Origin of the sequence: Denitromonas iodatirespirans, from assembly GCF_018524365.1 — a bacterium.
GTDB classification, from domain to species: domain Bacteria; phylum Pseudomonadota; class Gammaproteobacteria; order Burkholderiales; family Rhodocyclaceae; genus Nitrogeniibacter; species Nitrogeniibacter iodatirespirans.
In genome coordinates this window covers 55,907-168,507 of the sequence record NZ_JAEKFT010000001.1, presented here as the reverse complement: position 1 = coordinate 168,507, position 112,601 = coordinate 55,907, and the positions used below count along the sequence as shown (strand labels likewise).

At 67.9% G+C, this 112,601-nt stretch carries 107 protein-coding genes and 1 tRNA gene (2 of these 108 running past the window's edge); 76 read left to right on the top strand and 32 right to left on the bottom strand.

All coding sequences use genetic code 11. The annotated features are described in order from the left end of the window. Positions 1-476, top strand: partial view of a glutamate racemase gene (gene murI / locus I8J34_RS00815; RefSeq protein ID WP_214359454.1) — the 3' portion only. It extends 334 nt beyond the left edge of the window; 476 of the gene's 810 nt are visible here — the last part of the coding sequence; its start codon lies off the left edge, out of view; its stop codon occupies positions 474-476. Positions 477-487: 11 nt separating this feature from the next. Here the strand turns inward: murI and I8J34_RS00810 are convergent, their stop codons facing one another. Genes I8J34_RS00810 through I8J34_RS00800 form a run of 3 tightly spaced genes read right to left on the bottom strand, consistent with a single transcriptional unit; the run spans position 488 to position 2,617 of the window. Further along, a complete protein-coding gene (locus tag I8J34_RS00810; protein WP_214359453.1) occupies positions 488-1,339 on the bottom strand; it encodes a sulfurtransferase in 852 nt (283 codons plus the stop codon). Next, on the bottom strand, positions 1,336-1,695 hold the full coding sequence (locus tag I8J34_RS00805) for a SpoIIAA family protein (RefSeq protein WP_214359452.1): 360 nt from the start codon (positions 1,693-1,695) through the stop codon (positions 1,336-1,338). The genes I8J34_RS00810 and I8J34_RS00805 overlap by 4 nt, the downstream gene beginning before the upstream one ends. 58 nt (positions 1,696-1,753) lie before the next feature. Further along, on the bottom strand, positions 1,754-2,617 hold the full coding sequence (locus I8J34_RS00800; RefSeq protein ID WP_214359451.1) for a DMT family transporter: 864 nt from the start codon (positions 2,615-2,617) through the stop codon (positions 1,754-1,756). A 123-nt stretch (positions 2,618-2,740) separates the two neighbouring features. Between I8J34_RS00800 and alkA the strand changes: the two genes are divergently transcribed. Genes alkA through I8J34_RS00785 form a run of 3 tightly spaced genes read left to right on the top strand, consistent with a single transcriptional unit; the run spans position 2,741 to position 5,536 of the window. Continuing rightward, positions 2,741-4,174 carry a DNA-3-methyladenine glycosylase 2 gene (gene alkA / locus I8J34_RS00795; protein WP_214359450.1) on the top strand — a complete coding sequence of 478 codons (1,434 nt, stop codon included), beginning with the start codon at positions 2,741-2,743 and terminating at the stop codon, positions 4,172-4,174. Continuing rightward, a complete protein-coding gene (locus I8J34_RS00790) occupies positions 4,171-4,641 on the top strand; it encodes a methylated-DNA--[protein]-cysteine S-methyltransferase (RefSeq protein WP_214359449.1) in 471 nt (156 codons plus the stop codon). Before alkA ends, I8J34_RS00790 begins: the two co-directional genes overlap by 4 nt. Next, positions 4,628-5,536, top strand: a complete 909-nt coding sequence (locus tag I8J34_RS00785; protein WP_214359448.1) for a DMT family transporter — start codon at positions 4,628-4,630, stop codon at positions 5,534-5,536. The genes I8J34_RS00790 and I8J34_RS00785 overlap by 14 nt, the downstream gene beginning before the upstream one ends. A gap of 13 nt (positions 5,537-5,549) precedes the next feature. Here I8J34_RS00785 and I8J34_RS00780 read toward each other — a convergent pair whose 3' ends face one another. Next, a complete protein-coding gene (locus tag I8J34_RS00780) occupies positions 5,550-5,792 on the bottom strand; it encodes a PA2433 domain-containing protein (RefSeq protein ID WP_214359447.1) in 243 nt (80 codons plus the stop codon). 413 nt (positions 5,793-6,205) lie between these two features. Here I8J34_RS00780 and I8J34_RS00775 point away from each other — a divergent pair, with 413 nt between their 5' ends. After that, on the top strand, positions 6,206-7,258 hold the full coding sequence (locus I8J34_RS00775) for a DnaJ C-terminal domain-containing protein (RefSeq protein WP_214359446.1): 1,053 nt from the start codon (positions 6,206-6,208) through the stop codon (positions 7,256-7,258). A gap of 69 nt (positions 7,259-7,327) precedes the next feature. Here the strand turns inward: I8J34_RS00775 and I8J34_RS00770 are convergent, their stop codons facing one another. After that, positions 7,328-8,143, bottom strand: a complete 816-nt coding sequence (locus I8J34_RS00770; RefSeq protein ID WP_214359445.1) for a PEP-CTERM sorting domain-containing protein — start codon at positions 8,141-8,143, stop codon at positions 7,328-7,330. Positions 8,144-8,504: 361 nt separating this feature from the next. On the opposite strand from I8J34_RS00770, the gene I8J34_RS00765 reads away from it, so the two are divergent. Next, positions 8,505-8,861: a DUF1304 domain-containing protein gene (locus I8J34_RS00765; RefSeq protein ID WP_214359444.1), complete on the top strand. Its 357-nt coding sequence runs from the start codon at positions 8,505-8,507 to the stop codon at positions 8,859-8,861. 28 nt (positions 8,862-8,889) lie between these two features. Here the strand turns inward: I8J34_RS00765 and I8J34_RS00760 are convergent, their stop codons facing one another. The 10 genes from I8J34_RS00760 to ftsY form a co-directional block, all read right to left on the bottom strand. Next, complete coding sequence (locus I8J34_RS00760; RefSeq protein ID WP_214359443.1) at positions 8,890-9,381, bottom strand: flavodoxin family protein; 492 nt, start codon at positions 9,379-9,381, stop codon at positions 8,890-8,892. Between the two features lie 9 nt (positions 9,382-9,390). Further along, the gene (locus I8J34_RS00755; protein ID WP_214359442.1) at positions 9,391-11,019 is read right to left on the bottom strand and encodes an ATP-binding domain-containing protein; all 1,629 of its coding nucleotides are present in this window, start codon (positions 11,017-11,019) and stop codon (positions 9,391-9,393) included. A gap of 38 nt (positions 11,020-11,057) precedes the next feature. Next, the gene (recD, locus tag I8J34_RS00750) at positions 11,058-13,064 is read right to left on the bottom strand and encodes an exodeoxyribonuclease V subunit alpha (protein WP_214359441.1); all 2,007 of its coding nucleotides are present in this window, start codon (positions 13,062-13,064) and stop codon (positions 11,058-11,060) included. Beyond that, positions 13,061-16,720 carry an exodeoxyribonuclease V subunit beta gene (recB, locus tag I8J34_RS00745; RefSeq protein WP_214359440.1) on the bottom strand — a complete coding sequence of 1,220 codons (3,660 nt, stop codon included), beginning with the start codon at positions 16,718-16,720 and terminating at the stop codon, positions 13,061-13,063. Before recB ends, recD begins: the two co-directional genes overlap by 4 nt. Beyond that, positions 16,717-20,250, bottom strand: a complete 3,534-nt coding sequence (gene recC, locus I8J34_RS00740) for an exodeoxyribonuclease V subunit gamma (RefSeq protein WP_230411655.1) — start codon at positions 20,248-20,250, stop codon at positions 16,717-16,719. Before recC ends, recB begins: the two co-directional genes overlap by 4 nt. Before the next feature lie 64 nt (positions 20,251-20,314). Beyond that, entirely contained in the window at positions 20,315-21,256 is a 942-nt protein-coding gene (locus I8J34_RS00735; protein WP_214359439.1) for a transglutaminase family protein, read from the bottom strand. Positions 21,257-21,258: 2 nt separating this feature from the next. Continuing rightward, positions 21,259-23,730 (bottom strand): circularly permuted type 2 ATP-grasp protein, encoded by a 2,472-nt coding sequence (locus I8J34_RS00730; protein ID WP_214359438.1) that lies wholly within the window; start codon positions 23,728-23,730, stop codon positions 21,259-21,261. Positions 23,731-23,847: 117 nt separating this feature from the next. Next, entirely contained in the window at positions 23,848-24,747 is a 900-nt protein-coding gene (gene ftsX, locus I8J34_RS00725) for a permease-like cell division protein FtsX (protein ID WP_214359627.1), read from the bottom strand. 238 nt (positions 24,748-24,985) lie between these two features. Beyond that, positions 24,986-25,648: a cell division ATP-binding protein FtsE gene (locus tag I8J34_RS00720; RefSeq protein WP_214359437.1), complete on the bottom strand. Its 663-nt coding sequence runs from the start codon at positions 25,646-25,648 to the stop codon at positions 24,986-24,988. Beyond that, a complete protein-coding gene (gene ftsY, locus I8J34_RS00715; protein ID WP_214359436.1) occupies positions 25,645-26,721 on the bottom strand; it encodes a signal recognition particle-docking protein FtsY in 1,077 nt (358 codons plus the stop codon). Before ftsY ends, I8J34_RS00720 begins: the two co-directional genes overlap by 4 nt. Positions 26,722-26,844: 123 nt before the next feature. On the opposite strand from ftsY, the gene I8J34_RS00710 reads away from it, so the two are divergent. From I8J34_RS00710 to I8J34_RS00690, 5 genes are read left to right on the top strand one after another with little or no spacing between them, the layout of a single operon-like run. Continuing rightward, the gene (locus I8J34_RS00710; RefSeq protein ID WP_214359435.1) at positions 26,845-28,275 is read left to right on the top strand and encodes a M16 family metallopeptidase; all 1,431 of its coding nucleotides are present in this window, start codon (positions 26,845-26,847) and stop codon (positions 28,273-28,275) included. A 9-nt stretch (positions 28,276-28,284) separates the two neighbouring features. Further along, positions 28,285-29,625 (top strand): M16 family metallopeptidase, encoded by a 1,341-nt coding sequence (locus tag I8J34_RS00705; protein ID WP_214359434.1) that lies wholly within the window; start codon positions 28,285-28,287, stop codon positions 29,623-29,625. After that, entirely contained in the window at positions 29,622-30,161 is a 540-nt protein-coding gene (gene rsmD, locus I8J34_RS00700; protein WP_214359433.1) for a 16S rRNA (guanine(966)-N(2))-methyltransferase RsmD, read from the top strand. Before I8J34_RS00705 ends, rsmD begins: the two co-directional genes overlap by 4 nt. Further along, on the top strand, positions 30,158-30,649 hold the full coding sequence (gene coaD, locus I8J34_RS00695; protein ID WP_214359432.1) for a pantetheine-phosphate adenylyltransferase: 492 nt from the start codon (positions 30,158-30,160) through the stop codon (positions 30,647-30,649). The genes rsmD and coaD overlap by 4 nt, the downstream gene beginning before the upstream one ends. Before the next feature lie 15 nt (positions 30,650-30,664). Next, positions 30,665-30,916, top strand: coding sequence for a YfhL family 4Fe-4S dicluster ferredoxin (locus I8J34_RS00690; RefSeq protein WP_214359431.1), 252 nt, complete (start codon positions 30,665-30,667; stop codon positions 30,914-30,916). Positions 30,917-30,989: 73 nt separating this feature from the next. Here the strand turns inward: I8J34_RS00690 and I8J34_RS00685 are convergent, their stop codons facing one another. Both I8J34_RS00685 and mutM read right to left on the bottom strand, forming a co-directional pair. Next, positions 30,990-32,942 (bottom strand): dynamin family protein, encoded by a 1,953-nt coding sequence (locus tag I8J34_RS00685; RefSeq protein ID WP_214359430.1) that lies wholly within the window; start codon positions 32,940-32,942, stop codon positions 30,990-30,992. 141 nt (positions 32,943-33,083) lie between these two features. Next, the gene (gene mutM, locus I8J34_RS00680) at positions 33,084-33,896 is read right to left on the bottom strand and encodes a bifunctional DNA-formamidopyrimidine glycosylase/DNA-(apurinic or apyrimidinic site) lyase (protein ID WP_214359429.1); all 813 of its coding nucleotides are present in this window, start codon (positions 33,894-33,896) and stop codon (positions 33,084-33,086) included. A 163-nt stretch (positions 33,897-34,059) separates the two neighbouring features. Here mutM and I8J34_RS00675 point away from each other — a divergent pair, with 163 nt between their 5' ends. The 8 genes from I8J34_RS00675 (at position 34,060) to ychF (ending at position 40,755) form a co-directional block, all read left to right on the top strand. Further along, the gene (locus I8J34_RS00675; RefSeq protein WP_214359428.1) at positions 34,060-35,799 is read left to right on the top strand and encodes a tetratricopeptide repeat protein; all 1,740 of its coding nucleotides are present in this window, start codon (positions 34,060-34,062) and stop codon (positions 35,797-35,799) included. Then, positions 35,799-36,362: an outer membrane lipoprotein LolB gene (locus I8J34_RS00670; protein ID WP_214359427.1), complete on the top strand. Its 564-nt coding sequence runs from the start codon at positions 35,799-35,801 to the stop codon at positions 36,360-36,362. The genes I8J34_RS00675 and I8J34_RS00670 overlap by 1 nt, the downstream gene beginning before the upstream one ends. Beyond that, entirely contained in the window at positions 36,359-37,216 is an 858-nt protein-coding gene (ispE, locus tag I8J34_RS00665) for a 4-(cytidine 5'-diphospho)-2-C-methyl-D-erythritol kinase (protein WP_214359426.1), read from the top strand. The genes I8J34_RS00670 and ispE overlap by 4 nt, the downstream gene beginning before the upstream one ends. Before the next feature lies 1 nt (position 37,217). Next, positions 37,218-37,294: transfer RNA gene (locus I8J34_RS00660), tRNA-Gln, on the top strand. Between the two features lie 83 nt (positions 37,295-37,377). Further along, complete coding sequence (locus I8J34_RS00655; RefSeq protein ID WP_214359425.1) at positions 37,378-38,328, top strand: ribose-phosphate pyrophosphokinase; 951 nt, start codon at positions 37,378-37,380, stop codon at positions 38,326-38,328. Positions 38,329-38,407: 79 nt separating this feature from the next. Then, a complete protein-coding gene (locus I8J34_RS00650; protein WP_214359424.1) occupies positions 38,408-39,034 on the top strand; it encodes a 50S ribosomal protein L25/general stress protein Ctc in 627 nt (208 codons plus the stop codon). A 33-nt stretch (positions 39,035-39,067) separates the two neighbouring features. After that, positions 39,068-39,667: an aminoacyl-tRNA hydrolase gene (gene pth, locus I8J34_RS00645; protein WP_214359423.1), complete on the top strand. Its 600-nt coding sequence runs from the start codon at positions 39,068-39,070 to the stop codon at positions 39,665-39,667. Next, positions 39,664-40,755: a redox-regulated ATPase YchF gene (ychF, locus tag I8J34_RS00640; protein ID WP_214359422.1), complete on the top strand. Its 1,092-nt coding sequence runs from the start codon at positions 39,664-39,666 to the stop codon at positions 40,753-40,755. Before pth ends, ychF begins: the two co-directional genes overlap by 4 nt. 33 nt (positions 40,756-40,788) lie before the next feature. Here the strand turns inward: ychF and I8J34_RS00635 are convergent, their stop codons facing one another. Continuing rightward, on the bottom strand, positions 40,789-42,741 hold the full coding sequence (locus I8J34_RS00635) for a sensor domain-containing diguanylate cyclase (RefSeq protein ID WP_214359421.1): 1,953 nt from the start codon (positions 42,739-42,741) through the stop codon (positions 40,789-40,791). A gap of 129 nt (positions 42,742-42,870) precedes the next feature. Here I8J34_RS00635 and gluQRS point away from each other — a divergent pair, with 129 nt between their 5' ends. Beyond that, a complete protein-coding gene (gene gluQRS, locus I8J34_RS00630; protein WP_214359420.1) occupies positions 42,871-43,794 on the top strand; it encodes a tRNA glutamyl-Q(34) synthetase GluQRS in 924 nt (307 codons plus the stop codon). Further along, positions 43,784-44,269: a CoA-binding protein gene (locus I8J34_RS00625; protein ID WP_214359419.1), complete on the top strand. Its 486-nt coding sequence runs from the start codon at positions 43,784-43,786 to the stop codon at positions 44,267-44,269. The genes gluQRS and I8J34_RS00625 overlap by 11 nt, the downstream gene beginning before the upstream one ends. Before the next feature lie 3 nt (positions 44,270-44,272). Here I8J34_RS00625 and clsB read toward each other — a convergent pair whose 3' ends face one another. Both clsB and I8J34_RS00615 read right to left on the bottom strand, forming a co-directional pair. Beyond that, the gene (clsB, locus tag I8J34_RS00620; protein ID WP_230411654.1) at positions 44,273-45,463 is read right to left on the bottom strand and encodes a cardiolipin synthase ClsB; all 1,191 of its coding nucleotides are present in this window, start codon (positions 45,461-45,463) and stop codon (positions 44,273-44,275) included. Next, a complete protein-coding gene (locus I8J34_RS00615; RefSeq protein WP_214359418.1) occupies positions 45,460-46,209 on the bottom strand; it encodes an endonuclease/exonuclease/phosphatase family protein in 750 nt (249 codons plus the stop codon). The genes clsB and I8J34_RS00615 overlap by 4 nt, the downstream gene beginning before the upstream one ends. A 264-nt stretch (positions 46,210-46,473) precedes the next feature. On the opposite strand from I8J34_RS00615, the gene I8J34_RS00610 reads away from it, so the two are divergent. Next, complete coding sequence (locus tag I8J34_RS00610) at positions 46,474-48,168, top strand: methyl-accepting chemotaxis protein (RefSeq protein ID WP_214359417.1); 1,695 nt, start codon at positions 46,474-46,476, stop codon at positions 48,166-48,168. A gap of 56 nt (positions 48,169-48,224) precedes the next feature. Here the strand turns inward: I8J34_RS00610 and nadA are convergent, their stop codons facing one another. Further along, the gene (nadA, locus tag I8J34_RS00605; protein WP_214359416.1) at positions 48,225-49,325 is read right to left on the bottom strand and encodes a quinolinate synthase NadA; all 1,101 of its coding nucleotides are present in this window, start codon (positions 49,323-49,325) and stop codon (positions 48,225-48,227) included. Between the two features lie 54 nt (positions 49,326-49,379). Then, positions 49,380-49,832: a rhodanese-like domain-containing protein gene (locus tag I8J34_RS00600; RefSeq protein ID WP_214359415.1), complete on the bottom strand. Its 453-nt coding sequence runs from the start codon at positions 49,830-49,832 to the stop codon at positions 49,380-49,382. A gap of 49 nt (positions 49,833-49,881) precedes the next feature. On the opposite strand from I8J34_RS00600, the gene I8J34_RS00595 reads away from it, so the two are divergent. The 25 genes from I8J34_RS00595 to arsA all read left to right on the top strand — a co-directional run bounded on the left by I8J34_RS00595 (position 49,882) and on the right by arsA (position 74,189). After that, positions 49,882-51,072, top strand: coding sequence for a cation diffusion facilitator family transporter (locus I8J34_RS00595; protein WP_214359414.1), 1,191 nt, complete (start codon positions 49,882-49,884; stop codon positions 51,070-51,072). Between the two features lie 176 nt (positions 51,073-51,248). Continuing rightward, on the top strand, positions 51,249-52,658 hold the full coding sequence (glnA, locus tag I8J34_RS00590) for a type I glutamate--ammonia ligase (protein ID WP_214359413.1): 1,410 nt from the start codon (positions 51,249-51,251) through the stop codon (positions 52,656-52,658). Positions 52,659-52,792: 134 nt separating this feature from the next. Continuing rightward, complete coding sequence (locus I8J34_RS00585) at positions 52,793-53,269, top strand: DUF4124 domain-containing protein (RefSeq protein WP_214359412.1); 477 nt, start codon at positions 52,793-52,795, stop codon at positions 53,267-53,269. A 44-nt stretch (positions 53,270-53,313) separates the two neighbouring features. Then, positions 53,314-54,378, top strand: a complete 1,065-nt coding sequence (glnL, locus tag I8J34_RS00580; protein ID WP_214359411.1) for a nitrogen regulation protein NR(II) — start codon at positions 53,314-53,316, stop codon at positions 54,376-54,378. 40 nt (positions 54,379-54,418) lie between these two features. Then, a complete protein-coding gene (gene ntrC, locus I8J34_RS00575) occupies positions 54,419-55,843 on the top strand; it encodes a nitrogen regulation protein NR(I) (RefSeq protein ID WP_214359410.1) in 1,425 nt (474 codons plus the stop codon). A 72-nt stretch (positions 55,844-55,915) separates the two neighbouring features. Next, entirely contained in the window at positions 55,916-56,716 is an 801-nt protein-coding gene (locus tag I8J34_RS00570) for a biotin--[acetyl-CoA-carboxylase] ligase (protein WP_230411653.1), read from the top strand. After that, positions 56,713-57,441, top strand: coding sequence for a type III pantothenate kinase (locus tag I8J34_RS00565; RefSeq protein WP_214359409.1), 729 nt, complete (start codon positions 56,713-56,715; stop codon positions 57,439-57,441). The genes I8J34_RS00570 and I8J34_RS00565 overlap by 4 nt, the downstream gene beginning before the upstream one ends. A gap of 91 nt (positions 57,442-57,532) precedes the next feature. Continuing rightward, on the top strand, positions 57,533-58,900 hold the full coding sequence (locus tag I8J34_RS00560; RefSeq protein ID WP_214359408.1) for a TrpB-like pyridoxal phosphate-dependent enzyme: 1,368 nt from the start codon (positions 57,533-57,535) through the stop codon (positions 58,898-58,900). Positions 58,901-58,910: 10 nt separating this feature from the next. Beyond that, on the top strand, positions 58,911-59,636 hold the full coding sequence (locus I8J34_RS00555; protein ID WP_214359407.1) for an SPOR domain-containing protein: 726 nt from the start codon (positions 58,911-58,913) through the stop codon (positions 59,634-59,636). Then, positions 59,633-60,244 carry a dephospho-CoA kinase gene (coaE, locus tag I8J34_RS00550; RefSeq protein WP_214359406.1) on the top strand — a complete coding sequence of 204 codons (612 nt, stop codon included), beginning with the start codon at positions 59,633-59,635 and terminating at the stop codon, positions 60,242-60,244. Before I8J34_RS00555 ends, coaE begins: the two co-directional genes overlap by 4 nt. 70 nt (positions 60,245-60,314) lie before the next feature. Continuing rightward, positions 60,315-61,070 (top strand): cell division protein ZapD, encoded by a 756-nt coding sequence (gene zapD, locus I8J34_RS00545; RefSeq protein ID WP_214359405.1) that lies wholly within the window; start codon positions 60,315-60,317, stop codon positions 61,068-61,070. Positions 61,071-61,077: 7 nt separating this feature from the next. Beyond that, entirely contained in the window at positions 61,078-61,278 is a 201-nt protein-coding gene (locus I8J34_RS00540; RefSeq protein ID WP_214359404.1) for a DNA gyrase inhibitor YacG, read from the top strand. Positions 61,279-61,363: 85 nt separating this feature from the next. Continuing rightward, on the top strand, positions 61,364-61,600 hold the full coding sequence (locus I8J34_RS00535) for a DUF2789 domain-containing protein (RefSeq protein WP_214359403.1): 237 nt from the start codon (positions 61,364-61,366) through the stop codon (positions 61,598-61,600). Between the two features lie 156 nt (positions 61,601-61,756). Beyond that, entirely contained in the window at positions 61,757-62,200 is a 444-nt protein-coding gene (locus tag I8J34_RS00530; protein ID WP_214359402.1) for a DUF192 domain-containing protein, read from the top strand. Between the two features lie 134 nt (positions 62,201-62,334). Next, positions 62,335-63,477: a flagellar biosynthesis protein FlhB gene (flhB, locus tag I8J34_RS00525; RefSeq protein ID WP_214359401.1), complete on the top strand. Its 1,143-nt coding sequence runs from the start codon at positions 62,335-62,337 to the stop codon at positions 63,475-63,477. 28 nt (positions 63,478-63,505) lie between these two features. Continuing rightward, positions 63,506-65,605, top strand: a complete 2,100-nt coding sequence (gene flhA / locus I8J34_RS00520) for a flagellar biosynthesis protein FlhA (protein WP_214359400.1) — start codon at positions 63,506-63,508, stop codon at positions 65,603-65,605. Positions 65,606-65,746: 141 nt separating this feature from the next. After that, a complete protein-coding gene (gene flhF, locus I8J34_RS00515; protein ID WP_214359399.1) occupies positions 65,747-67,216 on the top strand; it encodes a flagellar biosynthesis GTPase FlhF in 1,470 nt (489 codons plus the stop codon). 1 nt (position 67,217) lies between these two features. Next, positions 67,218-68,006 carry a P-loop NTPase family protein gene (locus tag I8J34_RS00510; RefSeq protein ID WP_214359398.1) on the top strand — a complete coding sequence of 263 codons (789 nt, stop codon included), beginning with the start codon at positions 67,218-67,220 and terminating at the stop codon, positions 68,004-68,006. A 179-nt stretch (positions 68,007-68,185) separates the two neighbouring features. Continuing rightward, entirely contained in the window at positions 68,186-68,953 is a 768-nt protein-coding gene (locus I8J34_RS00505; protein ID WP_214359397.1) for an RNA polymerase sigma factor FliA, read from the top strand. Positions 68,954-68,985: 32 nt separating this feature from the next. Next, positions 68,986-69,726 (top strand): flagellar motor protein, encoded by a 741-nt coding sequence (locus tag I8J34_RS00500; RefSeq protein WP_214359396.1) that lies wholly within the window; start codon positions 68,986-68,988, stop codon positions 69,724-69,726. 457 nt (positions 69,727-70,183) lie between these two features. Next, positions 70,184-70,531: an ArsR/SmtB family transcription factor gene (locus I8J34_RS00495; RefSeq protein WP_214359395.1), complete on the top strand. Its 348-nt coding sequence runs from the start codon at positions 70,184-70,186 to the stop codon at positions 70,529-70,531. Continuing rightward, positions 70,528-70,941 carry an arsenate reductase ArsC gene (locus tag I8J34_RS00490; RefSeq protein WP_214359394.1) on the top strand — a complete coding sequence of 138 codons (414 nt, stop codon included), beginning with the start codon at positions 70,528-70,530 and terminating at the stop codon, positions 70,939-70,941. Before I8J34_RS00495 ends, I8J34_RS00490 begins: the two co-directional genes overlap by 4 nt. A gap of 9 nt (positions 70,942-70,950) precedes the next feature. After that, positions 70,951-72,027, top strand: a complete 1,077-nt coding sequence (arsB, locus tag I8J34_RS00485; RefSeq protein WP_214359393.1) for an ACR3 family arsenite efflux transporter — start codon at positions 70,951-70,953, stop codon at positions 72,025-72,027. A gap of 23 nt (positions 72,028-72,050) precedes the next feature. Then, on the top strand, positions 72,051-72,419 hold the full coding sequence (gene arsD, locus I8J34_RS00480) for an arsenite efflux transporter metallochaperone ArsD (RefSeq protein WP_214359392.1): 369 nt from the start codon (positions 72,051-72,053) through the stop codon (positions 72,417-72,419). Between the two features lie 15 nt (positions 72,420-72,434). Further along, on the top strand, positions 72,435-74,189 hold the full coding sequence (arsA, locus tag I8J34_RS00475; RefSeq protein WP_214359391.1) for an arsenical pump-driving ATPase: 1,755 nt from the start codon (positions 72,435-72,437) through the stop codon (positions 74,187-74,189). Between the two features lie 42 nt (positions 74,190-74,231). Here the strand turns inward: arsA and I8J34_RS00470 are convergent, their stop codons facing one another. Then, a complete protein-coding gene (locus tag I8J34_RS00470) occupies positions 74,232-75,857 on the bottom strand; it encodes a methyl-accepting chemotaxis protein (protein ID WP_214359390.1) in 1,626 nt (541 codons plus the stop codon). 213 nt (positions 75,858-76,070) lie between these two features. Between I8J34_RS00470 and motD the strand changes: the two genes are divergently transcribed. Together motD and I8J34_RS00460 are read left to right on the top strand one after the other, a co-directional pair. Further along, the gene (motD, locus tag I8J34_RS00465) at positions 76,071-76,943 is read left to right on the top strand and encodes a flagellar motor protein MotD (protein ID WP_214359389.1); all 873 of its coding nucleotides are present in this window, start codon (positions 76,071-76,073) and stop codon (positions 76,941-76,943) included. Positions 76,944-77,010: 67 nt separating this feature from the next. Then, positions 77,011-77,484 carry a bacteriohemerythrin gene (locus I8J34_RS00460; protein ID WP_214359388.1) on the top strand — a complete coding sequence of 158 codons (474 nt, stop codon included), beginning with the start codon at positions 77,011-77,013 and terminating at the stop codon, positions 77,482-77,484. Positions 77,485-77,533: 49 nt separating this feature from the next. Here I8J34_RS00460 and I8J34_RS00455 read toward each other — a convergent pair whose 3' ends face one another. After that, positions 77,534-78,493: a hypothetical protein gene (locus I8J34_RS00455; protein WP_214359387.1), complete on the bottom strand. Its 960-nt coding sequence runs from the start codon at positions 78,491-78,493 to the stop codon at positions 77,534-77,536. Between the two features lie 134 nt (positions 78,494-78,627). On the opposite strand from I8J34_RS00455, the gene I8J34_RS00450 reads away from it, so the two are divergent. After that, the gene (locus I8J34_RS00450; protein WP_214359386.1) at positions 78,628-79,101 is read left to right on the top strand and encodes an Lrp/AsnC family transcriptional regulator; all 474 of its coding nucleotides are present in this window, start codon (positions 78,628-78,630) and stop codon (positions 79,099-79,101) included. Between the two features lie 146 nt (positions 79,102-79,247). After that, positions 79,248-80,417, top strand: a complete 1,170-nt coding sequence (locus I8J34_RS00445) for a GGDEF domain-containing protein (RefSeq protein ID WP_214359385.1) — start codon at positions 79,248-79,250, stop codon at positions 80,415-80,417. Positions 80,418-80,461: 44 nt separating this feature from the next. On the opposite strand, the gene I8J34_RS00440 is transcribed toward I8J34_RS00445, so the two are convergent. The 4 genes from I8J34_RS00440 to I8J34_RS00425 form a co-directional block, all read right to left on the bottom strand. After that, positions 80,462-81,337, bottom strand: coding sequence for an amino acid ABC transporter substrate-binding protein (locus I8J34_RS00440; protein WP_214359384.1), 876 nt, complete (start codon positions 81,335-81,337; stop codon positions 80,462-80,464). A 311-nt stretch (positions 81,338-81,648) separates the two neighbouring features. Next, positions 81,649-84,021 carry a DNA topoisomerase IV subunit A gene (parC, locus tag I8J34_RS00435; protein ID WP_214359383.1) on the bottom strand — a complete coding sequence of 791 codons (2,373 nt, stop codon included), beginning with the start codon at positions 84,019-84,021 and terminating at the stop codon, positions 81,649-81,651. Between the two features lie 5 nt (positions 84,022-84,026). Then, positions 84,027-85,160: an ABC transporter substrate-binding protein gene (locus I8J34_RS00430; protein ID WP_214359382.1), complete on the bottom strand. Its 1,134-nt coding sequence runs from the start codon at positions 85,158-85,160 to the stop codon at positions 84,027-84,029. Positions 85,161-85,168: 8 nt separating this feature from the next. After that, positions 85,169-87,148: a DNA topoisomerase IV subunit B gene (locus I8J34_RS00425; RefSeq protein WP_214359381.1), complete on the bottom strand. Its 1,980-nt coding sequence runs from the start codon at positions 87,146-87,148 to the stop codon at positions 85,169-85,171. A gap of 209 nt (positions 87,149-87,357) precedes the next feature. On the opposite strand from I8J34_RS00425, the gene I8J34_RS00420 reads away from it, so the two are divergent. Beyond that, a complete protein-coding gene (locus I8J34_RS00420) occupies positions 87,358-87,930 on the top strand; it encodes a hypothetical protein (protein WP_214359380.1) in 573 nt (190 codons plus the stop codon). Between the two features lie 11 nt (positions 87,931-87,941). Then, positions 87,942-88,271, top strand: a complete 330-nt coding sequence (locus tag I8J34_RS00415; protein WP_214359379.1) for a hypothetical protein — start codon at positions 87,942-87,944, stop codon at positions 88,269-88,271. Between the two features lie 49 nt (positions 88,272-88,320). Here the strand turns inward: I8J34_RS00415 and I8J34_RS00410 are convergent, their stop codons facing one another. The 3 genes from I8J34_RS00410 to flgA form a co-directional block, all read right to left on the bottom strand. After that, the gene (locus I8J34_RS00410) at positions 88,321-88,797 is read right to left on the bottom strand and encodes a flagella synthesis protein FlgN (protein ID WP_214359378.1); all 477 of its coding nucleotides are present in this window, start codon (positions 88,795-88,797) and stop codon (positions 88,321-88,323) included. After that, positions 88,794-89,090 (bottom strand): flagellar biosynthesis anti-sigma factor FlgM, encoded by a 297-nt coding sequence (flgM, locus tag I8J34_RS00405; RefSeq protein ID WP_214359377.1) that lies wholly within the window; start codon positions 89,088-89,090, stop codon positions 88,794-88,796. The genes I8J34_RS00410 and flgM overlap by 4 nt, the downstream gene beginning before the upstream one ends. A gap of 123 nt (positions 89,091-89,213) precedes the next feature. Continuing rightward, the gene (gene flgA / locus I8J34_RS00400) at positions 89,214-89,900 is read right to left on the bottom strand and encodes a flagellar basal body P-ring formation chaperone FlgA (protein ID WP_214359376.1); all 687 of its coding nucleotides are present in this window, start codon (positions 89,898-89,900) and stop codon (positions 89,214-89,216) included. A gap of 264 nt (positions 89,901-90,164) precedes the next feature. On the opposite strand from flgA, the gene flgB reads away from it, so the two are divergent. The 19 genes from flgB to I8J34_RS00305 all read left to right on the top strand — a co-directional run bounded on the left by flgB (position 90,165) and on the right by I8J34_RS00305 (position 106,188). Beyond that, on the top strand, positions 90,165-90,569 hold the full coding sequence (flgB, locus tag I8J34_RS00395) for a flagellar basal body rod protein FlgB (protein ID WP_214359375.1): 405 nt from the start codon (positions 90,165-90,167) through the stop codon (positions 90,567-90,569). Positions 90,570-90,846: 277 nt separating this feature from the next. Further along, positions 90,847-91,251 (top strand): flagellar basal body rod protein FlgC, encoded by a 405-nt coding sequence (gene flgC, locus I8J34_RS00390; protein ID WP_214359374.1) that lies wholly within the window; start codon positions 90,847-90,849, stop codon positions 91,249-91,251. 14 nt (positions 91,252-91,265) lie between these two features. Then, complete coding sequence (locus I8J34_RS00385) at positions 91,266-91,934, top strand: flagellar hook assembly protein FlgD (RefSeq protein WP_214359373.1); 669 nt, start codon at positions 91,266-91,268, stop codon at positions 91,932-91,934. Positions 91,935-91,949: 15 nt separating this feature from the next. Continuing rightward, the gene (gene flgE, locus I8J34_RS00380) at positions 91,950-93,173 is read left to right on the top strand and encodes a flagellar hook protein FlgE (RefSeq protein WP_214359372.1); all 1,224 of its coding nucleotides are present in this window, start codon (positions 91,950-91,952) and stop codon (positions 93,171-93,173) included. Positions 93,174-93,263: 90 nt separating this feature from the next. Then, positions 93,264-94,004 (top strand): flagellar basal-body rod protein FlgF, encoded by a 741-nt coding sequence (gene flgF / locus I8J34_RS00375; RefSeq protein WP_214359371.1) that lies wholly within the window; start codon positions 93,264-93,266, stop codon positions 94,002-94,004. Between the two features lie 146 nt (positions 94,005-94,150). Then, on the top strand, positions 94,151-94,933 hold the full coding sequence (flgG, locus tag I8J34_RS00370; protein WP_214359370.1) for a flagellar basal-body rod protein FlgG: 783 nt from the start codon (positions 94,151-94,153) through the stop codon (positions 94,931-94,933). Between the two features lie 20 nt (positions 94,934-94,953). Then, complete coding sequence (locus I8J34_RS00365; protein WP_214359369.1) at positions 94,954-95,622, top strand: flagellar basal body L-ring protein FlgH; 669 nt, start codon at positions 94,954-94,956, stop codon at positions 95,620-95,622. Positions 95,623-95,725: 103 nt separating this feature from the next. Continuing rightward, positions 95,726-96,805 (top strand): flagellar basal body P-ring protein FlgI, encoded by a 1,080-nt coding sequence (locus I8J34_RS00360; RefSeq protein ID WP_214359624.1) that lies wholly within the window; start codon positions 95,726-95,728, stop codon positions 96,803-96,805. Beyond that, positions 96,805-97,761 (top strand): flagellar assembly peptidoglycan hydrolase FlgJ, encoded by a 957-nt coding sequence (gene flgJ, locus I8J34_RS00355; RefSeq protein ID WP_214359368.1) that lies wholly within the window; start codon positions 96,805-96,807, stop codon positions 97,759-97,761. The genes I8J34_RS00360 and flgJ overlap by 1 nt, the downstream gene beginning before the upstream one ends. 351 nt (positions 97,762-98,112) lie before the next feature. Next, entirely contained in the window at positions 98,113-100,047 is a 1,935-nt protein-coding gene (gene flgK / locus I8J34_RS00350) for a flagellar hook-associated protein FlgK (RefSeq protein WP_214359367.1), read from the top strand. A gap of 18 nt (positions 100,048-100,065) precedes the next feature. Continuing rightward, positions 100,066-101,229 (top strand): flagellar hook-associated protein FlgL, encoded by a 1,164-nt coding sequence (flgL, locus tag I8J34_RS00345; RefSeq protein WP_214359366.1) that lies wholly within the window; start codon positions 100,066-100,068, stop codon positions 101,227-101,229. A gap of 10 nt (positions 101,230-101,239) precedes the next feature. Beyond that, positions 101,240-101,695, top strand: coding sequence for a hypothetical protein (locus I8J34_RS00340; protein WP_214359365.1), 456 nt, complete (start codon positions 101,240-101,242; stop codon positions 101,693-101,695). 153 nt (positions 101,696-101,848) lie between these two features. After that, positions 101,849-102,394 (top strand): DUF4256 domain-containing protein, encoded by a 546-nt coding sequence (locus tag I8J34_RS00335; RefSeq protein ID WP_214359364.1) that lies wholly within the window; start codon positions 101,849-101,851, stop codon positions 102,392-102,394. A gap of 145 nt (positions 102,395-102,539) precedes the next feature. After that, entirely contained in the window at positions 102,540-103,157 is a 618-nt protein-coding gene (locus I8J34_RS00330) for a DJ-1/PfpI family protein (RefSeq protein ID WP_214359363.1), read from the top strand. Between the two features lie 74 nt (positions 103,158-103,231). After that, positions 103,232-103,621: a DUF488 domain-containing protein gene (locus I8J34_RS00325; RefSeq protein ID WP_214359362.1), complete on the top strand. Its 390-nt coding sequence runs from the start codon at positions 103,232-103,234 to the stop codon at positions 103,619-103,621. Between the two features lie 104 nt (positions 103,622-103,725). Continuing rightward, positions 103,726-104,064, top strand: a complete 339-nt coding sequence (locus tag I8J34_RS00320) for a VOC family protein (RefSeq protein WP_214359361.1) — start codon at positions 103,726-103,728, stop codon at positions 104,062-104,064. Between the two features lie 51 nt (positions 104,065-104,115). After that, entirely contained in the window at positions 104,116-105,390 is a 1,275-nt protein-coding gene (locus I8J34_RS00315; RefSeq protein ID WP_214359360.1) for a DUF2254 domain-containing protein, read from the top strand. Positions 105,391-105,445: 55 nt separating this feature from the next. Continuing rightward, positions 105,446-105,730 (top strand): RNA-binding S4 domain-containing protein, encoded by a 285-nt coding sequence (locus I8J34_RS00310; protein ID WP_230411652.1) that lies wholly within the window; start codon positions 105,446-105,448, stop codon positions 105,728-105,730. 2 nt (positions 105,731-105,732) lie between these two features. Continuing rightward, positions 105,733-106,188 (top strand): YaiI/YqxD family protein, encoded by a 456-nt coding sequence (locus I8J34_RS00305; RefSeq protein WP_214359622.1) that lies wholly within the window; start codon positions 105,733-105,735, stop codon positions 106,186-106,188. Here I8J34_RS00305 and I8J34_RS00300 read toward each other — a convergent pair. Then, a complete protein-coding gene (locus I8J34_RS00300; protein WP_214359359.1) occupies positions 106,185-108,791 on the bottom strand; it encodes a TRAP transporter permease in 2,607 nt (868 codons plus the stop codon). The genes I8J34_RS00305 and I8J34_RS00300 overlap by 4 nt on opposite strands. A gap of 173 nt (positions 108,792-108,964) precedes the next feature. On the opposite strand from I8J34_RS00300, the gene I8J34_RS00295 reads away from it, so the two are divergent. From I8J34_RS00295 to I8J34_RS00280, 4 genes are all read left to right on the top strand, one after another. Beyond that, on the top strand, positions 108,965-109,540 hold the full coding sequence (locus I8J34_RS00295) for an ANTAR domain-containing response regulator (protein ID WP_214359358.1): 576 nt from the start codon (positions 108,965-108,967) through the stop codon (positions 109,538-109,540). A 286-nt stretch (positions 109,541-109,826) separates the two neighbouring features. Further along, a complete protein-coding gene (locus I8J34_RS00290) occupies positions 109,827-111,227 on the top strand; it encodes a CmpA/NrtA family ABC transporter substrate-binding protein (protein WP_214359621.1) in 1,401 nt (466 codons plus the stop codon). 28 nt (positions 111,228-111,255) lie between these two features. Next, the gene (gene ntrB, locus I8J34_RS00285; protein ID WP_214359357.1) at positions 111,256-112,182 is read left to right on the top strand and encodes a nitrate ABC transporter permease; all 927 of its coding nucleotides are present in this window, start codon (positions 111,256-111,258) and stop codon (positions 112,180-112,182) included. Between the two features lie 10 nt (positions 112,183-112,192). Next, on the top strand, positions 112,193-112,601 hold the 5' portion of the coding sequence (locus I8J34_RS00280) for an ABC transporter ATP-binding protein (protein ID WP_214359356.1). 386 nt of this gene lie beyond the right edge of the window; 409 of the gene's 795 nt are visible here — the first part of the coding sequence; the start codon lies at positions 112,193-112,195; its stop codon lies off the right edge, out of view.

Here is a 112,601-nt window from a genome sequence, read left to right as displayed (position 1 = left end):
GCGGCCGCGCCATCGGCGTCATCGGCACGCCCACCACCATCAACTCCAATGCCTACGCCCGCCGCATGCATGCGCTCGACGCTGGTGTGCGCGTCTATTCGCAGGCTTGCCCGCTGTTCGTGCCCCTGGTCGAAGAGGGCTGGCTCGACCATCCGGTGACCCGGCTGACGGCGCTCGAATACCTCAAGCCGGTGCTGGCCGAGCAGGTCGACTCCCTGGTGCTCGGCTGTACGCATTACCCGCTGCTCAAGCCGCTGCTGATGGACGTGGTCGGGCGCGATGTGCGGCTGGTCGACTCGGCGATCACGGTGGCCGAGCAGGCCGCGCAAACGCTGGCGAGGCTCGATCTGGCCAATCCCGGCGCACAGCATTCGGCCACGCAGTTCTGCGTGACCGACGTGCCACTGCGCTTCCAGACCATCGGCGAACGCTTTCTGGGCCGCTCGCTCGGCCAGATCGAACGCGTGGACTGGTAGCGCCCGACGGGCTAGGCTCCGCGCGCCACCGGGCGCGTCGCATCCGCACACCACTCGCTCCACGACCCGGGATACAGCCGTCCGCTGGGCAGCCCGGCGATCTCCATCGCCAGCAGGTTGTGGCAGGCGGTGACCCCCGAGCCGCATTGATGCACCACCTCTTGCGGATCGCGCCCGGCGAGCAGGGTGGTGAATTCGCGGCGTAGCTGGTCGGCCGGCTTGAAGCGGCCGTCGGGGCGGAGGTTGTCCTTGAAGAAGCGGTTGATGGCGCCCGGGATGTGGCCGCCGACCGGGTCGATGGTTTCGTTTTCGCCGCGGAAACGATCCGGGCTGCGGGCATCGACCAGCACCATGGCGTCGCCGCCCTTGTGCCGGTCGACATAGTCCACATCCACCGCGAGCGGTTGCGGCGCGGCGTCGAAGCGGGTCGGAGCCGGGGTGGTCGGCTGGTGGGTGAGCAGGGCGACATCCGAACACCAGCCCTGAAAACCACCGTCGAGCACGGCCACATTGCGGTGGCCGAGCCAGTTGAGCAGCCACCACAGGCGGGCTGCGTACATGCCGCCCGAATCATCGTAGGCGACAACCTGGCTGTCGCGGTCGATGCCGATCTCGCCCAGCCGGCGGGCGAGATCGGTGGGGTCCGGCAGCGGGTGGCGACCGTTGCGGCCGGTGCGCGGGCCGGACAGATCGTCGTCCAGGTGCAGGAAACGGGCACCGGGGATGTGGCTCTTGGCGTAGGCGGCGCGGCCGAAATCGGGGTTGGCCAGGTCGTGGCGGCAATCCACCACCACCCACCCGGGCGTCTGCAGATGATGGATCAGGCGCTCGGGGGTGATCAGCGTGCGAAAAGGCTCGCTCACTCGACCAGTTCCTCGCCGGCCAGCCAGGCGCGGCCGTCGGCTTCATCGGCGAAGACCCGCACATCGGCCTCGACGAACATCTGCGATATCCAGGCGCTCCAGGTCGCCCACTGGTCTTCGGTGATGACGGCGATCTTGCCGAAGTCGTTCTTGTGCTGGCGGCTGAAGCGGATTTCTTCCCATGCCACGTCGATCGTGAAGCCGCTCATCTCGCGCAGATCGATCAGCAGATTGACCGGCCCCTCGAACTTGATCTTGTAATTGACCAGTTCTTCGAACTCCCGGTAATCGTCCAGGGTGAACTCGCCGAAGACCGCGATGGCGACGATGCCGGGGGCGTGCTCTTTGGTGATCATGCCGTGCTCCTTTTGGGCAGAAGGCCTGCTTCTACTATAACGACCGGCCCGGAGCGCTTCAATCGCCGCGTGGTGCGCCGGGCGCGGGTGCTCGGGCACGCGTGACGAGGATGCCGCTGCTCATGATCAGGGCGATGCCCAACCAGGCCGGCGCGGGCAGCACTTCGCCCCACAACAGCACCCCGAACAGGCTGGCGAACACCACGGTGGAATAGGCCAGGTTGGCCGCCACGATGGTGGCGCCGACCCGGTAGGCGCGGGTCATGGCCAATTGGGCGGCGGTGCCGAACACGCCGATGCCCAGCACCAGCGCCGCGCCGCTGGCCTCGGGCAGGCGAAAGCCGCCGCCGGCCACCACGAAGGGCAGGGCGCCCAGACAGGTGATGCACGAAAAGTAGAAGACGGTGCGCGATTCCGGCTCGCCGGCGCGCCCCAGTTCGCGCACATTGATGTAGGCCAGGCTGGCGATCAGGCCCGAGCCCAGGCCGGCCAGCGCGCCCAGCCATTGATCGGCCGCCAGGGTCGGGCGCAGCAAGGCCACGACGCCGACAAAGCCGAGCAGCACGGCGACAAGCGCCAGCGGTCGCAGCGCTTCGCGGAACCACAGCGCGAGCAGCAAGGCGACGAAGATCGGCGAGGTGTAGTTGAGCGTGACGGCCGCCGCCAGCGGCAATTGGCTGATGGCGAAGAAATAGCACCCCAGCGCCACCGAGCCGGACACGGCGCGCGACACCTGCAGGCGCCAGTGCCGGGTGCGAAAAGTCGTGCCGCGGTGGCGCATGAACACGGCCATGAACAGCAGGCCGGCCAGGCCACGGTAGAAGGTCAGCTCTGCGACACTGAAGCGGTCCGCACCGAGCTTGACGCACACGCCCATGCAGGCGAACAGCAAACTGGCGAGGATCATCCACAGAGCGGGCATGGCATGGCGCAGTGCAACACAATGCGGCATTGAACCACAGCCCGCGGCGGGCCTGACAGTTTTGCCCGATTCCATGTCCGATGTGTTCGTGCCCCATGCCGGCGCGCTGACCATAATGCAGGCATGGAACTCGATCCCGACCGCTGCTACGACGCTTTCACCGCCCATGACGCCCGCTTCGACGGACGGGTGTTCGTCGGCGTGCGCTCCACCGGCATTTACTGCCGGCCCGTGTGCCGGGTGCGCACGCCGCGGCGGTCCGTGTGTACGTTCTACGTGAGCGCCGCGGCAGCCGAGGCGGCGGGTTTCCGGCCCTGCCTGCGCTGCCGGCCCGAGCTGGCGCCGGGGTTGTCGGCGATGGATGCCAGCGCCACCCTGGCCCATGCCGCGGCCGGCCTGATCGATGCGCATCTGGCCGACGACTTGTCGGTGGCCTCGCTGGCCGGCAAGGTGGGGATCACTGATCGCCATCTGCGCCGCCTGTTCCGTGAGCATTTCGGCGTGGCGCCGGCCGACTACCTGCGCACCCGCCGCCTGCTGCTGGCCAAGCGTCTGCTCACCGATACCGGGTTGCCGGTCACCGATGTGGCAGCCGCGGCCGGTTTCGGCAGCCTGCGCGCGCTCGAAGCCGCCTTCCAGCGCCACTACCGCATGGTGCCCTCGGCGCTGCGCGGCCCGCGCCGGCCGGGGGCGGACGATGCGCTGCACTTCACGCTCAGCTACCGCCCGCCGCTGGACTACGCGCGCCTCGTCGACTTCCTCGCCGGGCGCACCATCGCCGGCGTCGAGCAGGTGGTCGATGGTGAATACCGCCGCAGCGTGCGCCTCGACGGCGTGCGCGGCTGGCTGGGCGTGCGCCCCGGCAAGGCGGCGCTGGAAGTGACGCTGTCGGCCTCGCTGGCCGCCGCCGTGCCGGCCGCGCTGGCCGGGGTGCGCCGCCTGTTCGATCTGGATGCCGATCCCGCCGCCGTGACCCAGGCGCTCGGCCCGCTCGCCGAGGCCCGGCCCGGCCTGCGCCTGCCCGGCGCCTTCGATGGCATCGAGATGGCGGTGCGGGCGGTGCTCGGCCAGCAGATCACGGTCAAGGCCGCCCGCACGCTGGCCGGCCGCTTCACCGCGGCCTTCGGCACGGCGCTCGATACTCCGTGGGCCGCGGTCAATACCACCTTCCCCACGGCCGAGCGCATCGCCGCGCTGAGCGTGTCGCAGATCGCCGAGCTGGGCGTGATCCGCCGTCGCGCCGAGGTCATCATTGCCCTGGCAGCGGCCGTGGCCGAGGGGCGGCTCATGCTCTCGCCCGGCGCGCCGGTGCAGGACACCATCGCCCAGCTGCAGGCCTTGCCCGGCATCGGCCCATGGACGGCGCACTACATCGCCATGCGCGCGCTGGCCTGGCCCGATGCCTACCCCGACGGCGACTATGGCGTGCGTGCTGCGCTGGGCATGTGCAGCGCCCGCGAGGCGCGCCAGCAGGCCGAGGCCTGGCGCCCCTGGCGGGCCTACGCCGTGATGCATTTATGGGCTTCGCTCGGCGAAGCCGAGGAGGCGACATCATGATTTCAGCAAGCTACGGACTGCGCTTCGACACCCCGCTCGGCGTCTGCCAGTTGCGCGCCGGCAAGGCCGGCCTGCTCAGCGCGTATTTCGACGATGCCGATTGCGATCTGCCGGCCAGCGCCGTGTGCCACGAGGCGGCGCGCCAGATCCGTGCCTATTTCGCCGGCGAACGCACGGCGTTCGATCTGTCGCTTGATCCGCAAGGCACCGCCTTCCAGCAGGCGGTGTGGACCGCCTTGCTCAAGCTGCCCTACGGCGCCACCACGCATTACGGCGCCCTGGCCGAGGCGCTCGGTCGCCCGCGCGCCGCGCGTGCCGTCGGCGCCGCGGTGGGCCGCAATCCGCTGTGGCTGATCATCCCCTGCCATCGCGTGATCGGGCGCGACGGATCCCTCACCGGCTACGCGGGCGGGCTCGACCGCAAGCGGGCCTTGCTCGACCTGGAGGCCGCGCATGCGACCGCGTGACACGTTCGACCTGATCCTGCTCGCCGCCCTGTGGGGCGCCTCCTTCCTGTTCATGCGCCAGGCCGCGCCAGAGTTCGGACCGGTCGGGCTGATCTTCATCCGCGTGCTGTTCGCCGCGCTGTTCCTGCTGCCGATCATCGTCTGGCGCGGGCAGTGGCGCGAGCTGGTGCAGCATGCCTGGCCGCTGACCGTCATAGGTATTCTCAACTCCGCGCTGCCCTTCGTGCTGATCGCCTGGGCGCTGCTCTCGCTGACGGCCGGTTTCGCCTCCATCGTCAACGCCACCGCGCCCTTGTGGGCCGCCCTGGTGGCGCGGCTGTGGTTTGGCGAGCGGCTCACCCGCTGGCGCGCGGCGGGGCTGGCGATCGGCTTCGTCGGCGTCGGCGTGCTGGTGTCGGGCAAGGCCGGCTTCCATGGCGAGCACATCGTGTTGTCGGTGGTGGCGGGGTTGGCCGCGACGCTGTCGTATGGTGTGTCGGCCAACTACACCAAGCGCTATCTCACCGGTGTCTCCTCGCTGGCGATTGCCACCGGCGGGCAGACCGCCGCGGCCATCGCGCTGGCGCCGCTGGCCTGGTGGCTGTGGCCGGACGGCCCGATCAGCCTTGGCGCCTGGGGCGCTGCCGCCGTGCTGGCAGTGGCCTGCACGGCGGTGGCCTACATTCTCTACTTCCGGCTCATCGCCAACATCGGCCCGGCGCGCGCGATCGCCGTTACCTTTCTGATCCCCGCCTTCGGCATGGGCTGGGGCGTGCTGATCCTCGACGAAGCCCTCGGCCTGCGCATGCTCGCCGGTGCCGGCGTGATCCTGGCCGGCACTGCGCTGGCGACCGGGCTGGTCGATGGCGACAAATTGCGTCGCTGGGCGACGAAGCTGGGCTTGCGTGCGGCTTGAGCCAGGCGGCCCTTTACACGCCGAGCACTTTCAAGGCTTTGGCCAGCGTGTCGACCGCCTCCTGATGCTTGCCGGCCTTGTGCAAGGCTTCGCCTTCGGCGCGCCAGGTCTTGACCTGCGCCATCTGTTCGGCGCTGAGTTGCGGATTCTTGGACATGGCCTCGTCGATCTTCTTCATGTCGATCGGGCAGTGAAAGGCCCAGGCGCCGGTCGAGACGGCGAACAGGGCGGCTGCCAGTGCGGTTTTCAGCGTCATGCTTGATCTCCTGCGTGGGGTTATTTCAAGCTAGTCGGCGGCGGGCCGGGCGACCAGCCCGAAAACGTAAGCGTTCTTGCGCTGCCGGCCGTCACCACCGCTGCGCCGCCGAGGCCCCGGGCGGGCTAACCCGGATATTTCACCAGGCCGGCCCCTTTCTGCCGGCAGCGTCAATACCCGCGCGGCTTTGCCGCAGCCGACGCCAGAGCCACTTTGGCTCGTCGGGCCTGCGCGGTGGCTGTGCGTGCATTGGCCGCGCATTTCGGCCGCTCCTCCTCACCAAGGCCCCCGGCCTTGTCTTCGTCGTTCGCGACCGAACTGCATTGCCCACTGCTCGCCCATCCATCCGCGCCCCGATGAAATTTCCGGGTTAAGCTGGCGCCCCGATGTGTTGATGATCCCTGCGTTCGACCATGCCTGCCTCGTCCCGTACCCAAGCCTATTCCGCCCTCGGCCTCGCCCCCGGTGCCGTGCCCGCCGAGATCAAGCGCGCCTTTCGTCGGCTGGCCATGCACTGGCATCCCGACCGCAACGCGGGGGCGGAAGCGGCCGAGCGCTTTCGGCAGGTCAAGGCGGCGCATGATCTGCTGATCCGCGGCGGCGGTGCGGATACCGGGCCGGATGATGTGGCCGACGACATGGCCGAGCCAGACGCGGCGCCGGTGCGCGGCCCCGACCAGCAGGAGATGCTGTGGCTGACGGTCGAGGAGGCGATCTTCGGCGACGTTCAGGTGCTCGAGCTGACGCGGCCCGAACCTTGCGACGAATGCGACGGCACGGGCCGGATCACGCTGGCCTCGTCGCGCATGTGCGCCTGCTGCCGGGGCAGCGGACGGGTGCAGGGCCGCCACGGCTTGGTGCGCTGCGATGTCTGCGGCGGGCGCGGGTACTCCGCCGAGGCGGCGTGCGAGGCCTGTGAGGGCAGCGGCGAGCGCCGGGCCGGTCGCAAGCTGCGGGTGACGGTGCCGGCTGGCATGTGGCCGGGGCGCACGTTGCGTGTGGCCGGCAAGGCACAGCCGGTGGGCGATCTGCCGCCGGGCGATCTGTTGCTGGTCTGCCAATTGCGTCTGCACGGGCTGTTTGCCCTGCGCGGCGAGGCGCTCGAAGTGCGCGTGCCGGTCCCGTTGTTCGCCCTGCTGGCGGGCGAGCCGGTGACGGTGCCGGTGCCCGGCGGTGAGACGGTATGTGTCGAAGTGCCGGCGGGCACGGCGGTCGAAACCTGCCTGGAGCTGCCCGGCCAGGGTCTGCCATTGCGCAGCGGCGGGCGCGGCGCCTTGCATGTTGTGATGCAGCCGGTGCTGCCCGAGGCTCTGGGCAAGACCGACATCGCGGCCTTGCGTGCCTTGCAAGCCGCACTGGCCGGACGCGAAGCCAAACTCTATCCCGCGCTGGCCGAGTGGCGCGCCACTTGGCTGGGCATGACCCCCCGGAAGTCCGGCAAGAAATCGCGCAAGAAAGCGGGGTAGCCCGCCTGCGGTGGGCACAAATGAAAACCGGGGGCCCACGGGCCCCCGGTCGAACGGTGCGGGAACGACTCAGCTGCGACGGCGGGCGATCAGGCCCATCAAACCGATGCCGGCGAGCAGCATGGCGTAGGACTGAGGCTCAGGAACCGCGGCAATGCCGTAGTCGATGCCGGCCTGGGATTCCAGTCGCACATTGGGAGCTGCCGCCATGGCGAAACTGGTGGTGTTGCTGAAATCGGCAACGCCCCCGTTGTCCGCCAGGGCGGAGAAGGTGGCCACCAGACCGTAGGTCTTGCCGTACTCGAAATCGAAGTCCGACTCGAAGGTGTCGTTGACCGTCACGAACTGACGCCCGGCGATGTTCCGGGTGTCGGCGGCCAGCATCAGCGGGTTCGAAAGGCTGTAGCTCGTGCCCAGGTCGGTCACGTCGTACAGCGCAATGCTGAGCGAGTACCCGGCCGAACCGAAGTTGTTGCCGGTGAGGGTGCCGGTGAGCAGTGCCGTGAGGCTGGCGCTGCCCATGCCGGCGCCGCCGGAAAAGGTGATGAAGTCGGTCAGGCTGGCGACGGCCGAGGCGCTGCTGCTGCCGGAGCCGGCATTGCCGGCGGGATGGTAGGCGGTGCTGGCGTAGGCCGAGAGGGCGGTTTCGTTCACCGCGGCCGTGGCATCGAAACCGAAACCGTTCTTGCTGCCGCTGACGGTGCTCGGCGCACCGGTGGCATCGGATTCGGAGGTGCTGAGGTTGCCGGACTTCGCGCCGAGCGTGAAGTCGTAGCTACCGGTCGCCGTGCTGTTCAGTTCGGCGTCGGGGAGTGCCCAAGCCGACGGGGCGGCCATGGCCGCCGACAGGCCGACGGCGAGGGTCATGAAAGCGGGTAATTGCATGCTGCTTCTCCAGGTGGCTGAGTGGGGCGGGCGGTTGCGCCCACTGCCGGGTCGTTCGATCGGCTGACAAGATATAACATTTTCATTGTCGACGGTAGAACATTGGCATGCCATAAAACTGCAACGGAATATTTGTAAGTGCCGACGTGCTTGCCGGTGTCCTGACGCAGGCTGGCGAACCGCGCGGTGCGGCGCTCCCGCGCCATGGACGCCGCTCAAAGGCGCCCGATTGCTTTGCGATGGGCCGGGAGGCCGCGGCATTACCGGGGGCGGTGATTCGGGCTCGCCGACACGCTACACTGCGTGCTCCACCCACATGTCGGGCTTGGCCGCAGGCCCTGTCGATCGGAAAAAAATGTCCATGGGAACGTTCGGTAACATTGTTGTGGCGCTTGTGGCGCTGATCCACCTCTACATCCTGGTGCTCGAGATGTTTCTGTGGGACAAGCCGGCGGGGCTGCGCGCCTTCGGCCAAACGCTGGAATCGGCGCGTGCATCGAAGGTGCTGGCGGCCAACCAGGGGCTGTACAACGGCTTTCTCGCCGCCGGCCTGCTGTGGGGGCTGGTGCTCGGTGCCGACGGTTTCGCGGTCAAGGTGTTCTTTCTCGCCTGCGTGCTGGTCGCCGGGCTATACGGCGCGGCAACCGCCAGCCGCAAGATCCTCTTCGTGCAGGCGCTGCCGGCCGCGATCGGGCTGCTGGCGCTGTGGTTGTCGTAGCCGGGGGGGCCGGCCGCGCGGCAATGCCTCAGAACACGCCCATCGCCAGGCCGGCCGCCAAGGCTGCGCCGATCTCCTCGCAGCGGGTCAGCTCGTCCGCCGCGATGTGCTTCTGACGCAGGATTTCTTCGGTCGTCTGCGCATGGGTGCACACGATCAAGGGCGGCGACACCGCCTTGAGCCGCCAGCCGGTCGCGATGCGTTCGATCTGGCGTGCCGCGTTGGCGCCGTCGCTGCCCGCGCATACCAGGGTGGCGTAGGGGCGGCCGTTGAGCTGGTCGAGCGCGGCGTAATAGCTGCGGTCGAAAAAGTCCTTGAGCTGGCCCGAGATGGCGGCCAGGTTCTCCGGCGTGGCAAAGAGGTAGCCGTCGGCTGCCAGCACATCCTCGGGGCCGGCTTCGGCGGCATGCAGCAGCCTCACCGCGACCGCCTCTTCGGTCGCAGCGCCGTCCGCGGCGGCGCGTGCCATCTGCAAGGTGCCGCCGGTCATGGTGTGATACACGATCAGTAGCGTCTTCATGGCCCAAGCCTACGCCTGCGCCAGTCGGGCCGCTGCGCGTTCCGACATCACCAGCACCAGGTGCAGGCGCGCGCGGGTGGCGCCGACGAAGAGCTTGCGGGCGCTGCGCGCATCGAGCGTGTCGAAGTCGATCTCGGCCAGGATGACGGCCGGCGCGGCCTGGCCCTTGAAGCGATAGACCGATTCGATCAGCACCTCGCCCGCGGTGTACGCCGGCTGGCCGAGCAGGTCGTAACCGCCGGTGAAGGTGCGCAGCGTGGTCTGGCCGAGGCGCTCGGCATGCAGCAGGGCCGAGTGCTGATGCCCGCGGAAGCTGAGGATGGCGAGGTCTTCCTTGCGAAAGCCGGCCGCGTAGGTGCGGCGGATGGCCTCCTTGACGCGCTCGCGCAGCTGCTCGGCATCGCGGTAGGTGAGGATGTCCACGCCGGTGTCGCTGAAGGGCGACTGGGCCTCGATCTGCAGGCCCTCGGGCAAGAGCGGACGCAGGAAGTCGACGATGGCGCGCGGGCTGCGGTAGTTGGCCTCGGAGCGCAGCGTGACCCAGCCGGGCAACTCGACCGGCGGCTGCTCGTAGAGATTCTGCAGCGGGTCTTCCAGCCACAGCTGGCGCGCTTCGGGCGTGGCGTGGCGCAGCACGATGTCGCGCCAGGCGGCGGAGAAGTCCTGCCCCTCGTCGACGATCACGGTGTCGAACATCAGTTCGGCCTGCGGCGGCCGGGCGGCGGCGCGGCTGACCAACTGCTCGAAGGCGCCGGGGGCGGAGAAATCGGTGGCCTCGTCGTGCGACTGCAGGTGCAGGTCGCACAGCATGTGGAAGGTGCAGGCCAGCCCGCCGCGCGGGACGATGGCGTTGAAATGGTCGGCCAGCGGCCGGTTGTAGCACACATAGAGCGGCCGCTTGCCGGCCTCGAGCGTGGCCTGGTACTCGGCCAGCGCGAGCTGGGTCTTGCCCGAGCCGGCGGTACCGGTGACCCGCAGGCGGAAGGGGCTGAAATCCAGCCGCCGGCCCCAGTGCGCCAGCCCGCCCGAGATGCGCGTGACCATCGCCTCGGCGCGGCCGACCAACGCGCTGACGTCCGGCTGCAATTGCAGGATGTCGCGCAATAGGCGATGCACCTTGGCGGCGCGGGCGTGGTCGCTGCGCGGCGGCAGGATGCGGTCGATGATCTCGACGAGCGCCTCGCGCCGGCCGGCGTCGACGATGCGCCCGGCGTCGATGCCGGCGGTGGCCGGCGACCTGACATGGTAGTCGGGGCAGAAGAAGAGGTATTCGAGCCCGCCGCGCTCCTTGCCCAGGGCGGCGTCCAGCTTGCCGCGCACGATGTGCAGCGCCTGTGCGATGCGCGCCGCCACCTGCCGCGGGCGCACCGGGTGGCGCTCGACGAGGCCGGCATCGGTCTCGTCGAGCAGGCCGGCCTTCTGTTCAATCAGCAGCACATCGCCGGCCTGGTTGACGAGGATGAAGTCGATCTCGCCATAGATCGACTGCTCGCCCTCCAGCGTGCTCCAGTGCACCGCGTGATAGATGGTGTAGGCCGCGGGCAGGGCGCGCGCCAGGCGGGCCAGGGTGTCGATGCGCCGCGCCTGGGCGCCGGTGGCGTTGAGGGTCTGCCAGCCGTCGGGATGGGTGTGGGCCATGCGTCGCGCCTTGTGTGTTGAGAGCCTGCCCTGCGGTTCTAAGCCATCAAGCCGCTGTCGCGCAACACACGCCGCTCGATCGCCGCCTGCTCGACCGCCGCGCCGCCGGGGCACAGCAGCGTGAAGGCCATGCGGGCGCGGGTGATGCCGGTGTACAGCAGCTCGCGGGTGAGGATCGGGCTGGGCGCTTCGGGCAGCGCCAGTGCCACATGCGCGAACTCCGAGCCCTGCGACTTGTGCGCCGTGAGCGCATACACCGTCTCCACCGCCTGCAGGCGACTGGGCAGCACCCAGTGGATGCCCGCGCTGCCATCGCTGGCCGGGAAGGCCACACGCAGGCTCCACCCGTCCTCACCCGTGCCCGGCACCGGCAGGGTGATGCCGATGTCGCCGTTCATCAGGCCCAGGCCGTAGTCGTTGCGCGTCACCAGCACCGGCCGGCCGGCATACCAGCCGTCGACCGCGGGGATCAGCCCGGCGCCGTGCAGCACCTGGGCGATGCGCGTGTTGAGCCCTTCCACGCCCCAGGCGCCGCGGCGCAGCGCGCACAGCAGCTGGAAGCGGCCGTGGGCGGCCAGCACGGCATGTGCCCAGGCGTCGAAGGCCGGCTGGCCGGCGTCATGGGCCGGGCGTTCGCGGCCGACATGCTCGAGGTAGTGGCGGTAGCCGTGCTTAGCATCGAGGATCAATGCGCCGAAGGCGGCCTCGGTGCAGGCGTCGCCCGTCAGGCGGCGCAGGTCGGTCGGCGCGGCTTGCCACAGCGCGGCCACCGCGACCGGGTCGCCGGCATTGACCGCCGCGGCGAGGCGGCCGATGCCACTGTCGGCCGAAAAGCGGTGGCTCGCCCGCAGCATCGCCACGGCCTGGTCGAGCGCCGTGCCGGCGCTGTCGACCAAGGCGGGGTCTAGCGCCTCGCCGCAGGCCTCGGCCAGCCACGCGGCCGTGGCCGGGGTGTAGTGGCCTACCTCGGCGCGGCGGCACAGCTCGCCGAGCACCGCGCCGGCTTCCACCGAGGCCAGCTGATCCTTGTCGCCGAGCAGGATCAGCCGGGCCTGCGGCGGCAGGGCGGCGAGCACGGCGGCCATCATTTCGAGGTCGACCATCGAGGCTTCGTCGATCACCAGCACGTCGAGCGGCAGGCGCTTGCCGGCATGGTGGCGGAACTGGCGGCTGTCCGGCCGGCTGCCGAGCAGGCGGTGCAAGGTGGTGACGGCGGTCGGAATCGCGGCGCGCACCGCGTCGCCATCGGCCAGCGCGCCCAGCGGCAGGCCGGCCACGGCGGTGGCGATCGAGGCATTGAGGCGCGCGGCGGCCTTGCCGGTCGGCGCGGCCAGGCGGATGCGCAACTCGCGCCCCCCGGGTTGGTCCAGCGCCAACGCCTGTAGCAGGGCCAGCAGCTTGACCACGGTGGTGGTCTTGCCGGTGCCGGGGCCACCGGTGACGATGGCAAAGCCGCTGCGAGCGGCCAGTGCGCAGGCGATCTTCTGCCAGTCGGGGCCGCCGGTGGTGGAGGTAAACAGCGCATCGAGCGGGCCGCGCAGCGCGGTGGCGGCAGGTGGTGTGCCGGCTTGCAGGCGCTGGTCGATGCCGGCGCGCACGTCCTGCTCGTACTGCCAGTAGCGGCGCAGGTAGAGGCGGTTGCCGACGCGCACCAGCGGCGTGCTGCCGGCGCCGGGAGCGACCAGGGCCGGGCTGTCGAGCGCGGCCAGCCAGGCATCGAGTGTGACCGTTTTGAGTACCGCGCCGGGCAGGGCGGCCGGCTCGGTGGCCTCGGCACCCTCGGGCGGCAGCGACAGGGCGAAGGCCGGGTCGGCCAGCGTGGCGGCCAGGTCCAGGCATACATGGCCGCGCCCGAGCTGGTGGCTGGCCAGCGCGGCGGCGAGGATGGCGAGCGGTGGCGCCTCGGGCACCTCGCGCCACAGAAAGCCGGCAAAGGCCACGTCGAGCGCTCGCAGCCAGCCGCGCTCGGCCCAGCCAGCCAGCAACGTGGCCATGGGCAGGGCGTCGGCTGCGGGCGGTGCCGATTCGGGCAGGCAGGGGATCATGCGGCCTCCGGCGTGGCGGCGAATAGCGCATCGAGCGCCTCGATCAGCGCGCGTGGCGCGCGCTCGACATGCAGGCCCTGGCCGGGGGCGCGGCTGCCGCGCAGGAACAGGTACACCGCGCCGCCGATGTGGCGCTCGTAGTCGTAGTCGGGCAGGCGGGCGGCGAGCAGGCGGTGCAGGGCGAAGGTGTAGAGCACGTACTGCAGCTCGTAGCGGGCGTCGAGGATGGCCGCGCGCATGGCCTCGGCGGTGTAGGCGGCGTCGTCCGGGCCGAGCCAATTGGACTTGTAGTCGGCCACGTAGTAGCGGCCTTCATGCACGAACACCAGGTCGATGAAGCCCTTGAGCATGCCGTTGAGCCGGTCGGGTTGCAGTGCCGGGCGCGGCGCGGCGCCGAGGGTGTGGGCGCACACCAGGCGGTCGAGGGCGAGGGTGTCGACCTGGTGCGCGGCGATCCAGAACTCCATTTCGGCCACCGTGGTGTCGAGCGTGGCCAGCGAGACCGTCGCATCCGGCAACTGCAGCTCGACGGTGACGAAGTGGGTCAGCCAGTCGGTGAGGGTGTCTGTCCACTCGCCCCAGCCGCGCTGCTGGCAGCGCCGGGCGATCATCTCGCGCAGGCGCGGGCGCTGCGCGGCGCTGGCGGCGAAGCCCTCGCGCGCCGCCCATTCGAGCAGTTCGTGGAGGAAGCTGCCGACCTCGGCGCCGCGCGGGAAGGCGTGCAGCGAGCCGGGCGCCGGTGTCTTGAGCGGTGGCTGCGGGGCCGCGTCGGGCGTGGCCAGGGTTTCGCGCAGGATGTCCTCGCCCGGCGTGTCGGCGGCGCCGCGCGCCATCGGGCCGCCGGCCTTGAGCGCCGAGTAGCTGGCGATCCACCAATGCTCGCGCACCGGGCGCTGCGGCTGGCGCGCGGCGCCGCGGGCGGCGGCTGCGGCGGGCGGGGTGAAGCGCGCCTCGCCCGCTTCGGGGGCTGGGGCGACGCAGATCGGCCCGGCCTCGCCGGCCAGTTCCGTCAGCAAGGGGGCGAGCGCCTCGGGGGCGATGGCCTCGCCGCCGCCGAGCAGATAGCCGATGGCGCTGTCGGCCAGGCCGTCGATGGGCGCCACGCCGATCCAGGTGGCGTGGCGCGCGCGGGTCAGCGCCACATACAGCTTGCGCAGGTCTTCGCCGAGGCGTTCGCGGTCGGCCTGGCGGCGGGTGGCTTCGTCCGCGTTCAGCGTGAGCGTGAGCCGGCCGTCGGCATCATGCGTCTTGAGCGGCAGGTCGGTGCGCTTGACCGCGCGGTAGGTGCAGGCGAAGGGCAGGAACACCAGCGGGTATTCCAGGCCCTTGGATTTGTGCACCGTCACCACCTGCACCAGGTCGGCATCGCTTTCGAGGCGGATCTGCCGCGCGTCGGCGCCGGGGCGGTCGTCGGCGCGCAGCTCGGCCAGATGGCGGATCAGCGCGTGCTCGCCGTCGATGCGGGCGCTGGCCTGCTGCAGCAATTCGGCCAGGTGCAGCAGGTCGGTGAGGGCGCGTTCGCCATTGGCCTGCGGATCGGCCATCAAGCGGGCGGGCAGGTGGAAGTCGTGCATCAGCCGGCGCAGCATCGGCAGCACGCCCTGCCGGCGCCAGCACTCGCGGTAGGCGCGAAACTGCAGCACGCGCGCCTCCCACGCCTGCTCGTCGTGGTTGAAGGTGTCCAGCTCGGCCCAGCCGAGCGCCAGCGTGGGCGTGGCCAGCGCGGCGCGCAGGCGGCGCGGGTCGTCCGGCTCGGCGCAGGCGGCCAGCCACAGCTGCAGGTCGGCGGCCTGGGCGGTCTGCAGTACCGAGTCGCGCTCGGACAGATAGACGCTGCGCACGCCGAGCGCGCTCAGCGCGGCGCGGATGGCGGCCGCTTCGCTGCGATTGTTGACCAGCACCGCGATGTCGGCCGGGCGCAGCGGGGCCTCGCCGCCGGGGCCGACGAAGGCGGCGCGGCCAGCCTGGCCGAAGTTGAGCAGGCGCACCATCTCGCTGGCGGCGGCCTCGGCCATGCGGCTGATGTAGCTGTCCTTGGTGACGATGCCTTTCTCGCCGGGCGGCAGATGCCAGGCGGTGAGCGCCGGCAGGGGCGCGGCGTCGATGCAGAAGCGCTCGGCCCGCCCGCGCGCCTCGGCCGGCACGAAGGGCACCGGGTTGCCCTGCGCGCTCTTGAACAGGAAGGCGCCGTCCGGGTGCGCCTCGGCGCGCGCGAAGCAGCGGTTGGTGGCCTCGACCATCTCGGCCGTGGCGCGGTAGTTGCGCTGGAGCGTGTGCCGGCGCCCGGCGCAGGCGCGGCGCGCGACCAGATAGGTGTGGATGTCGGCGCCGCGGAAGGCGTAGATCGCCTGCTTGGGGTCGCCGATGAGGATCAGCGCGGTGTCGGGCGCATTGGCCGCGATGCGATAGACCGCGTCGAAGATGGCGTACTGCACCGGGTCGGTGTCCTGGAACTCGTCGATCAGCGCCACCGGGAAGCTGTGGCGGATGCGCGCCGCCAGCTGCGCGCCGTTGGGGCCGGCAAGCGCGGCGGCGAGGCGGGTGAGCAGGTCGTCGAAGCCCATCTGGGCGCGGCGCCGCTGCTCGCGCTCGAAGCGCTCGGCGACCCAGCGGGCGGCGTGGCACAGCAGGTCGGCGCGCGCCTCGGGCAGGGCGGCGAGCGTGGTGTCGAGGGTGTCGAGCGCGCGCAGGGCCGGATGGGTCGGGGGCGCGCCGGTCTTCCAGATCTCGGCCAGCCCGCTTTCGGTGAGCCGATCCTTGGTGGCGCCGCTCAGGCCCGGATGGATCAGGTCGACATCGTCGCGCCAGGCGGCGATGGCGGCCATTGCCTTGTCGAAGTTGGGCCCGTTGAGCTTGGCGCCGTTGAAGGCCTTCTGCGCGCGCGCCGCGTCGATCAGGGCGCGCAACTCGTCCACCCACGCACCCCACGGTGCCTTGAGCGCCTCGAGGGCGGCGCTGCGTTCATGCAGCACGCGCGCCAGGGTGTCGGCCGGCGCGGCCGGCTCAGGCAGGGTGGCGGCATGGGGCAGCAGGGCGTCGAGGTCTTCTTGCAGGGTGGCCGGGCCGGGCCAGTGCTCGAGTACCTCGAGCACCGAGGCCGCCGGCAGCGGCACCATGTGGCTGCGCCAGTAATCGCGCACGGTTTCGGCGAGCAGCTCGCTCTGGTCGGTTTCGAGCGCCTGGGTGAACAGGCTGCCGCTGTCGAAGGCATGCTCGCGCAGCATACGGTTGCACCAGCCGTGGATGGTCGACACGGCGGCCTCGTCCATCCATTCGGCGGCCAGTTGCAGGCGGCGCGCGCAGGCGGGCCATTGCTCGGGCGGGAAGTCGGCGCGCAGGTCGTGCAGCAGGTCTTCGCCGGGCGGGCGCTCGGTGACGCTGTCGGGGTCTGCGAGAAAGACGCCGACCGCCTCGGCCAGGCGCTGGCGAATGCGCTCGCGCAACTCCTGGGTGGCCGCCTCGGTGAAGGTGACGACCAGGATCTCGGGCGGCGTCAGCGGCCGGGCAAAGCCGTGCTCGCCGCCATGGCCGAGCACCAGGCGCAGGTAGAGCGCGGCGATGGTGTAGGTCTTGCCGGTGCCGGCGCTGGCCTCGATCAGCCGGCTGCCGTGCAGCGCGAAGCGCAGCGGGTCGAGGAGGGTATCGACGGCACTCATGCGCGGCCGTCCGCCTTGGCATGGAGCGCCAGCGGCAGCGGGCGCAGCAGCATCTCGGCCAGCTCGGCGAATTCGCCGTCGCCGGCGAAGGCGTCGAAGTCGGCCCAGACGCGGCGCAGGTAGGCGTCGCCGTTCAGCTCGCCGGCGCCCTGGTAGCTGTCTTCGAAGGCCCGGCGTGCGGCGCTGGTGGCTTTTTGCAGGGCGAGCTCGGCGCCGTCGCCCTCGGCGGCGCCCGGGTCGGGCAGGGCGTTGAGCCAGGCGAAGGCGGTGCGCGGCGCCAGCGGCAAGGGCCGGCGCATGCCTTGCTGCCAGGCGGCGAGCAAGGTGTGCAGATGGCGGCCGGCGGTGTCGGGGTCCAGCGGCGGCAGCGTCACCTCGCCGACCTTGCTGACGATCTCGGTGGTGATCGGGCCGCCCGACACGGTGGCGGCCAGGTGCGCGACCCAGTGCGGGACGAGCTTGTCGCCGCGGTACTTGTTGTCCTTGACCAGATCGCTGTCGGACAGCCGCACCCGGCCGCGTGCGCCGTCTACGGCATGGCGCAGGCCGCCGAGCCAGTCGGCCAGCTCGAGCGGCTGGCCGTCGAGGGTGGCGGCGAAGCGGATGGCTTCGTCCTCGCTTGCCGCCTGCGGCCAGCGCGCCAGGGCGTCGGCATAGGCCTCGAAGAGCTCCGGCATGGGCGCCACCAGGGCCGCGCCCATGGCCTCGCCGAAGCCGCCGCCGGCCAGCGCGCCGCGCCGGGCGATGGCGGCCAGGGCGGTGTCGCGGGCGTGGTCGATGTCGCCGCCTTCGGCCAGCGCACGCGCCTGGGCCTCGATCAGCTCGGCCTGCAGCGCCCAGTGACCGAGGCCGTCGAGTTCGAAGGGCTCGACATCGTCGCTGGTGGCGTCGTCGGTCTCGAAGCGCACGCCGAGACGTTGCTGGAAGAAGGCGCGGGCGGGGTTCCGGAGGAAGTCGGCCAGCTCGCGCAGCGACAGCGGCGTCTCGCGCGCGATCGGCGCCAGGGCGGTGTCGGGCGCGCGCGGCGGGGCGTCGGCGGCCCATTCGCGGGCATAGGTGAAGTGGCCGGCGTCGTTGGGCGCGGGCGGGAAGTAGTCGGGGCTGAAGGGCTGCAGGCGGTGCTCGGTGGTGAGCGCGGCGAGCAGGGCGTCGGGGTCGTCATGGCCGGCCAGGCGCCAGCCGGTGGCGAGGTGGTCGCGCAGTTGGCCGACCAGCACCGAGGGCGGGCGCGGGGTGTTGTCGGTGATGCTGCGCCCGACCCACGAAATGGTGAGCCGCTCGCGCGCCGACAGCAGGGCTTCGAGAAACAGGTAGCGGTCGTCCTCGCGGCGCGAGCGGTCGCCGGGGCGGTAGTCGCGGCCCATCAGGTCGAAATCCATGGGGATGCGGGTGCGCGGGTAGTCGCCGTCGTTCATGCCGAGCAGGCACACCTGGCGGAAGGGAATCGCGCGCATCGGCATGAGGGTGGCGAAGGTGACGGCGCCGCCGAAGAAGCGCTGCGCCAGGCCGGCCTCGTCGAGCCGGGCCAGCCAGTCGTCGCCGACCACCGAGACGGGCAGGGCGTCGGTGAGCGCGGCTTCGTCACAGGCGTCCTGCCAGCGCTGCAGGGCGGTGTCGAGCTGGGCCAGGGTGAGGGCGTCGTCGCTGTCCTCGGCGGCGAAGAAGTCGGCCATCAGGCGGCGCAGGCGCGCGCACCAGGTGGGGACGTCGGCCGGCGTGGTCAGCGCCTGCCAGGTCTGCTCAATGCGTTCGAGCAGCTGCACCAGCGGGCCGAGCACGGCGGCGTCGAGGCCGCCGACGTCGCCATGCGGTTCGATGCCTTGCCACGGCCCGGCGTCGGGGCCGGCGGCATAGCCGAGCAGCAGGCGACGCAGGCCGAACAGCCAGGTGTTGGGGGCGGCGGCCTCGGCCGGCGCGGGCAGGTCGAGGCTGGCGCGATGCCCGGCATGCAGGCCCCAGCGGATATTGGCGCCGTGGATCCAGCGGTGCAGCAGCGGCAGGTCGGCCGCGTCGATGCCGAAGCGCGCGCGCAGGGCGGGCACTTCGATCAGGTCGAGCAGCTCGCTGACCGCCAGGCGCGACTGTGGCAGGGCCAGCAGCTGGGCCACGGCGTTGAGCAAGGGGTCGGCATGGCGGCGGCCCTGGTCGGCCAGGCTGAAGGGGATGTGGCGCGCATCGTCGGTGTCGAGCAGGCCGAACACCGCCTGCACATGCGGGGCGTAGGCGTCGATGTCGGGGACCATGACGATCACGTCGCGCGGGCGCAGGCTGGGGTCGGCGTTGAAGGCGTCGAGCAGCTGGTCGTGCAGGATCTCGACCTCGCGCTGCGGGCCGTGGGCGACATGGAAGCGCAGCGAGGTATCGCGTGCCGGGTCGAGCGCCGGCCAGGTGGCGCGGCTCTCGGCCAGCGGGCGCAGGGCGCGGATGTCGTCCTGCAGCTGGCCGAGCAGGTGGCCGGTGTCGGGCGGCGAGAACAGGTCGATGCGCTGGCCGATGGCATCGAAATGGCGGGCATAGTGTTCGCGCGCCTCGGCGCTGTCGTGCTCGTCGAGCAGGGCGATGAAGTCGCGCCCCTGCTTGCCCCAGGCGGCCAGCAGCGGATGGGCGTAGAGGTGCAGGGCGTCGTCGGGCAGCGCCTCGGGCATGCCGGCGCGGCGTGCCTGGCGGCGGGCGCTCTGGCGCAGCAGGTCCTTGCCGGCGACGATGTCGGCCCAGTAGTGCTCGCAGGGGTTGTGCACGCACATCACCACTTGCGTCCAGCGGCCCAGCACGGCGAGCACTTCGAGCGACTGGCGCGGCAGCGAGGAGATGCCGAAGACCATGACGCGGCGCGGCAGGCCGGCCGGGCGCGCGTCGCCATGCCAGTCGCGGGCGCGGGCCATGAAGGCGGCGTGCACCGCGGCGCGGCCGCTGTCGTTCGGGGTGTTGGCGCCGCCGACGTCGTCGAGGATGGCGCGCCACAGCGCCGCCTGCCAGCGTTGGTCGTCGGGCAGCGGCGCTCGGGTGGCGCCGGCGTCGATCAGCACATCGCTGCCGTCGGCCCAGGCGGCCAGCCAGTCGGCGCGATAGACCTGGTACTGGTCGAACAGGTCGGCGAGGCGCTCGGCCAGCTGGAAGCGCTTGCGCAGGTCGGCGTCGTCGTCGAGAAAGCGCTGCAGCGGGGCGTAGGCCGGCGCGTGCATCAGTGCAGGCAGCAGGCGCATCAGGCGCCAGACGAGGCGGGTCTTGTCGAAGGGCGAGGTCTCGGGCACCGCCTCGCGGCCGAGCACGGCGCGGTAGGCCTGCCACAGAAAGCGCGAGGGCAGCAGGAAGTCGAGCGCGGCGGCGATGCCGCAGCCGCCGGCGTGCCGGTCGGCGGCCAGCGACAGGCGCAGCCACTGGGCGATGCCGTTGCTCTGCACCAGGATGACTTCGTTTTCGAGCGGGGCCAGCGGGTAGCGCTGCATCCAGCCGACCATCAGGTCGCGCAGGGCTTCGGCGTGGTTGCCGTGGACGAGCATCAGGCCGGTGGGCAGGGCGGCAGCGGTCAAGGCGGGTTCCGTCGGGCGCGGGGTGGCGTTTCAGGGGCCAAGCATAGCCGAAACCGGCCGCTGGTCAGGCGGCGGGCTGGGCGCGGCCGTTTTCGTAGACGAGGGAGAACTCGGATTCGGGGACCACGGTGACTGAGATCTTGAGCGTGTGGCTGCCGGCGCCGAGGATCACGCCGCGCACCGGCGAGACGTCGGCGAAATCGCGCCCCCAGCCGACGGTGATGTGTTCGAGCGCCGGGGTGGTGTTGTTGGTCGGGTCGAAATCGACCCAGCCCAGGCCCGGGCAGAACACCGAGACCCAGGCATGGGTGGCGTCGGCGCCGATCAGACGGGGCTTGCCCGGCGGCGGCACGGTGAGCAGGTAGCCGCTCACATAGCGGGCGGCCAGGCCGATCGAGCGCAGGCAGGAGATCATCACATGGCTCAGGTCCTGGCACACGCCGCGGCGCTGCTCGAAAACGCGGGTCACCGGGGTGGCCACGTCGGTGGCCTTGGGGTCGAAGGTGAATTCGCGATGGATGCGGGCCATCAAGGCCTGGACGCCGGCCAGGAATGGCAGGCCCGGGGTGAAGACCTCCAGCGCATAGGCGGCGAACTCGCGCTTGAGGCGCACGTTGGGCGACTCGAAGCAGAAGGCGCTGGCCGCCAGCAGTTCGGGCGCCAGCGCCCGGCCGGCGCGGTAGGCGAGGGTGTCGCGCACGCGTTCCCAGGCCGGGCTCTGGGCGACATCGAGGGGGGGGCGCGGGTTGAGTTCGATCCAGGATTCGGCACGGATCAGCAGGTGCTCGTGGCTGGCTTCGAGGTCGATGGTGCGCACCGGGTTGCCGAAGCTGTCGATCCAGTTTTCGCTGCGCGAGGGTGCGGGCTCGATCTGCAGGCGGTGCGACAGGCTGCGCTGGTGCTCGAGCAGGCGCGGGGTGAGGCGGATCATCTGGCGCGACTCGCTCACCGGATAGGTGTAGCGGTAGAGGGTGTCGTGCAGCAGGTGGTAGCGGACGGCGCTCATGCTCAGTGGGTCCGGGCGTCGGGCGCGGTGTGGGTGAAGTAGCGCTTGTGCAGGGTTTCGGACAGGGCCGAGGTGTCGTCGGCGATGCGTTCGAGCTGCTCGGCCAGCGCGCGGCAGGCGAGGCGGTTGTCGTCGGCTTCGAAGCGCGTCAGGTCGAAGCGGTGCAGGGCCTCGCGCATGGCGTGCAGGGCGTCGGTGCGCGGATGGCCGAGGTCGCGTGCGACGCTGTCGAGTTCGGTGTCGAGTTCGTTGATCTGGAAGATCACGGCATGTGGGTTGCTGTCGTCGAAGACCAGCAGGTGGATCACCGGCAGCACTTCGGGGACGCGCCGGTAGCGGGCCCGATAGGTGACGATGGCGTTGGTCGCTTCGAGCAGCCATTCGAGGCTGCGCTCGCGCGCCGCGTCACCGAAGCGCAGCACCACCTCGATCAGTGCGGCGAGCCGGTGCAGGCGCTCGATGCGCCGACCGAGGATGAGAAAGCGCCAGCCTTCGTCGCGGGTCATGTCGTCGAGTGCGAAACCGGCCAGCGAGATGCTGTCGAGCATGGCGCGGTCGACCGCCGCCAGCGCCTGGCCGACCGACAGCAGCGGCCGGTCGAAGAGGCGGGCCATGCGGTTGAGCGCATGCCAGTTGTCGGAGGACATGCGCTCGCGCACCTGACCGGCGCTGTAGCTGAGCTGGCGCGACATGCTGGCCAGCGAGCCGGGCTGGGTCGGGTCGCAGACCGCGGCGAGCACTTCCTTCTCGCGCTCGTCGGCGCTCGCCGCGGGGTCGGGCGCGGCGGCGAGGATGTCCATGTGATGGCAGGCGGCGAGCAAGTCGGGCAGGCTCGATTCGTCGTCGTCCTCGCCGGTGGACAGGCGGCTCAGCGTGGCACGCAGCAGGCGTGCGGTGGCTTCGCTGCGCTCGGTGTAGCGGCCCATCCAGAACAGGTTGTCGCCGACCCGCGAGGGCACGTCGGAGCCGCCGCAGACCAGGTCGATGACGCCGAGGCGGCGCTTGAGCAGGCTGACCCGCCGTACCGGGCCAGCGGCGCGCACCCACACGTCCTTCGACACGCCGCCGCGCGGCATCGACAGGATCTCTTGATGCGGGCTGGCGGCCACCCGGCCGAGCGCGCCGGGCATCACCGCATAGCCCTCCGGGGTGGCGCAGGCGAACAGGCGCAGGCCGACGGTGCGCGCCTGCAGGCCGGCCGGGCCCCAGGTGGGTGCCTGCGCCATGCGGATCCATTCCTGGGCGACATAGGCATGCGGCTGTGCACGCAGGCGGGCGATCATGTCTTCGCGTTCGGCGCCTTCGAGCGTGTGGCCGAAGACGGCCGGCAGGCTCATGTCGGAAAACGCGGGCTTGATGACGAGGTCGTCGAGATGCGCGATGACATGGTCGAGCGCCGCCGCCTCGCCGCACCACCAGCTGGCCACCGACGGCATGCTCAGCGCCTCGCCGGTGAGGCGTTCGGCGATGCCGGGCAGGAAGCCGAACAGCGCACCCGTTTCGAGCACGCCGCTGCCCAGCGCATTGCTCACCAGCACCCGCCCGGCGCGCACCGCGGCGAGCAGGCCGGGCACGCCCACGGCCGAGTCGGCGCGCAGTTCGAGCGGATCGCACAGGTCGTCATCGAGCCGGCGCAGGATGCCGTGCACCCGGCGCAGGCCGCGCAGGGTCTTGAGGTAGACGGTGTTGTCGCGCACCGTGAGGTCGCGCCCCTCGACCAGCGGATAGCCCAGGTAGCGGGCCAGGAAGGCGTGCTCGAAATAGCTGTCGTCGCCGGGGCCGGGGGTGAGCAGCACGACCAGCGGCGGCTCGCCTTCGGAGGGGGCGAGCCGGGCGAAGCCGTCGAGCAGGGTGCGGAAGAAGCCCGACAGCGGATGGACCTGCAGCTGGCGGAAGGCGTCCGGGAAGGTCTTGGCCAGGATGATGCGGTTCTGCAGGCTGTAGCCGGCGCCCGCAGGGCTGCGGGTGTGGTCGGCGATCACCCACCACTTGCCGTCCGGGCCGCGCGCGAGGTCGACCGCATAGGTGTTCAGGAAGATGCCGCCGGGCGGGCGGATGCCGACGCAGGGCCATTTGTAGCCGGGTTGGCCAAAGGCCAGGGCGGGCGGCAGCAGCCCTTCGGCGAGCAGGTGCTGGGGGCCGTAGAGGTCGGCCAGGGTGGCATTGAGCACGCCGGCACGCTGGGCGACCGCCTCCGACAGGTAGTGCCATTCTTCCGGTGCGATGACCAGCGGCAGCGGATCGAGCTCCCACGGGTGGCGGGCCTCCTGGCCTTCGGCATGCACGTTGTAGGAAATGCCGTCGGAGAGGATCGAGTCGGCCACCAGCTGGGCGCGGGCGTCGAGGCCGTCGACCCCCAGACCGTCGAGCCGGGCGACCAGCGGGCGCCAGTGGGCGCGCGGCTTGCCGTGGGCGTCGAGCAGCTCGTCGTAGCGGTCGGCAGGAGGGGCGTAGGTGTCGAGCAGGGTCGGCATGGCGGGCGCGTCGGTCAGATGCGTATCATGGCACGCGTTTCCGGCGATGTGGACAGGGCGCGGGCGGGCTGAGGGCGTGGTGAGAAACGTGTCACACCACGGTCGGCCACTAAGGGGTTATTGGCTCTCGCGCAGATGCCGCCGTACCGACAGCGCCGTGCCCAGCCAGCCCAGCGCGATGGCCACCACCAGCAGGGCGAGCACTTGCGGCGGCGTCGGTCCGTTGAGCGAGAAGACCGCACCGTAGGCTTCGGCCAGCGCCTCGACCGAGGGGCGCATCAGCGCGATGCTGAGGGTGACGACGCTCCAGGCCACCAGGCCGCCGAGCAGGCCTTGCAGGCAGCCCAGCCAGTAGAAGGGGCGGCGGATGAAAGCGTCGGTGGCGCCGAGCAGGCGGGTGACGTCGATCTCGGCACGCTGGGTGAGGATCTGCAGGCGGATGGTGTTGAAGGTGATGATCACCAGCGCCGCGCCGAGCAGCACCGCGAGCAGGCTGACGCCGAGTTCGACCAGCGACAGCAGGGTGTGCAGGCGCTGCACCCAGGCCGCGTCGAGCTGCACATGATCGACCTTGGGCCAGGCGGCGAAGGTGGTGTGCAGGCGCTCGAACAGGGCCGGGTCTTCCTGGCGCGGGGTGACGATGAAGGCATGCGGCAGCGGGTTGCGCTCCAGGCCGTCGAGCACGTCCGCCAGGCCGTTGTCAGCCAGTTGCTTGAGGGCGGCGTCGCGCGGCACGAACTGCACGCCGGCCAGCGCGTCCTGAGCGCGCAGGCGCGATTCGATGTCGGCCACGTCGGCCTCGGTGGCATCGAGCGACAGATACAGGCTGATCTCCGGGCTGCCGGTGACACCGCGCGCCAGCGAGGCGGCATTGTCGACCAGCACGAAGCCGCCGGCCGGCAGGGCCAGCGCAATGCCGACCACCAGTGCCGAGAGCAGCGTGCCCAGCGGCTGGCGCAGCAGGCGCTGCATGGCGTGGGCGATGGCCTTGCGATGTTGGTAGGACCAGGCGCGCATCATCCTAGAGACCGTAGTTGGACGCGGCCGAGTGGGCGTCTGGCGAGATGTCTGGCAAGGCGCGACGACGCACAGCCTGCACGCTGTAAGGAGGAGCAACGCAGCCAGGCGGCTCGCCAGGCGTGCAATCGGGCGCGTAGCGCTCTCACCAGACGGGAGGTCGGGCTCGGAGGCAGGATTTGTTGCATGTAGCAGCCCCTCGTTAACACGCTGAAGCGGTCAACTGCGGTTTCTAGGATCATTCTGCCCCTTCGATCAGACGGCCTTGGCGCAGCACCAGGCGACGCGGGCGGGTCTCGGCGAACAGGGCCGGGTCATGGGTGCACACGATGACGGTGACGCCAACCGACTTGAAGGACTGGAACAGCTCGGCGATCTCATGGGCGTAGGCCGCGTCGAGGTGGGCGGTGGGTTCGTCGGCGATGAGGATCGACGGCCGCTTGACGATGGCGCGAGCGATCGCCACGCGCTGCTGCTCGCCGCCTGAGAGGCCGATCGGCATCTCCTGGTCGCGCCCGCCCAGGCCCACCCGTTCGAGCGCGGCGTGGACGCGGCGTGCGGCGTCCTTGGGCGACATGCCGGCGATCACCAGCGGCAGCACCACGTTGTCGAACACGTTGCGGTCGTAGAGCAGGCGGTTGTCCTGCAGCATCAGGCCGAGGCTGCGGCGCAGGTAGGGAATCGCCGAGCGCTGCAGGTGGCTGACGTCCTGGTTGTTGATCAGCACCCGGCCGGCACTGGGGCGCTCAAGCACCGGGATCATCTTGAGCAGCGTGCTCTTGCCGGCGCCGGAGTGGCCCGACAGCACCACCAGCTCGCCATGGCGCAGCTCGAAGCTGACCTCGGACAGCGCCTCGTGCCCGCCCGGGTAGCGCTTGGAAACCTGCTCGAAGACGATCATTCGGTGCGCGACTTGGTGGTTTCGGATTTGGCGAACAGCGCGTCGACGAACTCCCGCGCATGGAAGGGACGCAGATCGTCGATACCTTCGCCCACGCCGATGAAGCGCAGCGGCTTGGGGCACTGGCGGGCGATCGCGGCCAGCACGCCGCCCTTGGCGGTGCCGTCGAGCTTGGTGACGACCAGGCCGGTGACGCCGGCCGCGGCGTCGAAGGCCTTGACCTGGGCCAGCGCGTTCTGGCCGATGTTGGCATCGAGCACCAGCAGCACCTCGTGCGGCGCCGTGCCGTCGGCCTTGGTGATGACACGGCGTACCTTGGCGATCTCTTCCATCAGGTGCAGCTGGGTCGGCAGGCGGCCGGCGGTGTCGGCCAGCACCACGTCGACGCCGCGGGCACGGGCAGCGTTGACCGCATCGAACATCACCGCGGCCGCATCGCCGCTTTGCTGGGCGATCACGTCCACCCCGTTGCGCTCGCCCCAGGTGATGAGTTGCTCGCGCGCGGCGGCGCGGAAGGTGTCGCCGGCGGCCAGCAGCACCTTCTTGCCCTGGCTCTGGTACCAGCGCGCCAGCTTGCCGATGGACGTGGTCTTGCCCGAGCCATTGACCCCGGCCACCATGATGATGAAGGGCTTGTGGGTATCGGCGGTCAGCGGCGCTTCGAGCGGCGAGAGCAGGGCGGTGAGTTCTTCGACCAGCACGGCCTGCAGCTGGTCGCCGGTCTCGAGCTTGTCGCGCTTCCAGCGTTTGCGCAGCGCGTCGATCAAATGGCTGGTGGCCTCGACGCCGCAATCGGCCATCAGCAGCGTGCTTTCGAGCTCTTCGAGCAGATCCTCGTCGATCTTGCGCAGGCCGAACATATGCGCCAGGCCGCCGCCCCACTGCTTGCGGGTACGTGCCAGGCCGGCTTTGAGCCGTTCGCTCCAGGAACGCTTGGGCTCGGCGGCGGCCGGTGCGACGACGTCGGGGGCCGGTTCGGTGGGGACGTCGTGGGCGATGTCCGGCTCGGCGGGGGCCGGCGTATCGACGGAGGCGTCGCCTTTGGCGGGCGACTTTTTGAAGAAACCAAACATGGCGTCTCGAGTCTGAGGGGTTGTTTGCCGGGGCCGCTGGCAGCGCTGGCTGCGAGCGGCTAAGATGGCCCGCCGGTCCGGGACCGGGCGAAGGCCGAATTTTATCAGATGCAGGATGCGTGCATGAGATTGTGGACTCTGTGGTGCAACGACCCCGATCGCGGGCCTGACACGGCGCCGTCGACCGGCCGCCGGGCGTGGCCCTGGCTGGGTGCCGTGGCCCTGACGCTGGCGGTGAGCGCGCCCGCAGTGCGGGCCAATCCTTTCGAGACACGCCTCGACAACGGCATGCGGGTGGTGGTCAAGGAAGACCGGCGCGCGCCCTCGGTGGTGCACATGGTGTGGTACGACGCCGGTGCCATGGACGAGGTGGCCGGCACCTCCGGCGTGGCCCATGTGCTCGAACACATGATGTTCAAGGGCACGACCAAGGTCGGCCCGGGCGAATTCAACAAGATCGTGGCCGGGGTGGGCGGGCGCGACAACGCCTTCACCAGCTACGACTACACTGCCTATTTCCAACAGGTGCCGGCCGACCAGCTCGGGCGGATGATGGCGCTCGAAGCCGATCGCATGCACAACCTGAAGCTCTCCGACGAGGCCTTCGCGAAGGAGATCGAGGTCATCAAGGAAGAGCGGCGCCTGCGCACCGAGGACAAGCCGCGCGCGCTGGTGCACGAAGAGCTGATGGCCACTGCCTTCCACACCCATCCCTACCAGCGCCCGGTGATCGGCTGGATGACCGATCTCGACCGCATGACGGCCGAGGATGCGCGGCGCTGGTATCGCAGCTGGTATGCGCCGAACAACGCCACGCTGGTGGTGGTCGGCGATGTGGACCACCAGACGGTGTTCCGCCAGGCTGCCGAGACCTATGGCGCGGTGCCGGCCGCCGAGTTGCCGGCCCGCCCGGTGGTCGAAGAGCCGCCGCAACGCGGCATGCGTCGCAGCGTGGTCAAGGCGCCGGCGGAGTTGCCGTACGTGGCGCTGGCCTGGCCGACACCGACGCTGCGCGATCCGGCCGAGGGCAAGGATGTGTATGCGCTGCAGGTGCTCGCCGCGGTGCTCGACGGCTACGACGGCGCGCGCTTGTCGCGCACTCTGGTGCGCGACAAGCGCATCGCCCAGAGCGCCGGCGCCGGCTACGACGGCCTGGCCCGCGGCCCCTCGCTGTTCTACCTGGACGGCGCGCCCGCGCCGGGCAAGACCCTGGCCGAGGTGGAAGCCGCCCTGCGCGACGAGATCCAGCGCATCCAGACCGAAGGCGTGGACGCGCAGGAACTTGCGCGGGTCAAGACCCAGGCCGTGGCCAGCCGGGTCTACCAGCGCGATTCGTTGATGGGCCAGGCGATGGAGATCGGCTCGCTGGCCGCCGTCGGCCTGTCCTGGAAGGACGAGGCGGCCCTGCTCGAAGGCATCCGGCAGGTGAGTGCCGAAGACGTCAAATCGGTGGCGCAACGTTATTTTTCCGAAGACAAGCTGACGGTGGTGTCGCTCGACCCGCTGCCATTGCCGGCCGCACCGCGCCGGCCGGCCATCGCTACCCGCCATTGAGGACCTGACATGCGACTGACACGAAGCCTGATCGCTTTGACGATGGCGCTCGCCGCGCCGCTGGCCTCGGCCGCGGTGGATATCCAGCAATGGGTGGCCTCGACCGGGGCGCGGGTGTCCTTCGTCGAGACCCATGCCTTGCCGATTGTCGACATTCAGGTCGATGTCGCCGCCGGCGGCGCCTATGCACCAGCGGCCAAGAGCGGCCTGGCCGGGCTGACCGCCAGCCTGCTCGACGCCGGCACGCGGCAGCGCGACGAAAATGCGCTGGCCGACCGCTTTGCCGACCTGGGCGCGCGCTTTGGCGCCGGTGCCGAGACCGACCGCGCCAGCATCTCCTTGCGCACCCTGTCGAACGCGAGCGAGCGCGAGGCGGCCATCGATCTGCTGGCCGAAGTGATCCAGCAGCCGGCCTTTCCGCAGGCGGTGTTCGAGCGCGAACGCGCCCGCGCCATCGCCGGCCTCAAGGAGGCGCAGACCCAGCCCGGCTACCTGGTCGAGCGCGCCTTCGGCGAGGCGGTGTATGGCACGCATCCCTATGGCCGCAGCGCCAGCGAAGCGAGCCTGGCCGGCCTGACGCGGGCCGATGTGGTGGCCTTCCACCGGCAGTTCTATGTCGCCGCGGCGGCCCATGTGGCCATCGTCGGCGATCTGAGCCGCGCGCAGGCCGAGGCGGTGGCCGAACGGCTGACCCGGCAACTGCCCAAGGGCGCACCGCCGGCGGCGCTGCCGGCGCCTTCACTGCCCGACGCGAAGCTGCTGCGCGTGCCGCATCCGGCCGCCCAGGCGCATGTGCTGATGGGCATGCCCGGCCTGCGTCGGGACGACCCCGACTACTACGCGCTGGTCACCGGCAACTATGTGCTCGGCGGCGGCGGCTTCGTGTCGCGGCTGATGAAGGAAGTGCGCGAGAAGCGCGGCTATGCCTACAGCGTGTACAGCTATTTCGAGCCGCAGCGCGTGGCCGGGCCCTTCCGTATCGGCCTGCAGACCCGCGGTCAGCAGGCGGATGATGCGGTGGCGGTGGCACGCCAGACGCTGCAGACCTTCATCGACGAGGGGCCGACGGCCGAGGAGCTCGACGCGGCCAAGGGCAACATCGTCAATGGTTTCGGCCTGCGCCTGGATTCCAACGCCAAACTGCTCGGCTATGTGGGCGTGATCGGCTTCTACGGCTTGCCGACCGACTGGCTCGAGCAGTATCCGAAAGCGGTCTCTGCGCTGAGCATCGACGAAGTGCGCGATGCCTTCCGCCGACGCGTGCTGCCGGATCATCTGGTGACGGTGATTGTCGGCGGTGAAGGCGACACGACCGCGGCCGCCACCTCCGACGCCGCCAAAGCCCGGTGAGCCGGCTGCGCATCGTCGGTGGGCAGTGGCGCTCGCGCCAGTTGCCGGTCGCCCAGGTGCCCGGTCTGCGGCCGACGCCCGACCGGGTGCGCGAGACGGTGTTCAACTGGCTCGGCCAGGATTTGACCGGCTGGCGCTGCCTCGATCTGTTTGCCGGCACCGGGGCGATGGGGCTGGAAGCCGCGTCGCGCGGGGCGGAGCGGGTCGATCTGGTGGAGTACGATGCGCGCGCCTTTGCGGTGCTGCAGCAAAGCGTGCGCACACTCGAGGCCACGCAAGTAGGTGTCTTTCGCGGCGATGCGGTAAAATTCGCGGCGTCCGCGCGGCAAGCCTATGATCTGCTGTTCCTCGATCCGCCGTATCACAAGGGCTGGCTGGCGCGAATCGAGCCGCTGGTGCCTCGCCTGGTGCAGCCGCAAGGCTGGGTCTATGTCGAGGCCGAGGCGCCGATCGACGCCTTTGCCGACTGCGAGCGTGTGCGCTCGGGCAAGGTCGGGCAGGTGTGCTACCAATTGATGCGGAGGCGGACGGAATGAAGGAAGGGACGGTCATTTATCCGGGGACTTTCGATCCGCTCACGCGTGGCCACGAAGATCTGGTGCGTCGTGCGTCGCTGCTGTTCCGCGAGGTGGTGGTGGCGGTCGCGGCCAGTGCCGGCAAAGGGCCGATCTTCTCGATCGAGGAGCGGGTCGAGCTGGCGCAGGAGGCCTTGGCCGGTTACAAGAATGTCGAGGTGGTCGGTTTTTCCGGCCTGTTGATGGATTTCGTGCAGGCGCGCGACGCCCGCGTTATCCTGCGCGGCCTGCGGGCGGTCTCGGACTTCGAATACGAATTCCAGATGGCCGGCATGAACCGCAAGCTCTTCCCGGATGTCGAAACGGTATTCCTGACACCGGCCGAAGAGTACATGTTCATTTCCGCCACGATGGTGCGAGAGATCGCGCGCTTCGGTGGCGATGTCAGCAAGTTTGTTCAGCCGAACGTTCTGGAGCGGCTTCGGTTGAAGCTCGAGCGCAAGCCATAAGGAGAGGATTGAGTCATGGCACTGATGATTACCGACGAATGCATCAACTGTGATGTGTGCGAGCCGGAATGCCCCAACAACGCGATTTACCAGGGCGACGAGATCTATGAGATCGACCCGAACAAGTGCACCGAGTGCGTCGGCCATTTCGATGAGCCGCAGTGCCAGCAGGTGTGCCCGGTCGACTGTATCCCGCTGGATCCGGACCATGCCGAGACGCAGGAGCAGCTGATGGATAAATTCGTCAAGCTGACCGGCAAGGGCTGATCCGGCCCATCCACCGGGCAAAAAAAAGCGAGGCCATCGGCCTCGCTTTTTCTTTGGCTGCGCCGCGGTGGCCTCAGGCGGCCATGATGCGGCGCTCCTCGACGGGGACTGCGCCCAGCGCTTTGCGAACGTCGCTGGCTACCATGTCGAGATCGGTGCGCAGCTTGATCAGCGCGTCTTCCTGCTGCTGCAGTTCGACGATGCGGTCTTCGAGCGTGTCGGTGGCCTGGTGGATGCGCTTGACGCTTTCGAGCCGTCGCTTGAGCTGCAACTGGTACTCGCGCACCTGGGTTTCGAGCGGCGACATGACGGCCCGCAGCCAGTGCTCGACATCCCGATTAGCCAGTTCGAAGGTGCGTCGCGCCTGCACGGCGATGGTCTCGAAGAACTTCTGCGTCAGCGTGTGCTTCTCGGTGGTGAGCAGGGTCAGCGGCGTGTTGAGCTGGTGATTGAAGGCCTGTTCGAGGCGATCGATCTCGCGCTCGTAGCGTGAGGTGGAGAAGGCCGAGGGCGGCGCCAGCTTGAGGCCGTGCTCGACCGAGAAGCGCTTGTACATGGCGCTGAGCATGCCCGAGATCTCCTCGACCTCGTCGGAGGACTTGCGCAGGTTGCCGCGCAGGTGCTTGAAGAAGTCGAGCATGGCCTCGCGCAGCCCGCGCGAGAAGGTCGAATCGAGCATGGCTTCGCGGGTGCGCCGGGTTTCGTCGCGCAGGGCGTCGAGCCCGAGATGGCCGAGCAGGTTGTTGGTCAGGCTGGTGAACACGCTGCGCACCGCGTAGTACTTCTTCAGGCCGTCTTCGAACTCGGTCTTTTCGCTGCGGATCTTGCGCATCATGTATTCGATGACGCTCTGGTTCTTGCCGCGCAGCTCGGTCAGCTCGTTGAGTTGCTCGCGCACCCCTGTCAGGCGCGAGGCCATCAGACTGTCGGCATGGGCGACCAGGTCGTCGGTCTCGGCCAGCGTGGCGTTGCGCACGATTTGCTGCTTGGCGGGCAGCAATTGGCCGGTCAGTGCCTCTTCGAGCTGTACCAGCTGGCTGCGTTCGAGCAGGGCGGCGTCGCTCTGGATGCGCGCCAGCAGCCCTTTCTGTGCCGAAATCGGGAAGATGTGGTCGGCGCCGAGCGCCAGCGTCCGCGCGACCGACTGCACCTGGCGATCGAGTTCTTCCTGGATGCGCGCTTCGTCGCGCAGGCCGTCCCACAGGCTGTCGATCTTGTTGAGCACCACCAGCCGCCCGTCGCGGCGCTGGCCGGCATTGACATACTCGCGCCACACCGACAGGTCGCTCTGGGTGACGCCGGTGTCGGCCGCCAGGATGAACAGGATGGCGTGGGCGTTGGGCAACAGCGAGAGCGTCAGCTCCGGCTCGGCACCGATGGCGTTGAGCCCCGGCGTGTCGAGGACGACCAGCCCCTGTTCGAGCAGGGGGTGGCGGAAATGGATGACGGCGTGGCGCCAGCAGGGGATCTCGAACAGCCCGTCTTCGTCCGGCTGCAGGCCGTCTTCGCCTTGCGGATCGATCGCAAAGCCCAGCGCTTCGGCCTCGGCCTGCGTGACCCGGCGGGTTTCGCCGACACGGGCCAGCGCCGTCTGCAGCGATTGGGCCGAGCCGGTGTCGAGCGGGAACTGTGTCCACATCTCGGGGAAGCGCTTGAGCTCGCCGACCGTGGTGTGCTCGCGGCGGGTCTCGATCGGCAGCAGGCGGATCTGCGGGGTGTCGCCCTCGGACCATTGCAGCTCGGTCGGGCACATGGTGGTGCGCCCGGCGCTGGAGGGCAGCACCCGGTTGCCGTAGTCGGCGAAGAACAGGGCGTTGATCAGCTCGGACTTGCCGCGCGAGAACTCGGCCACGAAGGCAACGGTGAGCTTGTCTTCGCCGAGGCGGTCGAGCACGTACTGCAGCCGCAGATCGCCCTGGGCGTCGCCGATTTCGTTCTGGCTGAGCCAGTGGCGCAATTGCCCGACGGTGCGCGCCGCGTCGGCGCGCCAGCGGCTGTACTCGGAAAACTGGTCGATGAGTGCCATGCTGAACCCTGTGTGTTGAACCGTGTGCGGCACGCGGGCCGAGTCTGTCGCAAGCCGCTAGCATAGCGCTGTGCCCGATCTTGGCCAATCAGACAGGCTGCGGTGCCGCGCCGGTGGTCGGCGCAAAACGACGAACGGCGGTCAGCGGCGTTGGCAGTGGGCGCACAGGAAGCTTGCGCGCTGTCCCTGGACGATTCGCTGGACCGGGCGCTGGCAGATCCGGCACGGCTCGCCGGTGCGGCCATAGACGAAATATTGCTGCTGGAAATAACCGGGTCGGCCATCGCCGCCGACGAAGTCGCGCAGGGTGCTGCCGCCGGCGGCGATGGCGGCCTCGAGCGTTTCCCGGATCGCCGTCGCTAGCCGGGCGCAGCGCTGCGGCCCGAGGTGGCCGGCCGGCGTGAGCGGATGGATGCGGGCGCGAAACAGGCTTTCGGAGGCGTAGATGTTGCCGATGCCGACCACATGGTGGTTGTCCATCAGCCAGGTCTTGATCGGTGTGCTGCGGCCACGGGTGGCCTGGTGCAGCCAGGCGCCATCGAAGCGCTCATCGAGCGGCTCGATACCCAGATGCCGGAGCGGCCCGGCGTCGGCGCCGTCGTCGAGCCACATCAGCATGCCGAAGCGACGCGGATCGCGGTAGCGCAGCGTCAGGTGGCCGAAATCCATGTCGACATGGTCATGCTTGCCCGGCGCGCTGTCGGGGGCGACCAGTTGCAGGCTGCCCGACATGCCCAGATGGGCCAGCAGGACGCCCTGCTCGAAGCCGAAGAGCAGGTACTTGGCGCGTCGCTCCAGCTGCTGCAGGGTCTGGCCGGTGAGCACGGCCGGCAAGCTCGCGGGGATCGGCTGGCGCAGGCTGGCGCAACGCACGGTGACGCGGCGCACCGCGTGTCCGAGCAGGTGCGGGGCGAGGCCGCGCCGGGTGGTTTCGACTTCGGGAAGTTCTGGCATCGTGCGTCATCCGGTGATCAGCATGCATTGTAAGCGCCCGGCGCCGCTTGCCCGAGGGCGTGAAACTGCTAACATCCGGCGAACCAGGTGCACCAGGTGCACTCCAAGCAAGGTGCGCCACCGGTTGGTGGGCGCGCCTCCTCATCGATTCTCGGGACCCAACATGTCTTTGATTTCGACGCTCTGTCGGCCGCTGCTTCGTCTGGCCATGCTCATCGCGGCCGGGCTGGCGCCTCTTGCCGTCATGGCGCAGCCGGCAGTGCAAACGCCGCTGCCCGAGCCCGTCGCGGAACAGCCCGGCCCCCAGGCCGGCATGCCGGGGCAGGAGTTGCTGCCGCAAGTGTTGTACGGGGTGTTGCTGGCGGAGATCGCCGGGGCCCGCGGGCGGATGGACGTGGCCGTGCCGGTCTATCTGGAGTTGGTCCAACTGACGCGGGACGTGCGGGTCGCCCAGCGGGCCACCGAGGTGGCGCTGTATGCGCGCCGCCTGGATGCGGCACAGCAGGCGGCCGCGGTGTGGGCGGAGCTCGATCCCGAATCCACCGAGGCCAAGCGCGTGCTGGCAGGCACGATCGGCGGACAGGCCTCGGCAGAGCAGGTGGCCATGCGCTTGGCCGAGGCCCTGGCCAATTCGGGCGCGCGCCTGCCGGGCGATTTGCTCAGCCTGAACCGCGTGCTGGCCCGGATGACCGACAAGGCGATGGTGCGGCAGATCATCGACCGCGTCACCGAGCCCTATCTGGACTATGCCGAAGCGCATTTCGCCCGCGCCCATGCGGCCTTCGCCGCGCGTGACGAAGCGGCCAGCCTGGCCGCGCTCGATCAGGCGATCCGCCTGCGTCCGGACTGGGATCAGCCTGTGCTGCTGAAGGCCCAGATCCAGCACGGCACCGATCCGGCCCTGGCGGTGCGTACCCTGGCGGGCTATCTGGCGGAGTTCCCCGACAACATCACCGTGCGGCGTGCCTACGGGCGCGCCCTGGTCAGCACCCGCCAATACGAGGATGCGCGCAAGGCCTTCGAGGCGGTGCTGGTCAGCGAGGCGGACGACCAGTCCTCGCGCTACGCCGTGGCCATGATCGCGCTGGAGATGGGCGATCTGGACGCCGCCGAGCAGCAGCTCGATCAGCTGCAAAGCGGCGGCTATCCCGACAAGGACGCGATCGAACTGGCGCTCGGCCAGGTGTTCGAAGCGCGTGGCGACGAGGCGGGGGCGCTGGCCCACTACGAGGCCGTGGCCCAGTCGCCGCGCCGTGAGCGCGCGCAGTTGCAGATCGTTCGCATGCTGGCCAAGGGCGGCGCGATCGACGAAGCCCGTGCCCGGCTGCAGGCCCTGGGCGATGCCGACGGGCGCGAGGAATACATCCTGCTCGAGGCCCAGCTGCTGCGCGATGCCGGGCAGCTCGATGCCGCCCTGCAGGTGGCCGATGCCGGCTTGAAGCAGGTGCCCGAGAGCGCCGATCTGCTGTACGAATCGGCCATGCTGCTCGAGCGCATGGGGCGGATCGACGCCATGGAAGGGCGGCTGCGCAAGCTCATCGCGCTCAAGCCCGACTATGCCCATGCCTACAACGCGCTGGGCTACTCGCTGGCCGACCGCGGCATGCGCCTCGACGAGGCGGAGCGGCTGATTCGCAAGGCCGTCGAGCTGTCGCCGGGCGACGCGTTCATTCTCGACAGCCTCGGCTGGGTGCGCTTCAAGCAAGGGCATCTGGACGAAGCCCGCAATATCCTCCAGAAGGCCTACACCCTGCGCTCGGATCCCGAGATCGCCGCCCACCTGGGCGAAGTGATCTGGACGCAGGGCGACCGCCAAGCCGCGCGCGAGACCTGGCAGGCGGCGGCCCAGCAACACCCCGACAATGCCGTGCTCAAGGCGGTGATGCACCGATTCGGCCTGTGATGCGCCGGCTCCTGACGCTGGTGTCGGCCGTGGTACTGGCCGGCTGCGCCACGCTCCCCGACGTGAGCCTGCCGCCGCCGCAGGCGATGCTGGCGCGCCCGCAACTGGACGCCTTTCATGTGACCGGCCGGCTCGCTGCCCAGCGCGGGGAGGCGGCGGTGAATGGCCGGTTCGCCTGGCAGCACGCCAAGGGGCAGGATCGCTGGCAGTTCTTCTCGCCGCTGGGCCAGACCGTTGCCGAGCTGGACGCTGCCGACGGCATGGCCGTGCTGCAACTGGCCGATGGCGAGCGCCAGGTCGCGCCGCTCGACACCTTGCTGGCCCGGATGCTGGGCGCCGATGTGCCGGTGGCCATGCTGCCGCGCTGGCTGCAGGCGGGCGTGATAGCGCTCGATGACGTGCGCGAGCGCGATCCGCAGGGGCGGCCGCAACGCATCGTGGAGCAGGGCTGGGAAGTGCGCTACCGCAGCTATGCCAGCGACGCCTTCGATGCGCCGCCGCGGCTGGTCGAGGTCAGCCGTGGCGAGGTGAGTCTGAAATTGCTGGTCGAGCAGTGGCAATGAGTGCCGAGCTGAGCTGCTTGGCACCGGCGAAGCTCAACCTGTTTCTGCATGTGGTGGGGCGTCGGCCGGACGGCTATCACCTGCTGCAAAGTGCTTTCCGCCTGCTCGACTGGGGCGACCGGATCCATTTTCGCGTGCGCGAGGACGGGCAGATCCTGCGGCTGAACGAGGTGCCCGGCGTGCCGGCCGAGCAGGATCTGGTGGTGCGCGCCGCGCGCCTGCTGCAGACGCAGGCAGGCGTGACCCAAGGCGTCGAGATCACCGTCGACAAGGTGCTGCCGATGGGCGGCGGCCTGGGCGGCGGCAGTTCCGATGCGGCCACCACTTTGCTGGCGCTCAACCGCCTGTGGGGCGTGGGCGCCTCGCGCGAGCGGCTCCAGGCGCTGGGCCTCGCGCTGGGGGCGGATGTGCCGTTCTTCGTCTTCGGTCGCGATGCCTTTGTCGAGGGCGTGGGCGAGGCGTTGACGGCCATGGATCTGCCGCCGTCGTGGTACGTGGTGATCGCGCCCGGGGTGTCGGTGCCGACCGCTGAAATTTTCTCCGCAAAGGAGTTGACGCGTTCGACGGAAATCATCAGAATGCCGGACTTCGTGATGCACGCCACTCGCAACGATTTGCAGCCGGTGGTGTGCGGTCGGTACCCGCAGGTCGCTTCGGCGATCGACTGGTTGAATCACCACGCAAGTGCGCGGATGACCGGTTCGGGCGCCTGTGTGTTTGCTGAAGTCGAGAGCGAACGCGCGGCCCGACAGGTGGTCGCGCAGTGCCCCGAGCGGTGGCAGGCGTGGGCGGTGCGGAGCCTTGCCAGGCACCCACTGCATGACAGGGCAGCGGCGCCGGCACGAAACGATTAATTGGGGAGTCGCCAAGTCGGTTAAGGCACCGGATTTTGATTCCGGCATTCGAGGGTTCGAATCCTTCCTCCCCAGCCAGCATGGACGTCGGGCAGGCTTGATGCCTGCCCGACGTGTTTTTGCGACCACGATCTGAATCTGATTGTCATCGGAGAAGCAGTATGGCTCACGGCAGCCTGATGGTCTTTACCGGCAACGCCAATCCTAAACTCGCCTCGGATGTGGTTCGGCGCCTCGGCATGGCGCTCGGCTCGGCCACTGTCGGTCGCTTCTCCGACGGCGAGGTGAACGTCGAGTTGCTGGAAAACGTGCGCGGCAAGGACGTGTTCGTGCTCCAGCCTACCTGTGTGCCGACCAATGACAACCTGATGGAGCTGGTGATCCTGGTCGATGCGCTCAAGCGCGCCTCGGCCGGCCGCATCACCGCCGCCATCCCGTACTTCGGCTATGCCCGCCAGGATCGCCGCCCCCGTTCGGCCCGCGTGCCCATCACCGCCAAGGTGGTGGCCAACATGCTGCAGGCCGTGGGTGTGCAGCGCCTGCTGACCATGGACCTGCATGCCGACCAGATCCAGGGCTTCTTCGACATCGCGGTGGACAACGTCTATGCCGCCCCGGTGCTGCTGGCCGACCTGGACAAGCAAAAGTATTCCGACCTGATGGTGGTCTCGCCCGACGTCGGCGGCGTGGTGCGCGCGCGCGCCTTCGCCAAGCGCATGGAATGCGACCTGGCGATCATCGACAAGCGCCGCCCGAAAGCCAATGTGTCGGAAGTGATGAACATCATCGGCGAGGTCAAGGACCGCACCTGCGTGATCATGGACGACATCGTCGATACCGCCGGCACGCTGTGCAAGGCCGCCGGCGCGCTCAAGGAAAACGGTGCCAAGCGCGTGCTCGCCTACTGTACCCATGCGGTGCTGTCGGGGGCGGCGATCTCGCGCATCAACGATTCGGAACTCGACGAGCTGGTGGTGACCGACACCATCCCGCTGCGTGACGAGGCCCGGGCCACCGGCCGCATTCGGCAGGTATCGGTGGCCTCGCTGCTGGCCGACACGATGCTGCGCATCAGCAACGAGGAGTCGGTGAGCTCCTTGTTCATGGATTGATTTTTTCCCGGACGGCGTTGCCGTTCGGGGTGTTCGGCCCGTCTGGTCGCGGACGGGCCTGTCTTCAAGTGGAGTAGTCATGGAAATCACTATCAACGCCGCCAAGCGCGCCGAGCAGGGATCGAGTGCGAGCCGCCGCCTGCGTCGCGCAGGCCAGGTGCCCGCCATCATTTTCGGCGCGGACCAGGACGCCGTCGCCGTCACCCTGGACCACAACGAGATGTACCACTGGCTGCACAAGGAAGCCTTCCACGCATCGATCCTGAACATCGATGTCGACGGCAAGGCCGAGAGCGTCGTGCTGCGCGATGCGCAGTGGCACCCGTACAAGCAACTCGTGCTGCACATGGACTTCATGCGCGTGAAGACTGGCGTGGCCATCACCATGAAGGTGCCGCTGCACTTCACCAACGAAGAGGCCTCTCCGGGCCTGAAAGTCCAGCACGGCATCGCCTCGCACATCCTGACCGAAGTCGAGATCTCGACCCTGCCGCGCAACCTGCCGGAGTTCATCGAGGTCGACCTGACCGGCATGAACCTGGGCGACTCGATCACGCTAGGCGACCTCAAGCTGCCCGAGGGCGTGGAAGTGGTCGACCATGGTCACGCTGACCAGGTGGTGGTCACCATCCTGTCGCCGCAGGTCAAGGAAGCCGATGTCGGCGAAGAAGGCGAAGAAAATGGCGAGGCCGCTGGCGAAGAGTAACGCCGTCGGCTGCGGTGCTAACGGGAACATCTGATGAACGCCAAGCCTCCGCGCCTGATTGTCGGCCTCGGGAACCCCGGGGCCGAATATTCCGAAACCCGGCACAATGCCGGGTTTTGGTTTTGTGAGCTTCTGGCCGGTGTGCTTGGCGCCCGCTTCAATCGCGAAAGCCGGTTCCACGGTCAGGTGGCGAAAACCACCGACGGTCTGTGGCTGCTGATGCCCGATACCTTCATGAACCGTTCCGGACAGTCGGTCGGCGCACTGGCGCGCTTCTACCGCATCGCGCCGGACGAGATGCTGATCGTGCACGACGAGCTCGACCTGCCGCCGGGGCAGGCACGGCTCAAGTTCGGCGGCGGGCTGGGTGGGCACAACGGGCTCAAGGACATCACCAGTCACAGCGGCACGCAGGACTACTGGCGGTTGCGGCTCGGCATCGGGCACCCCGGCGATCGCAATGCGGTGGTCGGCTATGTGCTCAAGCCGCCGCGCAAGGAAGAACACGAGGCCATCGAGTCGGCCATGGATCGGGCGCTTGCCGCCTGGCCCGACATCGCACGTGGCGCTTTTGAAGTGGCCACGCAGAAGATCAATACGCGCCCCGCGCGCGGCAAGGAAGCGACACCATGAGTCTGAAGTGCGGCATCGTCGGATTGCCCAACGTCGGTAAATCCACCCTCTTCAACGCGCTGACCAAATCGGGCATCGCCGCGGAAAACTATCCATTCTGCACCATCGAGCCGAACGTCGGCATCGTCGAAGTGCCCGATCCGCGCCTCGATGCGCTGTCGGCCATCGTCAAGCCGCAGCGGGTGCAGCCCGCCATCGTCGAGTTCGTCGACATCGCCGGTCTGGTGGCCGGGGCCTCGAAAGGCGAGGGCCTGGGCAACCAGTTCCTGGCCAACATCCGCGAGACCGATGCCATCGTGAACGTGGTGCGCTGCTTCGACGACGAGAACGTGGTGCACGTGTCCGGCCGGGTCGACCCGATCGCCGACATGGAAACCATCGTCACCGAGCTGGCGCTGGCCGACATGGCCGCCGTCGAAAAGGCCATCCACCGCGAGAACAAGAAGGCGCGCGCTGGTGACAAGGACGCCAAGAAACTGGTCGAAGTGCTCGAACGCCTGATGCCGCATCTGAACGAGGGGCGCACCGCGCGCACCCTCGGACTGTCGGCCGACGAGGTCGAGCTGATCCGCCCGCTGTGCCTGCTCACCATCAAGCCGGCCATGTATGTGGCCAACGTGCTCGAAGACGGCTTCGAGAACAACCCGCACCTGGATCGCCTGAAGGCCCTGGCCGAGGGCGAGAATGCGCCGGTGGTGGCCGTCTGCGCCAAGATCGAGCAGGAACTGGCCGATCTCGACGATGAGGACAAAAAGGAGTTCCTGGCCGATCTCGGCCTCGAGGAGCCGGGTCTCAACCGCCTCATTCGTGCCGCCTACAAACTGCTCGGCCTGCAGACCTATTTCACCGCTGGGGTGAAAGAGGTGCGCGCCTGGACCATCCATGTCGGCGACACCGCCCCTCAGGCTGCCGGCGTGATCCACACCGACTTCGAGCGCGGCTTCATCCGCGCCCAGACCATCGCCTACGAAGACTTCATCGCCTTTGGCGGCGAGCAGGGCGCCAAGGAAGCGGGCAAGATGCGCGCCGAAGGCAAGGAATACGTGGTCAAGGACGGCGATGTACTGAACTTTTTGTTCAACGTCTGAGTCGTTGGACGGCCCCCGGTAGGGCGGTGGCGCTCAACTGGCGGGGCGGTTTGTCCGCTCTGCCCGGGTTGGCGCAGACCTCGGGGTGACGGGCGGGAGCGGCGCGCCATGCAGGACATGCTGGCTGCCGCCCCGGCGCTTGGCCTCGTACATGGCGCTGTCCGCCTGGGCCAGCAGCGTGCGGGCAGAGTTGCCATCATCGGGATAGATCGCTACGCCGACGCTGCCGCCGAGCAGATACTGGCGGGTGCCGGCGTCGACCGGCAAGGCGAGCGCCTCGGTGATCTTCTGGGCGACGGTGTGGACGGCGGCGACATCGTCTACGTCCTGAAGGATGGCGACAAATTCGTCGCCGCCGAGCCGGGCGACGGTGTCGCTGGTGCGAATGGCCGCCTGCAGGCGGCGTGCGACGGCCACCAGCACCATGTCGCCGGTGGCATGGCCGGCGCTGTCGTTGATGAGCTTGAAGTTGTCCAGATCGATCACCATCACGGCGAGCCGCTGGCTGCGGCGCGAGGCCTGGGCGATGGCCAGATGCAGGCGGTCGTCGAGCAGGCGGCGGTTGGGCAGTCCGGTGAGGGTGTCGTGGTAGGCCAGATGGCGGAATTGTTCGGAGCCGCGCATCTGCTCGGTGACCTCGGAGCCGATGCCGTGGTAGCCGGCAAAATGGCCCTCAGTGTCGAAGGTCGGATTGCCGCTCATCGAAAACCAGCGCACCTCCTGCGCTTCCGAGGCGTGCTGCCAGATGAAGTCGCGAAACGGTTCATGCCGCTCGATCTGCTGCTGGAGCGCCGACCAGCGCTCGGCGCTGACCCCCACCAGATCCGACAGGGCCCCCAGACCGCGTCCATAGACGGCGGGGCCGAGGCCGGCGCGTGCCAGCCCTGGCCCGCTCAGATGCGTGAAGCGCAGCTTGTCGTCCCACTCCCAGTACCAGTCCGAGGTGAGCGTGATGAGCTGCCGGTAGCGCGCTTCCGACGCATGTAAGGTCGCCTCGGAGCGCAGCCGTGAGGTGAGATCCTGGCCCAGCCAGACGATCCCCTTGTCGAGGCGTGCGGCGTCGACCGCTTCGGCGGTGAACTCGACCCACAACAACTCGCCGTTGGCCCGACGCAGCCGGATCTTGGTGCGGAAGGTCAGTCCGCTGGCCAGTGCATGGCGGGCGCGATCGGAATTGCGGTGCCACTCGGCCGGGTCGGCCAGCCACTGCCACAGCGGGCGACCGGCCAGGCGCTCCGCCGTTTCGCCGACCATATCGGCGAAACGGCGGTTGCATTTGATGAGTCGTTCGCCGCGGGTGAACAGAATGGCCTCGCCGGCGCTGTCGAGAATCACACGCTGTTCCTCGGCCAGGGTATCGCTGCTCAGACGCTGGGCCAGGGTCGAGGTGAGCATGTGATGAAACAGTTCGTGCAGTGCGCCGAGCATGGCGGCGAACACCCCGGCGGCGATTGCGGCCTGGGGCAGGGCGGCGGGCGGATCGGTGGCCAGGGTGGCAATGAGCGGGCCGACTGTGGGGACGATGAAGGCGAAGAAGACGCGCCGGCTGGGGGCGAAGATGCCGGTGCCGCCCAGTGCGACGATGCCCAGCAACATGATGACCAGCGTCTGGGCGCCGTTGCTCGGCGTGTAGGCGCCGAGCAGGGGCAGGGCGCCCCACAGGGCACCGATGAAGAAGGCGTTGGCGGCAAAACTCCATTCGAGTCGGTGCAGCGCGCTGGCGCTCTGGGGCCAGTCGGCGCTGGCGCGCACCAAGTGGCGCGAGGTCAGGATGCCGACCCCCATGATGGCGCCCCAGGCCAGCAGAACGGCGGGCGCCATGACTGGCCACAACCAGGCCAGCGCGCCGAAGACACCGACCAGCAGGGCCAGGATGCCGGCCCGCGCGGTGACCGCTTGCAGGCGCAGCGCTTCGGCGTGCGCACGCCGCGCCAGGTCGAGTCGACCTGCGTGTCTGTGGCGATGCCTGGGGAGCGAAACATCCATGCCGACCGTCCGGTATCACGGGAAGTGTCGGGGCAAATTATCGACGCATTGTGCGGTGCTGGATATTGAGCGTTAGTTATAGGGATTCGCCCGGTGTCCGGTGCGTGACCTTGGTTTAGCATGTCGGCCATGACGAATTCGCGCACGCTTTGTCCGGTGGGACGCTTCGCTCCGTCGCCGACCGGGCCGTTGCATTTTGGCTCCGTCGTGGCGGCGGTGGGCAGCTATCTGGCGGCCCGCTCGGCCGGTGGGCGCTGGTTGGTGCGCATCGAGGATGTCGACGCACCGCGCGCCGTGCCTGGGGCCGGCGAGGGTATTCTGCGTACGCTCGAGCATCTGGGCTTCGAGTGGGACGGCACGCCGGTGTGGCAGCACGACCGACTCGACGCCTATGCCGAGGCGTTGCAGGCATTGCGCGATGGCGGCCGGGTGTATGGCTGCGCGTGCACGCGCAAGATGCTGGCCGACGCGCCGCGGGCCGCCGACGGCTCGGCGCGCTATCCGGGCACCTGCCGAGCGGGCCTGCCGGCCGGACAGACGGCGCGCGCCTGGCGCTTTGCGGTGACACCGGGCGTGGTCCGCTTCGCCGATGGGGTGCAGGGCGATGTGGCCGAGGATGTGGCGGCCGACGTCGGCGACTTCGTGCTGCTGCGCGCCGACGGCCTGTTCGCCTACCAGCTGGCGGTGGTGGTCGACGATGCGGCGGCCGGCGTGACCGAGGTGGTGCGCGGTATCGACCTGCTGCCCTCGACGGCGCGCCAGATCGCGCTGCAACAGGCGCTCGGCGTGCCGACGCCGTGCTATTCGCATCTGCCGGTGGTGGTCGACGTCGGCGGTCAGAAGCTGTCGAAACAGTCGCTGGCGCGGGCGGTCGATGACTTTCCCGCCGCGCAGGTGGTGCTCGATGCACTCACCTGTCTCGGCCAGCGGCCGCCCGCCGAACTGGCGGGTGCGCCGCTTGCAGAAATCTGGCCGTGGGCGCAGGCTCACTGGTCACTCGAAGCCGTGCCGCGCAGCGCGGCCGTTCATGCAAGGAGCGACTATGATCGATGACGCCGACGGCCTGCGCCGGGTGCTGGCGCAAACCCGGACGATTGCCGTGGTGGGGCTGTCCGCCAAGTGGCATCGCCCCAGTTTCTTTGCCGCGCAGTACATGCAGCAGCATGGCTACACCATCATTCCGGTCAACCCGGCCTATGACGAGGTGCTTGGCCAGACCTGCTATGCCAGCCTGCGCGATGTGCCGGTGCCGGTGGATATGGTCGATTGTTTCCGCAAATCGGAGGAGATCATGCCCCTGGTCGACGACGCCATCGCCATCGGGGCGCGCACGCTGTGGATGCAGCTCGGCGTGATCAATCACGAAGCGGTCGAGCGTGCCGAGGCGGCGGGGCTGCAGGTGGTCATGGATCGCTGCGTGAAGATCGAGTATGCGCGGCTGTTCGGCGGACTCGGCTGGTTTGGCGTGAATACCGGCGTGATCTCCAGCAAGCGGCCGGTGGCGCCGTCGCCGGCCCGGTCGCGCTGATCCTCAGCGCTTGCGGGGCAGCCGCTCGTTGGCATAGCCCGAAAGCCCGATCGCCACGCGCACCAAGCCGTAGGCCATCCAGTGAAAGAGCCGTGTCAGCAGTGCCTTGCGGCGCCAGTGGGGGGGCTTGAGTTCGACCGCACCGTCATGCATGGCATGTTCGAGCCGCTCGCGCAGGCGGGTGGCAAAGGCTTGGTCCCGGACGATGACATTGCCTTCGCGGGCCAGGAGCAGGCTGAAGGGGTCGAAGTTGCTTGAGCCGACGGTTGCCCAGTGCCCGTCGATCACCGCCACCTTGGCATGCAGAAAGCTGCGGCGATACTCGAAGATGCGTACGCCATGGCGCATCAGCGCCGGGTAGAGGGCCTGGGTGGCCATGTGCTGCAGGGCGTACTCGACCCGCCCCTGCAGCAGGATGATCACGCGCACGCCCCGTTCGGCGGCAGACGTCAGCGCCTTGCGCACCCGGCGGCCCGGCAGGAAATACGCGTTGGCGATGACGACTTCGTCGGTGGCGCGTGCAATTGCTCGCAGATAGGCGGTTTCGATGTCGCGGCGATGACGCAGGTTGTCGCGGATGACGAATGCGGCCTTGACGTTGCCGGCGGGATCGGTGCGCGGCGGCACGGTGTCTTTCAGGCGCAGGCGCTGGCGAAAGCTGGCCCAGGCCACCAGCTCCCAGAGATGCCGGGTGCTGTCGTGGATCGGTTGCAATAGCGGGCCCTCGACCATGACCGCATAGTCGTGACGCGGATGGTCGGGCAGGGCGGTGTTGTGATCGTCGACGATGTTGATGCCGCCAATGAAGGCGATCCGCCCGTCGATGACGGCCAGCTTGCGATGCAGGCGGCGCAGCCGGTGCCGGCGCAGCAGCAGGCGGCCCAGTTCGCGCCGATAGACCAGCATGCGCACGCCGCGCTCGAGCAGTTCGTCCATCCGTCGCGCGACGAAATCGCGGCTGCCGAAGCCGTCGACCAGCAGGCTCACGCTGACGCCACGCTCGGCGGCGCGCGCGAGTGCGTCGGCGATCATCTGGCCAATGCGATCGTCGCGGAAAATGTAGGTTTCGAGGAAGATCTCGTGCCGAGCATGGTCGATGCTGGAGGCCAGCGCCGGAAAGAACTCCGCCCCGTTCTCCAGCAAGGTGACGGCATTGCCCTGGCTGAAGTGCGGCCACAGATTGGGCGTGATCACGTGGGCCAGGCCAGTTGGGCGGTCAGCACGGCATGGTCGGAGATGCGCGACCACGGCAGACCGAAATGGACCTGGCTGGCGCACACGTCGAGCCCGCGCACATAGATGCGGTCGAGACGCAGCACCGGCAGCCGGCTGGGGTAGCTGCGCGCCGGCGTGCCGCCGGCGCTGCCGAAAACCTCGCGCACACCGAGCCGCTCGGCCAGCAGCGCTTCGGCATGGTTGCGCCAGTCGTTGAAATCGCCGGCGATGATCAACGGCGCATCGTTGCCGACCAACTCCTCCATGCGTCGCGCCAGGGCATCCATCTGGCGCCGCCGGCTGCCCGCCATCAGGCCCAGGTGGACACACACGCAGTGGATTGTCGGCAGGTCCGGGCCCGGCGCGATCTCGCAATGGAGCAGGCCGCGGCGCTCGAAGCGGTGATCGGACACGTCCTGGTTGTGGCTGCTGAGGATCGGATAGCGGCTGAGCACCGCGTTGCCATGGTGGCCGTGATCGTAGATCGCGTTGCCGCCATAGGCGCTCGCCGGCCAGATGTCGCGCGCGAGAAACTCGTGCTGCGGCTCGGTCGGCCAGTCGGGGTGGCGGCTGGCGTGGCGGAAGTGCATGCCCTGTACTTCCTGCAAAAAGACGATGTCCACATCCAGCTGGCGCAGGCGGTCGCGCAGATCGTGAATCACCATGCGGCGATTGAACTGCGAAAAGCCCTTGTGGATGTTGTAGGTGCAGATGCGCAAATCCATGGCGGACGAGGATCCCCGGCTGAGCACTTGGTCTCGAAAGGTATACCAGACTGCGACGAAAAGGAGGCTGGCTCGCAGGGTCGGCCCAGCGCCGGCCGCGCTGCGGCGCGATCTGGCAACGGCCGAGTGCTAGTCCGGTTGATGCCTGTCAATTTTTCGACACAAAGTCCTGCAATGGCCGCTTGACACCATCAAGTCGCCCGTCCGGGCGACGTAAGCAGCCCCATCGTAATGAATGCCCGTGTCGGGATACAGGATGGTGTCATGAAGTGGTTCAACCGGATGGGGCTGGCCCGTCAGTTTTTGGTCCCGGTCGCGCTCAGCGGTCTGGTGGTGATGGCGGCCGTGATGCTGCTCCTCAACCAGATGCGCGCCGACACGGCGACGGCGGCCGGTATCAACACCGCCTCGGCGGTGGCCGACCAGATCATTTCGCTGCGTGCCTTCTACACCAAAGAAATCGTCAGCCGCGCCCGTAAGGCGGGGGCCACGCTCAACTACGATTTCATGGAGCACGATAATGTGCTGCCTTTGCCGGCCACGCTGGTCAAGACGCTGGGCGAGAGCATCGCGCGCGACCACGAGGGCATGCAGGTGCGCCTGTTCAGCCGTTTCCCGTTCCCGCACCGGGCCAAGACCGAGCGCTACGATGATTTCGAGCAGGCGGCGATGGCGGCGCTGGAGAAGGATCCGACAACGCCGTTCAGCCGGGTCGAGACCCTCAACGGTCGGCTGTCGCTGCGCTATGCCGTCGGCGACCGCATGGCCGAGGGCTGCGTGGGGTGTCACAACAGCCATCCGGAAACGCCGAAGAACGACTGGCAGGTGGGTGATCTGCGCGGCGTGATCGGCGTCACCGTGCCGATCGATGGCATTGCCAATGAAATCAACGGCGGGGTCGGCGCCGTGGTGGCGCTGATCCTCGGCGGTGCGCTGGTGATTGCGGCGCTGGCTTGGGCGGTGGCGCGACGCGTGTCGAAAAGTGCCGAGGCGCTCAGCGCGGCGGCCCATCAAGTGCAGCTCAACTGCGATCTGCGGGTGCGGGCGCCGGAGGGTACTGGCGAGCTGGCGCGGATTTCGGGCAGCTTCAATCACCTGCTCGACTCGCTCAACGACATCATCCGCGGGGTGCGCGGCAATGCCGAGGCGGTGGACGGCGCGGCCGAACGCCTGAGCGCGGCGGCCGAGCAGGTGCGCGCGGCCTCCACGTCACAGGCCGATGCCGCGGCCGAGACGGCGGCGGCGATGGAGCAGATGTCGGTGAGCGTGAGCACGGTGGCCGATCATGCCGACGAGGTGTCGGTCGTGGCCGGGGACAGTCTGGCGCAGGCGCGCGATGGGCAAAAAACCTTGATGGGCCTGTCCACCGAGTTGCAGCGGACCGACGCTGCGGTACAGGCGATTGCCGACTCGGTGACCGAGTTCGTGGCGCGCACGCGCAGCATCGAAGACATGACCGGGCAAGTCACCGAGATCGCCGAGCAGACCAACCTGCTGGCGCTCAACGCCGCGATCGAAGCGGCGCGCGCCGGCGAGCAGGGGCGGGGCTTCGCGGTTGTGGCCGACGAGGTGCGCAAGCTGGCCGAAAAATCGGCCAAGGCGGCGAAGGAGATCGACCGGGTGACCGCCTCGCTGGCGGATCAGTCGAAGTCGGTCGAGAACGCCGTCGCGCAGGGAACGGCGGCGCTCGATGCCGGCCGGACACACCTGAACGGCATGAACGGCATCATGGCGGCGGCCGGCGATGCGGCGACCCGTGCGGCGCAGGGCATGGTGGAGATATCCGGCTCGGTCAAGGAGCAGACCGCTGCCAGCCACACCATCGCCCAGCATGTCGAGCAGATCGCCCGGGCCACCGACGAGAACGCTGCGGCGGTGGCGCACACGGCAGAGGCGGCAGAGTCCTTGCGGCGGCTGGCGACGGACCTGAAGACCTCGGTCGATCGCTTCCGGGTCTGAGGCAACGCAAAAAAGAACGGCGCCGTCTCGGCGCCGTTCTTTTTGCAAGAGGCCGTTCAGGACACGGCGAGCATGCGGTCGAGCGCCACCTTGGCCAGTTCGGCCTCGTGCGGCGGCACGCTGATGCGATTGACCACTTTGCCGTCAACGAGGTTTTCCAGCGTCCAGGCCAGGTGCTGGGGGTCGATGCGCTGCATGGTCGAGCACATGCACACCGTCGGTGCCATGAACTGCACCACCTTGCCTTCGGGCTTCATCTCTTCGGCCAGGCGATTGACCAGGTTCAACTCGGTGCCCACCAGCCAGTGGGTGTTGGGAGCGCCGGCCTGGATGGTCTTGATGATGTATTCGGTCGAGCCGACATAGTCGGAGGCCTTGCACACCTCAAGGTTGCTCTCGGGGTGGGAGATCACGAAACCGTCCGGATGCTGCATGCGCCAGCGGCGGATGTGGCTCTCCTGGAACATCTGGTGCACCGAGCAGTGGCCTTTCCACAGCAGGATGCGCGCCTTCTTGATTTGCTCGGGCGTCAGGCCGCCATATTCCTGGTCCGGATCCCACACCAGCATTTCGTCGAGCGGGATGTCCTGCTTGTAGCCGGTCCAGCGACCCAGATGTTGGTCGGGGAAGAACAGCACCTTCTCGCGTTGCTTGAATGACCAGTCGAGAATGGTCGGCGCGTTGGTCGAGGTGCACACGATGCCGCCGTGCTCGCCGCAGAAGGCCTTCAGGTCGGCGGCCGAGTTGATGTAGGTGACCGGGGTGATGACTTCGTCCGGATTGCCGAGCACTTCGGTCAGCTCGCGCCAGCAGCGCTCGACCTTGGCGAGGTTGGCCATGTCGGCCATCGAACAGCCGGCGGCCAAGTCGGGCAGGATGGCGATCTGCTTGTCGCTCGACAGGATGTCGGCCACCTCGGCCATGAAGTGCACGCCGCAGAAAACGATGTATTCGGCATCGGTCTCCGAGGCCAGCTTGGCCAGCTTGAGCGAGTCGCCGGTGAGGTCGGCGTGCTGATAGACGTCGGCGCGCTGGTAGTGATGGCACAGCAGCACGGCCTTGTCGCCGAGTTTGGCGCGGGCGGCGCGGATGCGCGCCTGGGCGTCCTCGTCCTTCAGGGTGTTGAATCGGTCAAAGCTGATGGTGGCGACTTCCATGTCGATCCTTGTGTTCGGTTACGTGGGGTCAGACCGTTTGACGAGGGCGCGAGTTCAGCCCTGCTGCCAGGGCAGGCCGGCCTTGCGCCAGCCGCCGATGGCATTGCGATGGCCGAGGGCGTCCTTGTCGCCTTCGAAGCCTTCGAGCACGTTGTAGCAGTTGCTGTAGCCGGCCTCGGTGGCCACGGCGGCGGCCTTGCTCGAGCGCTGGCCGCTGCGGCAGATGAACAGCGTCAGCGCTTCGGGGTCGATCTGGCGCTTGAGTTCGGTGAGGAAATGCGCGTTCGGCTGATTGCCGGGGTAGCTCATCCATTCGATTTCCGCCGCGCCGGGGATGCGCCCGACCCAGTCCCATTCGGCGCGGGTGCGCACGTCGATCAGGCGCGCGCCGGGGGCCGCCTGCCACACCTGATGAGCCTCGGCGGGCGTCAGTGCGCCAGCGTAGGGGAGGTTCAGATCGCGGGCGCGTTGCTGCGCCAGAGAAAGAATGTCGGTGAGTGTGCCCATGGCGGCGATCCGGCTAGAATGGCGGACTCGCAAGTATACCCGTTCAGCCATGACTGGCGAAGCCAAGCCCATCTCCTTGCACCTCGACGATGCCCAGCGCTCTCGCCAGGCCCAGCGAACAACGCTGGTGGCGATGGCGACCAATCTGACGCTGACCGTGTTGCAGTTGATCGTCGGTCTGTTTGCCAATGCCTTCAGCCTGGTCGCCGATGCCATGCATACGCTGTCGGATCTGCTGACCGATGCGCTGGTGCTGGTGGCGGCGCGCAAGGGTGCCGACCCGGCCGATGCCGATCATCCCTATGGGCACGATCGCATCGAAACCGTGGTGTCGATGTTCCTGGGGCTGGTGCTGGTGGCCGTCGGGGCGGGATTCCTGTGGAGCGCCGGGGTACGCATCCAGGACGCGGCCGAGTTGCCGCCCTTGCATCCGGTGGCCTTGTGGATGGCGCTGTGCACGCTGGCGGCCAAGGAGGGCTTGTTCCGCTTTACCCTGGCGGCCAGCCGCCGGCTCAACTCACGCATGCTCGAGGCCAATGCCTGGCATGCACGCACCGATGCCGCCTCGTCGCTGGTGGTGGCGGTCGGCATCGGTGGCGGGCTGCTGGGCTACCGTTTCGTCGAGCCGCTGGCGGCGGCGCTGGTCGGCTTCATGATTCTGCGCATGGGCGTCCTGCTGGCGGCAGCCGCAGTGCGCGAGCTGGTCGATACCGCGGTGTCGGCCGAGGTGGTGGGCCGGATCCGCGCAACCATCGCCGCCACACCGGGCGCACGCGGCGTGCACGAACTGCGCACGCGGCGCATGGCGCACCGCGTTCTGTGCGACGCGCATGTGCTGGTGGATCCGCGCATCAGCGTGTCCGAAGGGCATGCCATCGCCGAGGCGGTGCGAGAGCGGGTGTGCGAGGCGCATGCCGAGGTGCAGGACGTGCTGGTGCACATCGATGCCGAGGACGATATCGGCAGCCCGGTGGTGCCCGCCGGGCCGCTGCCCGACCGGCAGGTGCTGGCGGGTTGGGTGCGGCAGATGATCGGTGCCGATGCGCCGGCGCCGTCGCGCATGTTGGTGCACTATCTCGGGGGCCGGGTCGAGATCGAATTGTTTTTCCCGCTGGCCTGGTTGAGCCAGGATGAGCGGGCCGGGCAGCTTGCAGGTCTGGTGCAGCGCCAGGTGGCGAGGCATCCGGAGATTCGTGCCGTGCGCATCCACGGCATGGATGCACTACATCAGGGCGCGTAAAAGATTTTTGCACCATTTTGGTGCGATGGCGTTCCGGGTTCAGCCCCGAAATGGGGCGGAAAGGGTCGTCGTTTCGTGGGGTCTGGGCGTGGCACGATACCTGCTTCGTCGGACCTCGTTGATTTGCCAGCGATGGCAAGTTTTGTGTAATTCGCCTCATCACGCTAGGAGTGACCATGAGTCCTGAGAATGTCATGAAGATGATCGAGGACAACGAAGCGCGCTTCGTTGACCTCCGTTTTACCGATACCCGCGGCAAAGAGCAGCATGTCAGCCTGCCGGTGTCCGCGTTTGAGCTCGAGCACTTCGAGCATGGTCACCCCTTCGACGGCTCCTCGATTGCTGGCTGGAAAGGCATCCAGGCCTCCGACATGATCCTGATGCCGGAAGCGTCCTCCGCCTACATCGACCCGTTCTACGACGAAACCACGCTGGTGCTGTCCTGCGACGTGATCGAGCCGTCCGACGGCAAGGGCTACGACCGCGACCCGCGCTCGATCGCCAAGCGTGCCGAGGCCTATCTGAAGAGCTCCGGCATCGGCGACACCGCCTACTTCGGCCCGGAACCCGAGTTCTTCATCTTTGACTCGGTGGAATGGTCGGTCGACATGTCCGGCGTCTACAGCAAGATCATCTCGGAAGAAGCCGCGTGGTCGACCGCCGACAAGTTCGAAGGCGGCAACACCGGTCACCGTCCGCGCGTCAAGGGCGGCTACTTCCCGGTTCCGCCGGTCGACAGCCTGAACGACATCCGTGCCGCCATGGTGCTGGCGCTCGAAGCCTGCGGCGTGCCGGTCGAAGTGCATCACCACGAAGTGGCCAACGCCGGCCAGTGCGAGATCGGTACCAAGTTCAGCACCCTGACCCAGCGTGCCGACTGGACCCAGGTCCTCAAGTACATCGTGCACAACGTGGCACACCAGTACGGCAAGACCGCCACCTTCATGCCCAAACCCATCGTCGGTGACAACGGCTCTGGCATGCACGTGCACCAGTCGATCTGGAAAGACGGCCAGAACCTGTTCGCCGGCAACGGCTACGCCGGCCTGTCCGATACCGCCCTGTACTACATCGGCGGCATCATCAAGCACGCCCGCGCGCTGAACGCCATCACCAACCCGGCGACCAACTCGTACAAGCGCCTGGTGCCGCACTACGAAGCGCCGACCAAGCTGGCCTACTCGGCCCGCAACCGTTCCGCCTCGATCCGCATCCCGTACGTTGCCAACCCGAAAGGCCGCCGTATCGAAGCGCGCTTCCCGGATCCCATGGCCAACCCGTACCTGTGCTTCTCGGCCCTGCTGATGGCCGGCCTCGACGGCATCCAGAACAAGATCCACCCGGGCGATGCCGCCGACAAGAACCTGTACGATCTGCCGCCGGAAGAAGACGCGCTGATCCCGACCGTGTGCACCAGCCTCGATCAGGCGCTGGACTACCTGGACAAGGATCGCGAGTTCCTGACCCGCGGTGGCGTGTTCTCCAACGATTTCATCGATGCCTACATCGCCCTGAAATCCGAAGAAGTCGATCGTCTGCGCGTGACCACTCACCCGGTCGAATTCGATCTGTACTACAGCCTGTAAACCGAATCCCGGTTTGCGCGTTTTGAAAGGACGGGGCGTGCCCCGTCCTTTTTTCGTCTGGAAGGGTCGCGGGCGACGCAAACCGTTCGTCAGGTTGTTACACTGGGCCATCCCACAAACGATATGGACATGCCATGAAATTTGCCCTTGTGCTGGCGTCCGTGCTGCTCAGCCCGGTTGCGTTGGCCGATGTCTACAAGTGCGTCGAGACCGATCCGGTCACCGGGCAGAAGCGGGTGACCTACACCAACACCCGCGGCGCCAAGGGGTGCGAGCGCCTCAGCGAAGATCTGCCGGTGTCCTCGGTGCCCGGTGCAGCGCCAGCGAAAAAGCCGGGAGCGTCCTCGCCAGGGGCGTTCCCGAGGGTGTCGTCCGATGACCAGCGCGCCCGCGATGCCGAGCGGCGCAAGCTGCTCGAAGGCGAACTGGCGGCCGAACAGGCTGCCCTGGAAGAGGCGCGCAAGGCCTTCGCCGAAGCCGATGCGGTGCGCTACGGTAACGAGCGCAATTACCAGAAAAAGCTCGACCGCCTGCAACCCTTCAAGGAAGCGGTGGAGCAGCACGAACGCAACGTCGAGGCCTTGCAGAAGGAACTCTCCGGTCTTCGCTGAGCGCCTGCAGGAAGTGGCGCGTATTTTGCTCGGGCTTCCTGCATATGACTAACGACCCCATTCACCGCAATCAGTTTTCCGGCCTCGACCTGCTGTCGACGGCCGTGGTGCTGGTCGACGAAAAACTGATTGTCCAGTACCTCAACGCGGGTGCCGAGAACCTGTTCGGCGTCAGCTCCCGGCGCCATGCCGGGCGCACGCTCGACGCCTTGCTCGGCGAGCCGCCGGGCCTCGCGCCGGCCCTCTACAACGCGCTCAACAACAACTGGAGCTATACCGGCAAGGATCTGCGCATCGTGCCGCCGGGGCGCGAGGCGCCCATTGATGTGGATTGCACGGTCAGCCCGGTCGAGGCGCCCGGCATCCGCCTGTTGCTCGAATTCCGCCCGATCGAAGCGCAGCTGCGCGTCACGCGCGAAGAAGTCCTGCTGCAACAGCAGCAGGCCAACCGCGAGCTGATCCGAAATCTGGCACACGAAATCAAGAATCCGCTCGGCGGCATCCGCGGCTCCGCCCAGTTGCTGGAGGGCGAGCTCGACGACCCGCAACTGAAGGAATACACCCAGGTCATCATTGCCGAGGCCGATCGCCTGCAGGCGCTGATGAAGCGTCTGCTCGGCACCCATGCCGTGATGCGCCCGGCGCCGCTCAATCTGCATGATGTGCTGGAGCGCGTCCGGCGGCTGATCCTGGCCGAGTTCCCGGGCCTGACCGTGCGCCGCGACTACGACACCAGCCTGCCGGAGCTGACCGGCGATCGCGAGCAGTTGATCCAGGCCGTGCTCAACATCGTGCGCAACGCGGCCCAGGCGGTAGACGGCGCCGGCGAGATCGTTTTGCGCACCCGCGCGGCGCGCCAGGTCACGCTGGCCAAGCGTCGGCACAAACTGGCACTCGAATTGCAAGTCATCGACAACGGCCCGGGAATCCCGGAAGAAATCCGTGACCAGATCTTCTATCCGCTGGTTTCGGGCCGCGACGGAGGGAGCGGACTGGGGTTGTCGCTGGCGCAGGGCTTCATCGAGCAGCATCACGGCATGATTGAGGTCGAGAGTGTCCCCGGACGTACTTGTTTCACCTTGCTGTTGCCCGTGGCGGACCGCCACTGAACATCGTACGGGCAACTTGCACCAACATAGTGCATAGAATATGGAAACCGTCTGGATCGTCGATGATGACCGCTCCATCCGCTGGGTGCTGGAAAAAGCCCTGGCGCGGGAGAACATCACCCACCGCAGTTTCGAATCGGCGGTCGAAGCCGGCGAGGCGCTCGAATCGGTCAGCCGGCCGCCCAAGGTGCTGGTGTCGGACATCCGCATGCCGGGCGAGTCCGGCCTGAACCTGCTCGAAAAGGCCAAGTCGCGTTTCCCGGAGTTGCCGGTCATCATCATGACTGCCTACTCCGACCTGGACAGCGCGGTCTCCGCCTTCCAAGGCGGCGCCTTCGAGTACCTGCCCAAACCCTTCGATCTCGAACAGGCGCTAAGCCTGGTACGCCGGGCCATCGAGCAGGGGCAGGAACAGGCGGTCGAGGCGGACGACGCCAGTCTCACGCCCGAGATCCTCGGCCAGGCGCCGGCCATGCAGGAGGTGTTCCGTGCCATCGGCCGGCTGGCGCAGTCGCACGCCACGGTGCTCATCAACGGCGAATCGGGTTCCGGCAAGGAACTGGTGGCGCGGGCGCTGCACCGCCACAGCCCGCGCCGCGAGGCGCCCTTCATCGCCATCAACACCGCGGCGATCCCGCGCGACCTGCTCGAATCCGAGCTGTTCGGCCATGAGCGCGGCGCCTTCACTGGCGCCACCGCCCAGCGCCGCGGCCGCTTCGAGCAGGCCGACGGCGGCACGCTGTTTCTCGACGAGATCGGCGACATGCCGGCCGAGCTGCAGACCCGTTTGCTGCGCGTGCTGTCCGACGGCAACTTCTATCGCGTCGGTGGCCATCAACCGATCCGCGCCAATGTGCGCGTGATCGCCGCCACCCACCAGGATCTCGACCAGCGGGTCAAGGAAGGCCTGTTCCGCGAAGACCTCTATCACCGCCTCAACGTCATCCGCCTGCGTCTGCCGCCGCTGCGCGAGCGGCGCGAGGATGTTCCCCTGCTGGTGCAGCACTTCCTCAAGAAAAGTGCGCGCGAGCTGGATGTCGAGGCCAAGCGCATCTCCGGTGCCGCGCTGTCGCATCTGCAGACCCAGACCTTCCCCGGCAACGTCCGCCAACTCGAAAACCTGTGCCACTGGCTGACCGTGATGGCGCCGGGGCAGGTGGTGGAAGTGGCCGATCTGCCTGCCGAATTCCGCGGCGTCGGTGCGACCGAGGCCGGCGGTGGCGACTGGTGCACCGTGCTCGGGCGCGAAGCCGACCGCCTGTTGGCCGCCTCGCCGGGCGAGGTCTTCGAGCAACTCACCCGCGCCTTCGAGCGCACCCTGATCGAGCGCGCCCTCGAGACCACCGGGGGGCGCCGGATCGAGGCTGCCCAGTTGCTGGGCATCGGGCGCAACACCATCACTCGAAAGATCCAGGAACTCGGGCTGGACACCGGTCGCGACGAGTCGCACGTGGCCCACGGCTGAACGCAGGCGCGAGGCTGCCACAGCGGGGGGATTGGGACATAATGCGGTTTTCCCTCCGCTGCCCGCCTGCCTGTGCCTGCATCACCGCTCCCTACGCTGAATATCGAAGCGCTTCGCACCATTTTGGGGCGCGATGCCGATGTCTTCGCCCTGGATGCGCGCGCCGAGTGCGACTCCACCAACACGGTGCTGACCGAATCGGTACCTGCCGACGATGGCCGCGTGCCGGTCGTGGTGTGCGACCTGCAGCGCGCCGGACGTGGGCGGCGCGGCCGGCAGTGGCAGGCCTGGCCGGGCGCCAGCCTGACCTTCTCGACCTTGTGGCGCTTCCCGACCGGTGCGCCGGTGCCGGCCGGCCTGTCGCTGGTGGCCGGCGTGGCCGTGGCCAGTGCGCTGGAGACGCTCGGGGTGGCCGGGGTGGAACTCAAATGGCCGAACGACATCCAGGTCCATGGCCGCAAGCTCGGCGGCATCCTGGTGGAACTGGCCTCGGCACGCCAGGTGGCCGCGGTGGTCGGCATCGGGATCAACCTGTCGCTGCCGCCCGGCGCCAGCGTGCCCGATCGCGATGATGTCAGCGCGCTCGACCAGGTCCTCGACACGCCGCCCGCGCGCGAGCGCCTGCTCGCCGAGTTGCTGCTGAGCCAGCATCGCCTGTTCGCCACTTACGCCGCGAGCGGCTTTGCCGCCTTCCAGGACGCCTGGAACCAGCGCAATGCCTATGCCGATCTGCCGGTGCGCCTGAGCGGCGAAGCCGAGTCGATCGACGGGGTGTGTCTCGGCGTCGATGTCGATGGCGCGCTGCGCCTGCAGACCGATACCGGGGTGCGGCGCATCCTGGCGGGCGACGTGAGCCTGCGGGCGGCCGGATGATGCTGCTGCTCGATGTGGGCAACACCCGCCTCAAGTGGGGGCTGCGCGAGGCCGACCGCTGGCTGGCGCAGGGCGCATTCGCCCATGACGAAGCCTGGGATTTCTCCGCGGTGCTGCCGCCGCCGGGGCAGGTTGCCGCGGTGTACGGCGCCTCGGTGGTGTCACCCGAGCTGCGCGCGCGGGTGGCCGAGGCGCTGGCGCCCTGGGGCCATGTGCCGCAGTGGCTGGTGCCGGCGCGCGAGGCTTGCGGTGTGCGCAACAGCTATGAGGTGCCGACCCGGCTCGGTGCCGACCGCTGGGCCGCCCTGATCGGTGCCCGTGCGCATGGCGCCGCCCCTTGCCTGGTGGTGACCGCCGGCACGGCGACCACCATCGACGTGCTCGATGCCGACGGCGTGTTCCGCGGCGGCCTGATCGCCCCGGGTGTGGATTTGATGCGTCGTGCCCTGGCCGGCAACACGGCACAGCTGCCGCTGGTCGACGGGCGCATTGTCGATCTGCCCACTTGCACTGCCGACGCGATTCAGATGGGTTGCCTGCATGCCCAGGCCGGGGCCATCGAGCGAATGTACCGGCAGGTGGCCGATCTGCCCGGCGCCTGTTGCCTGCTCAATGGCGGAGCGGCGGCGCAGATCGCGCCGCTGCTTGGCATCCCCTGGCGGCAGATCGACAACCTGGTGCTCGACGGTGTGGCAGTCGCGGTCGGGCACGGATGCTTCCGATGAACGGCCAGACGGGCTAAGATCCCCGCCGGATAAGCAAAGCGACATGACGCGGTGCCGACGCGCGCCGACACACGCATCGAGGGAGAACAGCATGAGCGAACCGACACGCATCCTGATGACCGAAGCGGATATCCCGACCCACTGGTACAACATCGCGGCCGACATGCCCAATGCGCCGCTGCCACCGCTGGGGCCGGACGGCTCGCCCGCCACGCCCGAGCAGATGAGTGCGATCTTTCCCGATGCGATCATCGAGCAGGAGATGACCGCCGAGCGCTGGATCGCGATCCCCGAGGAGGTGCGCGAGATCTACAAGATCTGGCGGCCGACGCCGCTGGTGCGCGCGGCGCGCCTCGAAAGGGCGCTGGGCACACCGGCCAAGATCTTCTTCAAATACGAAGGCGTCTCGCCGGCCGGTTCGCACAAGCCCAACTCCGCCGTGCCGCAGGCCTATTACAACAAGCAGGCCGGCATCAAGCGCCTGACCACCGAGACCGGCGCCGGCCAATGGGGCTCGTCCATCGCCTTCGCCGGCGGCATGTTCGGCATCGACGTGCGGGTGTTCATGGTCAACGTGAGCTACCAGCAAAAACCCTTCCGCCGCTCGATGATGCAGACCTGGGGCGCCGAGGTGTTTGCCAGCCCGTCGAAGGAAACCCAGACCGGCCGCGCGATTCTCGAGAAAGACCCGGACAACCAGGGCTCGCTCGGCATCGCCATCTCCGAAGCCGTGGAGGAGGCCGCCGGTCGCGCCGACACCAAGTACACCCTCGGCTCGGTGCTCAACCATGTGCTGCTGCACCAGACGGTGATCGGCCAGGAAGCCAAGAAGCAACTGGAGAAGATCGGCCTCTACCCGGACGTGGTGCTCGGCCCCTGCGGCGGCGGCTCGAGCTTCGGCGGCATCGCCTTTCCCTTCCTGTGCGACCAGATCGCCGGCGAGAAGCGGGCCGAGAAGCTGCGCTGCGTGGCGGTCGAGCCGGCCTCTTGCCCGACGCTGACCAAGGGCGCCTACGCTTACGACTTCGGCGACGCCTCCGGCTTCACCCCGTTGATGAAGATGTACACCCTCGGCCATGACTTCATGCCGCCGGGCATCCATGCCGGCGGCCTGCGCTACCACGGCGACTCGCCCCTGGTCTCGCAGCTCTACCACGAGAAGCTGCTCGAAGCGGTGGCCGTGCCGCAGCTGGCCACCTTCGAGGCCGGCGTGATGTTCGCCCGCCAGGAGGGCATCATCCCCGCGCCCGAGTCCTGCCACGCCATCCGCGCCGCCATCGACGAGGCGCTGGTGTGCAAACAGACCGGCGAGCCCAAGGTGATCCTGTTCAACCTGACCGGCCACGGGCATTTCGACATGGCGTCCTACGACCGCTACTTCGCCGGTGAGCTCGAAAACTACGAGTACCCGGCCGAAGCGGTGGCCGCCTCGCTGGCCCATCTGCCCAAGGTCGGCTGAGCGCCCGCCGATGCTGCGCTTCCTGGTCATCCTGCTGGTGTTGCTCAATGCCATCGCCCTGGCGGCCTGGCAGGGCTGGTTCGGTCAGGACGGCACGCGCCGCGAACCCGAGCGTGTCACCAACCAGCTCAAGCCGGAGCAGATCACCGTGCTCGACGAGGCCGGCGTGCTGGCGCTGCAGGCCGCGCAGCGCGAGCTGACGCCCGCTCCTGCGCCCGTGCCGGAACCTGCGCCTGAGTCACCGGCGGTGTCGGTGGTGCCCACCCCAGCCCCCGCGCCGGTGCCGCAGGCCTGCGTGGCTTTTGCCGGGCTGGATGACGCCACGGCCGACACCTTGCTGCGCGAAGCCCGCGCAGAGGCCGGGTTTGCCGTCCGCGATATACCCAGCACCGACGTCACGTCCTGGTGGGTGCATATCCCGGCGCTGCCCACCAAGACGGCGGCCGAGCAGCGGGCTGCGGAGATCCGGGCCAAGGGCTGGACCGACCTGTTCGTGGTCGGTGAAAACGGCGCCCGGCCGCTGACCATCTCGCTCGGCCTGTTCAAGTCGGCCGAGGCGGCTGCCGAGCAACGGCGTCGTATCGAAGCCAAGGGCGTGCGCGGCGTGGCCATCGAAGAGCGGGGCGACACCACCCACCGGGTCGAGATCCGCGGCCCGGCCGAGGCGCTGATCGACAGCGCCGGCCGCTGGGGCGAGCGCCTCGGTGGCGGGACACGACAGGACTGCCTGCCATGAGCGCGCGGCCGTGGATCGTCGGCCTGACCGGGGGCATCGGCAGCGGCAAGAGCGCCGCCTCCGACCGCTTCGGCCTGTGCGGCGCCGCGGTGGTCGATACCGACCAGATCGCCCGTCAGCTCACCGCCGCCGGCGGTGCCGCGCTGCCGGCGATCCGCGAGCACTTCGGCGAGGCCCTCATCGGTGCCGATGGCGCGCTCGACCGCGATGCGATGCGTGCGCGGGTTTTCGACGACCCGGCCGAGCGCCAGCGGCTCGAGGCGATTCTCCACCCCATGATCCGTGCCGAGGCCGATCGCCAGTGCGCAGCGGCCGACGCGCCCTACGTGGTGCTGGTGGTGCCGCTGCTGATCGAGTCCGGCAATTACCGCCAGCGCTGCGATCGCATCCTCGTGGTCGATTGCGATGAGGCGGTGCAGGTGGCGCGGGTGATGTCGCGCTCCGGTCTGGCGCGCGCGCAGGTCGAGGCCATCATGGCGGCGCAGATCCCCCGGGCCGAACGGCTCGCCGCCGCCGACGACGTGATCGACAACAGCGGCGATCTCGAACATCTCCATCGCCAGGTCGACGCCCTGCACGCGCGCTATTGCGATGCCGCGGCTCGCTGAGCGGGGCGCAGGCCCTGTGCTATCATCCCGCGGATCATCAGGAGGCTCGCACATCGATCAGGCGCATGCGGTGATTACTTTCGAATATCCTCTCAACGAGCGCATCCGCACACTGCTTCGGTTGGAGGATCTGTTTGGGCGCATTGCGCATTCGCTGCGCGGCGAGTCCCCGATCGACCACCATGTCACCCTGATCGCCATCTTCGAGATGCTCGAAGTGGCCAGCCGCTCCGACTTCAAGGTCGACCTGCTGCAGGAACTCGAACGTCAGCGCCAGACCCTGCTGGCCTTCCGCGACAACCCCGACATCTCCGAAGAAGCCCTGTCCGGCGCCCTGTATGAAATCGAGCAAGCCAGCGCCGGCCTGCTTTCCGTGCCCGGCAAGATCGGCCACTACCTGCGCGAGAACGACTGGTTGATGAGCATCCGCTCCCGCGCCGCCATTCCCGGTGGCGCCTGCCAGTTCGACCTGCCGGCTTACCACCACTGGCAGCGGCGCGATGCCGACAGCCGGCGGCGCGACCTCGAAGGCTGGATCCGCCCGATGCTGCCGATCCGCGATGGCCTGACCATCGTGCTGCGCCTGTTGCGCGCCAGCGGCCGGCCCGAGATGCAGACCGCGCCGCGCGGCAACTACCAGCTGACCATGGGCGGGCGACCGATCCAGATGGTGCGCGTACGCGTGCCGCTCAGTGCCCAGGCCGTGCCCGAGATCAGTGCCAACAAGTACGTGCTCAATGTGCGCTTCATGCGCCCCGATACGGTATGCCGGCCGCGCCAGTGCGACACCGACATCGACTTCGAACTCACGCTGTGCAATCTGTAATCGCCCCATGACCGACGAGCGCCGTTTCCCCATCGTCAAGTGCCCGAACTGCGGCAAACCCGTCGAGTTCCGCCCCGAGAGTCGCTTCCGCCCGTTCTGCTCCGAGCGCTGCCGGCAGATCGACCTGGGCGCCTGGGCCTCCGAGAGCTATCGCATTCCCGCGGCCAAGCCACCCGACAGCATGTCGGAAGACGTGGGCGACGAATAGCGACGCACCGGTGGGCGTCCGGCCGGTCCCGGTCCATACTGGAAACAGCATGAGTGCCGCGATTCGATCCGAAAAGGAGAAGCCGATGGAAACCCCGATCCACCCCTTGTCCGCGCTGTTCGCCCAGTTGGGCCTGCCCAGCGATGCGGCCAGCATCGACGACTTCATCGACCGACATGCGCCGCTGGCCGGCGATATCCCCTTGGCCTCCGCCCCGTTCTGGAACCCGGCGCAGGCCACCTTCCTGCGCGAGGAGATCGCCGAGGATGCCGACTGGGCCGAGGTGGTCGATACCCTCAACGCCCGCCTGCGGCAGGGCTGAGGGATTCCCCGCGTCGCGCGATGACGCCGATCCCATTTGTCTGAGCGCTACCGGCGCGCCCGCCACGGCGAAACCCTTGCTTCGCTCCGGATGCCGCTGCGCCATGCATCGGCCTGCCGTTCGGCTACACTGCGCAGGCTGTTTTCCTCTGGAGGGATGTGCGTGCGCAGACAGGTGCTGATCGGGTTGTGCATGATGCCGCTGGCCGTTCAGGCGGCGGACTCGTTGGGGCGGGTGGATCTGTCGGTCGGGCTGTACCGGATCGATGCCGAGGTGGCCGAAACGCCGGGTCGCCGGGCGCAGGGGCTGATGGGGCGGGAGCGTCTGTTGCCCCATGAGGGCATGGTGTTCGTGTTTCCCGAACCGCGCACGCATTGCATGTGGATGCGCAACACGCCGCTGCCCTTGTCGGTGGCCTTCATCGACGAGGCCGGGCGCATCATCAACATCGCGCAGATGCAGCCGCTGAGCGAAGACAACCATTGTGCCAAACGCCCGGCGCGCTATGCGCTGGAGGTGAACAGCGGCTGGTTTGCGCAGAAGGGGATCGGCCCGGGGACGAAGATCCAGGGGCTGGAGGCATTGCCCACGCCGCGTTAGTCGCCCGGTGCCGTTCGCGGAATTGGCGCGCTTTTCCACCCTTTCTTCCGCCCTGAGATTGCTGCCGTCGGTTCGATAATGCTCGCAACCGCTGCTCCGCGAGAGCAGCTTGCGGGGCCGGACCGGAGCGGACTGTGGCCGAAGAGAGCGATCTGGAGAAGACAGAACCAGCGTCACCACGACGACTGGAACAAGCGCGCGAGGAGGGGCAGGTCCCCCAATCGCGCGAGCTGTCGACCTTCCTGGTCATGATGGCCGGTGTCGCCGCCCTGTGGATGCTGGGGCAGTGGGTGTCCTCGCGCATCGTCGCGCTGGTCAAGGGCGGGCTCAGCTTCGAGCGCGAGCTGGCGATGAACCCGGAGCTGATGGTCGCCAACCTGCGTGATGTGCTCAGCGAGGCGGTACTCACCGTGGCGCCGGTGTTCGCGGTGCTCATGGTGGCGGCGATCGCCGCCCCGATCATGATGGGAGGCCTGGTGTTCTCGCCCAAGGCGCTGCAGTTCAAGTTCGATCGCATGGATCCGCTCAAGGGGTTGGAGCGGATGTTCTCGGTGCACGGGCTGGCCGAACTGGTCAAGGCGCTGCTCAAGGCGATCCTGGTCGGTGGGGTAGGGGCATGGGCCATCTGGCGCGAGAAGGAGCATCTGCTGGCGCTGATGTCGCAGCCGCTGGCCGCGAGCCTCAACGACTTCGCGCAGATCGTGATGTTCTCCGCCTTGCTGGTGGTGTCGAGCCTCGCTCTGCTGGCGCTGCTCGACGTGCCCTTCCAGCTGTGGCAGTACCACGACAAGCTGAAGATGACCAAAGAGCAGGTGCGCCAGGAGCACAAGGAGTCCGAAGGCGACCCGCAGCTCAAGGCCCGCATCCGTCAGGCGCAGCGCGAGATGGCACGCCGGCGCATGATGTCCGAAGTGCCCAAGGCCGACGTGGTGGTCACCAACCCGACGCACTACGCCGTGGCCCTGCGCTACGATGCCGCCAAGATGGGCGCGCCGGTGGTGGTGGCCAAAGGCTCGGACCTGGTCGCTCAGAAGATCCGCGAGATCGCCGCCGAGAACAACGTGCCGCTGCTTGAGGCCCCGCCGCTGGCGCGCGCGCTGTACGCGCACTGCGAGATCGAGCAGTCGGTGCCCGCCACCTTGTATACCGCGGTGGCCGAGGTGATGGCCTACGTCTATCAACTCAACCAGTGGCTCGCCGGCGGCGGGCAGGCGCCGGAGATTCCGCGTGCGCTGCCGGTGCCTGCCGACATGGACCCCGGCCCGGGCCGGGCCTGATGATTCAACGGACTGATTTCAAGCACCCATGAACGCCCTCACGCTCCGTTCCCTGATGTCCGCGACGGTCTTGCGGCAGCTGGCCGCACCGCTGCTGATCATCATGATCCTGTCGATGATGGTGCTGCCGCTGCCGGCCTTCGCGCTGGACGTGTTCTTCACCTTCAACATCTCGCTGGCAGTGATGGTCATGATGGTGGCGATGTACGCCAACCGGCCGCTGGATTTTTCGGTGTTTCCGACGGTGCTGCTGGTCACCACGCTGCTGCGCCTGAGCCTCAACGTGGCCTCGACGCGGATCGTGCTGCTCGAGGGCCACAGCGGCCCGGACGCGGCCGGCAAGGTGATCGAAGCCTTCGGCCACTTCCTGGTCGGCGGCAATACGGCGGTCGGCCTGGTGGTGTTCACCATCCTCACGGTGATCAACTTCGTGGTAATCACCAAGGGCGCCGGGCGGATCGCCGAAGTCAGCGCGCGCTTCACCCTGGACGCCATGCCCGGCAAGCAGATGGCCATCGACGCCGACCTCAACGCCGGCCTCATCGACGACAAGGAAGCCAAGCGCCGCCGCAAGGAGATCGCGCAGGAATCGGACTTCTACGGCGCCATGGACGGTGCCTCCAAGTTCGTGCGCGGCGACGCGGTCGCCGGCATCCTGATCCTGCTGATCAACATCCTCGGCGGACTGGTGGTCGGCATGGCCCAGCACGACATGTCGCTGACGCAGGCGGGCGAGAACTACATCCTGCTGGCCATCGGTGACGGCTTGGTGGCGCAGATCCCGGCGCTGATCATCTCGGTGGCGGCCGGCCTGGTGGTGTCGCGGGTCGGCGACGAGGGCGAGGTCAGCGGCCAGGTGGTGCGCCAGGTGTTCTCCAATCCGCAGGTGATGCTGCTCACCGCTGCCATCCTCGGCGTGCTCGGCCTGATCCCCGGCATGCCCAACCTGGTGTTCATCCTGCTCGCCTCGTTGTTCGGTTGGCTGGCCTGGTGGCGGCACAATCACCCGACCACCGTGCCGGAAGAAGAGCCGATGAAGACGCCGACTCAGGCCGACATCGCCGCCGCCACCGAGCAATCGCAGGAAGCGAGCTGGGCCGACGTGTCGCCGGTGGATGTGCTCGGCCTGGAAGTGGGTTACCGGCTGATCCCGATGGTCGACAAGGCGCAGGACGGCGAGCTGCTCAAGCGCATCCGCGGCCTGCGCAAGAAGTTCGCGCAGGATGTCGGCTTCCTCGCCGAGCCGGTGCACATCCGCGACAACCTCGAACTCAAGCCCAACGCCTACCGCATCGCCCTCAAGGGGGTCGAGATCGGTAGCGGCGAGGCCTTCCCGGGGCAGTTCCTGGCGATCAATCCGGGGCGGGTGTCCGGCCCCTTGTCGGGCCGCGAGACCAAGGACCCGGCCTTCGGCCTGCCGGCCTTCTGGGTCGATGCCGGCCAGCGCGAGCAGGCACATGCGCTCGGCTACACGGTGGTCGACGCCAGTACCGTGGTGGCCACGCATCTCAACCATCTCATCCTCGAACATGCCGCCGAGCTGCTCGGCCGCCAGGAGACCCAGGCGCTGCTCGACCATATCGGCCGCGAGTCGCCCAAGCTGATCGAAGACCTGGTGCCCAAGCAACTGCCGGTGTCCACGGTGCAGCGCGTGCTGCAGAACCTGCTCGAAGAGGGGGTCAACATCCGCGACATGCGCACCATCATCGAAGTGCTCGCCGAGCATGCCGCGCGTGTGCAGGACCCGCTGGAGCTCACCGCGCGGGTGCGCCAGGCGCTGGGCCGGGCGATCCTCCAGGGCCTGTTCCCGGGCGACGCCGAAGTGCAGGTCATGGCGCTCGATCCGGGGCTCGAACGCGTGCTGATGCAGGCGGTCGGCTCGGGCGGACCGGAGGGTGGGGCGATCGAACCGGGGCTGGCCGACAGCCTGCTGCGCCAGACCATGGCGCAGGCGCAACGCCAGGAGAGCATGGGCCTGCCACCGGTGCTGCTGGTGCCCGGCCAGCTGCGCTGGTTGCTGTCGCGCTTCCTGCGCCGCTCGGTGCCGACGCTCAAGGTCATCGCCAACGGCGAGGTGCCCGAAAACCGCATGATCCGCGTCAGCGCCTCCATCGGCTCCGCCGCCTGAGCGCATGCCGGCAAAAATGACCGGCAAGAAATAAGGGGAGAGAACCCGCTTATTCCGGCGACGAAGTGGACAGGGGTCTGCGCATAATCGGAGCCATCAAGACACGTCCGGGCGACCGGACGGCAGGCTGCGGAGATCACCATGAACGTCAAGCGCTATTTTGCCCAGACCGCCCGGGAAGCCCTGCGTCAGCTCAAGGAAGAGCTCGGCGCCGATGCCATCGTGTTGTCGAACCGCTCGGTCGATGGCGGTGTCGAGATCGTGGCATTGCCGGCCGACGCGGTGGATCTGCTGCATCAGAGCACGCGCGCCGCGCCGCCCGCCGCCAAGGCCCCGGTCGCCCGGCCGCAGGCGGCGGCCGCACCGGTGATGCGTCACGATCCGCTCGACGACATGATCGACGACGACTACCGGGTCCAGCTCTCCAGCGCCCGCCGCAGCCCGGCGCCGGCCGCCCAGGCACCGCGCGCACCGGCGCCGGCACCCACGCATCAGCAGATCCGCCCCTTTCAGCCCCCGCGCATCGATACGGCCGCACCGCAACGCACGGCGGACGTCTTCCCCCGCGGTGGCCAGACGCCCGCCTCCCCGCGGCAAGAGGCGCCGGCGCGTCGCCCGGCGGCCCCGGCAGCCGCACCGCGCGACGACGAATCCGCCCGCATCCGCGCCCTGCAGGAGACCAATGCCCGGCTGATGGAAGAGATGGGCGGCATCCGCGCCATGCTCGAACGCCAGCTGGCCGGCTTCGCCTGGGGCGAGGCCGGCCGCCAGGCGCCGGCGCGCACCCGCATGACCGGCGAGCTGCTCGAAGCCGGCTTCTCCGCCCAGCTGGCGCGCACCCTGTGCGACGCGGTCGACCCCAATGCCGAACTGGCCGCCGCCCGCAACGCCGTCAAGACTGCGCTCAACCGCGGCCTGCGCGCGCTCTCCAACGATGCCGACGTGATCGACCGCGGCGGCGTGTATGCCCTGGTCGGCCCCACCGGCGTGGGCAAGACCACCACCGCAGCAAAGCTCGCCGCGCGCTGCGTGGTGCGCCACGGTGCCGACAAGCTGGCCTTGATCACCACCGATGGCTACCGGATCGGCGCGCATGAACAGCTGCGCATCTACGGCCGCATCCTCGGCGTGCCGGTGTATGTGGTGCGCGACGCCGCCGATTTGCGCCAGACCCTGGCCGAGCTGCGCGACAAGCACATGGTGCTGATCGACACCGTCGGCATGTCGCAGCGCGACCGCATGGTCGCCGAGCAGGCCGCCATGCTCACCGGCGCCGGCAATGTCAATCGCCTGCTGCTGCTCAACGCCACCTGCCGCGGCGACACGCTCGACGACGTGGTGCGCGCCTACGACGGCCCCGATCTGGCCGGCTGCATCCTCACCAAGGTGGACGAGGCCGCCTCGCTGGCCCCGGCGCTCGACGTCGCGGTGCGCCACGAGATGGCGGTGTACTACGTGGCCAACGGCCAGCGCGTGCCCGAAGACCTGCATCTGCCCAACCGGGCCTATTTGTTGCATCGGGCACTGAAAGCGGTAGGCGAGGAGTCGCCCTATCATTTGAAAGGTGAAGAGGCGGGGCTCTTGATGGCCTCGGCCGGCATGGGAGCCTGAGATGATCGACGGGCGCGAAGACCAGGCGGCAGGGCTGCGGCGGCTGTTCCGCAAGGCGCCGCCGACCGTGGTGGCGTTGTTCTCCACCGGCCATGCGGCAGCGCGCACCGCCGCGCGGGCGATCGGCCGCATCGGTGGTCAGGCGCATCGCGTGCTGGTGCTCGACGAGGCGGCCGGCGCGGCCAGCCTGGCCGACATCTGGGGCCATGCCCCCGGCGGCGACCTGCTCCATGTGCTCGACGACCGGCAAACGCTCGACGGCCTGGTGCTGCCGGTGCCCGGCCTGATGGGCCGCCTGCCGACCGCCGCCGTGGCCATGGCGCTGCCGCTGCTCGACGACGAACGCCGTGCCCGCTTGCTCACGCACCTGCAGAGCCTGCAGCGGCGCACCCGTTTCATGGTGATCCACGCTTCGGCGCAGGCGCTCGATCCGGTGTCGCCCTTCGTCTTCGCTGCGCCGCGTCACCTGGTGCTGGCCGAGGCCAGCGGCCGCGGTGCGACCGAGGCCTATGCCTGCATCAAGGCGCTGGCAATGCAGGGCGCCGGCTCGCTGCATGTGGCGGTGGCACGGGCGCGCGACCGGGCCGATGCGCGGGCCTTTTTCGATCGGCTGGCGGCGCTGGTGCGCAGCCAGGTGGGTATCCCGCTGGCCTGGGTGGGACAGGTCGAGCATGACGATCTGGCCAGCCCCTTGTTGCATCACGCGGCCTTGCCGCAGGAAGCGGAGGCCGCCTTTTTGCGGCGGCTGCACGGTTGGCGTACGGGCCGGACCTCGGCGGCGGCGGGCTAGAATCATGACGAAATCCCTGTTGCCGACCCAGGAATTGAATTAGACGGCAAGAAACCGCCTATTTCGGAGTGCACTCGACGGGTAAAGCACGGACAATAGGGGGTATCGGGCTTCATGGCGACGGCCATGAAGCGAATCGCGCCCCGGCGTCGGGGCGGCATCACTGAACGGGCCACTGCATGTACACCGCATCCGGCACACTAGATCGAGACCAGCTGGTGACGCACTATGCGCCGCTGGTCAAGCGCATCGCCTACCACCTGATGGCCAAGCTGCCGGCCAGCGTTCAGGTGGACGACATCATCCAGAACGGCATGATCGGTCTGCTCGACGCCATCGGTCGCTACGAAGAAGGCCTGGGGGCGCAGTTCGAAACCTATGCCGTGCAGCGCATCCGCGGTGCCATGCTCGACGGTCTGCGCGAAAACGACTGGCTGCCGCGCAGCTTGCGCCGCGACATGCGCCGTATCGAATCGGCGATCCACGAACTCGAACAGCGTCACGGTCGCCAGCCGACCGAGCGCGAATTGGCCGACGCGCTCGGCATGGCGCTGGCCGACTACCAGAAGATGCTGCAGGACGCGCGCGGCCATCAGCTGGTGTATTTCGAAGACTTCACCGAAGGCAACGACGATGACTATCTCGAGCGCCATGCCGTCGGCCATGAAGGCGACCCGCTCGATGCGCTGCTCGACCAGAGCATGCGCGACATCCTCGTCGCCTCCATCGAAGACCTGCCCGAGCGCGAAAAGATGGTGATGGGCCTGTACTACGAAGAGGATCTCAACCTGCGCGAAATCGGCGAGGTGCTGGGCGTGTCCGAATCGCGGGTGTGCCAGTTGCACAGCCAGGCCATCGCCCGTTTGCGTTCGCGCATCCACGGCAGCAAGGCCGGCCCCAAGGCACGGCGCGGCCGTCCCCCCAAGAACGCCGCCGGTCCGGCGTGAACGCCCGCGCATCCTAGGAGACGGCGTCAGCCATGGATAGCATCAGCCTGATCGGACTGGTACTCGGTGTGTCGGCCATCCTGGTCGGCCAGGTGCTCGAAGGCGGCCATATCAGTTCGCTGGTCCAGCCGACCGCCTTCATGATCGTCATCGGTGGCACGCTCGGGGCGGTGATGCTGCAAAGCCCGCTGAGGGTGTTCCAGGACGGCATGCGCATGGCCAAGTGGATCTTCGTTCCGCCCGCGCTGACTCATGCCCAGCTGATCGAGCAGGTGGTGGGCTGGAGCCATGTGGCCCGCCGCGAAGGCCTGCTGGCGCTGGAGAACCAGATCGCCGGCATGCAGGACAGCTTCACCCAGAAGGGCGTGCAGCTGCTGGTCGACGGGGTTGAGCCGGAGCGCCTGCGCGAAGTGATGGATGTCGAGATCTCCGCCTGGGAAAGCCGCATGAAGCTCGGCGCCAAGATCTGGGAGGCGGCCGGCGGCTATGCGCCCACCATCGGCATCCTGGGGGCGGTGATGGGCCTGATCCACGTGATGGAAAACCTCTCCGATCCGTCCAAACTCGGTGCCGGCATCGCGGTGGCTTTCGTGGCCACCATCTATGGCGTGGGCTCGGCCAACATGGTGTTTCTGCCCATGGCCAAGAAGCTGCTGGCCCATGTGTCGCGCCTGGTGTCGCTGCGCGAGATGCTGGTCGACGGGCTGGTGGGCATCGCCAACGGCGACAACCCGCGCATCATCGAAAGCCGCCTGCAGGGCTACGACGTCTGAGTCTGTGCGTGCACCGGGCGGCGCTTGGCGCTGTCCGCAGTGTGCGAGCTGCCGAATCCCTTCCGTGTGCGACGCACCGGCCCCCCCCGGGTTGCCGGCACTTGCGCCGATTGCGCCGCACGGCCTGAGCGCCGACGAGCACGATAGCGCATTGAACCTAGAAACCGCAGTTGACCGCTTGTGCCCAAGAGCAAGGTATTGAACATGCAAACCTTTTCGGCTTCGAGGCCGATCACCCGGTGGGTGACAGCGCTACGCACCCGATTGCACGTCTGGCGCGCCGCCTGGCCGCGTTGCTCCTCCTTACAGCGTGCAGGCTGTGCGTCGTCGCGCCTTGCCAGACAGCCCGCCAAACGCACACTCGGGCGCGTCCAACTACGGTTTCTAGGTTGAACGCCCCGGTCGTTGCCACAAAAAGTTCACCTGCCGCGACTTTCATTTCGATATTATTCGAAACATGGAAATAAAAGACGCTGCGCAATTGCTGTCGGCCCTGGGGCATGAAGCCCGGCTGAGCATTTTCCGCTTGCTGGTCGAGGCCGGCCCGGCCGGTCTGGCCGCCGGGGCGATCAGCGAGACGCTGGCCATGGCGCCGGCCACCGCCTCTTTCCACCTCGCGCATCTGAGCCGGGTCGGCCTCATCGACGGTCAGCGCACCCACCGCTTCATTCACTACTCCGCCAATTTCTCGGGGATGGACCAGCTCATCGCCTTCCTCACCCGCAACTGCTGCCAGGGCCAGGCCTGCCTGCCGAGCGCGGTGCCCTGCCGGGCCGCCGATCAAAAGGACGCATCCAACGCATGACAACGCCAAAAACCGTGCTGGTGCTGTGCACCGGCAATTCCTGTCGCTCGCAGATGGCCGAGGCCATCCTCAACCATGATCTGGCCGGCCAGGTTCGTGCGCTGTCGGCCGGTACCCGGCCGCAGCCGGCCGTGGCCGAGGGCGCCATCGAGGCCTTGCAGCGCGCCGGCCTGCCGACCGACGGCCTGTACCCCAAAGACATCGATGCCGTGATCGATGTGCCGATCGACCTGGTGGTGACGGTGTGCGACAACGCCAAGGAGAGCTGCCCCATCTTCCCGAAACCGGTGCCGCGCATGCACATGCCCTTCCATGATCCGCATGGCGAGCCCCTCGACAGCTTCATCGCGGTGCGCGATGCGATCCGTGATCAGCTGGTGCCGGCCGTGCGCACCGCGCTCGGCCTCTGAGGAGAGACCATGTCTGCACAATGCGAAGTGACGGCCAAGATGGCCGCGGGCGCACCGATCAGCTTCTTCGAGCGCTATCTGACGGTGTGGGTGTTCCTGTGCATCGTGGCCGGGATCGTGGCGGGGCAGGTCGCCCCCGGGCTGTTCCAGGCGCTGGGCCGCCTGGAGGTCGCCCAGGTGAATCTGCCGGTCGGCCTGCTGATCTGGGTCATGATCATCCCGATGCTGATGAAGATCGACTTCGGCGCCTTGCACGAGGTGCGCGAGCAAAAGCGCGCCATGGCCATCACCCTGGTGGTCAATTGGGCGATCAAGCCCTTCACCATGGCCGCGCTGGGCTGGCTCTTCATCCGCCATGTGTTCGCGCCCTGGCTGCCGGCCGAACAGATCGACAGCTACATTGCCGGTCTGATCCTGCTCGGCGCCGCGCCGTGCACCGCGATGGTCTTCGTGTGGAGCAACCTGTGCCGCGGCAATGCCAACTTCACGCTGACCCAGGTGGCGCTCAACGATCTGGTGATGGTCTTCGCCTTCGCGCCGATCGTCGCCTTGCTGCTGGGCGTGTCGTCGATCCCGGTGCCGTGGGACACGCTGTTCCTGTCGGTGGTGATGTACATCGTCATCCCGCTGGCCATTGCCCAGGCGATCCGCAAGCGCCTGTTGGCGCGTGGCCGGCCGGCGCTGGATGCGGCGCTGGCACGCATCGGCCCGTATTCGATCATGGCGTTGCTGGCCACGCTGGTGCTGCTGTTCTCCTTCCAGGGCGGCACCATCGTTGCCCAGCCGGCCATCATCGCCATGCTGGCGGTGCCGATCCTGCTGCAGACCCTGCTGATCGCCGCCCTCGGTTACGGGCTCAACCGCCGCCTGCGGGTCCGTCATGACGTGGCCGGCCCGTCGACCATGATCGGCGCGTCCAACTTCTTCGAGCTGGCGGTGGCGGTGGCGATCGTGCTCTACGGCTTCGATTCGGGCGCCGCGCTGGCGACCGTGGTCGGCGTGCTGATCGAGGTGCCGGTGATGCTGTGGCTGGTCAAGACGGTCAATGCGACCAAGGTGTGGTACGAGTCCGCGCGTCGCGCGTGACCGATGTGCAAGGAGGCAAGATCATGAAAAAGCTTGAAGTGTTCGACCCGGCCATGTGCTGCCCGACCGGCGTGTGCGGGGTCGAGGTGGATCCGGTGCTGGCACAGTTCGCCGCCGACCTGCAGTGGCTCGGCGCGCATGGCGTCGAGGTGTTGCGCCACAACCTGGGCCAGGCACCGCAGGCCTTCGCCGCCAATGCGGCGGTGCTCAAGGAAATGGAAGCCGGCATGGAGCGGCTGCCGATCGTGATGGTCGATGGCAGCATCGTGGCCACCGGGGTGTACCCGTCGCGCGCGCAACTGGCGCAGAAACTCGGGCTGGCGCTGACGGCCGAGGCGGCGCCCCGTCTCAAAGCGCAAGGCTGCTGTCCGCCCGACAGCGGTTGCTGCTGACCGGCCGGCGTCGCGATGAGCCTGCCAGCCGCCGCCACCCGTTTCCTCTTCTTCACCGGCAAGGGCGGGGTGGGCAAAACCTCGCTGTCCTGCGCCACCGGCCTGGCACTGGCCGAAGCCGGCAAGCGCGTGCTGATCGTCAGCACCGATCCGGCCTCGAACCTCGATGAGGTGCTGGGTGCGGCGCTGGGACCGGCGCCCACGCCAGTGCCCGGCGTGCGCGGATTGTTCGCCCTCAACATCGACCCCGAGGCCGCCGCTGCGGCCTATCGCGAGCGCATGGTCGCCCCCTATCGCGGGGTCTTGCCGACCGCGGCCGTGCGCAGCATGGAGGAGCAGTTCTCCGGCGCCTGCACGGTGGAGATCGCCGCCTTCGACGAGTTCTCGAAGTTGCTCGGCGACCCTGCCACCACGGCGGACTTCGAGCACATCGTCTTCGATACCGCGCCGACCGGCCACACCTTGCGCCTGCTCAGCCTGCCGACCGCCTGGGACAGCTATATCGCTTCGTCGACCGGCGGGGCGTCCTGCCTGGGGCCGCTGGCCGGGCTCGAGGCGCAAAAGGCCTTGTACGCCGCGACCGTGCACCAGCTCGCGGATGCCGCCCAGACCACGGTGATCCTGGTGAGCCGCCCGGAATCGGCCGCGCTGCGCGAGGCGGAGCGAACCCGTGCCGAACTGGCCGCGCTGGGCATCGACAACCAGTGTTTGGCAATCAACGGTGTATTTACCGCGGCCCGCGCCGACGATGCCATTGCCGTCGCCATGGCGCGGCGTGGCGCCGAAGCGCTGGCGCGCATGCCGGCTGCGCTGGCCCGCCTCGAGCACACCACAACGCCCTTCCTGCCGCGCGGTACGGTCGGCCTCGATGCCCTGCGCGCGATGGCCCACCCTGAGGCGTTGCCGGTGCCTGACGGGGGCATGCCGCATCCGCACACCGCACTGCCGGAAGGGCTGGCTGCGATGGTGGATGCGCTGGCGCAGGGCGGGCGTGGCGTCATCATGACCATGGGCAAGGGTGGGGTCGGCAAGACCACCATCGCCGCGGCGATTGCGCTGGCGCTGGCCGAGCGGGGCCATGCGGTGACCTTGTCGACCACCGATCCGGCCGCGCATGTGGCCGACACGCTGGCTGAGGCGGTGCCGGGGCTGAGCGTCGCGCGCATCGACCCGGTGCAGGAGGTGGCGGACTATACCCGCGAGGTGCTCGACAAGGCCGGCGAACGTCTCGACGCGGCGGGCCGTGCCCTGCTCGAGGAGGATCTGCGCTCGCCGTGCACCGAAGAGATCGCGGTGTTCCGGGCCTTCGCCCGTACGGTCGATGCCGGGCGTGACGGCTTCGTGGTGCTCGATACCGCGCCCACGGGGCATACGCTCCTGCTGCTCGATGCGGCCGAGGCCTACCACCGGGAGGTGATGCGCACCCGCGGCGACATGCCCGAGGCGGTGCGCGACCTGTTGCCCCGGCTGCGCGATGCGCAGTTCACCCGGGTGCTGATCGTCACACTGCCCGAGGCGACACCGGTGCATGAAGCCGAGCGCCTGCAGGCCGATCTGGCGCGTGCGGGTATCGTGCTGTTTGGCTGGGTGGTCAATCAGTCCGTGCTGGCCAGCGGAACGCAGGACGCGCTGCTGATGCAGCGCGGTGGCTACGAGATCCCGTTCATCCGGCGGGTGGCCGATGTGCCCGGCAGGCGTTGTGCCGTGGTGAGTTGGCGGGCGACCGAGCCGGTCGGCCCAGCCGGGCTGAGGCCGCTCGCAGCGACCTGACGAAGACGGCGCACGCGCAAGGCGTGCGCCGTCGATTGGACCTTACAGACGGAAGCTGCTGACCGAGCCCTTGAGTTCGCCGGCCAGGCTGCGCAACTGATCGGCGGCGCCGGCCATGCGCCCGAGGGCGGACTGGTTGGCGCGCACCTGTTCGGCCATGTTCTCGACGTTGCGGCTGATGTGGCTGCTCGATTCGCTCTGCTCGCGCACGGCGCGGGTGATTTCGCCGACTTCGGCCGTGGTGTGGCTGACCGATTCGTTGGCCTCGCCGAGCGCCTCGGAGGCCAGGCGCATGCCGCTGCGGCTGTCTTCGAGCGATTCAAGGCCCTTGTTGAGCGCTTTTTCCAGCGTGCGGGCCTGGTCGCCGAGCACACCGGTGATGCTATCGATCTGGCTGGCGGACTGGCCCGATTTCTCGGCCAGCTTGCGCACCTCGTCGGCCACCACGGCAAAGCCGCGGCCCTGTTCGCCGGCCCGGGCGGCCTCGATGGCGGCGTTGAGCGCCAGCAGGTTGGTCTGCTCGGCAATCTCGCGCACCTGCTGCGTCATGGTGGTGATTTCCTGGGCGCTCTTGAAGAAGGCCTGGGCTGTTTCGGTCACGCCGCGCATGACGGTGGCCGAGCCTTCGACCGAACGGGCCAGGGCGTCGAGGCGTGAGGCGGCGCGTGACGAGGCTTCGAGGCCTTTGTCGGACAGGGCGCTGAGCCGCTCGGTGTTGCCGCTGATGCGCTGGATGGCCGCGGTGACGTTGTCCACCCCCTGGGCGGTATCGCCGGCGGCGGCCGTCTGGCGCTCGGCCGATTCGGCCGCCTTGCGCGACTCTTCGGCCACTTCGCTGGCGGCGGCATCGACGCTGGAGATCGACTGGGTGACCCGGCCGATGAGCTTGCCCAGGTCGTTGCGGATCGACTCCGCGCTTTGCGCGATACGCCCCAGTTCGTCTTGCGTGTGGGCTTTGATCGGCTGGCTGAAGTCGCCCTTGGCGAGTTTGTGCAGGCCGTTTTCGAGCTCGCGCGCCGGGCCGATGAGCTGGCTTCTGAGCAACCACAGGAAGAGCGCGAAGGCTGCCGCGCAGGCCACGGCAACGAGGGCCGCGGTGATCAGGATGGCTTGTTGTGCGTCGGCTTCGATGGCCTTGGTGTGTGCCGAAATCTGCTCATCGACCAGCGCGGCCAGATCGTCGAGATACTTGGCGGCCGGCTTGTCGGCATCGCGCACGCTCTTTTCCAGCGCGTAGATGTCGTAGCTGACCCGGTAGGCCGACAGCGCGTCGCCATAGGCTTCGCGCAGTCCGGCGTGGGATTTGAGGAATTCCTTGGCCAGCGTCTGGGTCTGCTCGCTGACCAGCGGGGAGGCGGCGATGGCAGTCAGGTGGGCTTGCAGCTGATCGTGCTTTTTACCGTAGGCCAGCCAGTAGTCGGCCGTGATCTCGTCTTCGGTGATGCGCAGGAGGATGTTTTTCCAGTCGAGCAGTTGCGAGAGGAAGACCGTCTTGTCGTCGGCAAGTTTGAACTGCTCGGCATGTAGGTCGGTGACCTCATGGGTCAGTGTGTCGATCGCGCGATACTGGAGAAACAGGCCCACACAGGCAGCCACCAGCAGCAGGGCGGTACCACCGCCACAGATCAACAGCAGCTTGTTACGGATGCTGGAGAGGATGAAATGCATGATCGGACCGTCTCTGGAAGTTGAACCTGACGTGAGAGTACGGCTACGGCGCGTCAGACTTTAGGCAGGAAAACCCGAATGGTGTCTCTTGCCGATCGGTGGCGCGGTCATCGCGGGCGCTCAAGGCGTTGCGCCGGATGCCGTAGTGTCTCCTTGAGTGGCACGAACGTTGCACATAGGTGAGCGTTGCCATCGACCGACCGGACGCGACCCATGGGCAGACGACGCACCGAAGCAGAAGAGCACGAAAACCACGAGCGCTGGCTCGTGTCCTATGCCGACTTCATCACCTTGCTGTTCGCCTTCTTCGTGGTGATGTATTCGCTCAGCTCGGTCAATGAGGGCAAGTACCGGGTGCTCAGCGATTCGCTGGTCCAGGCGTTTCGCAGCGTCAGCGTGAATGAGTCGGGCACCCAGATGGTGGTGCAGCCGATGCCGGTGACGACCGGCCCGATCCCGGTGCCCAAGCTCGACCGGGCCAAGGCCGCCGCCGAGCAGGCCAAACAGCGGGCGCGCGAGGCGGCGGTGAAGAAGGTGCGCAACATGGCCGACGAGATCCGGCGCGTGCTCAAGCCCTTGTCGGAAGGCGGACAGGTGCTGGTCACCGAAGGGGCCAACGGCATCAAGGTGGAGATCAATGCCGAAGTGCTGTTTGCCCCCGGCGAAGCGCTGCTCGGCGCACCGGCCGTGAGTGCCTTGAGCGCCGTGGCGCAGGTGCTGTCGGAGGCGGAGTTCCCGATCATCATCGAAGGGCATACCGACAACGTGCCCATCAACACCTACCGCTTCCCCTCCAACTGGGAGCTGTCGGCGGTGCGTGCCTCGAGCGTGGTGCGCCTGTTCGTGAATGCCGGCGTGGCGCCGTCACGGCTGACGGCGGCGGGCTATGGCGACCAGCGGCCGGTGGCCGACAACGATACGCCGGAGAGCCGCAGCCGCAACCGGCGGGTGACCCTGCTGATCGAGTCGATGCTGGTCGACGAAGACTTGCCGCCGGTCGTGCCCTTGCGGCGCGACGATGCCATCCAGACCATCCTGCCCAGTGCCTCGGCGGAGCCGCCGGCCGCGCGCAGTTCGGTTAATTGATCTGAGTCAAGACGGTTGTGCTGCGCAAGAATAGTATGTCGATACATTCACTTACATCGAGCGCAGCATGGCTGAACTATTCCAGTGGTCCGACGCCTACGGCGTAGGCATTCAGGAAATCGACGAGCAGCACAAGGTGCTGGTGGATCTGCTCAATCGTCTTCACGATGCCATTCATGCCCGTCAGGGGTCGGAGACCTCGCGCAAGATCCTCGGCGACCTGGCCGACTACACACGCACCCATTTCGCGGTCGAAGAGTCGCTGATGCGGGTGTCGAACTACCCGGACTTCGACGTCCACAAGCAGAACCATGAAGACCTCATCGGGCAGGTCAATGCGCTGCAAATCAAGCTCGATTCGGGCGAGGCCAAGATCACCTTCGAGTTGCTGCACTTTCTCAAGGTCTGGCTGACCAATCACATCAAGGAAGCCGACAAGCGCTTTGCCGACTATTTCATCAGTGTCGGCGGTTCGCCGGCCTGGGCGCCGCATGTCGAAAAGAGCATGAACCAGAAGAAGTGGTGGTGGAAGTTCTGGTAAGCGCGCCCCGCACGCGCTGCTGACAAGAGGCCCTGCGGGGCCTCTTTGTCTATCCGGCGCGCGCCAGGCCGTTCAGCGGCAGGCGTGACAGCAGGCGGATGGCCAGCAGCGCGAACAGCAGGCGGCCCCACAAAATCCCGGACAGATCGGCGCCCATCAGCAGCACCAGCAAGGTGTCTTCGATCAGGCTGTGGCTCAGGCTGAGAAAGCTCAGCGTGAGGAAGACGTCGCGGCGGCTCAGGGTGCCGCTGCGTACTTCCTTGAGTAGCAGCCCGGCGCCGAAGGTGAGGCCGAGCGTGACGCCGATGACGGTGATGTTCGCCGCTTCGCCGCGGATGCCGATCAGGCGCAGGGCCGGGGTCAGCAGGGCATGGATCAGGCGTTCGATGCCCAGGTGGCGCAGCAGGCGCAAGGTGCTCATCAAGACTGTGATGATCACCAGGATCCATCCCAGCGTGTGCAACTGGTCGAGCGCCCAGCCCGCCAGCGAGTCGGCGGCCGGCGGGGGCTGCCATGGCAGCGTGATCGGCTGCTCGAGACTGCCGGTGCCCCGATAGATCAGATTCAGCAAGGCGCCGAGTGCGATCGCGCCTCCCAGGCGGATCAGCACCGTGGCGCGCCAGGACACGCCGGCCGCCTTGGCGATGGCCCCCTCGACCGGCAAGGAATGGGCGACCAGCATCAGGCTGCCCAGCACGGTGGCCTGCGCTACCGTGACCGGCGTGTCGGCGGCGAGCGTGAAGAACACCGCCAGCCCGGCGTAGATGTTGCTCAGCAGGGTGGCCGCCCACACCAGCCCCAGCGTGTCGGGCAGCCCGACCAGCGCCATGAGCGGCGCGAGCCAGGTGGCCAGGATCTTGTCGCCGCCGACCTGCTCCAGGGCCTTGACGATCAGCAGCGCCGGCACCATGACTTTGAGCAATGCCCAATAGACGAACACGACTTCGTGCGCGAAGGCCATCAGCCGATGTGTCAGGGGCGGGCGTGGCGGGGCGGGGGGCGCGTCCATGGTGTTCGTCGTTGGAAAGAGGCTTCCAGTGTAGGGGTTGGCAAAAAAATTATTTGGTGAATGCCTGTCGATTGTTTCTGAAAACTTTCTTTTTTCTGCTATGAAAGAAATATTCGAAACCACCGGCTATTCCCATGTCACTTGACCGCACCGATCGGCGCATTCTCGCCATCCTTCAGCTGGATGCCCGGCTGACCAACCAGAGGCTCGCCGAACGGATCGGCTTGTCGCCGCCCGCCTGCCTGAAGCGGGTGCGCCGGCTGACCGAGAGCGGACACATCACGCGCCAGGTGGCGATCCTCGATCCCGAGCGTCTCGGGCCGTTGCTGCATATCGTGGTGGAGGTCACCATGGAGCGCGACCGCAAGGACTTGTACCAACGCTTCTTGTTGCGCGCCGTGGCGAATCCGGCGGTCAAGCAGTGCTACCAGGTCACCGGCGAGGTGGACTTCGTGCTCGTCGTCGTGGTGCCGGACATGAATGCCTACGACCGCTTCTGTGACGATGTGTTGTATGCCGATGACAACCTGCGCAAGTTCCGTACACTGGTCTCGCGCTTTCGCAACAAGTTCGACACGGCGATCGACGTGGGGGAGCCCGCCATGTAGCGCCGTTCGATAACGGTGGCACTGCCGGCGGCGAGCGACGATACGCGGTAGGATATGTCGGACGGATGGTTGCAGGCATAATCAAGGCATCGCACGCACTGTCTAGACTGGGAGCGTGTGATCCATGTCACGGAGATCCGCTGCCGATGCATCTTGATATCCCCTCAGTGATGTTCCTGTCCGCGGTCAGTTGCCTGTCCATCGCGGTCGCCATGTTCGTGGTGGCCGGGCACTACCCGGTCGGGGTCTCGCAGGCCATGCGGCGGTGGGGCGAGGCGAGTGCCGCGCTGGCCCTGGGGGCGGCCTTCATCTTCTTTCGCACGAGCGTGCCCGATTTCCTGTCGGTGGTGCTCGGCAATACGCTGATCGTCACCGGTTTCGGGCTGGCCTATCTGGCGATCCGCTCGCTGCACGGCCGACCCGCCACGCACGATCGGTGGGTACTGGTCTGGGTGTTGCTCTGTTTCGCCCTGTATGGGGGCACTTTCGTGAGCGACGACGACATCAATCTGCGCATCGTCCTGGTGTCGGTGCTGAAGCTTCCGGTGCTGTTGATGATTGTCCGCGAGCTGTGGGCCGGGGGCGGCAATGGGCGGCGTCCGATCGAAGGCCTCCTGATCGTCGTCTATCTGGCCTATGCGCTGGTCAGCGGGGTGCGGGCGGTGGATACGATGAGCGGCGGCGACCTGAGCCACAGCAGTTTCTTCGGCGACCCGATGCAGCAGTTCTCGATCATCGCCTTCTTCCTGACGGTGAGCGTCTCGTCGCTGTTCTTCATGCTGGCGCTGGGCGAAGTGCTCACTGCCGAGCTCTACCAGCGCGCCACCACCGACGCGCTGACCGGCATCTACAACCGCCATGCCTTCGAGGAGTTGGCCTCGCGCGAGATTGCGCGCAGCCAGCGCACCGGACGCTATCCGAGCATGCTGATGGTCGACATCGACCACTTCAAGCGCATCAACGATCGCTGCGGCCACGCCACCGGTGACGCCGTGCTGTGTGCCGTGGTTGGTGCCATCCAGGGCGCCTTGCGTCAGCAGGACTTCGTCGGGCGTTGGGGGGGCGAGGAGTTCTGCATCCTGTTGCCCGAAACCGGCCGCCTGGATGCGCTGATGGTGGCCGAGCGGCTACGCACCAGCGTCATGGAACTGCCCGCGGTGGACGCTTCAAAGATGGAGACGGTCACCGTGAGCATCGGCGTGACCTGCCCCTATGACCGCGACAGCGGCTTCAGCGCGATGTTGGCCGCGGCCGACGAAGCCTTGTACAAGGCCAAGTTCGGCGGCCGCAACCGGGTGGTGATGGCCGGCGTGTAGGCCGGCCCGGTGTTTCTGGGCGTGCGCGAGGCGCGCGCGGGCGCTCACGGGAAGGCCGGCTCCCGGTTCGGGGTGATGAAGGTTTCCTTGGTCAGCCGGTTCAGCGGCACGTTCAGGGTCGGGGTATTGAACCAGCGCTGATACAGCGCCGGCATCTCGGCCGTCGGCAACAAGGCGCTCAGGCTGTCGCTGACCATCTTCGTGAAGGGCGTGTCGCCCTTGCGCATCATGATGCCGTAGGGCTCGATCGACAGAAACGCGCCGACCGCCTCGTACTGTGCGCCGTCGGCGGCGGCGGAAATCTGCGAGTAGAGAATGATGTCGTCGAGCACGAAGGCCTTGGCTTTGCCCTCGCGCACTGCGGCCATGCCGGCGTCGGCATCGAGCACGTAGATGAAATTCAGCCCCAGGGAGGCGGCGTCATTGTGTGCCATTACCAGTTTTTCGCCGGTGGTGTTCTTGATGATGGCGAGCGTCTGGCCGCCCAGATCGTCGATCGACCGGATCTTGTCGGCCTTGCGGGTCAGCAGGCGAGTGCCGGTGACGTAGAAGGCCGGGGAGAAGTCGTAACGCGCCTGGCGATCGCGGGTCATGGTCGAAGCGCTGCAGTCCATGTCGGTCTTGCCCGTATCCAGCATCGTGAAGCGGGTGTCCCAGTCGGTCTCCACATAGACGATCTTCAGCTCGGGCAGGTCCAGTCGGGCCTTGAGGTCGGCCGCGATGTGCTTGCACAGATCGATGGTGTAGCCCTGCGGGGTGCCGTTGGCGGCATGGCTGCCGAACGGCGCGTTGCCGGGGACCCAGCCGATGGTCAGCGTGCGCGTCCGGCGCAGCGTGTCGAGGGTGTCGGCCTGCGCGGTCAGGGCGGCGCAGAAGGCCAGCGCGGCGACGAGCAGGGGGAGGCGGCGGGTGGCGATCATGGATGTCTCCTGTGGGTGGCGGCGGGTGCGTGGGGCCCGTTCATGGCGGGGCGGCCCGTCATTGTGTGGCGCACGGCGCAGCAGGTCTCCGGGCGCGCCGACGGGTCTGCCGACACGCCCGGAGGAGAGGGCCCGGGATCGCCGGGGTCTGTCCATTAAACGAGAGGCGGGCCGGAAAGATCTGTCTTTTTGGGTGTGAAGGCGTGGGCAGGATGAAACGGCCTTGCGCAGATCGCTTGTTCGAGGAAGAAAACACCCGGGGCATGCTGCAGCCCCGGGTCGGGCAGGCGAGGGTCGTCGGTGAAAACGCCTCAGCGCGCGCCGGTGGGCCTGAGCTTCTGCGGCAAGGGCACGCCCTTGCGCGCCCGCCGGTGGCGCCACAGTTCGAGCTGGTTGGGCTTGAGGCTCAGTTCGGTGGCACGATTGCCGCGGCCGATGCCTTCGACGATCAGGTTGGCGGCGTTGTCGGGCACCGCCACGGCGGCCAGTTGCGCCTCGGCGTCGAGCGCCATGACGATGACACCGCGACCGCCCGACTGCATTTTCATTTCGCTGGCGGGGAAGACCAGCACGCGGCCGTTGTCCGACAGCGCCACGATCCAGTCGCCCTTGACCGGCGTCGGGGCGAGCACCTTCTCGCCTTTTTCGAGCGTCATGAAGGCCTTGCCGGCACGCTGGCGGGTGGTGGCGTCGGTGATCTTGCAGATGAAGCCGTAGCCGCCCGAATTGGCGAACAGGTAGTGCGCCTCGGGCGCGGCGGTGACCACCTGGGCCAGCTTGGCGCCGTCCTGGAACTCCACCAGCGTGGCCATCGGCGTGCCGTCGCCGCGCCCGCCGGGCAGGTCGGCCACGCGCACGGTGTAGGCACGGCCCTTGGTGTCGATCACGATCAGCGGCCACACCGTGCGGGTTTCGATCACCGCAAAGCCGGTGTCGCCGGTCTTGTAGTTGATGCTCGCCGGGTCGATGCCGTGGCCCTGGCGGGTGCGCACCCAGCCATGCTTGGAGACGATCACCGTCACCGGCTCGTCGGCCACGCTGATCTCGGCCACGGCCGCCGGGGCGACGGTCTCGATCAGGGTGCGGCGCTCGTCGCCGTATTGCTTGGCGTCGGCCTCGATCTCCTTGAGGATGAGTTTGGTCATCGCCGGGCGGCTGTCGAGCAGGTGGGTGAGGCCGTCGCGCTCTTCCTTGAGCTTGGCCAGTTCCTGTTCGATCTTGATGCCTTCGAGGCGGGCCAGCTGACGCAGGCGGATCTCGAGGATGTCTTCGGCCTGGATCTCGGTGAGGCCGAAGGCGGCGATCAGCGCCGGCTTGGGCTCGTCCGACTCGCGGATCACGCGGATCACTTCCTCGATGTTGAGGAAGGCGATCATCCGCCCTTCGAGGATGTGGATGCGGCGGTCGACCTCGTCCAGGCGATGGCGGGTGCGCCGCTCGACCGTCACGTAGCGGAAGTCGATCCATTCGCTCAGGATCTGCACCAGGTTCTTCTGCTGCGGCCGGCCGTCGCGGCCGATCATAGTCAGGTTGAGCGAGGTGGAGGTCTCGAGGCTGGTGTGGGCCAGCAGCACGGCCATGAATTCGTCGCGGCTCTGGCGGCTCGAGCGCGGCTCGAGCACCAGGCGGATCGGCGCCTTGTCGGAGGATTCGTCGCGCACCGTCTCGACCACGCCGAGCACCAGCTGCTTGAGCTGCCTTTGCTCCTGCGACACTTCCTTCTTGCCGGCGCGCGGTTGCGGATTGGTGAGGGTCTCGATCTCGGCCAGCACCTGGGCGGTGGACACGCCATGCGGCAGTTCGTCGACGATCACGCGCCACTGGCCGCGCGCCATCTCCTCGATGCGCCAGCGGGCGCGCAGGCGCAGGCTGCCGCGGCCGCCGGCATAGGCGTCGCGCAGCGTTTCGGCCGAGGAGATCAGCTGGCCGCCGCCGGGGTAGTCCGGGCCGGGCAGCACTTCCATGACCTCGTCGAGCGTGGCCTCGGGCTTGCGGATCAGCAGGCAGGCGGCCTTGGCCACTTCGCGCAGGTTGTGCGGTGGGATCTCGGTGGCCATGCCCACCGCAATGCCCGAGGCGCCGTTCATCAGCACGAAGGGCAGGCGCGCCGGCAGCAGCACCGGCTCCTTGAAGGCGCCGTCGTAGTTGGGGGCGAAATCCACCGTGCCGCGGTCGAGCTCGGCGAGCAGCAGCTCGGCGATCGGCGTGAGCCGGCATTCGGTGTAGCGCATGGCGGCGGCCGAGTCGCCGTCGCGCGAGCCGAAGTTGCCCTGGCCGTCGACCAGCGGGTAGCGCAGCGAGAAATCCTGCGCGGTGCGCACCATGGCGTCGTACACCGAGCTGTCGCCGTGCGGATGGTATTTGCCGATCACGTCGCCGACCACGCGGGCCGACTTCACATGCTTGCTGTTGGCCGACAGGCGCATCTCGTTCATGGCGAACAGGATGCGGCGCTGCACCGGCTTCATGCCGTCCTCGACCTGGGGCAGGGCGCGCGACTTGACCACGCTCATCGCGTAGGCAAGGTAGGCGCGCTCGGCGAATAGGTCGAGCGGCAGGGCGTCGTCGCCCATCGGCGGTTGGGTGCCGCCCGGCGGCGGTGCGGGCGGCGGCAGATCGGCGCCGGGCTGGGGGGCGTCGCCGGTGGGCGGCGGAGCGAACAGGTCGAGGGTGTCGTGACTCATGAATCTCAGTACATCATGTGGCCGCCAGCGCCGATCACGCCGATGTCGCTGTAGCTGGAGCCGTTGTGGTGGGTGGGCGAATAGCGGATCAGAAAGCCCGACAGGTCGGTCGGCCCCATCGCGTCGAGGGCGTCGCGCAGCTTTTGCCGGGTGAGCGCGCCACGGACGCTGGCCGCGGCCCGCAACATCAGCCGGGCGGCAATGAAGCCTTCCATGGTATTGGGCGACAGGGTTTCGGTCGCGTCACCGAGCGCGGCATGCAGGGCGCGCAGCTCCTGGCAGATCGGCAAGGCGCAGGCGTTGGGGTCGGGCATGACCGCGACCATGCCGAAACCGCGGGCAGCCTCGACACCAGCGGTCTTGACGATCTGGGTCGCGTCATTGACCGACAGCCCGACCGCCGGCACCCGCAGGCCGGCGGCATGGATCGCCTTGATCGCTACGCCGGTGGGCGAACCGGCGGTGCCGATGATCACGCCTTGCGGATCGGCCGCCATCACCGCGGCCACGGCGCCGGAAACGTCGACGCTGCCGCGCGGGCTGACGCCGCGGCCGGCGACCTGCAGGCCGCGCCGCGCGAGCGATGCGACGAAGGCCGTGTGGATCGACTCGCCGAAGGGATCGGCCTCGTGCACGATGCCGATGCGTCGAATGCCCGAGTTGGCGAAGTGCTGGACGATGCGATCCACCTCCTCGGCGTAGCTGGCCCGCACATGGAAGACCCGCGGGTTGAGCGGCACGCGCAGGTGGTCGGCGCCGGTGTAGGGGCCGATCAGGGCGATCTGCGCCGCATCGAGCAGACCGCTTTGGAGCACGGCGCCAGTGTTGGCGGTGCCCAGCAGGTTCACCACCGCCACCGGATCATGCTTGTCGATGCCTTCCTTGAGCAGGCGCAGGGTCTCGGCGACTTCGTAGCGGTCGTCCAGCGCCACCAGTTTGAACTTCTCGCCATGGAGGCCGCCCTGGCGATTGGCCTCGGCAATGGCCAGGCTGGCGCCGTAGCGTAGCGCACGGCCGAGGCTGGCGCGCGAGGCCGAGTAGTCGGCCACCTGTAGCACGGTGATCTCGGCGCGCACCGGCAGCACCGCCATGGCCAGGAGGGCGGCGAGGCTCAGCAGGATCAGGCGGCATCGCAGCATGGCGGGGCTCAGAGGTCGGCGTCGACCGTGTCGCCCTTGGTCTCCATCCAGGCGCGGCGGTTGCTCGCTTCGCCCTTGCCCATCAGCAGGGTGAACATGCGCAGCGTGTCGTCGAGCGCCTCGGGGCGCACGCGCACCGGCAGCACGCGGCGGGTGGCCGGGTCCATGGTGGTTTCGCGCAGCTGCTCGGGGTTCATTTCGCCCAGGCCCTTGAAGCGGCCGATCTCCAGCGCCTCGGGCTTGAAGCCCTCCTGGATCATGCGGTCGCGGATTGCGGTCAGCTCGCCGTCGTCGAGCGCATACAGGCGGCGCGCCGGGCGCTTCTTGCCCTGCGCCGGTACGTCGACCCGATACAGCGGCGGCTGCGCCACGTAGATGTGGCCGGCCTCGATCAGCTTGGGGAAATGGCGGAAGAACAGGGTCAAGAGCAGGGTCTGGATGTGGGCGCCGTCGACGTCGGCATCCGACATGATCACCACCTTGCCGTAGCGCAGGCCGGTCAGGTCGGGTGTGTCGTTGGGGCCATGGGCATCGACGCCCAGCGCCACGGCGATGTCGTGGATCTCGTTGTTGGCGTAGAGGCGGTCGGGGTCGATCTCCCAGGCGTTCATGACCTTGCCGCGCAGCGGCAGGATGGCCTGGGTTTCCTTGTTGCGGGCCAGCTTGGCGCTGCCGCCGGCCGAGTCGCCCTCGACCAGGAAGAGTTCGTTGTCGTCGATGTCCTCGCTTTCGCAGTCGGACAGCTTGCCGGGCAGCACCGCCACGCCCGAGGTTTTCTTTTTCTCGACCTTCTTGGCGTTCTTCTGGCGCGCGGTGGCAGCGCGGATCGCCAGCTCGGCGATCGCCTTGCCGGCGTCCACATGGTTGTTGAGCCAGATCTCGAAGGGGTCGCGCACCATGCCCGAGACCAGCTTGACCGCCTCGCGCGAGTTGAGCTTTTCCTTCACCTGCCCCTGGAACTGCGGGTCGAGCAGGCGCGCCGAGAGCACGAAGCTCAGGCGGTTGCACACGTCGTCCTGCTGCAGCTTGAGGCCGCGCGGGAGCAGGGCGTGATGCTCGATGAAGCTTTTCACTGCCTCGAAGACGCCGGCGCGCAGGCCGGACTCGTGCGTGCCGCCGGCCACGGTGGGGATCAGGTTCACATAGGATTCGGCCGGCACCGCCGGGTCGAACCAGCCGAAGGTCCAGGCCGCGCCCTCGCCGCTGGCGAAGGCTTCGTCGTCGCTGGCGGCGTATTTCTCGCCGGTGAACAGCGGCGCCACCGGTTCCTGGTCGCCGGCCAGTTCGGACAGATACTGGGCCAGGCCGTTGGGGTAGTGCCACTGCTTGCTGGCGAGGCTGCCGTCGGCCTGCTCGATGTCGAGCTGCACCGCCACGCCGGGCAGCAGCACGGCCTTGGAGCGCAGCAGGCGTTCGAGCTCGTTCATCGGCACGCGCGGCACGTCGAAGTATTTCGGATCGGGCCACACCTTGACCGTGGTGCCGGTGTTGCGCTGGCCGCAGGTGCCGATCTCTTCGAGCGGGCCGATGCGCTCGCCGCCGTTGGCAAACACGATGCGATGCACCTTGCCGTCGCGCTTGACCTCGACTTCGATGCTCAGCGACAGCGCGTTGGTGACTGCCACGCCGACGCCGTGCAGGCCGCCGGAGAAGGCGTAGGCGCTGTTGCCCTCGCGCTTGTTGAACTTGCCGCCGGCGTGCAGCCGGGTGTAGGCCAGCACCACCACCGGCACGCCTTCTTCCGGATGCAGGCCGACCGGGATGCCGCGGCCGTCGTCGGCCACGGTGACCGCGCCGTCGCGATGGACGGTGACCTGGATCTTCTTCGCCGAGCCGGCCAGCGCCTCGTCGGCGGCGTTGTCGATCACTTCCTGGATGATGTGCGCCGGCGAGTCGGTGCGGGTGTACATGCCCGGCCGCTCGCGCACGGGCTCCAGGCCCTTGAGGACGCGGAAGGAGGATTCGTCGTAAGTGGTGTTGCTTGCCATGGAGGTTCCGAATGAAGCCGGGAGGCCCGAAGCTGCCGGGCCAAAGGATAACGATTTTTTTCGCTGTATGGGGAGCGGTGCTTTTCCGCGGTGGCGGTGCATCGGTGTTGCGAAGAAAAGCTGAGCGCAATAACATGCTGTTCGAATATTTTTTAAGTGCGCAGTCTATTTGGTGATGATCTGCCGTCACCCCGTATCAAGGAATTTCCATGAATTTCAAAGCTTCTCTCATCGTCGCTCTGACCGGAGTTTGCCCAGTGGTGGCCGCGGCGGCAGCGTGCGAACCTCCGCAGTTCGAACCGTTCCGGCCTGAGGTTGTCGGGCAAACCGCCCCGAATCTTGTCGCTGTGGCATTTGCGATGCAGCCAGTGGCCACGTTGAGGATCCCGTCAGATTTTTCGAAATGGGGGGCCTTTCCGTACGGCAGTGTTGGCTTCGGTGATCATCCCAAAGGAATTGTCGGCGTTCTTGGCTACGAAACTCGTCAATCTGTCGCTATCCACAAGAAGGACACTGCGCCTGCCGAGTTCATGCGCACCGTGTTTCTTGGGCTCGACGAGATCGGTTGTGCCTACATGAAGAGCCAAGGGTTGCCGAGCGAGGAGTATCGGTTGCATGCCCGACTGGACCATGGCGGTGAGCTGTTTGCCTACGGAACGGCACGCACTCACCATTTCTACGTGATTCGCGACGATCAGCCCGACTACGTGATGAACGGCATGTTCAAGAACATCAGCCGGGCCGAGTTCGAAATCATTTTGTCCACCATCGAAATTCAATAGGAGCGTGTCTGATGGAAGCGATTGATCAAGTGGAGTCGGAAGAAATGCGCCACGTCCTGAGCAAGTTCTACGGACCGGTCGTCAATACTTGGACGATCAACTACGGCGTGTATGAAGTGCTCGGGCGACTTATTGCCGGAAGTGAGCAATGCACGCGGGCCATGCACCTCGTTCCCAGACCGTGGGATTTGACGGCTCCCGCCAAGTGGGCGCAGCGCCAAGTGCGGAAAGCGCTGGTGCGGTACCTGAATTCGCCTGAGGGACAGCACTACGTTGTTTGCATGAAGGGTGCTGCACGGAATTTTCGGAGCGAGTTCGAGCTGGCGCAGTTGGGACTATGATTCTGTCCGTTGTGCGGTGCGGAGGGACCGCCGGGGTGAGTGATGCGCCTCAGACACTGCCCAGGCTGCGGCCGCCGCCGGCCGGGCGGGACTGGCCGTCCGGGCCGTAGAGCTGGGGCTGGTTGGCCGCGGCCAGCAAGGTGGTCAGGGCGGCCTGGTTGTGCTGCATGCGCTCGACGATGAGCACGCCGTTGCGCTGGTTGCGGTCGCGCGCCTCGCGGGCCAACGTCAGCACGGTGTCCCAGGCGGCGAGCGCGGCGGGTGCATCCTGGCACAAGGCGCGGATGGTCTTGTCCGATGGCTGCAGGCCGAGGCGTGCCAGCACGTGGGTGCGGTCGTCGTTGATCTTCTGAAGCTGGCGGTAACGCTGGTTCTTTTCGTCGGCCACCGGCATCAATGCGTCGGCCTCGCCGGCGATGAGCAATTGCTCCTCGCGGACGAGTAGATCCACGAAGCCGCGCAGGCGCGAGGCTTCGTCGATGATCAGGGCGTGCAGCCGAAGGCGATCTGGATGCTGGTTCGTCACGCTTTGTGCGGTTGCGACGCCAGCATCTGGCGGACGCTTTCGATCAGCCCGTCGGCGACCTTGTTGGCGTCCACTTCGAAGCGGCCGTCGCTGATGGCCTGTTTGATTTCATCTACGCGCGCCTGATCAACCACCGGAGTTGCCGCAATGGCCTTTTCCGCCTTCTGCAGCCCCGATGACAGCTGCACCTGATCGCCCGTCGGGGCGCTCGGTTGCGCTGTGGCAGTCGCCTTGACGCGCTGCTCGCCGGCAGGCGTGTTGCCCACCGATTTCACGGAGTTGTCGATTTTCACAGCCTGGTCCTCTTTTTTTATATGACTACAGGTGCTGTTACGGCGACGCACAAGAGAACTTTAGCATCCGATTTAGATACTGAATGTAACGCCGCCCCACCTGAGGCCATGCTGTGAAACATATCACGGACTGAGCAGGACCTCCCCGTTTTCGCTGGCGATTCCCTGCACCACCTTGCCCGAGGGCAGGCGCACGCGCACACCGTCGCCGGCACGGGCGTTGCTCAGGGCAACCCCGGTGTTGGCGACCCGGAAACCGTTGCCCTGCACGATCACCGCGACCGGCCGGCCGGATTCGATGACCTGCGGTTGGGCGATCATCGAGGCGCGCAGCGGCTGGCCCTGCGCCACGGCGAAGCGCATCTGGCTGCCGACCGCCTGCGCCGGGTCGGTCAGCAGCTGGCGGCCCATCTCGGTGAGGTCGCCGTGTTGTTCGGCCAGATCGGCGGCGGTGAGGATCTCGCCGGGGCGCAGCGCGCGGGCGCTGACCAGATAGGGGCCGATCACCTGGACCTGGGCGGCCACATACAGCGACCAGCTGGCCTGGCCGACGCAGCGTACGCCGACCCGTACCCGGCCCCAGGCGCGCGCGCCGGCGGGCAGCCAGGGCTCGATGCGGTCGCAAGGCGGCAGCGGGGGCTGGGCCTGCGGCGGCGTGACCTCGATGTTCACCTCGCCGGGCATGCCGGCCGTCTGGCCGCGCAGGAATTCATGCACCACGGCGCGGATGGTCTCGGCGGACTGGGCCGCGGCGGGGCGACCGAACAGGGCCAGGACGAGCAGGATCAGGCAGGGGGCAATGCGTCTCATGGCGGCATTACAGCATGACGCGCTCCGTGGCCTTGCCGTGAACAGGCCGGGGTTTTTCCCCCTGTTTGCCGGATCGGCAAAGCTTGCCGCCCCGCCGGCCGGATTTGCCGCCGCGGCGGCCGAAATACCCACGTTTTGCGGGCTTATTCGGCCGATGGGGGCGTCTGCCCGGTGCGTAGGATGCCTGGCATGAAAGGTGCAATGGGGTTCCTGCCCCTGGCGCCAGCCACCGATGGCCCGAGGCACAGCAGACGAGGTGACACCATGACCAACCGGCTCGACAACGCACTGCAGTTCCACCAGAACGCGCTGAACATCCGCGCCTATCGCCAGCAGTTGCTGTCGTCCAACATCGCCAATGCCGACACGCCGAACTACAAGGCGCGCGACCTGGACTTCAAGGCCGCGCTGTCCGGCGCGCTCGGTTCCCGGCTCGGCCCGCTGGCCCTGGCCACCACCGCACGCGGTCATCAATCGGGCACCACGGCCAATCCGCTGGAAGCGGCCGCCCGCTATCGCACCGAGCAGCAGTCGAGCGTCGATGGCAACACCGTCAATATGGATGTGGAGCGCGCCGCCTTTGCCGAGAACGCGCTGCACTACGAAGCGAGCATCACCTTCATCAACGGCCTGTTGCGCAGCATGCAGTCTGCGGTTCAGGGCCAGTGAGGAGAGGGCCTGTGACTATTGGTTTGGGGGATCGCGTTGTTTCCAAATGGCTTCGCAACAAGGCGCGCGAGGCAGCCAAGGGCGGGTCCCCTTGGCAACGAGTGCAACGCAGTGGCGAAGCCATTTGGAAACAACCCGGAGGGCTCGGGTCTATTGGCGCGCATGGCGGCGTTGCGCCTCCTTGTCTGGGAGCCACCCAGACCGCGTCGGCGCGCCTTGCCCTGCACGCCAATAGACCCGAGCGCGACCCCCAAACCAATAGTCGCAGGCCCTTATCATGAGCATGCTCAATGTCTTCAAGATCGCCGGCTCGGCCCTCAATGCCCAGTCCGTGCGCCTCAACACGACCGCCTCGAACATGGCCAACGCCGACAGTGTGGCCGGCCCCGACGGCCAGCCTTACAAGGCCAAGCAGGTGGTGTTCTCGGCCGAGGCGGTCGATGGCGCCAGCTCGGTCGGTGTCAAGGTCAACCAGATCGTCGAGAGCGCCGAGCCCGGCCGCATGGTCTATGACCCGGCCAACCCCGCCGCCAACGGCGAGGGATATGTCGAAATGCCCAACGTCAACGTGGTGGAGGAGATGGTCAACATGATCTCCGCCTCGCGGTCGTATCAAGCCAACGCGGAGGTGATGAACACCGCCCGCACGCTGCTCCAGCGCACGCTGAGCATCGGCCAGTAAAGGAGAGACGAGCCATGGCCGTCGATAGCGCCACCAGCGCCCAACAGATCCTCAGCAACCTCGCGCGGACCGACACGCAGAAGGCGTCGACCACCGAGGATGCGCAGAACCGCTTCCTGACGCTGCTGACCACGCAGCTGAAGAACCAGGACCCGCTCAATCCGATGGACAACGCGGCGGTGACCTCCCAGCTCGCGCAGATCAGCACGGTCGATGGCATCGAGCGCCTCAACAAGACGCTCGCCGAGCTGATGGAAGGGCAGCAGTCCTCCGAGGCGCTGCAGGCCGCGCAACTGCTCGGTCGTGGCGTGCTGGTGCCGGGCAAGGGGCTGGTGCTGACCGATCAGGGCTCGCTCGGCGGCTTCAAGCTCGATGCCGGTGCCGACAAGGTGATCGTGACCATCACCGACGCCAACGGCCTCGAAGTGGCCAAGGTCGACCTGGGCGCCTACGAAGCCGGCACCCATTCCTTCCAGTGGGACGGCACCGCCACCGACGGCACGCCTGCAGCGGCCGGCGCCTACACCGTCAGCATCGCCGCCACCAGCGGCGACGACAAGGTGACCGCTACCGCACTGGAGCTTGGGCAGGTCTCCAGTGTGATCCGTGGGCCGAAGAGCGTCGATCTGCAAGTCGGTTCGCTGGGCATCTTCCAGCTCAACGAAATCCAGCAAATTCTCTGACGGGAGCGTATCACCATGGCTTTCCAACAAGGTTTGAGCGGTCTGAATGCCGCCTCCAAAGCCCTCGACGTGATCAGTAATAACATCGCCAACGGCAGCAACGTCGGTTTCAAGGGCGGCGCCATCCAATTCACCGACGTCTATGCGGCCGCCCTCAATGGCGCGGCTGCCGGGGTGCAGGTCGGTATTGGCACGGCGGTCGGAGCAGTGACCCAACAGTTCTCCCAGGGCAACATCACGCCCACCGGCAATCCGCTGGATGTCGCCATCAACGGCCAGGGCTTCTTCCGGGTCAGCGGCCAGGGTTCCATCGCCTACACCCGCAACGGCCAGTTCGATGTGGACAAGGACGGCTACCTGGTCAATTCGTCCGGCTACCGGCTCACCGGCTATGCGGCGGACAACCAGGGCAACATCCTGCCGTCCTCGCCGACCGATCTGCAGATCAACACCTCCGATCTGCAGCCGCAGCCGTCGGCGGCGATCGCCATCGGCCTCAACCTTGACTCGCGCGCGACCGCGCCGGGGGTGGCCTTCAACGCCACCGACCCCACCACCTACAACGCCTCGACCTCGGTGACGGTGTTCGATTCGCTGGGCAACGACCACATCCTCAGCATGTATTTCCAGAAGACCGGCGGCGGCACCTGGGATCTCTACACTCAGCTCGATGGCGGCGCGGCCACCCTGGCCACCGGTAGCCCGTCGATGACCTTCGACGGGGCCGGCGTGCTCACCGCGGGCGCCTCGCACAACCTGTCGCTGACCATTCCTGCCTCGTTTGGCGCCAATTCGCCGCAGGCCGTGACGCTCGATTTTGCCGGCAGCTCGCAGTATGGCAGTGCCTTCGGGGTGAACCGTCAGGCGCAGGACGGCTACGCCTCCGGCCGCCTGTCAGGCATCACCATCGCCGAAGACGGCACCATGCAGGGCCGCTACTCCAACGGCCAGTCGCGCAATCTCGGCCAGGTAGTGCTGGCGAACTTCGCCAGCCCCGGCGGCCTGCTCTCGCTGGGCAGCAACCTGTGGGGCGAGTCGCCCTCGTCGGGGCAACCGCTGATCGGCGCACCGGGCTCGGGCAGCCTGGGCCAGCTGTCCGCCGGCTCGGTCGAAGAGTCCAACGTTGATATGACCGCCGAACTGGTCAACATGATTACCCAGCAGCGCGCCTACCAGGCCAATGCCCAGTCGATCCGCACGCAGGACCAGATCCTGCAGACGCTGGTCAATTTGCGTTAATCGGTTATTTGGTAATTGGTTATTGGTTATTGGTGATTTGGGTGGGGGCGTGGCGCTCGCTGCGCATCACCGGCTACGAGGTTCGAGAACATGGACAAGCTGATCTACACGGCGATGACTGGCGCCAAGCACATCCTGACCCAACAGGCGGCGGCCTCGCACAACATGGCCAACGCCACCTCGACCGGTTTTCGCACCGAGATCCACAAGTTCCGGGCGGTCGATGTGCAGAACTCGCCGCTGGCCAGCCGATCCTTCGTGGTCGATGCCAGCGTGGGCAGCGACTTTCGGTCGGGGCCGTTGCAACTGACCGGCCGCACCTACGATGTGGCGGTGGAGGGCAAGGGCTGGTTCGCGGTGCAAGGCGCCGATGGCGGCGAGGCCTACACCCGTGACGGCAGCTTCCAGCTCTCGCCCGAGGGTGTGCTGCAGACCCGCGACGGCCGTGCCGTGATCGGCGACGGCGGGCCCATCACGATTCCGCCCGACAACCAGATCACCATCGGCAAGGACGGCTCGATCTCGGCGATCCCCACCACCGGCGACAAGAACGCGGTGAACGTGATCGGCCGCCTCAAGCTGGTCAACCCGCCCGAGGCCGAGCTGCGTCGCGGCGACGACGGCCTGTTCCGCACCGCTGCCGGCGTGCCCGCGCCGCTGGACGAGAACGTGCAGGTGGCCGGCGGCTACCTCGAAGGCAGCAACGTCAATGTGGTCGACCAGATGGTCAACATGATCTCGCTGTCGCGGCAGTTCGAAATGCAGACCCAACTGCTGCGCAAGGCCGAGACCAACGACCAGGTCGCCACCAAACTGCTGAGTACCGGTTAAGAGCCTGAGAGCCGGAACTGACCGGAAAATCGGCGCTTCTTCCTCGCATCGGGATGGCGCCGGCCGGCGTACTCTGATGTCAAGGGCCGCACCGGCGTGCCGGCCCACGCGAATGCACTGCGCCCGAGCGCGCGAAGGAGCCCGACATGATCCGCTCACTGTGGATTGCCCGCACCGGCCTGGATGCCCAGCAGACCCAGCTGGACGTGATTTCCAACAACCTGGCCAACGTGTCCACCACCGGCTTCAAGCGTTCGCGCGCGGTGTTCGAGGACCTGCTCTACCAGACCCTGCGCCAGCCGGGGGCCCAGTCCACCCAGCAGACACAGATCTCCAGCGGCCTGCAGATCGGCACCGGCGTGCGTCCGGTGGCCACCGAGCGCATCCACACCCAGGGCAACCTGCAGCAGACCGGCAACAGCCTGGACGTGGCGATCCAGGGCGAGGGCTTCTTCCAGCTCCAGCTGCCTGACGGCACCACCGCCTACACCCGCGACGGCTCCTTCCAGCTCGACAACCAGGGCCAGATCGTCACCGCCAGCGGCTATCCGCTCAGCCCGGCGATCGTGCTGCCCTCCGACACCCTGAGCATGACCATCGGCAAGGACGGCACGGTCAGCGTGCAGCAGGCCGGGCAGGTGGCACCGACGCAGATCGGTACCATCCAGCTGGCCACCTTCGTGAACCCGGGCGGCTTGCAGAGTGCGGGCGAGAACCAGTTCCTCGAGACCGCCTCCAGTGGTACGCCCACGGCCAACACCCCGGGCAGCAACGGGGCCGGCGTGCTCAACCAGAACTATGTCGAGACCTCCAACGTGAACGTGGCCGAAGAGCTGGTGCAACTGATCACCACCCAGCGCGCCTACGAACTGAACTCCCGCGCCATCCAGACCTCCGACCAGATGCTCGGCCGGCTGACCCAGCTGTAAGCGGAGCAGGACGGCTGACCATGCGTGCCCTGATCCCCCTGCTGCTCACCGCCTTGCTGACCGGTTGCGCGGCGCTCGAAACCACGCCGCCGACCGCGGTGCACCAGCCCATGTCCGCACGGCCCGACCCGCGCGCCCAGACGGTGCCGGCCAATGGCGCCATCTTCCAGAGCTCCGGCGTGCGTCCGCTGTTCGAAGACCGCCGCGCCCGCATGGTGGGCGACACCATCACCATCAACCTGGCCGAGAGCACCACGGCGCGCAAGGCATCCAACGCCAGCGCCAGCCGCGACGGTTCGCTGACGGCCGGCATCACCTCGATCAACAAGCTGCCCCTCAAGGGCTTGGCGGGGCTGGGTGTCGAGGCCGAGAGCGAGAGCGACTTCTCGGGCCAGGGCGCGGCCGCGGCCAACAACTTGTTCAACGGCACCATCACCGTGACGGTGATCGAGGTCTATCCGAACGGCAATCTGCTGGTGTCGGGTGAGAAGCAGGTGGCGATCAACCAGGGCAACGAATTCATACGCTTCTCCGGCGTGGTCAACCCGACCCATGTCACCACCAGCAACACCGTGCAATCGACCCAGGTGGCCGATGCACGCATCGAATACAAGGGCAGCGGCTACATCAACGACAGCCAGATCATGGGCTGGCTGCAGCGCTTCTTCCTGCTGCTGTTGCCGATCTGAGGTTGCCATGAATAGCGCACGCGCATTTTCAGTAGAGCGGGTTTCAACCCGCCATCGATCGTGGATGGGGTTTGGCGGCTTGAAACCCGCCCTACGGTGGCTGATGGCCGCCGCCTGCGCGCTGTGTGTCGGCGCCGCCCACGCCGAGCGCATCAAGGACCTGGCCAACATCGCCGGCGTGCGCAGCAACCAGCTGGTCGGCTACGGCCTGGTGGTCGGCCTCGACGGCTCGGGCGACCAGACCACGCAGACGCCATTCACCGTGCAGAGCATCATCAACATGCTCGGCAACATGGGCGTGACCATGCCACCGGGCACCAACCTGCAGCTCAAGAACGTGGCGGCGGTGATGGTCACCGCCGACCTGCCGCCGTTCGCGCGGCCCGGCCAGCAGATCGACGTGACCGCCTCGTCCATCGGCAACGCCAAGAGCCTGCGCGGCGGCACCCTGGTGATGACGCCGCTCAAGGGCGCCGACGGCCAGATCTACGCCATGGCGCAGGGCAACGTGGTGGTCGGCGGTGCCGGCGCCTCGGGCGGCGGCGCCTCGGTGGTGGTCAATCACCTGTCGGCTGGCCGGGTGCCCAACGGCGCCACGGTCGAGCGCGCGGTGGCCACGGCGTTGGGGCAGGGCGATGTGGTCCTGCTCGAACTGGAGCAGACCGATTTCGGCACCGCCCAGCGCATGGTCGACGCCATCAACAGCGCCACCTCACCGGGTCAGGCGCAGGCGCTGGACGGGCGGACCATCCAGGTGCGCGCCCCATCCGATGCGTCGATGCGCGTGGCCTTCCTCGGCCGGCTCGAAAACATCGATGTCACCCCGGCGCTGCAGACCGCCAAGGTGATCATCAACTCGCGCACCGGCTCGGTGGTCATGAACCAGGCCGTCACCCTGCAGCAATGCGCGGTGGCGCATGGCAACCTGTCGGTCTCGGTGACCACCGAGCCGGTGGTCAGCCAGCCCAATCCGCTGGCGCGCGGGCGCACCGTCGTCGGTCAGCGTGGCGACGTGTCGGTGGAGCAGTCTGGCGGCGCGCTGATGCGGGTGCAGGCCGGCATCAATCTGGCCGAAGTGGTCAAGGCGCTCAACGCGCTCGGCGCCAACCCCATGGACCTCATCTCCATCCTCCAGGCCATGAAGGCTTCCGGCGCGCTGCGCGCGGATCTCGAGGTGATCTGATGCAGGGCGTGGCGCAGATGAACACCCTCGATCCGAACGCCATGGCCGACCTCAAGCGGCTGGCCAAGGACAACGATCCGAAAGCCGTCGCCGCGGCGGCCCGGCAGTTCGAGGCGCTGTTTCTGGCCATGGTGCTCAAGTCCATGCGCGCCGCGGTGCCCACCACCGGCCTGATGGACAACGAGCAGACCCGGATGTATCAGTCGCTGCTCGACCAGCAACTGGCCGCCAACATGGCCGCCAGCGGCGGTGCCGGGCTGGCCAAGGCGCTGATCGCCCAGATGGGCGGCGACCCCATGCAGGCCCCCAGCCGTGAGGAAATTTCGGCCGGCTTCGACATCGCCTCCGTGCCGCGCCGGCCGGCAATTGCTGCCGCCGTGCCCTTGCCGCCGGTCGATCTTGCCGCCCGCCGTGCCGCTTTGCCGGCAACCGGTGCCGCCGGCGTGAGCACGCCGGGCATCGCGCCCACGCCGGCGGAGATTTCGCCCGATGCCGCCGCCTTCGTGCGCCAGGTGATGCCGCATGCCCAGGCCGCCAGCCGCGCCACCGGCATCCCGGCCCACTTCATGGTCGCCCAGGCGGCGCTGGAAACCGGCTGGGGCAAGTACCAGCTGCGCGACGCCAGCGGCCAGCCCAGCCACAATCTCTTCAACATCAAGGCCGGCAGCAGCTGGCAGGGCAAGACGGTGACGGTGGATACCACCGAATACGTCAATGGCCGGCCCACCACCGAGTCGGCGCGCTTTCGCGCCTACGGCTCGTATGCCGAATCCTTCCGCGACTACGCCCGCCTGATCGGCTCCAGCCCGCGCTATGCCGAGGTCGTCGGCCAGCAAGACCCGGCCGCCTTTGCCCGCGAACTGCAGGCCGCCGGCTACGCCACCGACCCGCGCTACGCCGAAAAACTCACCCGCATCATCACCGGCCCCACGCTGCGCGGCGCACTGCCGGGCTGATCCGCAGCTGCGTAGCCCGGATGCGGCGCCGCGGAATCCGGGAACACCGGCCCGGTCAGGCACTCCCGCCGCCGATTCATACCCCGCACGCCATTGAACGCCGTTCCCGATCGGCACGCCGCTCCCGGATTCCGGCCTGCGGCCTGCATCCGGGCTACGTCCGTTGGTTCGCACCAGCGTAGCCCGGATGCAGCGCAGCGGAATCCGGGAACACCGGTCCGACTAGGCACCCCGCCTTCGATCCGCACCCCGCACCCGCTACGTCCGTTCCCGAAAGCGGCGGCCGTTTGTCGAACTGGCATCAGATTTGCTCTGATCCTGTCGTAAAAGGCTCAGCGACAAGGAATCACCATGGCAGGCATGCTCAACATCGGCATTACAGGTCTGAACGCCGCCCAGGCGTGGCTGAACACGACCAGCCACAACATCGCCAATGCCTCCACCCCCGGCTTCAGCCGCCAGACCGTGGGCCAGAGCACGCTCAACCCGGTGTTCAGCGGTGTCGGCTTCTTCGGCCAGGGCACGCAGGTCGATTCGGTCAAGCGGGTGTACAGCCAGTTTCTCGAAAACCAGGTGCTCACCGCCGACACGCGCCGTGCCTCGTTCGCCGCCTATGAAGCGCAGGTCACGCAGATCGACAACCTGCTGGCCGACCCCACCGCCGGCCTCTCGCCGGCCATCCAGAGTTTCTTCAAGGGCGTGCAGGAGCTGGCGGCCAATCCCTCCAGCGTGCCGGCACGCCAGGCCATGCTGGCATCGGCCGAGTCGCTGAGCGCACGCTTCCAGCAGATCGACGGGCGCCTGCGCGACATCCGCAGCGGGGTCGAAGGCGAGATTGCCAGCACCGTCACCCAGATCAACGCCCATGCCACGCAACTGGCCGAGATCAACCAGCGCATCCTGGTGGCCGAATCGGCCGGTCCGGGCTCGCCGGCCAACGATCTGCACGACCTGCGCGCCAATGTGCTGCGCGATCTCAATCAGCTGGTGCAGATCAGCACCGTGACCGAAAGCGACGGCTCGCTCAGCGTATTCATCGGCAACGGGCAGCCGCTGGTCATCCGTGGCCAGGTGACGACGCTGACCACCACGCCCAGCACCGAGGACCCGCAGCGCCTGTCCGTCGGCCTGCAACTGATCGGTGGCGGTGCGGTGCAGATGCCCGAATCGCTGATCACCGGCGGATCGCTCGGCGGCCTGCTCGAATTCCGCCGCGGCGCGCTGGATACCGCCCAGAGCCAGCTCGGCCTGGTCGCCGTCGGCATCACCGAAACCTTCAATGCCCAGCACCGCCTCGGGCAGGATCTCGACGGCGGGCTCGGGCTCGACTTCTTTACCCCGCTGAGCCCCAGCGTGCGGCCGGTCAGCGGTGCCACCGGCACGCCGACGGTGGCCTTCGGCAATGTCGCCAACCTCACCGGCGACAGCTATCGGCTCACCTATACCAACACCACCGGCGGCTTCACGCTGGTCAATACGCGCACCAATGCCACGGTGTCGGCCGCCGGGGTGGGGCTGACCATCACGCCGCCGGGAACCACCGTGGCGGGCGAGGCCTTCGTCATCGAACCGACCATGGACGCCTCGGCCAACATCCGCGTCGGGATCGGCGACACCCGCCTGGTGGCGGCGGCCGGACCGGTGCGCGCCCAGGTGGCCGCCAACAACGCAGGCACGGCCGCCACCGCCGGGGTGACGGTCACCAGCGTGGCCGGCTTTGCCGCCAACTCGCCGCACATCGGCACCTACTCGCTGCAGTTCAACAGCGGCACCAACCAGTACGACGTGCGCGATTCGGGCAACACCCTGATCGGCAGCATCGCCTTCAACCCCGCCACCGACTCGGCCGGCGTGACGCGTACCCTGCCGGGCGCGCTCGGCGGCATCGACATCAAGCTCTCCGGCGTGCCGGCCAATGGCGACCGCATCACGCTCGAGAGCAACACCGGTGGCGTGGCCGACAACACCAATGCGGTGGCGCTCGCCGCCCTGCAAACGGCAAAAACCATGCTGGCGGCCGGCGGTTCGGCCACCTCCAGTTTTCAGTCCACCTATTCCAACCTGGTCAGCACCATCGGCAACAAGACCAGCGAGGTCAAGGTCAGCCGCGCCGCGCAAGAGACGCTGGTCGGCCAGGCCTCGGCCAGCCGCGAAGCGCTGTCCGGCGTGAATCTCGACGAAGAGGCCGCGAACCTCATCCGTTTCCAGCAGGCCTACCAGGCCTCGGCGCGGGTGATGTCGATCGCCTCCAGCCTGTTCGACGAAATTCTCTCCATCGCGCGCTAACGAGACAGGAGCAAGACCATGCGTATCAGCACCGGCATGATCTACCAGACCGGCGTGAACACCATCCAGCGGCAGACCGCCGAGATGCTGCACACCCAGCAGCAGGTGTCCACCGGCCGGCGCATCATCGCCCCCTCGGACGACCCGATCGCCTCGGCGCGCGCGCTTGAGCTCAGCCAGTCCAAAGGCATCAACGCCCAGCACCAGATCAACCAGGGCTATGCCAAGGACTCCCTCGGCCTGGTCGAGAACAAACTCGCCGCGGTCGAAGAGCTCATCATCCACACGCGCACCCGCGCGGTCGAAGCCGGCAACGGCACCTATGCGCCGAGCGAACTCAAATCCATCGCCACCGATGTGCGTGCCAGCTTCCAGTCCATGCTGGCGCTGGCCAACAGCCAGAACGGGCAGGGCGAATACTTGTTTTCCGGGTATCAGGCCGACCAGCAACCCTATGTCGGCACCATCGACGGCGTCAGCTACCAGGGCGACCAGGGCCAGCGCACGCTGCAGGTGTCGGCCTCGCGCCTGATGCCGATCAGCAACGCCGGCAGCGACGTCTTCAATGCCGTGCGCCAGGACCCGGGCAAGTTCTTCGCCGTGCCGGTCGCGCCCAACGGCGGCACCGGCCACATCGCCCAGACCCAGCTCACCGGTGCCTACACCGGCACCCGCTACGACATCCAGTGGGACGGCACCAACTACAACGTCACCGACGCCGACACCGGCGCCGCGGTGGTCAGCCAGAGCGGGCCCACGCTCACCTTCGGCGCCGTGCAGCTCGAAATGGGCGGCACGCCCAACGTCGGCGACAGCTTCGAAGTCGGCCCGCGCGCCAACGTCTTCAACATGTACACCAACATGGTCCGCGCGCTCGAAAACCCGTCGCCCACCGTCGGCATCCAGGGCGCCGTCGCCCAGGCCATCGACGGCATGGACCGCAGCCTCGACCAGGTGCTGACGGTGCGCGCCTCGGTCGGCTCGCGCATGGTCGAGCTGAACACGCTCGAATCGGTCGGCAGCGACCTCGACATCCAGTACAGCCAGACCCTCTCGCGGCTGCAGGATGTCGACTACGCCGAGGCGGTGAGCAACCTCACCTTGCAGCAAACCTATCTGCAGGCCTCGCAGCAATCCTTCCTGCGCATCAATCAGCTCAGCCTCTTCAACTACCTGAGCTGAGAGACACGCCATGCGCCTGCTCCTCGCCACCGCATCGCTGGCCATCGTCGGCTGCAGCCACATCCCCGGCCCCGGCGAAAACGGCTCGCAGCAATGGCTGCTCGCCCCGGCCGCCGCCATCACCGTGCTCGAACACGGCTACACCACCAACCCGCACATCGCCGGCGGGGTCGCCGCCTGGGCGCTGGTCGATCCGCTGGCGCCCAACTGGCAGATCGAAGCCACCCGCATGGACGAGCGCCTCGTGCGCTTCAACCTCAAGCACAAGCTCCTGCATACCGGCGGCGACGGCGAAGCCCGCCAAGTACTGCGCCGCAACGCCGAGCGCCTCACGCGGCAGGAAGGCTTCAGCGAATACGAGATCGTCCGCTACGAAGAGGGCATCGACTCCACCCGCCCGTTCGCCCGCCGCATCGCCGTTGCCGACGTGCGCATGCTCAGGGGCAGGGCGCTGCCCGGGCTGTAGGGCGGGGTTCGACCCGCCAATCTCGCGGCGGAGCCGCCACGGACTCGCATCGCTTCAGATCAACACGGGGATGTCCTGCCGGAGCGCGCCTGCTTGTCGACGAATCATCACGTCGGCAAGAATCGTGGTGAGACGGAGAACGGAGATTGAAACGTGAACGCAGAACAGCGCAAGGATCTGCTCGGTGCGCTCAAGCGCCGGTTCGAGGAGAACATGGCACGCCATGAAGGGCTGACCTGGGATGCCGTGCAGGCGAGGTTGGCGGCGAATGCGCAGAAGCTGGCGATACTCCACGACATGGAACGTACCGGCGGCGAGCCGGATGTCATCGCTTGCGACCGCGAAACCGGTGCATTCATCTTTTGCGATTGCTCGTCCGAGAGCCCGTCTGGCCGGCGCAGCCTGTGCTACGACCCCGAAGCGCTCGAGGCACGAAAGACGAACAAACCCGCCGGCAGTGCCGCTGGCATGGCGTCTTCGATGGGCGTCGACATCCTGACCGAAGCGCAGTACCGGGCGCTGCAAGCGCTCGGGGAGTTCGACCGGAAGACCTCAAGCTGGGTGAGCACGCCCGCGGACATCAGGGCGCAGGGCGGGGCGCTCTTCTGCGATCGTCGCTACGGACAGGTTTTCGTCTATCACAATGGCGCCGAGTCGTATTACGCGGCCAGAGGGTTCCGCGCGCGGATCGAGGTTTAGCGGTGCAACCGCCATCGGCTGTCGGCAGACCCGAGCCAGTGCGTTCCCACTGGCGTGCTGCGCCGACAACACCGGCCGCGCGGGTGGAATGCCGACGGAATCTGCGTCATCCTTGGTGGCGTCAGCCATCCGGGGAGCCCCTGCCATGCACATCGCCATCATCACCGCCCAAGGTTTCAACGAACTCGACTCGTTCATCGCCCTGGGCATCCTGAACCGTATCAAGCGGCCCGACTGGCGGGTGTCGATCTGCGCGCCCGAGGCGGCGGTGACGTCGATGAATGGGGTGACGGTCCATGCCCAGAGCCGGCTGGCGGAAGCGTGTTCGGCCGAGGTGGTGCTGGTGGGCAGCGGGGCGATGACACGCGAGTTCGTCACCGATGCCAGCCTGATGGCGCAGCTGCGGCTGGATCCGGCGCGGCAGCTGATCGGGGCGCAGTGCTCGGGAACGCTGATTCTGGCGAAGCTGGGTTTGCTGGACCGGGTGCCGGCGTGTACCGATCTGACGACCAAGCCCTGGGTGGTCGAGGCCGGGGTCGAGGTGTTGAATCAGCCGTTTTTCGCACAGGGCAATCTGGCCACGGCCGGCGGGTGTCTGTCGTCGCAGTATCTGGCGGCCTGGGTGCTGGCGCGCACCGAAGGCATCGAGGCGGCGCGCAGTGCCTTGCACTACGTGGCGCCGGTGGGCGAGAAGGAGGCCTACGTGGAGCGCGCGCTGGCGAACATCCTGCCTTTCGTGCCGGAGGCGGCCGCCGGCGGCTGAGCGGCGTTTCGCATGGTGGCCGCGCGCTGCGCTGGCTAGACTGGAACGTGTGATCTTTGGCGGGAGGCGTCGCGATGGGGGTTCGGGTTGTGCGGCTGGGTAGCGCGCGGGCCGCGGACGAGGGAACGCGCATCGGCACCGTGCGTCGGCCGCCGCGGGGCGTGCCCAAGGCCGAGTTCGCGTCGCAAAATTGGTACGACGTGTGGTTTCCCAATCTGGCGCCGAGCCTGGAGACCATGAAGCTCGGCCAGGCCGCCAAGACGCCGGCCGAGTGGGCGGCGTTCATCAAGAAGTACCGGGCCGAGATGTCGACACCGGAGAGCCGGCATGCCATCGCGCTGCTGGCTACGCTATCCCACCAGAGCAATTTCTCGGTCGGTTGCTACTGTGAAGACGAGGCGCACTGCCATCGTTCGGTGTTGCGCGAGTTGCTGGCCGAGGCCGGCGCGGCGATGGTGGGCTGAATTCCCGCCGACGCAGCAGCGCGCGTCGTCTGCCGGCCATGGCGATTGATGAAGGTGGCGACATGAAACATGTCGATGAACGCCCGCCGGTGTGGGTCGGGCATGTGTATCTCGACACCGACCGGATGGCGGCGTCTGCCGGGTTCATGCGGGCGATCGGCATGCGGCCGGTGTTCGAGGGGCCGGAGGTGTCGATTTTCGAGCTGCGCGGCGGCACGCATCTGGTGCTGATGCGCAAGGACACCGTCGCGCCGGGGCCGGCGCCGTTCGACCTGATGGTCGATGATCTCCACGCCACGCACCGCGCGTTTGCCGCGCAAGGGCTGGCGCCGACGGCGATTGAGGCACGGCCGGCGATCGATCACGAAGTCTTTGAACTGCGCGAGCCGGCAGGGCACCTCTTTACGGTGTTTTCCACCCATGTGTCGGACAAACCGGTGTGAGGCCGGGGAGGTGGTCTGGCCGGCGCTGGCGGCCGCAACGAGGAGGATGACATGGGCCGCATCATGTCGGCAGAGCGGCTCAGATTCGTCTTCAACCGCTTCCGCGAGCGCTTGTGGGTCAAGCCGTTGGGGGTGGCGCTGCTGTCGATCGCGGCGGTGTTCCTGGCCAGTTTGGCGGACGACACCTCGCTGGCGCGGCTCTTTCCGCGGACGGCGGTGGACTCGCTCGAGACACTGCTGTCGATCATGGCGTCGAGCATGCTGGTGATCGCCACCTTTTCGGTCGGCTCCATGGTGGCTGCCTACAACGCCGCCAGCAGTTCGGCCACGCCGCGCTCCTTCGGGGTGGTGGTGGCCGACGACGTGTCGCAGAACGCGCTGTCGACCTTCATCGGCGCCTTCATCTTCAGCATCGTGGCGATCACCGCGGTCAAGAACAACGGCTTCGAGGCCGCGGGCCTGTTCGTCCTCTTCGTGCTCACGGCGCTGGTTTTTGCGCTGGTGATCTTCACCTTCGTGCGCTGGGTGGACCGCATCGCTCGCTTGGGGCGCATGGGGTCGACCATCGACAAGGTCGAGGCGGCTGCCGCCGAGGCCCTGCAGCGACGACGGCGGGCGCCGACCCTGGGCGGTGTGCCGGCCGAGGGCGCACCGGTCGGGCAGGCGGTGTTCGCCCCCAGCGTGGGCTATGTGCAGCAGATCGACATGTACCGGCTGCAGGCCTGGGCGGAGCAGGCCGGGCGGCGGGTGCGGGTGGTGGCGCTGCCGGGCGCGTTTCTCTTCCCCGGGCGGGCGCTGGCCTATGTGCCCGGGCCGGCCGAGGGCGTCGATCACGATGAGGTGGCCGCGGCCTTCGATATCGGCGACGAGCGCCTCTTCGACGACGATCCGCGCTTCGGCCTGGTGGTGCTCTCAGAGATTGCCGGCCGTGCGCTGTCGCCCGGGGTGAACGACCCGGGCACCGCCATCGATGTGATCGGCACGCTGGTGCGCCTGTTCGTCCAGTGGCGTGCGCCGTGCCCGGCGGATGAACCGGCCCGGCCCATCCATGACCGCGTGGCAGTGCCCGAGCTCGACATCGCCGACATGTTCGACGATGCCTTCACCGCCATCGGCCGCGACGGCGCCGATACGGTCGAGGTGGTCCTGCGCCTGCTGAAGGCGCTGCACGCGCTGGCCGACACCGGCGATGTGGCCATGGCGGCCGCGGCCCGATGGCATGCGCGGCGGGCGCTGGCCTGTGCCGAATCGCGGTTGCCGGTGGCGGTGGACCTGGCGCGGGTGCGCGAAGCCGGCGCCTTTGCCGGGCCCATGGCGGCCGATTGAATCGCTCGGTTGGCTGCGGCCATTTCGCTTTACTCGCCGCGCCAGAGCGGGGAACATGGCCGACCTGTCGCAGGGGCATGGGATGGATGCGGCAAGGTCTGGCAACAAAAAGGGCGTGACGATGAGAGACGTGGTGGTGACGGTGGAGCCGGTCGAGCTCTACAAGATTCTGAAGTTCGAAGGCCTGGTGGGCAGCGGCGGCGAGGCCAAAAGCGCCGTCGCCGAGGGGCGGGTCAAGGTCAATGGCGAGGTCGAAACCCGCAAGCGCCGGCAGATCGTGGCCGGCGATGTGCTGAGCTTTGCCGGCGAGCAGTTGCGCATCGTGCGCGCGGGCGCATGACGATGCAGATCTGGGTCGATGCCGACGCCTGCCCGGTGGTGATCAAGGAAATCCTGTTCCGGGCGGCGGACCGTGCCAAGGTGCTGACCACGCTGGTGGCCAACCAGATGATCCGGGTGCCGCCCTCGCGCTTCATCCGCATGGTGCAGGTGGCCTCGGGCTTCGACGTGGCCGACAACGAGATCGTCAAACGCCTGGAGGCGGGCGACCTGGTCATCACCGCCGACATTCCGCTCGCCGCCGAGGTGATCGAAAAAGGCGGCCATGCGCTGAATCCGCGCGGCGAGTTCTATTCGGCCGAGAACATCCGGTCCTTGCTCAACATGCGCGACTTCATGGACACCCTGCGCTCCAGCGGCGTCGACACCGGCGGGCCGCCGGCGCTCAGCCAGAGCGACCGCAAGGCCTTTGCCAGCCATCTCGACCGTTTCCTGGCGCGTCACGCGCCGCGCACTTAAGGCGCAGCCGACGCCGTGTCGGCCAGCGCCGCCCGCCGGCGCCGCTGGAGGCGCACCACCGCGCCGATCAACGCCAGCGCGGGCAGGAACATCCACTCCTGCGCCGGGCGATCGCTCGGCACCTCCACCGCGGTGATGCGAAAACCTGCCTGAATGCCCAGCTTGGCCGCTTGGCTGCCGAACTCGACCCGGGTGATGGTGAAGCCCGCCTCGCTGATCACCGAGCCGACACCGCCATTGGCCAGGCGGCGGGTGGCGGTGGGGGCCGGCTCGCCGAGCGGCAGCAGCACGCCGCGCTCGACCTGCTCGCCTTCCAGCGTGGTGCCGCTCAGGTAGACCCGCAGGCGGGCGTTGGGTGGCGCCTCGACGATGGCCGCCTCGGCGGCCTCGCCGGTGAGCGCGTCGTAGGGCGCGAAGAGCGGGTCCATGAACATGCCCGGGTTGAACAGCATGAACACCGCCAGCAGCATCATCAGCCGCTCGCGCCCGGTGCTCTTGATCAGCAGCCAGGCCTGGTTCACCGAGATGAAGGCGAAGCCCGCCAGTGTCGCGCTGGCCAGGGTGATGAGGGTGTGGCCGACGCCCTCCACGCCGATCAGCAGCAGCTGTGGATTGAACACGAACATGAAGGGCAGCAGCACCATGCGCAGCGAGTAGCGGAAGGCGATCTTGCCGGTGCGGAAGGGGTTGGCGACGGCGATGCTGGCGGCGGCGTAGGAGGCCAGGCCGATGGGCGGGGCGATGTCGGCCATCAGGCCGAAATAGAAGACGAACAGGTGCGCGGCGATGAGCGGAATCAACAGGCCGTTCTGCGCGCCGAGCGAGACGATCACCGGCGCCATCAGCGACGACACCACGATGTAGTTGGCGGTGGTCGGCAGGCCCATGCCGAGCACCAGGCAGATCAGCGCCACCAGCACCAGCATGAGCAGGATGTTGCCGCCCGACAGCGCGGTGACCAGATCGGTCATGACCAGGCCGATGCCGGTCAGCGTGACGGTGCCGACGATGATGCCGGCGGTGGCCGTGGCGACGGCCACCGTGACCATGTTGCGCGCGCCGGTGGCCAGGCCGTCGACCAGATCCTGCGCGCCGCGCCAGGCCGAGGCGACCACATCGCCTTCGCCGCGAAACCAGGCCAGCAAGGGGCGCTGGGTGAGCACGATGAAGGCCAGGAAGAGCGTGGCCCAGAAGGCCGCCCGGGTGGGCGAGAGCTGCTCGATCACCAGGTTCCACACCAGTGCGCCGACCGGTAGCAGAAAATACAGGCCCGAGCGCACCGTCGGCCCGAAGGCGGGCAGGGCGGTGATCGGCCGCTCGGCCGAATCGTCGGTGCTGGCGAAGGGGGCGCTCAGGCGCAACAGCACCAGATAGGCGACGAGCAGCAGCAAGGCCATCACGGCAAACGACAGCTTCGGCACCAGCGCGTGCACCACCGTGCCGATGAGCGACACCGTGGCGAGCACCCCGGCAAAGCCCAGCACGCCGAGCGAGACATTCGCCAGCGAGCGTTGCCAGCGCGGCGAATGGCGCCGCGGCAGGCCGCGCAGATCGGCCTTCACCGCTTCCAGGTGCACGATGTAGAGCAGGCCGAGGTAGGAGACCAGCGCCGAGATCAGCGCATGCTTGAGCACCTGCACATAGGGCACGCCGACGTATTCGACCATCAGGAAGGCGGCCGCGCCCATCACCGGCGGCATCACCTGGCCATTGACCGAGGCGGCCACCTCGATGGCGGCGGCCTTCTCTGCCGGGTAGCCGACACGCTTGGTGAGCGGAATGGTGAGCGGGCCGGTGGTCACCACGTTGGTGATCGACGAGCCCGAGATCAGCCCCGTCGCCGCCGAGGCCACCACCGCCGCCTTGGCCGGCCCGCCGCGCAGGTGGCCGAGCAGAGCCACCGCGCTGCGGATGAAGTAACTGCCCGCGCCGGCGGTTTCAAGCAGGGCGCCGAAGACCACGAAGAGGAAGATGAACCCGGCGGACACCCCCAGCGCCACGCCGAACACCCCCTCGGTGCCCAGCCACAGATGGCCCATGGCATGGCTGAAGGAGGCGCCCTTGTGGGCGATCAGATCGGGCATCTGTTCGCCGAAGAGGATGTAGACCAGCAGCGTCGCCGCCAGCCCCACCATCGGCAGGCCGAGCACCCGGCGCGTGCTCTCGAGCAGCAGGGCGACGCCGACCGCCGCAAAGGCCACTTCGATGCCGGTGGGGTCGCCGGTGTGGGCGCCGACCGACTCGTAGAACAGCGCCAGATAGCCCGCGCTCAGCGCCGCCAGCGCGGCCAGCACAATGTCCGCCATAGGCACCGGCCGGTCGGCATGGCGGCGCAGCACCGGATAGGCGAGCAGCGCCAGAAAGACGGCGAAGGCCAGATGGATCGAACGGATGCGCGCCTCGTTGAACACGCCCACGCCCAGCCACTCGGGCAAGGGCGAGGCCACCCACAGCTGGAACAGCGACCACGCCAGGCCGGTGATCGCCACCACGGCGGCCATGCGGCCCTCGGGCTGGCGCAGCCCCATGGCCAGGTGGGCGGCGCGGATGCGGCGCGCCACCGTGGTCGTCGGTGCCGGTGTGGGATCGTTCGCACCGTGCATGGGCGTTGTCGCCTCCCTCGGTGGGCGGTCTGGGGTGTCGCCGTTCGGCGACCGTTGTCTGTCGGCCCAGTATCTTGGCCGCTCACGGCCGGGTCAAGCGCCTGGCCGCCCGAGGGCATCGTGGTGGCACGGATTGTGCAGAACAACAGCGCTTGTCTTCCGGAAGTCTGCCCATGCTCAAAGTGCTCGTTGTCGATGAATCCAGTGAGCGCGCCGACGAGATCTGCCTCAGTCTCGTGCGCGCCGGCTATCTGGTGTCGGCGGTCCTGCCCAACGCCATGGATCTGCCACGCCATGTCGAGGCGATGTCGCCGGACGTGATCCTGATCGACACCGAATCGCCCAGTCGCGACACCCTCGAACACCTGTCGGCCATCAACCGCGCCAATCCGCGCCCGGTGCTGCTGTTCTCGCGCGAGCGCGACGCGCAGATCATCCGCAGCGCCTTGCGGGCCGGGGTGGCGGCCTATGTGGCCGAGACGGTGGCGCCCGAGCGGCTCGGCGCCGTGGTGGAAGTCGCGCTGGCGCAGTTCGAGGAACACCAGAGCCTGCGCCAGGAGCGTGACGACGCGGCACGGCGGCTGTCGGAGCGGGTCACCATCGAGCGCGCCAAGGGGCTGCTGATGAAGGCGCGCGGGCTGGACGAGGATGCCGCCTACCACGCCCTGCGCCGCCTGGCGATGGAGCGCGGGCGCAAGCTGGTGGACATCGCCCACGGCGTGGTCGATGGCGCCAGCCTGTTGATGTAGGCGGCCGCCCCGAGTTGGGGCGAGCGGTGCCGATGGTGCACTGCGGTAGTGCCCGAAATGGTGCGGAACACGCCCCGCCCGGGCGAAAACGGTGAATCGCACACGGATGCAATAACTGGCACGCTCCTCGCTAGAGGGGAGACGAGGCGGAATCAACGGCGATTTCGCACACAGAATGATCTGGGACAACGGTGTCCATCGGCAGCGGGTACGCGACAGGCGTGCCGGCCTTCGATGCGACACCGTTTTTTATTGCCTGACCGTTTTTGAACCTGGAGATGACACCATGACCGAATTGAACACGCCGGAACTGAAGCGCCGCGGCTTTCTGAAAGCCAGCGCGGCCATGAGCAGCGCGGCTGCGCTCGGCTCGCTGCTGCCCTTTGGCGGCGCCTGGGCCGGTGGCTCGGAAGGGCTGGAGAAGACCGCGCTCAAGCTGGGCATCATCCCGCTGACCGACTGCGCGGTGATCGTGGTGGCCAAGGAGAAGGGCTTCTTCAAGGCACACGGGCTGGACGTGACGGTGTCGAAGGAGGCCTCCTGGGCCAACATCCGCGACAAGGTCTCGCTCGGCGAACTGGACGGCGCGCACATGCTGGCCGGCATGCCGCTGGCCGCCACGCTGGGCGTCGGCGCCACGCAGAAGGACACCATCACCGCCTTCTCGATGGACCTCAACGGCAACGGCATCACGGTGTCGAACGAGCTCTACGAGCGCATGATGGCGGCCGACCCCGAGGCCATGAAGGCGCGCCCGACCACCGCGGTGGCGCTGAAGAAGGTGATCGAGGAAGACAAGAAGGCCGGCAAGGAGCCGATGACCTTCGCCATGGTCTTCCCGGTGTCGACGCACAACTACGAGATCCGCTACTGGATGGCCTCGGCCGGCATCGATCCGGACAAGGATGTGCGCCTGATCGTGATTCCGCCGCCGCAGATGGTGGCCAACCTGCAGGCGCGCAACATTGTCGGCTACTGCGTGGGCGAGCCGTGGAACCAGCGCGCGGTGGAGATGGGCATCGGCCGTTCGCTGATCACCAACTACGAGATCTGGAACAACAATCCGGAGAAGGTGTTCGGCGTGAACCGCGAATGGGCCGACAAGCATCCCAACACGCACAAGGCGCTGATCCGCGCCATGATCGAAGCGGCGCAGTGGATGGACAAGCTGGAGAACCGCCGCGAGGTGGTGAAGATCATCTCGCAGAAGTCCTACGTGAATGCGCCCGAGAGCGTGGTCGAGAACTCCATGACCGGCACCTGGCGCTACACCAAGACCGAAGAGGTGCAGCTGCCGGACTTCAACGTCTTCTACCGCTACGCGGCCACCTTCCCGTGGCAGTCGCATGCGGTGTGGTTCCTCACGCAGATGGTGCGCTGGGGCCAGATCGAGGCGCCGATCAACTTCAAGAAAGTGGCCGAGACGGTCTATCGCAGCGACATCTACCGCGACGCGGCCAAGGACCTGGGCATTGCCGTGCCGAGCATCGAGATGAAGCCCGAGGGCATCAACGCCGCGCGCTGGATGCTGGAGAAGGCGAGCGCGCCGATCCAGATGGGCCCCGACATGTTCTTCGACGGCATGAAGTTCGACCCGGCCAAGCCCATCGACTACCTCAAGGGCTTCAAGGTCCATGCCATGAAGATGGATCTGGCCGCCCTGGCCAAGGCCAACGCCGCCGCCTGAGCGCAGCCATCCCACAAGGAGAACGCAGATGAGCACACTGACCTTGTCCGCCGCCGACGCGGCGCCGGAGAAAATCGACAAGGCCGCTTCGGCGGCGACACCGGCAAGCACCCCGACCGCGACCCCGGCAAGCACCCCGACCGCGACCCCGCCGGCACCACCGGTGCGTAGCCGGGGGGCCGCGTTGCCCTGGCTGCGCACGCTGATCGCCGCCGTCTCGGGCATCGGCGCGCTGGTGGCGGTGTGGTGGATGGTGGCCGACAACGTCGACAGCTTCCCCGGCCCGCTCGCCACCTGGCATGCGGCGGTGGAGCTGTTCGCCGACCCCTTCTACGAGAACGGCCCCAACGACATGGGTATCGGCTGGAACGTGCTCTATTCGCTGCAGCGGGTGGGCATCGGCTTCGGCCTGGCGGCGCTGGTGGGCATCCCTGCCGGCTTCCTGGTCGGGCGCTTCAACTTCATGCGCTCGGCCAGCGAGCCGGTGATCAGCCTGCTGCGTCCGGTCTCGCCGCTGGCCTGGTTGCCGATCGGTCTGCTGGTGTTTCGCGACGCCGACATGGCGGCGATCTGGGTGATCTTCATCTGTTCGATCTGGCCGATGATCATCAACACCGCTGCCGGCGTGCGCGCCGTGCCGCAGGACTATCTCAACGTGGCGCGGGTGCTGGCGCTGTCGGAGTGGAAGATCGTCACCAAGATCCTCTTCCCCGCGGTGCTGCCGCACATCCTCACCGGCGTGCGCCTGGCGGTCGGCACCGCCTGGCTGGTGATCGTCGCTGCCGAAATGCTCACCGGCGGCATCGGCATCGGCTTCTGGGTGTGGGACGAGTGGAACAACCTGTCGGTCGAACACATCCTGGTCGCCATCCTGGTGATCGGCGTGGTCGGTCTGGCGCTGGAATACGCCCTGTTGTGGCTGGCCAAACGGTTCAGCTACGGCGGCGCGGTCTGAGGAGTTAATCATGAACGCACCCATCGTCAAGGTCGAACGTGTCGGCATGCGCTTCGACACCAACAACGGCCCCTTCGTCGCGCTGCGCGACATCGACCTGCAGATCAGCCGCGGCGAGTTCGTCTCGCTGATCGGTCACTCCGGCTGCGGCAAGTCGACCCTGCTCAACCTGATCGCCGGGCTGACCCGGCCCACCGAGGGTATGTGCCTGTGCAACGGGCGCGAGATCGGAGGGCCGGGGCCGGAGCGCGCGGTGGTCTTCCAGAACCACTCGCTGCTGCCGTGGATGACCTGCTTCGAGAACGTGTACCTCGCCGTCGAGCGTGTCTTCGGCGCCACCGAAAGCAAGGCCCAGCTGCAGGCGCGCACCCGCGCGGCACTGGAGATGGTGCACATGGACCACGCGCTGCAGAAGTATC

Coding starts and splice junctions, on each gene's coding strand:
- I8J34_RS00560 (WP_214359408.1), top strand. CDS start 57,533: ATGAGCGAACCGACACGCATCCTGATGACCGAAGCGGATATCCCGACC.
- I8J34_RS00705 (WP_214359434.1), top strand. CDS start 28,285: ATGCGACTGACACGAAGCCTGATCGCTTTGACGATGGCGCTCGCCGCG.
- flgG (WP_214359370.1), top strand. CDS start 94,151: ATGATCCGCTCACTGTGGATTGCCCGCACCGGCCTGGATGCCCAGCAG.
- I8J34_RS00675 (WP_214359428.1), top strand. CDS start 34,060: ATGTCTTTGATTTCGACGCTCTGTCGGCCGCTGCTTCGTCTGGCCATG.
- I8J34_RS00315 (WP_214359360.1), top strand. CDS start 104,116: ATGGGCCGCATCATGTCGGCAGAGCGGCTCAGATTCGTCTTCAACCGC.
- ftsX (WP_214359627.1), bottom strand. CDS start 24,747: ATGCGCGCCTGGTCCTACCAACATCGCAAGGCCATCGCCCACGCCATG.
- I8J34_RS00505 (WP_214359397.1), top strand. CDS start 68,186: ATGTACACCGCATCCGGCACACTAGATCGAGACCAGCTGGTGACGCAC.
- I8J34_RS00655 (WP_214359425.1), top strand. CDS start 37,378: ATGGCTCACGGCAGCCTGATGGTCTTTACCGGCAACGCCAATCCTAAA.
- flgC (WP_214359374.1), top strand. CDS start 90,847: ATGAGCATGCTCAATGTCTTCAAGATCGCCGGCTCGGCCCTCAATGCC.
- recB (WP_214359440.1), bottom strand. CDS start 16,720: ATGAGTGCCGTCGATACCCTCCTCGACCCGCTGCGCTTCGCGCTGCAC.
- I8J34_RS00635 (WP_214359421.1), bottom strand. CDS start 42,741: ATGGATGTTTCGCTCCCCAGGCATCGCCACAGACACGCAGGTCGACTC.
- I8J34_RS00770 (WP_214359445.1), bottom strand. CDS start 8,143: ATGCAATTACCCGCTTTCATGACCCTCGCCGTCGGCCTGTCGGCGGCC.
- I8J34_RS00420 (WP_214359380.1), top strand. CDS start 87,358: ATGAATTTCAAAGCTTCTCTCATCGTCGCTCTGACCGGAGTTTGCCCA.
- I8J34_RS00415 (WP_214359379.1), top strand. CDS start 87,942: ATGGAAGCGATTGATCAAGTGGAGTCGGAAGAAATGCGCCACGTCCTG.
- I8J34_RS00365 (WP_214359369.1), top strand. CDS start 94,954: ATGCGTGCCCTGATCCCCCTGCTGCTCACCGCCTTGCTGACCGGTTGC.
- I8J34_RS00440 (WP_214359384.1), bottom strand. CDS start 81,337: ATGATCGCCACCCGCCGCCTCCCCCTGCTCGTCGCCGCGCTGGCCTTC.
- coaE (WP_214359406.1), top strand. CDS start 59,633: ATGAGCGCGCGGCCGTGGATCGTCGGCCTGACCGGGGGCATCGGCAGC.
- I8J34_RS00595 (WP_214359414.1), top strand. CDS start 49,882: ATGACTGGCGAAGCCAAGCCCATCTCCTTGCACCTCGACGATGCCCAG.
- I8J34_RS00805 (WP_214359452.1), bottom strand. CDS start 1,695: ATGATCACCAAAGAGCACGCCCCCGGCATCGTCGCCATCGCGGTCTTC.
- I8J34_RS00310 (WP_230411652.1), top strand. CDS start 105,446: ATGGCCGACCTGTCGCAGGGGCATGGGATGGATGCGGCAAGGTCTGGC.
- I8J34_RS00340 (WP_214359365.1), top strand. CDS start 101,240: ATGCGCCTGCTCCTCGCCACCGCATCGCTGGCCATCGTCGGCTGCAGC.
- I8J34_RS00755 (WP_214359442.1), bottom strand. CDS start 11,019: ATGGCCCACACCCATCCCGACGGCTGGCAGACCCTCAACGCCACCGGC.
- I8J34_RS00760 (WP_214359443.1), bottom strand. CDS start 9,381: ATGAAGACGCTACTGATCGTGTATCACACCATGACCGGCGGCACCTTG.
- I8J34_RS00535 (WP_214359403.1), top strand. CDS start 61,364: ATGGAAACCCCGATCCACCCCTTGTCCGCGCTGTTCGCCCAGTTGGGC.
- alkA (WP_214359450.1), top strand. CDS start 2,741: ATGGAACTCGATCCCGACCGCTGCTACGACGCTTTCACCGCCCATGAC.
- I8J34_RS00785 (WP_214359448.1), top strand. CDS start 4,628: ATGCGACCGCGTGACACGTTCGACCTGATCCTGCTCGCCGCCCTGTGG.
- mutM (WP_214359429.1), bottom strand. CDS start 33,896: ATGCCAGAACTTCCCGAAGTCGAAACCACCCGGCGCGGCCTCGCCCCG.
- I8J34_RS00385 (WP_214359373.1), top strand. CDS start 91,266: ATGGCCGTCGATAGCGCCACCAGCGCCCAACAGATCCTCAGCAACCTC.
- I8J34_RS00730 (WP_214359438.1), bottom strand. CDS start 23,730: ATGCCGACCCTGCTCGACACCTACGCCCCTCCTGCCGACCGCTACGAC.
- I8J34_RS00470 (WP_214359390.1), bottom strand. CDS start 75,857: ATGCATTTCATCCTCTCCAGCATCCGTAACAAGCTGCTGTTGATCTGT.
- motD (WP_214359389.1), top strand. CDS start 76,071: ATGGGCAGACGACGCACCGAAGCAGAAGAGCACGAAAACCACGAGCGC.
- arsA (WP_214359391.1), top strand. CDS start 72,435: ATGAGCCTGCCAGCCGCCGCCACCCGTTTCCTCTTCTTCACCGGCAAG.
- coaD (WP_214359432.1), top strand. CDS start 30,158: ATGAAGGAAGGGACGGTCATTTATCCGGGGACTTTCGATCCGCTCACG.
- I8J34_RS00495 (WP_214359395.1), top strand. CDS start 70,184: ATGGAAATAAAAGACGCTGCGCAATTGCTGTCGGCCCTGGGGCATGAA.
- I8J34_RS00685 (WP_214359430.1), bottom strand. CDS start 32,942: ATGGCACTCATCGACCAGTTTTCCGAGTACAGCCGCTGGCGCGCCGAC.
- I8J34_RS00610 (WP_214359417.1), top strand. CDS start 46,474: ATGAAGTGGTTCAACCGGATGGGGCTGGCCCGTCAGTTTTTGGTCCCG.
- flhA (WP_214359400.1), top strand. CDS start 63,506: ATGAACGCCCTCACGCTCCGTTCCCTGATGTCCGCGACGGTCTTGCGG.
- I8J34_RS00445 (WP_214359385.1), top strand. CDS start 79,248: ATGCATCTTGATATCCCCTCAGTGATGTTCCTGTCCGCGGTCAGTTGC.
- flgB (WP_214359375.1), top strand. CDS start 90,165: ATGACCAACCGGCTCGACAACGCACTGCAGTTCCACCAGAACGCGCTG.
- I8J34_RS00615 (WP_214359418.1), bottom strand. CDS start 46,209: ATGGATTTGCGCATCTGCACCTACAACATCCACAAGGGCTTTTCGCAG.
- I8J34_RS00625 (WP_214359419.1), top strand. CDS start 43,784: ATGATCGATGACGCCGACGGCCTGCGCCGGGTGCTGGCGCAAACCCGG.
- I8J34_RS00300 (WP_214359359.1), bottom strand. CDS start 108,791: ATGCACGGTGCGAACGATCCCACACCGGCACCGACGACCACGGTGGCG.
- arsD (WP_214359392.1), top strand. CDS start 72,051: ATGAAAAAGCTTGAAGTGTTCGACCCGGCCATGTGCTGCCCGACCGGC.
- I8J34_RS00555 (WP_214359407.1), top strand. CDS start 58,911: ATGCTGCGCTTCCTGGTCATCCTGCTGGTGTTGCTCAATGCCATCGCC.
- I8J34_RS00360 (WP_214359624.1), top strand. CDS start 95,726: ATGGCCGCCGCCTGCGCGCTGTGTGTCGGCGCCGCCCACGCCGAGCGC.
- I8J34_RS00585 (WP_214359412.1), top strand. CDS start 52,793: ATGAAATTTGCCCTTGTGCTGGCGTCCGTGCTGCTCAGCCCGGTTGCG.
- I8J34_RS00765 (WP_214359444.1), top strand. CDS start 8,505: ATGGGAACGTTCGGTAACATTGTTGTGGCGCTTGTGGCGCTGATCCAC.
- I8J34_RS00330 (WP_214359363.1), top strand. CDS start 102,540: ATGCACATCGCCATCATCACCGCCCAAGGTTTCAACGAACTCGACTCG.
- I8J34_RS00710 (WP_214359435.1), top strand. CDS start 26,845: ATGAGATTGTGGACTCTGTGGTGCAACGACCCCGATCGCGGGCCTGAC.
- ntrC (WP_214359410.1), top strand. CDS start 54,419: ATGGAAACCGTCTGGATCGTCGATGATGACCGCTCCATCCGCTGGGTG.
- I8J34_RS00530 (WP_214359402.1), top strand. CDS start 61,757: ATGTGCGTGCGCAGACAGGTGCTGATCGGGTTGTGCATGATGCCGCTG.
- flhF (WP_214359399.1), top strand. CDS start 65,747: ATGAACGTCAAGCGCTATTTTGCCCAGACCGCCCGGGAAGCCCTGCGT.
- arsB (WP_214359393.1), top strand. CDS start 70,951: ATGTCTGCACAATGCGAAGTGACGGCCAAGATGGCCGCGGGCGCACCG.
- I8J34_RS00670 (WP_214359427.1), top strand. CDS start 35,799: ATGCGCCGGCTCCTGACGCTGGTGTCGGCCGTGGTACTGGCCGGCTGC.
- I8J34_RS00780 (WP_214359447.1), bottom strand. CDS start 5,792: ATGACGCTGAAAACCGCACTGGCAGCCGCCCTGTTCGCCGTCTCGACC.
- I8J34_RS00305 (WP_214359622.1), top strand. CDS start 105,733: ATGCAGATCTGGGTCGATGCCGACGCCTGCCCGGTGGTGATCAAGGAA.
- I8J34_RS00295 (WP_214359358.1), top strand. CDS start 108,965: ATGCTCAAAGTGCTCGTTGTCGATGAATCCAGTGAGCGCGCCGACGAG.
- I8J34_RS00790 (WP_214359449.1), top strand. CDS start 4,171: ATGATTTCAGCAAGCTACGGACTGCGCTTCGACACCCCGCTCGGCGTC.
- ntrB (WP_214359357.1), top strand. CDS start 111,256: ATGAGCACACTGACCTTGTCCGCCGCCGACGCGGCGCCGGAGAAAATC.
- I8J34_RS00775 (WP_214359446.1), top strand. CDS start 6,206: ATGCCTGCCTCGTCCCGTACCCAAGCCTATTCCGCCCTCGGCCTCGCC.
- ftsY (WP_214359436.1), bottom strand. CDS start 26,721: ATGTTTGGTTTCTTCAAAAAGTCGCCCGCCAAAGGCGACGCCTCCGTC.
- I8J34_RS00460 (WP_214359388.1), top strand. CDS start 77,011: ATGGCTGAACTATTCCAGTGGTCCGACGCCTACGGCGTAGGCATTCAG.
- pth (WP_214359423.1), top strand. CDS start 39,068: ATGAACGCCAAGCCTCCGCGCCTGATTGTCGGCCTCGGGAACCCCGGG.
- I8J34_RS00800 (WP_214359451.1), bottom strand. CDS start 2,617: ATGCCCGCTCTGTGGATGATCCTCGCCAGTTTGCTGTTCGCCTGCATG.
- flgA (WP_214359376.1), bottom strand. CDS start 89,900: ATGAGACGCATTGCCCCCTGCCTGATCCTGCTCGTCCTGGCCCTGTTC.
- I8J34_RS00690 (WP_214359431.1), top strand. CDS start 30,665: ATGGCACTGATGATTACCGACGAATGCATCAACTGTGATGTGTGCGAG.
- flgF (WP_214359371.1), top strand. CDS start 93,264: ATGGACAAGCTGATCTACACGGCGATGACTGGCGCCAAGCACATCCTG.
- I8J34_RS00565 (WP_214359409.1), top strand. CDS start 56,713: ATGATGCTGCTGCTCGATGTGGGCAACACCCGCCTCAAGTGGGGGCTG.
- I8J34_RS00720 (WP_214359437.1), bottom strand. CDS start 25,648: ATGATCGTCTTCGAGCAGGTTTCCAAGCGCTACCCGGGCGGGCACGAG.
- flgE (WP_214359372.1), top strand. CDS start 91,950: ATGGCTTTCCAACAAGGTTTGAGCGGTCTGAATGCCGCCTCCAAAGCC.
- gluQRS (WP_214359420.1), top strand. CDS start 42,871: ATGACGAATTCGCGCACGCTTTGTCCGGTGGGACGCTTCGCTCCGTCG.
- I8J34_RS00425 (WP_214359381.1), bottom strand. CDS start 87,148: ATGGCAAGCAACACCACTTACGACGAATCCTCCTTCCGCGTCCTCAAG.
- I8J34_RS00735 (WP_214359439.1), bottom strand. CDS start 21,256: ATGAGCGCCGTCCGCTACCACCTGCTGCACGACACCCTCTACCGCTAC.
- I8J34_RS00650 (WP_214359424.1), top strand. CDS start 38,408: ATGGAAATCACTATCAACGCCGCCAAGCGCGCCGAGCAGGGATCGAGT.
- ychF (WP_214359422.1), top strand. CDS start 39,664: ATGAGTCTGAAGTGCGGCATCGTCGGATTGCCCAACGTCGGTAAATCC.
- flgJ (WP_214359368.1), top strand. CDS start 96,805: ATGCAGGGCGTGGCGCAGATGAACACCCTCGATCCGAACGCCATGGCC.
- recD (WP_214359441.1), bottom strand. CDS start 13,064: ATGATCCCCTGCCTGCCCGAATCGGCACCGCCCGCAGCCGACGCCCTG.
- flgL (WP_214359366.1), top strand. CDS start 100,066: ATGCGTATCAGCACCGGCATGATCTACCAGACCGGCGTGAACACCATC.
- nadA (WP_214359416.1), bottom strand. CDS start 49,325: ATGGAAGTCGCCACCATCAGCTTTGACCGATTCAACACCCTGAAGGAC.
- I8J34_RS00510 (WP_214359398.1), top strand. CDS start 67,218: ATGATCGACGGGCGCGAAGACCAGGCGGCAGGGCTGCGGCGGCTGTTC.
- ispE (WP_214359426.1), top strand. CDS start 36,359: ATGAGTGCCGAGCTGAGCTGCTTGGCACCGGCGAAGCTCAACCTGTTT.
- glnL (WP_214359411.1), top strand. CDS start 53,314: ATGACTAACGACCCCATTCACCGCAATCAGTTTTCCGGCCTCGACCTG.
- parC (WP_214359383.1), bottom strand. CDS start 84,021: ATGAGTCACGACACCCTCGACCTGTTCGCTCCGCCGCCCACCGGCGAC.
- flgK (WP_214359367.1), top strand. CDS start 98,113: ATGGCAGGCATGCTCAACATCGGCATTACAGGTCTGAACGCCGCCCAG.
- I8J34_RS00430 (WP_214359382.1), bottom strand. CDS start 85,160: ATGCTGCGATGCCGCCTGATCCTGCTGAGCCTCGCCGCCCTCCTGGCC.
- I8J34_RS00600 (WP_214359415.1), bottom strand. CDS start 49,832: ATGGGCACACTCACCGACATTCTTTCTCTGGCGCAGCAACGCGCCCGC.
- I8J34_RS00500 (WP_214359396.1), top strand. CDS start 68,986: ATGGATAGCATCAGCCTGATCGGACTGGTACTCGGTGTGTCGGCCATC.
- glnA (WP_214359413.1), top strand. CDS start 51,249: ATGAGTCCTGAGAATGTCATGAAGATGATCGAGGACAACGAAGCGCGC.
- I8J34_RS00490 (WP_214359394.1), top strand. CDS start 70,528: ATGACAACGCCAAAAACCGTGCTGGTGCTGTGCACCGGCAATTCCTGT.
- I8J34_RS00325 (WP_214359362.1), top strand. CDS start 103,232: ATGGGGGTTCGGGTTGTGCGGCTGGGTAGCGCGCGGGCCGCGGACGAG.
- I8J34_RS00540 (WP_214359404.1), top strand. CDS start 61,078: ATGACCGACGAGCGCCGTTTCCCCATCGTCAAGTGCCCGAACTGCGGC.
- I8J34_RS00290 (WP_214359621.1), top strand. CDS start 109,827: ATGACCGAATTGAACACGCCGGAACTGAAGCGCCGCGGCTTTCTGAAA.
- I8J34_RS00455 (WP_214359387.1), bottom strand. CDS start 78,493: ATGGACGCGCCCCCCGCCCCGCCACGCCCGCCCCTGACACATCGGCTG.
- I8J34_RS00450 (WP_214359386.1), top strand. CDS start 78,628: ATGTCACTTGACCGCACCGATCGGCGCATTCTCGCCATCCTTCAGCTG.